We start from the raw sequence: 112,866 nt of genomic DNA, 5'->3' as shown, positions 1-112,866 counted from the left end.
CGACGACGTCGTGCGAGGTCCAGCCCTGCGGCTTGTCCACGAGGACGACCCCCGACGCCGCCGTTCCCGGGGCGTCGGGGGTCTGTCCCGCAGGGGTGTGTCCTGCGGCGGTGCGCGCGTTCACGTCGGCGTCGCCTCAGGCCCGCTGCTCGTCGTCGTCGGCGTCGTCCTCGGCGGTGCGGTACGGGTCCGCGTCGCCGGCGTACTGCGCGCCCTCGCGGGCCTTCGCCAGCGCGGCGTCCCGCTCCTTGGCGGCGCGGAGGACGTCCTCCAGGTGCGCGGCCGCCTCGGGGACGGTGTCCGCGACGAACTCGAGCGTCGGCACCAGGCGGATGGTGAGGCCACGTCCCACCTCGCGGCGCAGCACGCCGCGGTTCTCCTGGATGGCCGCGTGGGCGGCGTCGACGGCCGCGTCGTCGCCGAGCACGGTGTAGTAGACGGTGGCGTGCTGGAGGTCGTTGGTCACGCGGACCTCCGTCACGGTGACGGGCTCCACGCGGTCGTCCTTCACGGCGCGGCGCAGCGCCTCCGCCACGAGGACCTTGATGCGCTGGGCCAGTCGGCCAGCACGGGCCGGATCGGCCATGGCTGCACTTCCTTCCGGTTCAGCCGGCCGCGGTCGCGGCCGGCACGGTGGGGCGCCGGGGTCCCTCACGGGGCCCCGGCGCCCCCTCGATCACGCGCGGGGCTTCTCCTGCATCTCGAAGGTCTCGATCACGTCGTCCTCCTTGATGTCGTTGAAGCTGCCCAGGCCGATGCCGCACTCGTAGCCCTCGCGGACCTCGGTGGCGTCGTCCTTGAAGCGGCGCAGCGACTCGATCTTGAGGTTGTCCGCCACCACCATGCCGTCGCGCACGAGGCGCGCCGAGGCGTTGCGGCGGATGAGGCCCGAGCGCACGAGCGTGCCCGCGATGCTGCCCCACTTGGAGGAGCGGAAGACCTCGCGCACCTCGGCGGTGCCGAGCTGCACCTCCTCGTACTCCGGCTTGAGCATGCCCTTGAGGGCGTTCTCGATGTCGTCGATCGCGTCGTAGATGACGGAGTAGAACCGCATGTCCACGCCCTCGCGGTCGGCCAGGTCGGCCACCCGCTCGGCAGGACGGACGTTGAAGCCGATGATGATGGCGTTGTCCACCGTCGCCAGGTTCACGTCGTTCTGCGTGATCGCGCCCACGCCGCGGTGGATGACGCGCAGCTGCACGTCGTCGCCCACCTCGACCTTGAGGAGCGAGTCCTCGAGCGCCTCCACCGGACCGGCGGCGTCGCCCTTGATGATGAGGTTGAGGGTGTCGATCTTGCCCTCGGCCACGGCCTGGTCGAAGTCCTCGAGCGTGATGCGCTTGCGGCGCTTGGCCAGCTGGGCGTTGCGCTCGGCGGCCTCGCGCTTCTCCGCGATCTGACGGGCGGTGCGCTCGTCCTCGGTGACCAGGAAGGTGTCGCCGGCACGGGGCACGGACGACAGGCCCAGGACCTGGACCGGACGCGACGGGGTCGCCTCCGAGACGGTGTCGCCGTTCTCGTCGAACATCGCGCGGACGCGGCCGTGGGCGGAGCCCACCACCACGGTGTCGCCGACCCGCAGCGTGCCGGTCTGCACCAGCACGGTGACGACGGCGCCGCGGCCCTTGTCGAGGTTCGCCTCGATGGCCACGCCGCGCGCGTCCTTGGTGGGATTCGCCGTGAGCTCGAGGGCGGCGTCCGCGGTGAGCAGGACCGCCTCGAGCAGCTTGTCGATGTTCTCGTTGTTGCGCGCGGAGACGTCGACGAACATGGTGTCGCCGCCGTACTCCTCGGGCACCAGGCCGTACTCGGTGAGCTGGCCGCGGATCTTCTCCGGCGACGCGCCCTCCTTGTCGATCTTGTTGACCGCGACCACGATCGGCACGTCGGCCGCCTGGGCGTGGTTGAGCGCCTCGACGGTCTGCGGCATGACGCCGTCGTCGGCGGCGACCACGAGCACGGCGATGTCGGTGACCTTCGCACCGCGGGCACGCATGGCCGTGAAGGCCTCGTGACCGGGGGTGTCGATGAAGGTCAGGCGTCGCTCCTCGCCCTCGTGCTCCACCGGCACCTGGTACGCGCCGATGTGCTGGGTGATGCCGCCGGCCTCGCCCTCGGTGACGTTCGCCGAGCGGATCGAGTCCAGGAGGCGGGTCTTGCCGTGGTCCACGTGGCCCATGACGGTGACGACCGCGGGGCGGGGCGCCAGGTCGGCGTCGTCCTCGTTGGCCTCCTCGGCGTCGAGGTCGATGTCGAACGCCTCGAGCAGCTCCTTGTCCTCGTCCTCCGGGGAGACGATCTGGACGCGGTAGCCCAGCTCCTCGCCGAGCAGCTGGAAGGTCTCCTCGTCCAGGGACTGGTTGGCCGAGGCCATCTCGCCCAGGGTGAAGAGCACCTTCACGAGGTCCGCGGTGTCCGCGCGGATCTTGTCGGCGAAGTCCGCGAGCGAGGCGCCGCGCCGCAGGCGCAGGATCGTGGTGCCGTCGCCCTTGGGGACCTTGACGCCGCCGATCTCGCGGGTGTGCTGCTGCTCGAACTCCTGACGCTTCGCGCGCTTGGACTTGCGCCCCTTGCGCGCTCCGCCGCCGCGGCCGAACGCACCCTGAGCGTTGCCACGGCCGCCGCGGCCGCCGGGACCACCCGGACGGGCCGGACCGCCGCCGGGCGCGCCCGCGCCCGGACGGCCACGGCCGCCGCCGCGGCCCGGAGCGGGCGCAGGGGTGATCTGCTTGGGCATCATGCCCGGGTTCGGACGGGCGCCGCCCGCACCGGGGCGAGGGCCCGCGGCGCCGGCCGCGGGACGCGGACCGCCGGGACGGGGACCGGCCGCGCCCGCCGCCGGACGGGGGCCGCCCGGACGCGGCGCGCGGTCCTCACGGCCGGCGCGCATGCCCTGCGAGGGCGCGAACGGGTTGTTGCCCGGACGCGGCGCACCGCCGCGCGCACCGGCACCGCCGGGACGGGCGCCCGGACGCGGGGCGCCGCCGCCGGGGGCGGCCTTCGAGGTGAACGGGTTGTTGCCGGGGCGCGGGGCGCCCGGCTTGGCACCGCCCGGCTTGGGAGCGGCCGCGCCCGGGGTGGGCGTCGAGGCCGCCGACGTCGGCGCGGAGGGCGTCGACGCGGCGGGGGCCTGCGGCGTGCCCTGTCGGGACTCCTGCGGGGCGGCCGGAGCCGGCGTCGGAGCCTGCTCGGGCGTCGGCGCGGGAGCCGGCGTCGGGGTGGGAGCCGGGGTCTCGGCGCGGGCGGGCGCCTGCGGCGCGGCGGCCTGACCCGGCTTGGGAGCCGCAGACCCGGGCTTGGGTGCGGCCGAGCCCGGCTTCGGGCCGCGCGGCGACGGGGTGGGCGCGCCTTGGGCGGACGTGCTCGGGGCACCCGCCGCGGGGGCGGAAGGGGCGGCGGGCTTCGCGGCGCCCGTGCCGCCGGCCTTGCCGGCGCCGGGGTAGGCGCCGCGCAGCTTCTTGACCACCGGGGGCTCGATGGTGGAGGAGGCGGAGCTGACGAACTCGCCGAGATCCTTGAGGGTGCTCAAGGCCTCCTTGGAGGTGATGCCGAGCTCTTTGGCGAGCTCATGGACGCGGACCTTTGCCACGGTTCTCCTGTTCTGGCCTCACGGGCCTTCAGGGGAGCCGGGGGGCTTCCGATTCAGCGCGGCGCGAGACCGTTGACGTTTGTCCAGGCCGCACGGGACACCTCGAGGGTGCGCGCGCCGCGGCCTGCCTGATAGCAGGGGGTGAAGTTCATCGTTGGGCACTCATGCTTCAGTGCTCATCGGGTACGCATCAGATCTCTGACCCGCCTTCATCTGTCGTGTCTGCAGCCGGTGCGGCGTTTCGCGTCTGCGCGGCGCTCGGGGATCCCTCGCCGGGACCGCCCGCCTCGCGTGTGAGCCCGTCGGCGTCCACGGCGGCCCTGAAGGCCCGGTGGAACGCCCGACGGCGCACGGCGAGGAGGAGGCAGTCCGGCCCGGGGTGCACCCAGGCACCGCGTCCGGGACGTCGACGACTCCGGTCCCAGACGACGGTGGGGGGTTCCGTCGCGGGGTCCAGTGCCACGCGCACCAGCTCTTCCTGGTCCGCCCTCGCCCGGCATCCGATGCAGGTCCGCACGACCGTCTGGGACGTCATGCGGTCACCTCACACGGTGTCGGAACGAGAATGGACCTCATCCATCCTAGCGCGTCCCGGCCGGGATCTCCTCCCGGGCCCGGGCATCAGTGCCCGGGCGCCTGCGCCGCGGCGCCGTCGCCGACGATGTCGATGCGCCAGCCGGTGAGCTTCGCGGCGAGGCGAGCGTTCTGGCCCTCCTTGCCGATCGCGAGGGAGAGCTGGTGCTGCGGCACCACCACGCGCGCGGAGTGCTGGTCGGCGTCCACGATCTCCACGGAGACCGTCTGGGCCGGCGAGAGGGCGTGGGCGATCATCGCGGCCGGGTCGTCCGAGTGCTCCACGATGTCGATCTTCTCGTCGCCGAGCTCGGTCATGACGGCGCGCACGCGCGAGCCCATCTCCCCGATCGCGGCGCCCTTGGCGTTGATGCCCGCCCGGGTGGCCTTGACCGCCATCTTGGTGCGGTGGCCGGCCTCGCGGGCCAGGGCCGTGATCTCCACCGAGCCGTCGGCGATCTCGGGGACCTCGAGCTCGAAGAGGCGCCGCACGAGGTTCGGGTGCGAGCGGGAGACGGTCACGGACGGGCCCTTGCTGCCGCGGTTCGCGGAGACCACGTAGGTGCGCAGGCGGCGGCCATGGGGGTACTGCTCCCCCGGCACCTGCTCGGGCGGCGGGAGCACGGCCTCGAGGGTGCCCAGGTTCACCTGGATCATCTGGCGGTTGTTGCCCTGCTGGACGACGCCGGAGACGAGCTCTCCCTCCTTCTCCTTGAACTCGCCCAGCACCTTGTCGTCGTCCGCCTCGCGCAGGCGCTGCAGGATGACCTGGCGTGCGGTGGACGCCGCGACCCGGCCGAAGCCGTTGGGGGTGTCGTCGAACTCGCCGACGGCCGCGCCCTCCTCGTCCAGCTCCGTGGCCCAGATGGTCACGTGGCCGCTCGTGCGGTCCAGCTCCGCGCGGGCGCGCTTCAGGGCGCCCGGGGTCCGCTGGTACGCCATGAGCAGGGCCTGCTCGATGGTGGGGACGAGCCGGTCCAGCGGGATGTCCCGCTCGGCCACCAGCATGCGCAGCGCGCTCATGTCGATATCCACTTATGCCTCCGTGTGCTCTGCCGTGTGCTCGGCCCGGTCCGGGGACTCACCGGGCTCGCGGGCGGTGCCCCACTCTACCTGCACCACGGCCGGCCCCAGTCGGTCCATCCCCACCCGCTCGGCCGGCAGCTCCTTGGCGGGCATGCCCTTCTTGGCGCCGGGGCGGACCACGACGAGCTCGACGTCGTGGTCCCCGACGTCTGTGAGGCGCGCGGTGACCGGCTCGGCCCCGTCCACGGACACGCTCACGAGGCGGCCCACGTTGCGCTCGAAGTGGCGCGGCTGCGTGAGCGGGCGATCGACGCCGGCCGTGGTGACCTCGAGCATGTACTCGCCGGCGCCCACACCCGGGACCTCGTCCCCGGCGGCGTCCAGCGCGGCGGAGACGCGGGCGCTCAGGGCGGCCACCTCGTCCAGGCTCAGGCCCTCGGGTCCGGCGGCGCGGTCCAGGACGACCTCCACGGTCGGGGTGACGGCGGTGCCGGCCACGCGCACCTCCTCCACCACGACGCCGGCGTCGGCCACGGCGTCCTCGACCATCGCCGTCAGCGCGGCGCTCTCGGGACGGTCGGTGGTCTCCTGCGGGTCCATGCGGGGCTCCTGAGGGGTCGGGGGCGGGCAGGGCCAGCGTACCGCCGCGGCCGGCGCCTCACCCCACGAGCGGGGCCAGGGTGTCCGCGCCCACCTTCACGATCAGCGCGGAGACGACCGCGAGGAAGACCACCCGGATGAACCCGGTCCCCCGCGCGATCGCCATGCGCGCGCCCACATAGCCGCCCGCGAGGTTGGCCGCGCCGAGGAGGAGGCCCAGGCCGAGCACCGCGTGGCCCGCGGGCAGGAAGAACGCCAGGGCGCCGAGGTTGGTGGCCAGGTTGACCACCTTGGCCTGGGCCGAGGCCTGCAGGAAGTCGTGTCCGAGCAGCGCCACCAGTCCCAGGATGAGGAAGGTCCCCGTGCCGGGCCCGATCATCCCGTCGTAGAAGCCGACCGCCCCGCCGAGGGCCAGGGCTCGCGTCAGGTGGGCCGCCCCCGTGTGCTTGAGGGCGGCGACCCGGCCCAGCTGCGGTCGGGTCGCGGTGACGATCCACACCGTCACGAGCGCCGCGAGGATCACGGGCCGGATCACCCCCGTGGGGAGCAGCGTGGCCACGACCGCCCCGCCGAGGGAGGTCGCGAAGGCGAGCGCGGCCATGGGCAGCGCCGTGCGCAGGTCCGAGCCGAGCCGGCGCCGGTAGGTGATCGCCGACGTCGCGGTGCCGAACACGGAGCCCAGCTTGTTGGTGGCCAGGGCCTGCACGGGCGTGAGGCCCGGCACCAGCAGCATGACGGGCAGCTGCAGCAGCCCGCCCCCGCCGACGACGGCGTCCACCCAGCCGGCGGCGAAGCCCGCGGCCAGGAGCAGCAGCACCAGGCCCGTCGTCAGCTCGACGGCGCCGAACATCTCAGCGCCCGTGACGCACCTCGGCCACGACCTCGGCGACTACGTCGGCCACCGGCACGGTGCGGGCCTCACCCGTGGCACGGTCCTTGAGCTCGAGCTCGCCGTCGGCCAGGCCGCGGCCGATCACGACGGCGGTCGGCACGCCGATCAGCTCGGCGTCCTTGAACTTCACGCCGGGGCTCACCTTTGCGCGGTCGTCCACGATCACGGTGAGACCGTGGGCCTCGAGGCCCTCGGCCAGGTCCAGGGCGGCGGCGACGCCGTCCTCCCCCTTGGTCGCCACGACCACGTGCACGTCGGCCGGGGCGACCGCGCGCGGCCACGCGAGGCCCTTGTCGTCGCGGTAGCGCTCGGCGATCGCGGCGACGGCGCGGGTCACGCCGATGCCGTAGGAGCCCATGGTCACCACGACCTGCTTGCCGTTGACGTCGAGGACCTTCAGGTCGAGGGCCTCGGCGTACTTGCGACCCAGCTGGAAGATGTGCCCCATCTCCATGCCGCGGCGGGAGTGGAGCGGGCCGGAGCCGTCCGGGGCGGCGTCGCCCTCGCGCACGACGGTGGCCTCGAGGACCGCGTCCCATCGGAAGTCGCGGCCGGCGACGACGCCGAAGGCGTGGCGCTGGTCCGCGTTGGCACCGGTCACCCAGGCGGTCCCGGGGGCGACGCGCGGGTCCACGAACAGGGGCAGGCCGGACACCGAGCCCTCGGCGCCGAGCACGGGGGTGCCCTCGATCTCGCCGGCCCCGGCCGGGCCGATGTAGCCCTTGACGAGGGCGGGGTGGCGCTTGAGGTCCTCGGCCGTGGCGGCCTCGACCGTGGGCTCCCCGACGACCCCGAGGGCCGGGCCGACGGACGCCTCGAGCCGCTTGACGTCGACCTCTCGGTCGCCGGGGACGGCGACGACGAACTGGCGGCGCTCGCCGCCGTCGACCACGGCGGTGAGCACGACGCACTTGAGGGTGTCCGCGGCCTCCCACGGGCGGTCGGCCCGCGGGGCCAGGTCGTTGGCGACGTCCACGAGCGCCGCGATGGTCGTGGAGTCCGGGGTCTCCTTGACCTCGGCCGCCGGCAGCGTGGCCATCGCGGCCTCGTCGAGGGGCTCGGGGGCCACGGTGGTGACGGCCTCGACGTTGGCGCGGTAGCCGCCGTCGGACTCCACGAAGGTGTCCTCGCCGACCTCGGTGGGGTGCAGGAACTCCTCGGAGCGGGAGCCGCCCATGGCGCCGGAGGTGGCCTTCACCGGCACGACCTCGAGGCCGAGCCGCTCGAAGATGCGCAGGTACGCGGCGCGGTGGGCCTCGTAGGCGTCGTCGAGGCCGGCGTCGTCCACCGTGAAGGAGTAGGAGTCCTTCATGACGAACTCGCGGCCGCGCAGCAGGCCGGCGCGCGGGCGGGCCTCGTCCCGGTACTTCGTCTGGATCTGGTACAGGTACGCCGGCAGGTCCTTGTAGGACGAGTAGAGGTCCTTGACGAGGAGGGTGAACATCTCCTCGTGCGTGGGGGCCAGCAGGTAGTCGGCACCCTTGCGGTCCTGGAGGCGGAACAGGCCGTCCCCGTACTCCTCCCACCGGCCGGAGGCCTCGTAGGGCTCGCGCGGCAGCAGCGCGGGGAAGTGCACCTCCTGGGCGCCGATGGCGTCCATCTCCTCGCGCACGACCGCCTCCACGCGGCGCAGCACGCGCAGGCCCAGGGGCAGCCACGTGTAGATGCCGGGGGCGGCGCGGCGGATCATTCCGGCCCGCACGAGCAGCTGGTGGCTCGCCACCTCGGCGTCGGCCGGGGCATCGCGCAGGGTCCGCAGGAACAGGGTGGACATGCGCAGAGGCATGGGAGGACTCCTTCAGGGGCAGCGCGCGAGCACGGGTCGGTGGACGCCGGCCGGTGCGTCGGGGGCGTCGTCGACGTCGATCCTAGCGGCCGGCCCGCCCATGTCCGTCTGCGTCCTCGGTGCCCGGGCACAGGAGGTCCGCCGCCGAAGGATCCGCGGCCGACCCGGCAGTGCATCCCAGGGGCGGATCGGACGCGGAACCAGACCCGCGCACCCCCGTCAGTAGAGCACCGTGGCGAACGTGCCCACGCGCTCGAACCCGACGCGCGCGTACGTGCGCAGCGCGGCGGTGTTGTACGCGTTCACGTAGAGGCTGACCACGGGCGCGTGACGCCGTGCCAGCCCCACGACGGCGGCCATCGCCCCGGCCGCGAGCCCGCGCCCGCGGTGCTCCGGGTGCATCCAGACCCCCTGGATCTGGGCGCACCGGGAGGAGAGCACGCCCACGTCCGCCTTGAAGCGCAGCGGGGGGCGGGCGCCGGCGCCCGGCGTCGGGGCATCTGGTGCCGGGACGCCCGGCGTCGGGGCGTCTCCGGGGACGATGAACACGCGGCCGGACGCGATGAGCCCCCGCACGCGCTCGCGGTACTGCTGCGCGCCGCCGAGGAACGGGGAGAAGCCGAGCTCCTCCTCGAACATGGCCGCGCTGGCCGGCAGCACCCGGTCATAGTCCCGCGGCCCTGCCGGGACCACGTCCGGGAGCGGCGCGACGGCGGGCCGCTCCCCCGCCACGAGGAGGGGCTGCTCCTCGCGCACGGAGCGCGGCCGGTGGCCGGCGGTCCGCAGGGCGCGGCCGATCGTCAGCACCGCGGCGGCCGGGCCGTACACGGATCCGAGGCGGCGCCGCAGGCCGACGACGGCCGCGGCGAGGGCCGCCGCGTCGTCGTCGGTCGCCGTCGACTCGGCGCGGACGGACGGCACCACCGGCACCACGTTCGAGCCGACCCACGCGGCGGCGCGCAGCGCGCCGGCGGGGGCTGCGGCGTCGGGGTCCTCGGGGACGCCCAGGAAGAGGGTGCCGCCCGCTCCCCCGCGCGGGCCCGCCCGGCGACCGGCCTCGAGCAGGGACTCGACGAAGACGTTCGCCACCGGGTCGCGGCGCGCGAGGGCCGCGAGTGCGGGGGTGTCGGCGTCGGTCAGGAGGCGGACCCGCCCCTGCGAGGCCTGGCGGACGGCGGCGTCAGTGGACGGAGACCACGGGGGCACCGGCGGCAGCCTGGTCACCGGAGCCCTCCTCGTGGCCCATCTCCGCGGCGATCCGGCGGGCCTCCTCGATGAGGGTGTCCACGATCTGGTCCTCGGGCACGGTCCGGATGACCTCGCCCTTGACGAAGATCTGGCCCTTGCCGTTGCCCGAGGCCACGCCGAGGTCGGCCTCCCGGGCCTCGCCCGGGCCGTTGACGACGCAGCCCATGACGGCGACGCGCAGCGGGACGGTGACGTCCTTGAGGCCTTCGGTGACCTCCTCGGCGAGCGTGTACACGTCCACCTGGGCGCGGCCGCACGAGGGGCAGGAGACGATCTCGAGCCTGCGCTCGCGGAGGTTGAGCGACTGCAGGATCTGCAGGCCGACCTTGATCTCCTCGACGGGCGGGGCGGAGAGGGACACGCGGATGGTGTCGCCGATGCCCTTGCCCAGCAGGTAGCCGAACGCGGTGGCCGACTTGATGGTGCCCTGGAAGGCGGGGCCGGCCTCGGTCACGCCGAGGTGCAGGGGCCAGTCGCCCTCCTCCGCGAGGAGCTCGTACGCGCGGGCCATGATCACCGGGTCGTTGTGCTTCACGGAGATCTTGAAGTCCTTGAATCCGTGCTCCTCGAAGAGGGACGCCTCCCACACGGCGGACTCCACGAGGGCCTCCGGCGTGGCCTTGCCGTGCTTCTGGATCAGGCGGGGGTCGAGGGAGCCGGCGTTGACGCCGATGCGCAGGGAGGTGCCGTGCTCGGCGGCCGCTTGGGCGATCTCCTTGACCTGGTCGTCGAACTTGCGGATGTTGCCCGGGTTCACGCGCACGGCGCCGCAGCCGGCCTCGATCGCGGCGAACACGTACTTCGGCTGGAAGTGGATGTCCGCGATCACGGGGATCGTGGACTGCCGCGCGATGACCTTCAGCGCGTCCGCGTCCTTGTCCGTGGGGCAGGCCACGCGCACGATGTCGCAGCCGGCAGCGGTGAGCTCCGCGATCTGCTGCAGGGTGGCGCCGATGTCGTGGGTCTTGGTGGTGGTCATGGACTGCACCGAGACCTGGTGCTTCGAGCCCACCCCCACGGAGCCCACCCGGATCTGCCGGGTCGGCCGGCGCGGGGCCAGCACGGGCGGCGGGGCGGACGGCATTCCAAGGCTGACGGGCACGGCAGCGCTCCTCACGGTTCTCGGGTCGGCGGCGAGAGGCCGTCGCTTCATCCGTCCCATCCTAGGCCCCGGTGCACGGCGGCACCGGGGCCTGGCGGGGGCGGTGAGGACGGCCGGGGATCACTGGAAGGAGACGAGCCAGGGCTTGGGGTCGTTGGCCATGGTCTGCTCCGGGGTCATCATCGGCTTGTCCTCGTCGTAGAAGTTCTTCCAGGCCATGCGGATATGGTCCGGGAGGTTCTTGCGGAGGATGCTGTACGTCTCCTTCTTGAGCTGGTGGGTGCCGTGCCCGTCCGCGTGGAGCAGGAAGGCCAGGCCCTCGCGGGCCACGATCTCCGACCGCTGCTCGATCATGGCCGAGCGGAACTGGTGCAGGACGAAGAGCTTCTCGGGGAGCCCCTCGGAGGCCACGAGGTCCGAGAGCCACGCGCTGGTCTCGTTGATCTCGGCGGCCGTCACCTGGCCGATGTCCCGCATGTGCTTCTGTCCCGGACGCAGCCGCCACTCCGGGTCCAGGGCGAGGCCGACGTGGGGCCGCTTGAGCAGGTCCTCGATGCGCTTCGCCTGGGTGGGGAAGTCCTCGAAGCCGGTCTGCAGGTCCAGGATGACGTGGATGCCGGCCTCGCCGGCGCCGTCCACCCACTCCTCGAGGCGGTCGCGCTTGACGGGCCGGGAGTACGCGCCGTCGGGGCCCGCGTCCGCCGAGGCCACCGTGGCGATCATCTCGAACGCCGGCTGGATCGGCTCCTCCGAGAACGGCTCGTAGGTCTTCGCGAGCGCCCGCACGCGCTCGATGGACGCGGGGAGGTCCTGCTCGCCCAGGACGCCGAGGGCACCGGTGCCGGGAGTGCCGTACAGGGCGACGAACCGGCGGGCCGGGAAGATCTCCCGTCCGCCGCCGGGCAGCTCGCCGGACGGGGTGGGCGTGGCCGAGGACGAGTCCGCGGCGGACTCCGAGGCCGAGGCCGAGGTCGAGGCCGAGGTCGAGGCGGGGGGCGCCGACGAGCTGGCCGCCTCCTGGGAGGCGGGTGCCGAGCACCCGGCCAGGCCCGCGGCGAGGGAGCCGAGACCGAGGAGGGTGGCGCGGCGCGTCAGGGCGCTCGGAAACGGGGAGGCGTCACGAGGGGCATTCACAGCAACGATCCTAGGGGACGCCCTCCGGGCGGGCCGGGCGGGCCGGGCGGCGCCGCGGCTTCGTGCCCGGACTGTGACCTTCCGGGCCGTCCGCCCGTCAGAAGAGCCGCACGGGCTCCACGAGGTCCGCCACGATCAGCAGCAGGCCCATGGCCAGCATGGCCCCGGCCACCACGTACGTCAGGGGCATCAGCGCGGCGAGGTCGAACGGCCCGGGGTCCGGTCGCCCCCGCAGGCGGGCCCCGCCGCGGCGCAGCGCCTCGTAGAGCGCGCCCGCCACGTGCCCGCCGTCCAGCGGCAGCAGGGGGATCAGGTTGAACACCAGCAGGGCGACGTTCACCCCCGCCACGAGCGAGAGCACCATCGCGGCCTTGTCCCCGAACGAGACCTCGTCCAGCGCCGCCGCCTCCCCCGCGATCCGCCCGACCCCGACGACGGACATGGGGCCGTTCGGATCGCGCTCGGCCGGGGTAAGCACCGCGACGGCGGTGTCCCACAGCCGCTGGGGCAGCACGAGGACCACGTCCGCGACGCCGCGGATCTGCGTGCCCACCAGGCCCACCGCGTCCAGCGGCGTCCCCGTCACGGTCTCGGTCTGCGCCCCCATGCCGATGAAGCCCACCTGCTGGGTGCGGGCGGTGCCGTCCGGGGCGCGCTCCGGCCGCCCGACGGCGTCCGTCACCGGCCGCTCCGTCAGCCGCGGGGTGATCGTGGACTCGATGCGCCGCCCGTCCCGCTCCCACGCGATCGCGGTGGGCCGGCCGGCGCGCTCGCGGATGGCAGCGGCGAACGCGTCCCAGTCCTCGACGGGGACGCCGTCGAAGGCGACGACGGTGTCTCCGGGCAGCATGCCTGCCTCGTGGGCCGGCGCCACGGGGTCACCGGGCTGGCACTCCTCGGTCTCGCCCGCGGCGGCGCGCGCCTGCTGCTCCTGCGCGGGGACGACGCAGCGGAAGACCTCCGCTGCCGTCGTGCTGGGCTGCGCGGTGCCCACCGTGGTGACGAGCAGGGCGGTCAGGGCGAGCGCGATCAGCAGGTTCATGGCCGGGCCGCCGAGCATGATGACGATCCGCTTCCAGACCGGCAGCGAGATGAAGGTGCGTCCCTCGTCCCCGGGCCGCAGCTCCTCGGCGGCCTGGGCCCGTGCGTCGTCGGCCAGGCGCCCGAACTGGCGGAAGAGCCCCGTGGAGGACGCGCGGGGCGCCTGCCCCGCGCGCGGCGGTGGGAGCATGCCCACCATGGAGACGTAGCCGCCGAGCGGGAGCGCCTTGATCCCGTACTCGGTCTCCCCGCGCCGCCACGAGGCGACCGTGGGGCCGAAGCCGATCATGTAGCGCGTCACGCGGACGCCGAAGACCTTGGCGGGCACGAGGTGGCCCACTTCGTGCAGCGCGATCGAGAGGGCCAGGCCCAGGGCGACGGCGAGGACGCCGAGCACGAACCAGGCGGCGCTCATGCCCGCGCCCACCGGCCCCGGGCCGCGGCGCGGGCCCAGCCCTCGACGGCCAGGACGGCGTCGACGCTGAGGTCTCCCGGCGCGTGGCCGTGGCCGGCGGCGTCGAGGACGCGCTCGGGGGCGTAGTCGCCGAGGACGGCGCGGGCCGTCTCCAGGATGCCGTCGAAGGAGAGGCACCCCTCATGGAAGGCGTCGACGGCCTCCTCGTTGGCGGCGTTGAACACGGCCATGTGCGTCGGCGAGGCGGCCGCGGCCTCCTTCGCGAGGCGCACCGCGGGGAACACCTCCTCGTCGAGGGGCTCGAAGGTCCAGGTCGCGGCGCGGGTCCAGTCGCATCCGCCCACGGCGCCGGGCACGCGGCGCGGCCAGCCGAGGCCGAGGGCGATCGGCAGGCGCATGTCCGGCGGGGAGGCCTGGGCGAGGGTGGAGCCGTCCGTGAACTCCACCATGGAGTGCACGACGGACTGCGGGTGGACCACGACGTCGATGCGGTCCAGGGCGACGTCGAAGAGCAGGTGCGCCTCGATCACCTCGAGGGCCTTGTTCACGAGCGAGGCGGAGTTGGTGGTGACCACGCGGCCCATGTCCCACGTGGGGTGGGCGAGGGCCTGCGCGGGCGTGACCGCGCGCAGCTGCTCCCGGGTGCAGCCCCGGAACGGACCGCCCGAGGCGGTCAGGACCAGGCGGGCGACCTCGTCCGCCGTGCCGCCGCGGAGCGCCTGGGCCAGCGCGGAGTGCTCGGAGTCCACGGGGACGAGCTGGCCGGGCGCCGCGGCGGCCTTGACGAGCGCGCCCCCCACGATGAGCGACTCCTTGTTCGCCAGGGCGAGGCGGTGGCCCGCCTCGAGGGCCGCGAGCGTGGGGCGCAGGCCGATCGAGCCGGTGATGCCGTTGAGCACGGTGTCCGCGCCGGTCCAGGCCGCGATGCGGGTGGCCGCCTCGGGGCCCGTGAAGAGCTCGGCGGCGGGAGCCGGGCGGCCGAGGCGTGCGGCGGCCGCCGCGATCGCCGCGCGCAGCTCCTCCGCGCCCGCCGTGGCGGAGCCCACCGCCTCGACGCCGTGGCGGACGGCCTGCTCGGCCAGGAGGGCGGTGTTGGAGCCGCCCGCGAGCGCGACGGCCCGGAACCGCTCGGGGTCCTGCTCGATGACGTCCAGGCCCTGGGTCCCGATCGAGCCGGTCGAGCCGAGGAGGGCGACGCGGCGGGGGGCGCCGTCGCCTCCGCCGGAGGGGTCGTCGGCGCGGACGCCGGGGGCCGGGAGGGTGTAGTCGGCGAGGGATCCGTGGGTCACCGGGCCATCATGCCAGCGGCGGCTGGGAGGAGGGCGGGACGGTGGAGTGCCGGGATGCCGGGGACGACGACGGCGGGACCGCACCCGTGAAGGTGCGGCCCCGCCGTCGTCAGGGGTGGGCGGATGCCCGCGGCGTCAGTGGCTCACGGCCTTCTCGGCGCCGATGCCGGTGAGGGAGCGGACCTCCATCTCGGCCTGCTTGCCCGGGTCCTCGGCGCGCGAGGACGTCACGGAGCCGAGCCAGCCGAGGAAGAAGGCCAGCGGGATCGAGACGACGCCCGGGTTCTTCAGCGGGAAGAGCACGAAGTCCGCGCTCGGGATCATGGCGGCCGGGTTGCCGGACATGACCGGGGAGAACACGATCAGGACGATCGCGGAGAGCAGGCCGCCGTACATGGACCAGAGGGCGCCGCGCGTGGTGAAGCCCTTCCAGAACAGGGAGTACAGGATGGTCGGGAGGTTCGCCGATGCGGCCACGGCGAAGGCGAGCGCCACGAGGAACGCGACGTTCTGGCCCTGGGCGCCGATGCCGCCGAGGATGGCGAGGATGCCGATGACCACCACGGTGATCTTGCCGATGCGCACCTCATCCTCCGAGGACAGGGGCTTCTTCGCGATCACGGGGCCCCACACGTCGTGCGTGAAGGACGCCGCCGCCGTGAGGGCGAGGCCGGCGACGACCGCGAGGATCGTCGCGAAGGCGACCGCCGAGATCAGCCCGAGCAGGATCGACCCGCCGAGCTCGAACGCCAGCAGCGGGGCCGCCGAGTTCACGCCGCCGGGGGCGGCGAGGATGCGCTCGGGGCCGATCAGTGCGCCGGCGCCGTAGCCCAGCACCAGGGTGAAGAGGTAGAAGGCGCCGATGAGCACGATCGCCCACACCACCGACTTGCGGGCCTCCTTGGCCGTGGGCACGGTGTAGAAGCGCATCAGGACGTGCGGCAGGCCGGCGGTGCCGAGGACGAGCGCGAGGCCCAGGGAGACGAAGTCCAGGCGCGTGGTGAAGTCCTTGCCGTACTGCAGGCCCGGCTCGAGGATGGCCTCACCCTTGGGGTTGAGCTCGACGGCCCGGCCGAGCATCGCGTTGAAGTCGAAGCCGAAGAGAGCGAGCGCCCACACGGTCATGACGCCCGCGCCGAGGATGAGCAGGATCGCCTTGATGATCTGGACGTAGGTGGTGCCCTTCATGCCGCCGATGAGGACATAGGCGATCATGAGCACGCCCACGATCACGATCACGAGCGCCTGGCCGCCCCTGTCCGTGATGTTGAGCAGCAGGGCGACGAGGCCGCCCGCGCCGGCCATCTGGGCCAGGAGGTAGAAGAGGCAGACGGCCATGGTGCCGAAGGCGGCGGCGATGCGCACCGGCTTCTGGCGCAGGCGGAACGAGAGCACGTCGGCCATCGTGAACTTGCCTGTGTTGCGCAGCAGCTCCGCCACGAGGAGCAGGGCGACGAGCCACGCCACGAGGAAGCCGATCGAGTACAGGAAGCCGTCGTAGCCGTAGAGGGCGATCGCGCCGACGATGCCGAGGAACGAGGCCGCCGAGAGATAGTCGCCCGCGATGGCGGTGCCGTTCTGGGTGCCGGAGAAGCCTCGGCCTCCCGCGTAGAAGTCCGCCGAGGAGCCCGAGGTCTTGGAGGCCCGGATCACGACGACGAGGGTGACGACGACGAACGCCGCGAAGATGCCGATGTTGACCATCGGGTTGCCGACGGCCTCCGCGGCCAGGAGGGGGGCGAGGGTGCTCATCGGATCTCCTCCGTGGGGTCGGCCGCGTGGGAGCCCGCCTCGCGCTCGAGGCGCTCGCGCAGCGCCGTGGAGCGCGGGTCGAGGGTGCGGTTGGCGAAGCGGACGTACGCCGCCGTGATGGCGAACGTGGTGACGAACTGCAGCAGGCCGAGGACCAGGCCCAGCGTGATGTTGTCGTGGAGGCGGATGGCCATGACCTGCGGGAAGAACGCCCCCAGGATGACGAACAGCAGGTACCAGACGAAGAACGCGACCGTCATGGGGAACGCGAACGAGCGGTACGTGCGGCGCAGCTCCGTGAACTCCTCGGACTGCTGGGCCGCGCGGAACTGCTCGGGGGTCGGCGCCGGTGGCGCGACGGAGTGGGGTGACATGGGTGCTCCCTCAGGGGGCGGGCGTCCGGCCGCGGAGCGGGCGGAGCGGTGTGTGATGACGCTCACATCCTCTCCCGCGAATGCTCCGCGCGTCAACCACTTTGTATACATACGCCAGTGCGTGACCGATTGTGACGACGGCCCCTGCCAGTCCCCCGGTGATAGCGTTGCCGAAAGACTGCGGACGGCCGCCGCCGCCCGCCCGCTCACCCGAGAGGTCCACCGCCGTGCCCCTTCGTGACGTCCGCCCCGAGGACCTGGACGAGTTCTTCGTGCACCAGCAGGACGAGGACGCGAACCAGATGTCCGGAATCGCCCCCCGCAGCCCTGCCGACCGCGGGGTCTTCGACCATCACTGGGGCACCCTGCTGCGCGACCCCCGCGTCCAGGTGCACACCATCGAGCACGAGGGCCGCGCCGTGGGCGCGCTGATCTGCTCCGAGCAGGACGACGCCGCCGAGCTCTCCTTCTGGACGGCGCAGGAGTTCTGGGGCCTCGGGCTGACCACCTCGGCCGTGGACGAGTTCCTGCGCGGGTACCCGCACCGCCCCGTGCGGGCCCACGTGGCCGAGGACAACGCGGGCACCGTCAGGGTCCTCTCCCGCCGGGGGTTCGAGGTGGTGGGCGAGGAGAAGGTCTTCTCCAATGCCCGCGCCGCCGTCATCACCGAGCTCGTCATGGAGCTCGGCGCGGACTGAGGCCGGCTGGAACGCGACGGCGCCGCGGAATGCCTCCCGCGGCGCCCTTCCTGTATACAGCCGTTCAGTCCCCCGCCGGCACCCGCCCGAGGGTCAGCCGGGCCTGGGCGAGCACCACCTCGTCCACCATGGTGCCGTCCAGCTCGAAGGCGCCGTGCGCCCCCTCGGCCGCCGCGAGCACGCGTCGGGCCCGGGCCACCGCCTCCTCGCTCGGGGCGTAGGCCTCACGCACCACGGGGGCCTGCGCCGGGTGGAGGCACACGGTGGCCGCGCACCCGAGCGCGACGGCGTCCTCGGCCTCCGCGGCGAGGCCCGCGTGATCCTGCAGGTCGAGGAACACCGCGTCCCACGCCGCCGTGCCGTGGGCGGCGGCGGCGAGCAGCACGGTCGCTCGTGCGTGCCGGACGACGGGGCGGTAGGCGCCGTCGGCCGTGCGCGAGGACGTGCCGCCCATGGACGCCACGAGGTCCTCCGCGCCCCACATCAGCGCGCCCACGTGGGGGTGCGCCGCGAGGGCGGGCGCGGCGAGGATGCCCGCCGCGGTCTCGCACAGGGCCACGACGCGCACGTCCTCCCCCAGCGCCGCCACGAGGCCGTCCACCTGCGCGGCGGACTCCGCCTTGGCGAGCATGAGCGTGCGCCACCCGGTCTCCGCGAGCATCGCCAGGTCCGCGGCGTGGTCCGGCGTGCCCGCCGGGTTCACGCGCACGACGACGCGGTCCGCGGCGAGCGGTCCGCCGTCCGTGCCGCCCGTGGCCCGGCCTTCCCAGGCAGCTCGCACGGCGTCGCGGGCGGCCGGGCGGGAGGCCGGCGTGACGGCGTCCTCGAGGTCGAGGATCACCGCGTCGGCGCGGTCGAGGGCCTTGGCGAAGCGCTCGGGGCGGTCCGCCGGCGTGAACATCACGGCCGGGCCGAGGGCCAGGGGCCCGGCCGCCGTGGGGGCGCTCATGCCCGGGTCTCCATGGAGCCCTGCTTCGCCTTCGCCTCGGCGTGGGCCGACGCCGTCCACATGAGGCAGGTGCGCTGGGCCCGCACGACGACGTCGCCGTGCTGGTTCTCCCCCGTCATCTGGAAGGTGACGATGCGCTGGCCCGGTCGCGAGGAGGACTCCCGGACCGCGGTGACCTCCGAGCGCCCGTAGAGGGTGTCCCCGTGGAACACGGGGTGCGGGAAGGCGATCTCCCCCAGCCCGAGCTGCGCCACGAGCGTGCCCTGCGTCGTCTGCCCGACGGCGAGGCCCACGAGCGTGGACAGCGTGAGCATGGAGTTCACGAGCGGCTTCCCGAAGGGCTGCGCGGCCGCGTATGCGTGGTCCAGGTGCAGCGCCTGCGGGTTCATCGTCAGCGTGGTGAAGAGGACGTTGTCCGCCTCCGTGAGCGTGCGGCCGGGCCGGTGCAGGTACACCTGGCCCACCGCGAGCTCGTCCGCGTAGCGCCCGCGCTGCTCGATGACCTCGGGCCCTGTGTTCTCCACGCCCGGCTCGGGGGTCTCCGCCACCGTCACAGCCCCAGGTCGCGCGCGATCAGCATGAGCTGCACCTCGGTGGTGCCCTCGCCGACCTCGAGGATCTTGGAGTCGCGGTAGTGGCGGGCCACGAGGGTCTCGTTCATGAAGCCGTAGCCGCCGAACACCTGGGTGGCGTCGCGGGCGTTGTCCATGGCCGCCTCGCCGGCGATCATCTTCGCCATGGCGGCCTCGGTCTTGAACGGCTTGCCGGCCAGCATCTTCTGCGCCGCCTCGTAGTAGGCCAGACGCGCGGCATGGGCGCGGGCCTGCATGCGGGCGATCTTGAAGGAGACGGCCTGGAACGTGCCGATCCTCTGGCCGAACGAGGTGCGCTGCTTCGCGTAGGCGACCGACTCGTCGACGCAGCCCTGGGCCACACCCGTGGCGAGCGCGGCGATGGCGATGCGGCCCTCGTCGAGGATCTCGAGGAAGTTCGCGAAGCCGCGGCCGCGGGTGCCGAGCAGGTTCTCCTCGGGGACGCGCACGTCGGTGAAGTGCAGGGCGTGGGTGTCGGAGGAGTTCCAGCCGACCTTGTCGTACGGCTTGGCCACGGTGAAGCCCTCGGTGCCGGCGGGCACGAGGATCGTGGAGATCTCCTTCGCGGGGCGGCCGTCGGGGCCGGTCTTGCCCTCCACCGTGCCGGTCACCGCGGTGACGGTGACGAGGCTCGTGATGTCCGTGCCGGAGTTGGTGATGAACTCCTTGGCGCCGTTGATGCGCCACGCGCCGTCCTCGAGCACCGCGGTGGTCTGGGTGCCGCCGGCGTCGGAGCCCGCGCCGGGCTCGGTGAGGCCGAAGCCGGCCAGGTTCTCGCCCGCCACGAGGCTGGGCAGCCAGCGCTCCTTCTGCTCCTGGGTGCCGAACTTCAGCAGCGGCATCGCGCCGAGGGAGACGCCCGCCTCGAGGGTGATGGCCACCGACTGGTTGACGCGGCCGAGCTGCTCGAGCGCGAGGGCGAGGGCGAAGTAGTCGCCGCCCATGCCGCCGAACTCCTCGGGGAAGGGCAGGCCGAACAGGCCCATCTCGCCCATCTGCTTCACGATCTCGTACGGGAACTCGTGCCGGGCGTCGAGCTCGGCGGAGACGGGGGCCACGACCTCGTCCGCGAACTCGCGGACGGTGTCGGAGAGGACCTGGTAGTCCTCCTCGAGGGCGGGCAGGGTGCGGTGCTTGGTGCTCATGCGGACTCTCCAGAGGTGGTGGGCACATCGGCGGTGCCGGGGGTGTGAGGGGTGACGGTGGCGACCAGCCCGCGCGCGGGCACGGACTCGCCGGGACGGACGTGGACGGTGACGACGCCGGCGACGCCCGCGGTGACGGGGTGCTCCATCTTCATGGCCTCGAGGACGGCCAGCTCGGCGCCGGCCTCGACGTGCTCGCCGGTGGACACGGACACCGCGACGACGGTGCCCGGCATGGGAGCCCGGGCCTCCGGGGAACCGCCGCCGGCGGGGGCACGACGCGCGGCGGCCGCGGCGCGCGACGCCGCCACGCGCTCGGCGCGGCCCAGCCGCTCGATTCGCCAGGTGTGCCCGCCGGAGTGGACCCACGCGGCGTCCGGGTCCGCGGGGTGGCGCAGAGATCGACCGCCCGCGTGCCCGGGCTCCGCCCCGTCCTGCGCGGACGGCCCGTCCTCCGGGGCCACCGACCCGGGCCCGCGCCACAGCACGGAGAGGTCCTCCCAGCGCAGGGGCAGCGCGGGGGCGGGGGCGCCCGCGGCGCGCCAGGCGTCCTGGCGGTGCCAGGCGCCGGCCGGCTGCACCCGCAGACCGGACGCGGCCAGGGTCGCCTCGTCGATCCCCTGGACCGTCAGCGCGGAGGTGAGGGCCTCCGGGGCGAAGGCGGCGCCGGCCGCGTCCCAGACCTCCGCGCGGGGGGCGGGGGCCTCCCATGCCGATGCCTCGTCGATCAGGGAGGTCCTCAGGCGGCCGGCCCGGACGTCGTCGCGCGCCACGAGGTCCCGCAGCCACGCCAGGTTGCTCGTGACCCCGAACAGCACCGACTCCCCGAGCGCCGCCTCGAGGCGGTCCAGTGCCTGGGGGCGGTCCGCGCCGGAGGCGATCACCTTGGCGACCATGGGGTCGTAGTGACCGGTGACCTCGGGCTGGCCCGGGCCCTCGGACCGGCCGGGGGCGTCGTCCTCGGAGTCCGGCGGGAAGAGCAGGGTGTCCACGCGGACCCCCTCCCCCCGCGGCGGCTCCCACAGCAACACGGGCCCGGCGGCGGGGAGGAACCCGTGCGCGGGGTCCTCGGCGTAGACGCGGGCCTCGGCGGCCGCCCCCTCCAGGGTGACGTCCTCCTGGCCGAAGCCCAGGTCCTGTCCGGCGGCGATCCACAGCTGCAGCTCCACGAAGTCCACGCGCTCGCCGCGCACCCGCACGACCTCCTCGGACACGGGGTGCTCCACCTGCAGACGGGTGTTCATCTCCATGAAGAAGAACTCGTCCGGGTCCTCGTCCGAGACGAGGAACTCCACGGTGCCGGCCCCCACGTAGCCCACGGACTCCGCGGCGTCCACGGCGGCCCTGCCGAGACGGGCGCGCAGCTCGGCGCCGTGCGCCAGGCCGGTGAGCAGGGGCGCGGGCGCCTCCTCGATCACCTTCTGGTGGCGGCGCTGCAGGGAGCACTCCCGCTCCCCCAGGTGCACGGTGCGCCCGTGGGTGTCCGCGAAGACCTGCACCTCGATGTGCCGCGGGGCGGTGATGAGCCGCTCGAGCAGGAGGGTGTCGTTCCCGAACGCGGAGCGCGCGGTGCGGCGGGCGGAGGCCAGCGCGGCCGGCAGCTCGTCCGCGGCGTGCACGGCCACCATCCCCTTGCCGCCGCCGCCCGCGGAGGGCTTGATCAGCAGCGGGAAGCCGACGCGCTGCGCCTCGGCCACGATCTGATCGTCGGTGAGCGTGGGGTCGGCGATGCCCGGCACCACCGGCACGTCCCGCGCCGAGACGGTCTCCTTGGCGCGGATCTTGTCCGCCATCGCGTCCAGCGACGCCACGGGCGGGCCCACGAAGACGACGCCGGCCGCCTCGAGCGCCCGGGCGAAGTCCGCGTTCTCGGAGAGGAACCCGTAGCCGGGGTGCACGGCCTGCGCCCCGGTCCGGACGGCGGCCGCCACCACCGCGTCCACGTCCAGGTAGGACTCGCGGGCGGGGGCCGGGCCGAGGCGGACGGCGAGGTCCGCCTCGCGCACGTGGCGGGCGCCGGCGTCGGCGTCGGAGAACACCGCCACGGAGCGGATGCCGAGGCGGCGCAGGGTGCGGATCACGCGCACGGCGATCTCGCCGCGGTTGGCCACGAGGACGGTGTCGAAGAGGGCGGGGCCCTCGGCGGGGGTCTGGGTCATGGTCAGGCTCACATCCGGAAGAGGCCGAAGCGGGCGTCCGGCAGGGGGGCACGGGAGATGACGTCGAGGGCCATGGCGAGCACGCGGCGGGTCTGGCCGGGGGTGATGATGCCGTCGTCCCACAGGCGGGCCGTGGAGTAGAGGGGGCTGCCCTGCTCGTCGTACTGCTGCCGCACGGGGGCCTGGAAGGCCTCGACCTCCTCGGCGGTCATCGGCTCCTCCCCCTTCGCGGCGCGCTGGTCCTGCTTGACCTGGGTCAGCACGGCGGAGGCCTGCGGCCCGCCCATCACGGAGATGCGGGCGTTGGGCCACATCCAGAGGAACCGCGGGGAGTAGGCGCGGCCGCACATCGCGTAGTTGCCGGCGCCGAACGAGCCGCCGATCACCACGGTCAGCTTGGGCACGCGACACGTGGCGACGGCGGTGACCATCTTCGCGCCGTCGCGGGCGATGCCGCCGGCCTCCGCGTCCCGGCCCACCATGAAGCCGGAGATGTTCTGGAGGAACAGCAGCGGGATGCCGCGCTGGTCGCACAGCTCGATGAAGTGCGCGCCCTTGCGGGCCGAGTCGCCGAAGAGGATGCCGTTGTTGGCCAGGATGCCCACGGGGTGGCCGTCGATGCGAGCGAAGGCGGTGACGAGCGTGGTGCCGTAGAGCGGCTTGAACTCGTGCACCGAGTCGGCGTCCACGAGGCGGTCGATCACCTCGTGCACGTCGTACGGGGCGTTGACGTCCACCGGCACCACGGAGGTCAGCTCCCCCGGGTCCTTCGCGGGCTCGAGGGAGGGGTGCACCTCCCACGCGGGGCGGGCCGGCGCGGGCAGGGTGGCCACGATGTCCCGCAGCAGCTGCATGGCGTGGACGTCGTCGTCGGCCAGGTGGTCCGCCACGCCCGAGCGCTCGGCGTGCAGGCGCCCGCCGCCGAGGTCCTCGGGGGTGACGTCCTCGCCGATCGCGGCCTTCACGAGGGGCGGGCCTCCGAGGAAGATGGTGCCCTGCTCGCGGACGATCACGGTCTCGTCGCACATGGCGGGCACGTACGCGCCGCCCGCGGTGGAGGAGCCGCACACGGCCGCGAGCTGCGGGATCCGGCGCGAGGAGAGCAGTGCCTGGTTGCGGAAGATCCGGCCGAAGTGCTCCCGGTCCGGGAACACCTCGTCCTGCTTCGGCAGGAACGCGCCGCCCGAGTCCACGAGGTAGAGGCAGGGCAGGTGGTTCTCGAGGGCGATCTCCTGGGCACGCAGGTGCTTCTTCACGGTCAGCGGGTAGTAGGTGCCGCCCTTCACGGTGGCGTCGTTGCCCACCACCATCACGGCGCGGCCGTGGACCAGGCCGATGCCCGCCACGACGCCGGCGGCGGCCGGGCTGTCCTCGCCGTACACGCCGTGCGCGGCGAGCGCGGCGATCTCGAGGAACGGCGAGCCCTCGTCGAGGAGCGCGTCGATGCGGTCCCGCACCAGGAGCTTGCCGCGGCCGGTGTGCCGCGCGCGGGCGGACTCGGAGCCGCCGAGCGCGGTGCGGGCGACGAGCTCGGCGAGCTCCGCCTCGAGGCGGGCATGGCCGGCGGCGTGGCGCTCGGCGGCGCTGGCGGGCGCGGCGGATGCCTCCGCGGTGGGACCGGCGGTCATGAGACCCCTTCCAGTGAATGATCACTAACTGAACCTGCTCCCAGTGTAGTGATCAGGATCACGGGCGCAAACGCCGTCACGGCCCCGTCGGGCCCGCCCTAGAGTGGCAGGCATGCCCTCCGCAGCACCCTCCGCCGAGACCCCGGACGCGGCCCCGCCCCGCGCCGACACACCCGCCCCCACGGCCCGTCTGGCCGCGAAGGCTCGGCGCCGGGCGGACCTGTTGGCCGCGGCCGCCCGACTGTTCGCGGCGAGCGGGTTCGACGCGGTGCGCCTCGAGGACATCGGCGCGGCATGCGGGATCAGCGGGCCCGCCGTCTACCGGCACTTCGCGAACAAGGCGGCCGTGCTCCGGGAGATCCTGGAGACGGCCAGCCGCGACCTCCTGGCGGGCGCGCTCGCCACGGAGGGCACGCAGGCCCCGGGCGAGCCCGTGCTGCGCGCGCTCATCGCCTTCCACGCCGACTTCGCCCTGGAGAACCGGGACGTGATCCGCGTGCAGGACCGGGACCTGCGGGCGCTGCCCGCCGCCGAGCGCGCCGAGGTCACGGCCACGCAGCGCGCCTACATCGACGTGTGGGCGCGGCAGCTCACCGCGCTGCACCCCGACGACGACGCCGCCGCGGCGGTCTTCCGGTCCCAGGCGGTCCTCGGGCTGCTCAACTCGACGCCGCGCTCCGTGCGCCGCACGCCCGCGGACCGGGCCGCGCGTCGGGCGACCCTGATCGCGATGGCGTGGGCCGCCGTCGCGGCCCACGTCTGAGCATCAGACCATCGCCAGGGTCATCCCGGGCCGGCGCAGCATCGCACCGACGTCGGCGAGGAAGCGCGAGCCCTGCTCGCCGTCCACGAGGCGGTGGTCGAAGGAGAGCGAGAGCGTGACGACGTCGCGCAGCGCGATCTCCCCGCGGTGCTCCCACGGCATGCGGCGCACGGCGCCGAGGCACAGGATGGCCGCCTCCCCCGGGTTGATGATGGGGGTGCCGGTGTCCACGCCGAACACGCCGACGTTGGTGATGGTGAACGTGCCGCCCGTCAGCTCGGCCGGACCCAGCGCGCCCTCGCGCGCCGTCGACGTCAGCCCGGCGATCGCCTGGCCCAGGGCCCTGAGGTCCATGGCCTGGGCGTCCTTGACGTTGGGCACCATGAGCCCGCGGGGCGTCGCGGCGGCGAAGCCGAGGTTCACGGCGTTCTGCTGCACGATCACGCCGCGCGCCTCGTCCCAGCGCGCGTTGACGTCCGGGGTGCGCTCCATGGCCAGCAGGCAGGCTCGGGCGGTGAGCGTCATGGGGGTGAGCTTGACGTCGCGGAACGCGCGGTCGGCCTTGAGCTCGGCCAGCAGCTCGAGCGTCTCGGTCACGTCCACCTGGAGGAACTCGGTGACGTGCGGCGCGGTGAACGCCGACTGCACCATGGCCGCCGCGGTCGCCTTGCGCACGCCCTTGACGGGGACGTCCACCTCGCGGGGACGCCCGCCCAGGGTGCGCACGGAGCCGGTCGCATCGCCAGCGGCCGACGGCGCGGACGACGCGGCCGCGGGCTCGGCGGCCGCAGGCTGGGCGGCCCGCAGGAACGCCTCGACGTCCTCGCGGGTGATCACCCCGCCGACCCCCGAGCCGGTCAGGGACGTCAGGTCGACCCCGCTGCGCTTGGCGAACAGGCGCACCGGCGGGGTGCACCGGGGGCGCTCCCCCGTGCCGCGCTCGACAGCCGGGGCGATGGGCTCCGCGTCCGCGGCGAGCGCCGGCGCCTCGCCCGGGGCGTCGGGGGCCTCCTCGGGGCCGGCGACGGGGGCCGACTCGACCGCGGCGGACGGGCCCGCGCCGCGGCGGGCGCGTCGACCCGGCTTGCCGGCGTCGGGCGCGGCGCCGTAGCCCACGAGCGTGGGCACCCGGCCGCCGTCGCCGTCGGAGCCTGCGGGATCGTCCCCGGCGCCCTCCACCGTGAAGGTGACGAGCGGGGCGCCCACCTCGACGGTGGCGCCCTCCTCAGCGTGCAGCTGGGCCACGACGCCGGCGAAGGGGCTCGAGACCTCGACGACGGCCTTGGCCGTCTCGACCTCGGCGAGGGTCTGATTGACGGTGACCGCGTCGCCGACGGCGACGCGCCACATGGCGATGTCGGACTCGGTCAGGCCCTCGCCCAGGTCGGGCAGGCGGAACGTCTTCTGGCTCATCGGGTCTCCTCCCCGTCGGCGCCGGCGGCGTGCGCGGCGAGGAACTGCTCTGCGGTCTGCGGGGCGGCGAACGCGTCCACGGAGTCCAGCGAGTTGGGCCGGCCCATCGCGCGGTCCACGCCGTCGAGGATGCGGTCGAGGTCCGGCAGGTGCAGGTGCTCGAGCTTGGCCGGCGGGTACGGGACGTCCATGCCGGTGACGCGCACCGGCGGAGCCTCGAGCCAGTGGAACGCGCGCTCGGCCACGGTGGCCACGAGCTCCGCGCCCAGGCCGCCCGTGCGGGAGGCCTCGTGGGCCACCACGAGCCGGCCGGTGCGGCGCACCGAGGACTCCACCAGGCCCGTGTCGATCGGCGAGAGGCTGCGCAGGTCCACGACCTCCACGTCCACGCCCTCCTCGGCGGCCACCTCGGCGGCCTGCAGGGCCGTCTTCACGAGCGGTCCGTACGAGACGAGCGTGACGTCGGAGCCGGGGCGCAGGATGCGCGCGGGGCTCAGCGGCGGGACGGCGGCGTCCACGTCCACCTCACCCTTGTCGTGGTAGCGGCGCTTGGGCTCGAGGTAGATGACCGGGTCGTCCGAGGCGATGGCGCCGCGGATCATGTCGTAGCCGTCCTGCGGAGAGGACGGGGAGACCACGCGCAGGCCCGCGGTGTGCAGGAAGTACGCCTCGGGCGACTCGGAGTGGTGCTCGGGCGAGCCGATGCCGCCGCCGAAGGGGATGCGGACGGTCACCGGCATGGGCACGGCGCCCCGGGTACGGGCCCGCAGCTTGGCCAGGTTCGCCACGATCTGGTCGAAGGCCGGGTACACGAAGCCGTCGAACTGGATCTCGACGACGGGCCGGTAGCCGCGCATCGCCAGGCCCACGGCCGTGCCGACGATCCCGGACTCGGCGAGCGGGGTGTCCAGCACGCGGTCCCTGCCGAACTCCTCCTGCAGCCCGTCCGTGATCCGGAAGACACCGCCGAGCGCGCCGATGTCCTCGCCCATGAGCAGGACCTTGGGGTCCTCCGCCAGGGCCCGGTGGAGGCCGCGGTTGATCGCGCGGCCGAACGTCATGCGCTCGCTCATGCGCCTGCCTCCTCGTCGTCGAACTGGGCCAGGAACAGCCCGTGGTCCCGGTGCTGGCGCTCCAGCTCCTGGTGCGGCTCCGCGTACACCTCCGAGAACATCGTGTCCGGCCCGTCCTCCACGAGGCCCTCGAGCGCGCGGCGGACCTCCGCGGCCAGCTCGTCGGCGGCCGCCTGGGCCTCGGCGCGGATCGCGTCCACGTCCTCGCCGAGCGAGGCCAGGTGCGCCTCGACACGCGCCAGGGGGTCGCGGGCGCGCCAGGCCTCGAGCACCTCGGGGTCCTGGTAGCGCGTGGGGTCGTCCGCGGTGGTGTGCGGGCCCATGCGGTAGGTCACCGCCTCGATGAAGGTGGGGCCGCCGCCCTCGGCCGCGCGGGCCACAGCCTGGCGCGTGGCCGCCAGCACCGCGAGGACGTCGTTGCCGTCCACGCGCAGGGCGGGGATGCCGAAGCCCCACGGGCGGTCCGCGATGTTCCGGCGGGCCTGCAGCCCCACGGGCTCGGAGATGGCCCAGTGGTTGTTCTGGCAGAAGAACACGACGGGCGACTGGTAGGTCGCGCTGAAGACCATGGCCTCGTTCACGTCGCCCTGGCTCGTGGCGCCGTCGCCGAAGTAGACGATCGTGGCGGCGTCGGCCTGGTCGCGCTGGACGCCCATCGCGTAGCCGACGGCGTGCAGCGCCTGGGCGCCGATGATGATCTGCTGGGTGGCCACGCCGGTGGCCTTGGGATCCCAGCCGGAGAACGTGGATCCCCGCCACACGCGCAGCAGGTCCAGGGCGGGGACGCCGCGCAGCAGGGCCACGCCGTTCTCGCGATACGAGGGGAAGACGAAGTCGTCCGCGCGCAGGGCGGCGGCCGAGCCCACCTGGGACGCCTCCTGGCCCAGCAGCGGGGGCCACAGGGCGAGTTCACCCTGGCGCTGCAGGTGGGTGGCCTCCGTGTCCAGCCGGCGCACCACGGTCATGCTGCGGAAGAGGTCCGCGAGGACGGCGGCGTCCACGTCCTCCAGCCACGGATCGAGCTCCGGCGAGGGGACGCGGGTCCCCTCGGCGTCGAGCACCTGCAGCGTCGCGCCCGCGGACGCGTGCCCGTCCTCGAGGGGGGTGTGGCCGGCGGCGGGATCGGTGGAGCCGTGCTCCACGGGGGTGGGGTGCACCAGGGTCATGAACTCAGCCTTCCATACGTCTCCCCAGGTGAGGGGCGAGGGTGGAGGCGTCCTGCGCGGCGGGGGTGGGCGGCGTCAGGGCGCGTCTGAAATGTGATTGTAGTCACATGGTGGACGCGATTTGCAATCGGCGCCCCGGACCGCCCCGCGCCGGGCGAGGCGGTCCTGGACGCCGGGCGGCTCAGCCGCGGCGCAGCAGCACGTCGACGGCGGCGTCCAGGTAGGCGTCCACCTGCGCCTCGTCGTAGCCGTCGCGGCCCTCGGCCTCGGCGAAGGACGACCGGCGGACGTCGTCGGCGGTCAGCGGACGGTCCGCGTCGTCGCCGCGCTCAGCGGTGACGCGATCCGTGCTCCCGAGGGTCGCGCGGAGTCGGTCGAGGAGGGCGTCGACGTCGTCGACGGCGTAGGCGGGGGCGTCCTCGCGGGTGGGGCGGCGGAAGCGCTCGGCGGGTGCGCGGTCCGCGCGGTCCAGGAGCTCGCGGGTGCTCTCCTCGAGCGCGGCGTCCCACTCCCCGTCGCCGTGCTCGCGCACGACGGCGTCCCGCTCAGCGGCGGTGAGGGCCTCCTCGAGGCGGTCCAGGGCGTCGTCCACCTCGTCGGTGGCGTAGCCGCCGTCCACGGTGGCGAAGCGAGCCTGGCGCACCTGCTCGGGGGTGAGCTCGCCGCGTCCCTCGGCGGCCTCGCGGGCGCGCTCCATGAACGCGTCCACGTGGGTGGGCTCGTAGCCGATCTCGTCCGACTCGACGGTCTGGAAGACGTGGTCGGCGGAGGGAACGGCGTCCTTCGGGGGGCGGGGGGTCATGGCGTCTCCTGCGGGGTGGGTCGGAGCCCCGCGGTGCGGGGCGGCGGGGGGAAGGGGATCAGGTGAACGGCAGCGCCATGACCGTGTAGGCCACGGGCGCCGCGAAGACCAGGGAGTCGAGTCGGTCCATGATCCCGCCGTGGCCCGGGAGCATCGAGGACATGTCCTTGATGCCGAGCTCGCGCTTGACCATGGACTCGGAGAAGTCGCCGCACGTGGCGGCCGCCACGGTGAGCACGCCCAGCAGCGCGCCCACCCACCAGGGCTGGCCCACCAGCAGCGGCACCGCCACGACGCCCACCAGCACGGAGCCGGCCAGGGAGCCGCCGAGGCCCTCCCACGACTTCTTGGGGCTGATGCGCGGGGCGATGGGCGTGCGGCCGAAGCGGTAGCCCACGGCGTAGCCGAACGTGTCGTTGGACACCACCATGAGGAGCAGGCACAGCACCATCATGCGCCCGTGCGGCTGGGCGAACAGCGCCACGCCGAAGGAGAGCAGGAAGGGGGCCCACAGCACCACGAACACGCCGGCGAGGATGAACTGCCCCGTGGGCCGACGCCGCGTGGCCGCCGTCCAGAGGCACACGGCCAGGAGTGAGGCGAGCAACGCCAGGAACAGGGCGGGGACGCCGCCCCACCACGTGGCCAGCGGCAGGGCCGCCGCGGCGATCCACAGCGGCGGGCATGGGACGTCCATCCCGATCCCCCGCACGGCGGCCGCCACCTCGGAGACCCCGCCCAGGAGCAGCGCCACGAGGAGCGTCACCAGCACCCACGGCAGCCACACGAGGCCCACCAGGGCGACGGCCAACAGGCCGGCCCCCACGACGACGGCGGACTTGAGGTCGCGGCCGCCGCGCGGGGGCGCGGGGATGGGGGCGGGTGTCATCGAGGCGGGACGCCGGAGCGCGAGGATCAGACCTCGAGCAGCTCGGCTTCCTTCTTCTTCGACATCTCGTCCACGAGGTCGACGTGCTTCTTGGTCAGCGCGTCCAGGTCCTTCTCGCCGCGCGTGCCCTCGTCCTCGCCGATCTCGCCGTCCTTGACCGCCTTGTCCATGGCCTCCTTGGCCTTTCGGCGGGCGTTGCGGATGGAGACCTTGTGCTCCTCCGCCTTCGACTTCACGAGCTTCACGTACTCCTTGCGGCGCTCCTCGGTCAGCTCCGGCATGACGACGCGGATGACCTTGCCGTCGTTGGACGGGTTGGCGCCGATCTCCGACTCGGACAGCGCCTTCTCGATGTTGCGCAGGGCGCTGGTGTCGAAGGGCGTGATGAGCAGCGTGCGGGCGTCCGTGGTGGTGAAGGACGCGAGCTGCTGCAGCGGGGTGTAGGAGCCGTAGTAGTCCACCATCACCTTGGAGTACAGCCCGGGGTTGGCGCGGCCGGTGCGCACGGCGGCGAAGTCCTCGCGCGTGGCCTCGATGGTGCGGTCCATCTGCTCTTGCGCGGACTGCAGGGTCTCCTGGATCACGGTCTCTCCTCGGTGGTGCGGTTCGGGTCTGGTGCCATCCTACGCGGCGGGGCTCACGGGGTGACGGTGGTGCCGATCGGCTCGCCGAGCAGCGCGCGGGTCACGTTGCCCGGGCCCTCCATGCCGAACACGCGCATGCTCAGGTCGTTGTCCTTGCACATGGTCATGGCGGTCAGGTCCATCACGCGGATGTTGTTCAGCAGCGCCTCGTCGTACGTCAGGTGCTCCAGGCGCCGGGCCGTGGGGTCCTTCTTGGGGTCCGCGGTGTACACGCCGTCCACGCCGGACTTGGCCATCAGCACCTCGTCCGCGCCCACCTCGAGCGCCCGCTGTGCGGCCACGGTGTCGGTGGAGAAGTAGGGCAGGCCGGTGCCGGCGCCGAAGATCACGACGCGGCCCTTCTGCATGTGGCGGATGGCGCGCAGCGGGATGTAGGACTCGGCCACCTGCTCCATGTGGATGGCGGACTGCACGCGCGTGGACACGCCGGCCTGGAGGAGGAAGTCCTGCAGGGCCAGGCAGTTCATCACGGTGCCGAGCATGCCCATGTAGTCGGCGCGCCGGCGGTCCATGCCGCTCTCGGAGAGCTCGGCGCCGCGGAAGAAGTTGCCGCCGCCGACGACGATGGCGATCTCCACCCGGTCGGCCGCGGCGGCGATCTGCTCGGCGATCCCGCTGACGGTCACGGGGTCCACGCCGACGCTCCCGCCGCCGAACACCTCGCCCGAGAGCTTGAGCAGGACGCGGCGCCGGCCCGTCTCGTCGGCGTTCTGCTGCGCGGTCTCGGCCGTGCGGGGGGCTGCGGGGGCGCGGTTGGACTCCATGGGGATCTCCTGGCGTGACTGGGGGACGAGGGGCCGCCGGCCGCGCGGAGGCGCGGGGCGGGCATCGTGCGCGAGTCTACCGGCCGGCGTCGTGGGCCCCACCCCCGGACCGGCACCCGGAGACGGCGTCGGACACGGGACGAGCCGCGCCCCCACCGATGAGGTGGGGACGCGGCTCGTCTCGAGTGCTCCGCCCGGCGCGGGCGGCGCGGATCAGGCGCCGACGCGGAAGCGGGCGAAGCCGGTGACGGCGGTGCCGGCCTCGGAGGCCACCTTGCCGACGGTGGTCTTCGGGTCCTTCGCGAAGGGCTGGTCCACGAGCACGATCTCCTTGAAGAAGCCGGTCAGGCGGCCCTCCACGATCTTCGGGAGAGCCTGCTCCGGCTTGCCCTCGGCGCGCGCGGACTCGTCGGCGATGCGACGCTCGTTCTCCACGGTCTCGGCCGGGACGTCCTCGCGGGAGAGGTACGTGGGCGAGTAGGCGGCGGTGTGCACCGCGATGTCGTGCGCGGCCGTCTTGGCCTCCGCGGAGTCGGCGTCGACGGCGAGCAGCACGCCCACCTGCGCCGGCAGGTCCTTGGAGGTCTTGTGGAGGTAGGCGTCCACGAAGGAGCCCTCGACGCGGGCCAGACGGCGCACGACGACCTTCTCGCCCAGCAGGGCGCCCTCCTCGATGACGTAGTCGCCCAGGGTGCGGCCCTCGTGGTCGGAGGCCAGCAGGCCCTCGACGTCGGTGGCGCCGGAGGCGACGGCGGCGCGCAGCACCACGTCGCCCAGGGTGATGAACTTCTCGGCCTTGGCCACGAAGTCGGTCTCGCAGTTGAGCTCGATCATGACGCCCACGCCGTTCTCGACGGTGGCGGCCACGAGGCCCTCGGCCGCGGAGCGGCCCTCGCGCTTGGTGGCGCCCTTGAGGCCCTTCACGCGGATGATCTCGGTGGCCTTCTCGGCGTCGCCGTTGGCCTCGTCGAGGGCCTTCTTGACGTCCATCATGCCGGCGCCGGTGCGCTCGCGCAGGGCCTTGATGTCAGCAGCGGTGTAGTTCGCCATGCTCGTTCGGTCCTTCCCGTGGTGGGGTGGTGCGGGATGTGCTGGGGATGGGATCCGGGGTGGGCGGCCCGGTGCCGAGGGGCACGGGGCCGCCCCTCACCCGGACGGGGTCACTCGGCCTGGGCCGGGGCCTCGGTCTCGGCCACGGTCTCCTCTGCCTGGGGCACCTCGAGGGCCGGCGCCTCGGTGGCGCCCGGCGCCACGGCCTCGCCGGCGGCCGGAGCGGCGGCCGCGGGGGCCTGCTCCTGGGCCTGCGGGGCGGCCTGCTCGGCGTTGTGCTGCTCGAGCAGCTCGCGCTCCCACTCGGCCATCGGCTCGGCGGCGGACTGACCGGACTTGCCGCCGCCCTGGCGGGCCATCAGGCCCTCGGCCACGGCGTCGGCCACCACGCGGGTGAGCAGGTTGACGGAGCGGATCGCGTCGTCGTTGCCCGGGATCGGGTAGGTGACCTCGTCCGGATCGCAGTTGGTGTCGAGGATCGCCACCACGGGGATGTTGAGCTTCTGCGCCTCGTCGACGGCGAGGTGCTCCTTCTTGGTGTCCACGATCCACACGGCGGAGGGGGTCTTCGCCATGTTGCGGATGCCGCCGAGGTTGGCCTGCAGCTTCTGCAGCTCGCGGTTCAGGAGCAGGAGCTCCTTCTTGGTGTGGCCGGAGCCGGCGACGTCCTCGAAGTCGATCTCCTCGAGCTCCTTCATGCGCTGCACGCGCTTGGAGACCGTGGAGTAGTTGGTGAGCATGCCGCCCAGCCAGCGGTGGTTCACGTAGGGCATGCCCACGCGGCCGGCCTGGTCGGCGATGGCCTCCTGGGCCTGCTTCTTGGTGCCGACGAAGAGGATGGTGCCGCCGTGGGCCACCGTCTCCTTGACGAACTCGTAGGCGCGATCGATGTAGGACAGCGACTGCTGCAGGTCGATCACGTAGATGCCGTTGCGCTCGGTGAGGATGAAGCGCTTCATCTTGGGGTTCCAGCGGCGGGTCTGGTGGCCGAAATGGACACCGGAGTCGAGGAGCTGGCGCATGGTCACGACGGGCATGACGTTTCCCTTCTGTGGCAGCCGTGGCACCCCGCGCTTCGCGCGCGGGCGGTCTGCCGGTCGGTTCTTGACGGTTGTCGGCCGCACGGCACGTGCGACCCCTGGCATCAGGACGGCGGCTGCCGGGCCCCGCGTGCACCCCCGACGACGCCGTGGCGGCGGAGGCGGGGGACCGAACGTGGGGGCTGGGCTCGCCGGAGCGGGCCCACCCTGATGCGCGTAGTCGGTGCCCGAGCGCACGGCGAGACGCCGGCGCAGGACACCGCTGGGGCCAAGACTACCGCACCCGGGGTCGGCCGGACGCGGCCGGCCCGCTCCTGCACAGCGCGCGGAGAGCCCCGCTCCGTCCCCCATCCCGGGCCCGATCGGACCGGGCGGGGCGCGCCCCGGGCAGGCTGTCCGCATGGCCGGATCATCCCCTCCGCTCCCCCGCCCCCTCCGCGGCCCGCGGGCCCTCGCGGTGCTCGCGGTGCTCGCCACCCTCCTGGCCACCCTGCTCGTCACGTCCGTCTCCGTGCCCCTCACGGGCGATCCCTCCGCGGATCCCGCCGCCGCGCCGCACGGGCTGCTCGCCGCGGGCGAGGCGCGGCCCGGGTGGCGCCCGCCCGTGGCCGGGGCGGGACCGCAGGACGTCCGCCGGGCCTTCGCCGCGCCCCTCCAGCCGTGGGGGCGCGGGCACCGCGGCGTGGACCTGGCGACGGGCTCAGGGGCCGTCCGCTCCCCCGCAGACGGAACGGTGCGGTTCGCCGGCGGCGTGGTGGACCGTCCCGTGCTCACGATCGCCCACGACGACGGTCTCGTGAGCTCGTTCGAGCCCGTCACCGCCCTGGTCCCGGTGGGCGCGCGCGTCTCCGCGGGAGAGGTGGTGGGGACAGCCGACCCGCTGGGCGCGCACTGCCTCGTGCCGTGCGTCCACTGGGGCGTGCGCCGCGAGGACGGGTGGCGCGTGGGAGAGGCCCTCTTCGACCGCTACGTGGACCCGCTCTGGCTCATCGGCTGGAGCGGTCCCTCCGTCCTGTGGCCGCAGCACGGTCCTCGGCCACCCGGCGTGCCAGCCGCAGCAGGTTCCGCGCCGAGCGGTCCCAGCTGAACCGGGCCGCCTGGGCGGCGCTCGCGCGGGAGGCCCGCGCGAACTCCGCCGGGTCTTCGAGCTCGCGCACCCGCGCCACGAGGGCGGCGGGGCGGTCGCCGTCCAGCGGCACGCCGCGGTACGCCGGCGTGCCGGCCCCCGCGACCTCCTGGAAGATCGGCAGGTCCGAGCAGATCACGGGGGTGCCGTGGGCCATGGCCTCGGCGACGGGCAGGCCGAACCCCTCGGCCCGGGAGAGCGTGACGAGGGCCGTGGCCCGCCGCAGCAGGTCCGCGTACTCCGCCTCGGAGGCGCCGCCGTGGAAGAGGACCCGGGCGCCGGACTCCCCGGCGGCGGCGCGCCGTCCGGCCAGCCGGGCCTCCAGCTCGGCCCGTCGCTGCTGCGGGATCGGGGACAGCAGGTGCAGCTCGTAGCCCGGCAGCGCGGGGGCGGCGTCCAGCAGGGACTCCACGTCCTTGTAGTCCATGAAGGAGCCCATGTAGACCAAGAGCCGCTCCGGGGCGGCGTCCGGGTCTCGCGGCGTCGCGACGTCCGGCGGCGCGTTGCCGATCACGTGCACGGGCCGGCGGGTGAGGCGGTGGCGGGCGATCAGCTCCGCGGTGGTCTGCGAGACCGTTGCCACGGCGTCGCCCCGGTCCAGCAGGAGCCGCTGCGGCGCGTAGCTGAGGTGGTAGGCCCGCCAGAGCCAGCGGATCGGCTCGGGGAGGCGCCCCGGCGGGGTGGGGTGCTCGTAGTAGATGAGGTCGTGCAGCGTGAGGATCAGGCCGTAGTCCCGCCCCCACGAGCCCATCGTCTGCATCGGCGAGAACACCACGTCCGGCTCGAGCGCCCGGACCTGCCGGGCCACGAACGGCTCCCGGACGGAGACGGGGCCGGAGACCCGGTGCCACGGGACGCCCGCGGGGAGCAGGGCCAGCTGGCGCTCGTCGGCGATGAGCATGGCCGTCCGGACGCCTTCGCCGTCGGCGTCCCCCGACGTCGTCGTGATCCGGTGGACGGCCTCGATGAGGCTCGCGCCGTAGCGGGAGATGCCGTCGTGGAAGTCGGTGCGCGTGTAGCGCGCGTCCAGGAGGAGGCGCAGGGGGCGAGGAGCGGTCACCGCTCCACGCTAGCGCGCCCGGCTCACCGGAGGCCGAGACCCCCGTGAGCGTGGGGCCGGCCACGAGCGCGTCGACGTCGGCCCTCGGCACCGTGCGCCGCGCCCGCGAGAGGGCTGCCGCGCCCCCGGCGGTGGACGGGCGAGACGAGCCCGGAGCGACGACGTGGAGAACGTGTCCTGCGGCACACTCGAAAGGCGCGCAAGGCCTCGTCAGCGCAGGATTTCGTGGATTGCCCCTGGATGTTCCCCGGCGTTCATATTGCGTTTCGATAACGATCCGGTATCTTTGATCACGGATCGGTTGCGATCCACTCCGGGCTTCCCCTCGCACCCTGCGTCCCGGTCTCTCCATCACTGTTCATCACTCGCACCAGCGGTCCGGCTACACCCGGGCACCACGTGGCGCCCTGCCCGAAGGACGCTGGTCACGAATGGGAAGTAGCGCCATGACTGAGATCACCCCCGCCATCCGCCGTCATCACCGCGTCGCCGCGGCCTCCTTCGCCCTCGCCCTGAGCGCCGGCACCCTCGCCGGCGTCGGCACCGTCGCCGCCGCCCCCTCCGCGCAGGCCGCCGAGTCCACCTACACCGTGCGCTCCGGCGACACCCTGTGGCGCATCGCCGCCGCCAACGGCGTGGCCCTCTCGGAGCTGATGAGCCTCAACGGCCTCTCCGGGTCCTCGATCATCTACCCGGGCGACGTGCTGCGCCTCACCGGCACCACCACCGCGGCCCCGGCCCCGACCTCGGGCGGCACCTACACCGTGCGCGCCGGCGACGGCTGGTGGGTCATCTCCCAGCGCGTCGGCATGAGCATGTCCGCACTGACCTCCCTGAACGGCATGACGACCTCGACCATGCTGCACCCGGGCATGGTCCTGAAGACCTCCACCGCCGTCGAGCGCACCTCCACCACCGCTCCGGCCCCCGCCCCGGCCCCGGAGCCGGTGCGCCAGTCCTCCTCCAAGCAGGCCGCGATCGACTTCATGGTCGCCAAGGTCCGCAGCTCCTCCACCTACTACGCCTGGGGCGGCAGCGGCCCCTACGGCTACGACTGCTCGGGCCTCGTGAAGCAGGCCATGGCCCAGTCCGGCATCACCGCGGCCCGCACCAGCCACGACCAGTACGTGAACGCCCCCACCAAGGTCTCGCGTGCCAACGCCCAGCCCGGCGACCTCGTGTTCTGGGCCAACCAGTCCACCGGCCGCATCTACCACGTGGCCATGTACATCGGCGACGGCAAGATCGCCCACGCGCTGAACCCCACCGCCGACCTCGTCATCACGGACATGAACATCATGTCCTCGAACATGCTCTCCGTGGTGGGCCGCTACTGAGCCTGACCCCCGCCGCCTGAACGGCGGCACGGGAAGCCCGACGCCGGCCCCCGCCCCACGCGACCGAACGGTCCGGGGCGGGGGCCGGCGTCGTCTGCGGTCAGGACGGCGCCAGGACTAGGCTGGCGGCCATGACCACCCTTCTCTGGGGCGCGGTGGCCGCGTCGTCGCTGCTGCTGGGCGCCGTGCTCGCCACCCTGCGTGACTGGCACCGGGCACGATCGGCCTGATCCTCGCGTTCGGCGCGGGAGCCCTCATCGCCTCCGTGTCCTTCGAGCTCGCCGAGTCCGGAGTCGAGGCGGCCGGCCCGCTGGCGGTGGGCGTGGGCCTCGTTGTCGGGGCGCTGGCCTACTTCCTCGGCAACGGCTACGTGGAGCGGCGGGCGAAGCACTCCGGGGGCGGCGCGTCCTCGGGCGCGTCCCTCACCGTGGGCGCGCTGCTGGACGGCATCCCCGAGCAGGTGGTGCTCGGCATCGGCCTGGCCATGGGCGAGGGGGTCTCGATGGCCCTGCTCGTCGCGGTCTTCATGTCCAACCTGCCCGAGTCCATCGCCGCCTCGGCGGACTCGCTGAAGGCCGGCAAGTCCAAACGCTCCGTGCTGCTGCAGTGGACCGTCGTGTTCCTGGTGTGCACCCTGGCGACCGGCGCGGGCGGCCTCCTCGCGGATGTCGCCTCCGCCTCCTTCACGGGGGGCGTGCAGGGCTTCGCCGCCGGCGCCCTGCTCGTGATGCTCATCGACACGATGGTGCCCGAGGCCCGCGAGGAGGGCGGTGAGACCGCCGGCCTGGTCACCGTGGTGGGCTTCGCGATCGGCGCGTTCCTCTCCCTCACCGGGTGAGGGTCCTGTAGGGCGTGCGGGACTTGAACCCGCGACCGAAGGATTATGAGTCCTCTGCTCTGACCGACTGAGCTAACGCCCCTGGCCCGCGCACCGGCGCGGGACCCGCCCATCCTAGCGAGGACGGGGCCGGCGTCGCCTCAGAGGGCCGCGCGGACCTCCGCCACCGTGGCACCGCGGTAGAGCCGCTCGAAGAGGTCCACGCTCTTCTCGGCGGAGTGCCGCACCGCCTTGGCGTGGGAGGCCTCCCCCATCGTCGCGCGCTCGGCGGCCGGGAGCTCCAGCACGCGGGCGATCCGCTCCGCGAGCGCGACGTGGTCGCCGGGCGGGAAGAGCCAGCCGTTGACGCCGTCGTCCACGAGGTGGGGCAGGGCCAGCGCGTCGGCGAGCACCACCGGGGTGGAGGCGCTCATGGCCTCGAGGGAGACCAGGGACTGCAGCTCCGCGGTGCCGGGCTGGCAGAAGACGTCCGCGCGCAGGTAGGCCCGGTGCAGCTCCTCCTCGGACACGTGCCCGCGCAGGTGCACGCGCTCCTCCACCCCCTCGGCGGCGATGACCTCGCGGAGACGGTCGCGCTGCTCGCCGTCGCCCACGATCTGCGCGTGTGCGTCGAGCTCGGGGCGGGTGCGCGCCAGGTGCGCGACGGCCCGGATGAGCACCTCCACGTTCTTCTCCACGGCCAGGCGGCCCACGAAGAGGATGACGGGGTGGTCCGGCTTCTCCACGACCTCGCCGGGGGCGAGCTCATAGGCCGCGGCGTCGATGCCGTTGGAGATCGGCAGGACCCGCTGGAGGCCGGCGTTCTCCGCCATGGCCTTCGCGGCGAGCGCGGTGGGGGTGGTGACCGCGGCACCCTTGCCCATGAGCCGGCCCATGTCCCTCCACGAGTTCCGGGAGACGATGTCCCGGAACCACTGGGGGAAGGGCAGGAAGGGGTCGAGGTTCTCCGGGATGAAGTGGTTGGTGGAGACGGTGCGGATGCGGCGCCGCTCGGCCTCGATGATCGCGGCCTCGCCGATGAAGTAGTGGCACTGCGCGTGGACCACGTCCGGCTGGACCTCGCGGAGGACGCGGCGCATCCCCGACTTCGCGTGCCACGGCATCACGAAGCGGTAGTACTCGTGCGTGAACGCCTTCACGGAGGAGAGCCGGTGCACGGTGGCCTCAGGGCGGTGCTCGACGGCGTCCGGGCCGGCCTCGTTGCGCGCCGCGATCACGTGCACGTCATGGCCGCGGGCGTGCAGCGCACGGGCGAGGCGGAAGCAGAACACGGCGGCCCCGTTGACGTCCGGGGGGTAGGTGTCCGCGGCGATCAGCACCGTCAGCGGACGGTCCTCGGACTTCCGGGGGGCGCGGTCGGTCACGGGTGACCCTCTCTGGACTCAGGTGGTGCCGCGGATCGGCGTCGGCTCAGCGTGCCTCGCGGCGGGCCACCACGTCCGGGTGGCTGCGGGAGAGCTGGATGATGCCCACGGTAGCAACAACGGCGGCGGCCATCAGGGCGGAGGCCACCCACAGGGGCAGGTGGGGGCGCAGCTCGTCCAGCACGGTGACGCCCACGAGCACGCCGACCATGGGGTCGACCACGGTCAGCCCCGCCACCACGAGGTCCGGGGGGCCGTAGCGGTAGGCGGTCTGCACGAAGTACACGCCCAGCAGGGCCGCGGCGGCGAGCACGGCCACTGTGCTCCAGGACGGGAGCCTCCCCTCGAGGATCCGCACCGCGGTGAGGCGCACGCACACGGCCACGAAGCCGTAGAGCACACCCGCCGCCACGATCGGGACGATCGCGCTCGCCCGCCGGCTCAGCCACGCGGCGGCGACGGCTCCCGCGGCCACCACGACCCACGCGATCAGCACCGTCTCGCGCTCCTGGGCGTCCGTGGGCACGGCGGTCGGCTTGGTGGCCTGCATGGTCACGAGCACGAAGCCCACGGAGCCCGCCATGCACGCCCCGACGGCGGCCCACGTGCGCGGACCGATCCGCAGGCGCTCCGTGCGCGCGTGCAGCACCGTGGTGATGGCCACCGCGATCGCGCCGATCGGCTGCACGACGCTCAGCGGGGCGTTGGCCAGGGCGATCACGTTGAGGGCGATGCCGGCCAGCATGAGCACGCCGCCGAGCAGCCAGACCGGGGAGCGCAGCATGGCCAGGGCCCCGTGCAGGGCGCCGCGGACGCGCGCGGCGGGCGGCTGCGTGCCGCGCACGCCGGCGGCCTGGCGCTCGCTGCCGAGCGCGAGGAAGAGGGCGCCCACCAGCGCGCACAGGACCGGGATCAGGTACACGGGGTGCTCACCCGGCCCACGCCGCGCGGTCGCGGGGATCGACGCCGGCGGCCCGCAGGGCGGCGGCCTTCGCCACGGCGCGACGCAGGTAGTCGAGCGTGGCCGCCACGTGGAGGATGCTCCCGGCCGCCACGAGCACGAGCGACACGGCGGTCCAGACCGCCGTGTCGGCCTCCGGGACGCGGGAGAGCAGCAGCGCGGGGGCGCCGGCGAGCAGGATCGCCGTGCGGACCTTGCCCAAGACGGTGACGGTGAGCTCCGGGCTGCCGCGGAACAGCCACGCGGAGACGGCCGCGAGCACCAGGTCCGGGACGATCACGGCGAGCGCGAACCACAGCGGGGCGATCCCGGTGCCGACGAGCGTGACCGCGACGACCATGAGGGAGAGCCGGTCCGCCGCCGGGTCGAGCCAGGCGCCGACGGTGGACATCATGTCGAACCGCCGGGCCACGTAGCCGTCCACCCAGTCGGTGCAGGAGAGGACGGCCAGGACGATGAAGGCCGCCAGGTACTCCCCCGACGTCGTGAGCCACACGAACACGGGCACGAGCCCGAAGCGGGCGAGCGTGATGAGGTTCGGCGGCGTCAGCCAGTCCTCGCGCACGGTGTACGCATGCCCCTCCCGCAGGCCGGCATCGATCAGGCGCATCGCTCACTCCAGGGACGTCGGGCGGGTTCGGGACCACCCTACCGACGACGACGCCCCGATCCGCGCGGATCGGGGCGTCGACGTCGTGGGACCGCGGCCCCGGAGGATCAGTCGCGCTTCCTGCCCTTCGTGCCGAGGCGGGTGGCCAGGACGGCGAACGCGGTGGAGGAGGCGCCCAGGAGGGCCAGCGGCTGCCAGCGGTCCTTCACGTAGTCCTCGGCGGCGGCGGCCTGCTCGCCGGCGCGCGCGGCACCGGTGTACGGGGCGGTCTGGTCCAGGGCGTGCGCGGTGTCCGGGGTGGCGCCACGGCCCTTGCGCTGCGCGGTGAACGCGGCGATCTGGCCCTTCACGGAGGCGCGCTCGTCCAGGCCGGAGCGGATGTCGCCCAGGTGACGGCGGCGCAGGTCGGCGCGACGGCGGACCTCGTCCTCGGAGGCGGAGCCCTGCTCGGGATGCGGGGCGGCCTCGCCGCGCTTCTCCGCCTTCTTGTTCTCCTCCTGCTCGATCTTCTTCCGCTCGGCCTCGCGCTGCTTCTCGATGCGCTTGGCCTCGGCACGCTCCGCCTTGAGGCGGTCGTACTCGGCGGGGTCGAAGTCGTTGCCCTCCTTGAGGTAGCCGAGGTCGTACTCGAGGTTGCGGATGGTCTCGGCGGGCACGAGGGGCATGGCGCCCTTGACCTGCATGGCACCGATGCCGGCGAAGAGGAGGCCGAGCACCAGGAACGCGAGCGCCACCATGAGGGCGGGGAACCAGAACTGCGGGTCGGCGAACGCGCCGATGAGCGCCACCACGAGGGCGACGAGCATGAGGGCGAGGAAGAAGAGGCCGACGAGGGCCAGGGCGGCGCCGATGCCGGCCTTCTTGCCGGTGCCCTTGAGCTGACCCTTGGCGAGCGCGAGCTCGTCCTTGAGCTGCAGGGGCAGGAGGCGCACGACGGCGGCCAGGAGGTCAGAGAGGGAGCTGGCGCGCGTCTGGGCGGTGACCGGCGTGGTGGGGCGCGGGGCGCCGGCGGTGCGGGCCGTGCTCCCGGGGTCGGTGGTGGCGGCCGAGGTGGCCGGGCGCGGCGCGTCGACCCTCAGCGAGTCGGCGGCAGGGGCCTGATGGGACATGGGGTCATGCCTTCCGTGTGGTGCGGCGGAGGAGCGGCCGAAGCCAGGCGGCGGCCTCGTGAGGTGTTCGGATCAAAGTTATCACCGCCCGCCTCCGCGAGAGCGGGGGCGGGCGGCGGGCGCAGGCGACGACGGGGGCCGCGACCGGCTGAGTCGACGGGTCAGAAGTCGATGTCCGCCGGGTCCGGGCCGATGCGGCCGTCGGCGCGGTCGAGGCCGTCGATGCGGGCGATCTCGTCCTCGCTCAGCTGCACGTCCGCGGCGGCGAGGTTGGAGGCGATGCGCTCGGGCGTGACCGACTTGGGGATCACCACGTTGCCGATCGCGAGGTGCCATGCGAGGACCACCTGGGCCGGCGTCGCGCCGTGGGCCTCCGCGATCTCGGTGATCACCGGGTCCTCCAGGACGTCCCCGCCCTGGCCCAGCGGGGACCACGCCTCGGTGAGCATGCCGCTGCGCTCGCCGAATGCGCGCAGGTCCCGCTGCTGCCAGTAGGGGTGCAGCTCGATCTGGTGGATCACCGGGGTCACGCCCGTGGCCTCGATGATCTCCTCGAGCTGGGCCTGCGGGAAGTTGGAGACGCCGATCGAGCGGACCCTGCCCTGGCGCTGCGCCTCGATGAGGGCCTTCCAGGTCTCCACGTACTTCCCCTGGGACGGCTTGGCCCAGTGGATCAGCCAGAGGTCCACGTAGTCCGTGCCGAGCTTCTCCAGGGACACGTCGAGCGCGGCGAGCGCCTCGTCGTACCCCTGGTCCGAGTTCCACACCTTCGTGGTGACGAACAGCTCCTCGCGCGGGACGCCGGCGGCCGCGATCGCGCGGCCCACGCCCTCCTCGTTGCCGTAGATCGCGGCGGTGTCGATGTGGCGGTAGCCGGCCTGGACGGCCTGCTTCACGACCTCGGCGGCCACCTCGTCCTCGACGCGCCACACGCCGTAGCCGAGCTGGGGGATGGACTGGCCGTCGTGGAAGGGGGCGGCGGGGACGGCGGTCGTCATGGTGCTCTCCTCTGGTTCGTGATGCTGGTCTCGGTGGCTGACTCTACGACGCGCGCGTCCGTGGCGCTGACGACGTCGCGCGGAGGCCGCTCACGGCGGGGAACGTCACGGGGTGGGGGTGCCGCCGTTCGCGTTCAGCGTGTCCCCCGTGACGTAGCTGGACTCGCCCGAGGCGAGGAACACGTAGGCGGGGGCCATCTCCACCGGCTGGCCGGCGCGGCCGGTCGGGCTGTCCTGGCCGAACTCCACGAGCCTGTCCATGGGCTGGCCGTAGGAGACCTGGAGGACGGTCCAGATCGGGCCCGGGGCCACCGCGTTCACGCGGATGCCCTTCTCCGCGACCTGCTGGGCGAGGCCCTTGGTGAAGTTGTTGATCGCGGCCTTCGTGGCGGCGTAGTCCAGGATCATCGGGTTCGGGTTGTAGGCCTGCACCGAGGTGGTGTTCACGATCGCGCTGCCCGGGCCCATGTGCTTCAGCGCCGCACGCGAGAGGGTGAACATCGAGAGGATGTTGATCTGGAACGTCTCGAGCACCTGCTGGTCGGTGAGCGTCTCCAGGCTGTCGGAGATCAGCTGCTGGCCGGCGTTGTTGACCAGGATGTCCAGACCCCCGAGGCCCTGCACGGCCTCGTCCACGAGCCCGTTGCGGTAGTCCTCGTCCAGCAGGCTGCCGGGCAGGGCGACGGCGGTCCGGCCCGCCTCCTCGATCGCCTTCAGGACGCGGTCCGCGTCGGGCTGCTCCTCGGGCAGATAGGCGATGGCGACGTCGGCGCCCTCGCGGGCGAACGCGACGGCGACGGCGGCGCCGATGCCCGAATCGCCGCCCGTGATGAGGGCCCGGCGTCCCTCGAGGCGGCCCTTGCCCACGTAGGACTCCAGGCCGATGTCCGGCACCGGATCCGTCGTGATGTCCAGGCCGGGCGCGTCCTGGCGCTGCTCCGGCGGGGAGACCTTCGGATGGCGGGTGCTCGGATCGTCGTGGGCGAGCTGCGAGCCCTGCACGGGGCTGTCCTTCTGGTTCGTCTCGGTCATGGCCTCGACGCTACGCCGCGGATGCGGGGCGGTGGCAAGGGTGGGCGGGCCACCGGATCGGGGGGCCGGCGCAGGTCAGTCCGCACCGCGCAGCCCCGCCAGGGCGCCCCGGTGGCGCAGCACGTGCAGGTCCCACCGCTCGCTGAGGCGCTCGAAGATCCCGATGCCGCGCACCGAGTTGCCGCGCTCGTCGAGGCGGGGGGACCACGTGGCGATCCCGACGGCGCCGGGCACCGCGCCCAGCAGGGCCCCCGAGACGCCGCTCTTGGCCGGCACGCCGACCTCGGCCACCCACTGGCCGGTGGCGTCGTACATGCCGCACGTGAGCATGACGGAGAGGGACTGCTCGGCCACCCACTCCTGCAGCACGCGCTCCCCCGTGAGCGGGTTGACCCCACCGGCGGCGAGCGTGGCGCCCATGACCGCCAGCTGCGGCGCGGTGACGAGGATCGAGCACTGCGTGAGGTAGCCGTCCACGGCCTCTCGGGCCTCGATGGGCAGCACGCCCGGGTCGGCCAGCAGGTGGGCGAGGCCCAGGTTCCGGTCGGCCCGCGCGCTCTCCGCCGCGCGGACGCCCTCGGACACCTCGAGGCGGGCCCCGGCCATCGCGCTGTAGCGGTCCAGGAGCAGCCCCGCACGCGTCTGGGCGTCCTTCCCGGGGACGAGGGCGTGGGCCATGATCGCGCCCGCGTTGATGAGGGGGTTGTACGGGCGGCCGTCGTCGTGGAGGGAGAGGTGGTTGAACGCCTCCCCCGAGGGCTCGACGCCGACGTGCTCGAGCACCGCGTCCAGGCCGACCTCCTCGAGGACCACCGCGTAGGTGAGGGCCTTGGAGACCGACTGCAGGGCGAACGCGTGCTCGGCCTCCCCCGCCGAGGCCTGGTGCCCGTCCACCGTGCAGACGGCGGCGGCCAGGCCGTCCCGCTGCTGGCCGGCGACGTCGTCCAGGTAGTCGGATGTCTCCCCCGAGCGGTCCGGCTCGACCTCCTCGAGCGCGGCGGTGAGAGCGGCGTCGAGACGGTCGGTGTCCATGCCGGCCAGCCTAGTGGACGGGCCCTCGGTGGCTAGGGTGGGGGCATCCGTCCGCCCGTCGAGAGGCAGTCCCGTGCCCCGCGCCGACGTCACGACCATCCCGCCCGAGAAGTCCCGGCGGGTGCTGGCGGCCGAGGCGCTGGCCGCGCGGTGGGACCGGCCGATGGGCATGCTGGGCGTGCTCTTCCTGTTCGTGGTGCTGGGCCAGCTGCTCGTCACGGAGCCGCGCTGGGCTGCGGTGCTCACCTGTCTGGGCTGGGCGTTCTGGGCGGTGTTCCTCGGCGAGTTCCTGCTGCGCGCCTACATCGCCCGGTTCAGCACGGAGTTCTGGAAGCGGAACTGGTGGCAGGTCGTGTTCATGCTGGTCCCGTTCCTGCGGTTCTTCCGGGCGCTGCAGGCGCTGCGGCTGGTCCGGCTCGCCCGGCTCTCACGGGTGGCGCGCGTCGGCGGCATCCTCTCGGCCGGCATCCGCGGCTCCCGTTCCGCCGGGCGCCTGCTCTCCAGTCGCCTGGCGTGGCTGGCGGCGGTGACCGCCGTCGTGATCCTGGCCGCGAGCCAGCTGCTCTACGCCCTCGAGGCCGTGGAGGACTACACCGACGCGCTGTACCAGACGGCCATGGCCACCATCACGGGCTCGGGCATCGCGGCGGACCACCCGGGAGCACGCGTGCTGTCGGTGGCGCTCGCCGTCTACTCCGTGGCGGTGTTCGCCACCCTGGCCGGCTCCCTGGGCGCGTACTTCCTGCGGGGCGACGAGGCGAAGGAGCACGAGCGCGCCCGGCAGGACGAGGGGCTCGCCGCGGTGCTCCACGCCGCGGAGGAGGAGCACGCCGCGGAGACCGCGGCCCGGCGGGCGACCCGCGGACCAGGTCGACGGCGTCACCGTGCGGGCCGGACCTCGTCCTCCACGACCCACTTGTGGTTCTTCATGGTCATCCCGTCGGCCGTGGTGACGTCCACCATGTAGACCGTCTCCTCCGAGATCCCGGAGACCGTGGCCTCCGCACCCTTCATCCCGGTCATGTGGTCGGCGGCCATGACGGCGGTGTCGCCGACGTGGAGGTCGTCGTCGTGGACGCCCTCAAGCTCCTCCTGCACGACCCACTTGTGGGCCGTGACCTTCTCACCGCCGTCCGTGGGGGTGTAGTCGACCTGGTAGGCGGTGGTGTCGAACGCGCCGGTGACGGTGGCCTCGGCGCCCTTCATGCCGGGCATGTGGTCGGCGGTCAGCGTGACCTCGGTGCCCACGGGGTAGGCCGGGTCGTCGGCCTCCTCGATGCCGGCCGGCGCGGGGCCGCCGTCCATCGCGTGCTCCATCGAGTGGCCTGCGTGGCCGGAGGCGGCGGCCGATCCGCTCGCGTCCTTGGAGCGCATGTCGTCCATGCGGCTGGCGGCGGCTGACGACGCGTCCGAGGCGGCGGATCCCACGGCTGGGCCCGCGGAGGAGGCCAGGGAGCTCGCAGCCGCCCCGATCGAGGGGGCGGCAGAACTCACCGCGGCACCCGCCGAGGAGGCGGCGTCCGTCACCTTCTCCTGGTCCTCGGCGGAACAGCCGGCGAGGGCGAGGGCACCCGCGAGGAGGGCGGCGGTCAGGGCGGGGCGGGTATGCGTGGAGCGCATGCGTGGATCTCCTCCGTGCTCGTGCCGGTTGCGCGGCGCACCGGGCGTGCAGGCCACTCTAGGTCGGCGGTCCGCGGGACTGCCAGGTCTCCGGTGAGCGGCGCGGACACCGTCATCGCGGAACTCCTGGGGGCACGAGGCGGGCATGGTGCACATCCCTCCCTGCGGTGTGCCGAACACCACGGGTGATCGGCCCCCTCTGCGTGCACCAGTCCCTGCCTCCGGCCGGCATGTCCGAGGTCCCGTCGCTCTCCGACGCCCAGCGAGTGCTGACCACTCCGATGCTCCCATCCCGGGCCGGCCCGTGGGGCACCTCCTTATCGGAGACGGGCCCCATGGTCAGGCGATCCTCGACCGCGCGGGCATGCTGCTGAAGGCCGGGTGGCACGCCAGTGCCATGGCGCAGCGGGGCCGATTCCGTCGCGATGGCTCCGGACGTATTCGTCCGAGCACATCGCGATCCCTCGCCCCTGCCTGATCCGGTGGGAGCGCCGCTCCACGGCATTGCTCCCCCGGTAGCGCAGGCGTTGGTCCTCGCCGACGTCGATCGGCCGCCCGAGGCAACCGCAGCGGTACGCGATCTGATCGGCCCTCGCGGGGATCGCGCGCCATTTCCCGAACCTCCCGGGCAGGTCCCGCCACGGAGCCCCGGCACGGAGCCTTCACGTCCCGGAACGCTGTGGCTCCACGCCCTCGTCGGGCGGATGCGGGCCGGCGAGGTGGTCGAGGCAGGCGCTCAGAGGCCCTTGCCGGAGGGGGAGACCAGGATCTTCACCGCCGTCTCGTTGTGGTGGATGAGGGTGTCGAAGCCCTTCTCGACGATGTCGTCGAGCGCGATCTTGCCCGTGATGAACGGCTTCAGGTCCAGGTCCCCGTCCTCGAGCATCTTCACGGTGTCCGCGTGGTCATGGGCGTAGGCGATCGTGCCGCGCAGGTCGATCTCCTTCATGACGAGCTTGTGCAGGGCGACCTTGGGCTCGTGGCCCCAGATGGACTCGTTCACGATCACACCGGCCGGGCGGACCGCGTCCAGCAGCATGTCCAGGACCACATCCACCGAGGTGCACTCGAACCCGACATCGGCACCGCGGCCGTCCGTCAGCTCCTTGAGCTTGGCCGGCACGTCGACCTCACGCGGATCGAACGCGTCGTCGGCCACGCCCGCGTCGAGGACCTTCTGGCGGCGCAGCTCGGAGAGCTCGGAGACGTACACCCTCAGGCCCTTGCCCTTGAGCACCGCCGCGGTGAGGGCGCCGATGGGGCCGGCGCCGCCGATGATCGCGGTGCCGGAGGTCGGCGACCCGGCGCGGACCCAGGCGTGGTGGGCCACGGAGAGCGGCTCGATGAGGGCCGCCTCGTCCAGCGCCACGGAGTCCGCCACCGGGTGGACCCAGTGCCGGTCGACGGCGATCTTCTCGGCCAGCCCGCCACCCTCGCCGCCGAGGCCGATGAAGTTCATGTCCGGGGCCAGGTTGTAGTGCTCGTCGTCCCGATGCTCGGGGCGGATGATGTAGGGCTCGACAACGACCGACTGCCCCACCTTGAGGTCCGTGACGCCCTCGCCGAGCGCGGCGACGGTGCCCGACATCTCGTGCCCGATGGTCACAGGGGCGGAATCGCCGGAGATCGGGTGGGGGTGCCCGTGCGGCGGGATGAAGATGGGGCCCTCGAGGTACTCGTGCAGGTCCGTTCCGCAGATGCCGCACCAGGCGACGTCGATCAGCACCTGGCCGGGGCCGGCCGTGGGCGTGTCGATCTCCTCGATGCGGATGTCCTTCTCGCCGTGCCAGCGGGCTGCGCGCATGGTCATGATGACTCCTCCTGCTGTGTGTGGATGGTCCATCGAGGACACCTACGGGTCCTCTTGCACCTCAAGACACTCCCACCGTTCCACACCCTTCCCCTGAATCCGAGGTCTCGTGGTCGCCAGCGTCATGAACGGGGTGAGGGCGGGTCAGCCCCTGTCGGGTCCGCCGTGAATCCAGTCTGACGTGATGCTCTCGCGGGAGCCGAGGGCATGTAGAAGGGATATACCCCTCTAGACACCCGAGGAGCCTTGCCTGTCCCTCCTCACCTCTACCCGTACCAGGTGGCCTCGGGATACTTCTCCAGCAGCCAGACGGGTGAATCGCCCCGGGTCTGGTGGAGGCTCTGATCCAACGGAGGGATGCAGAGCATGCCAGCACCACGGAAGTACCCCGACGAGCTCCGCGGACGCGCCACGCGGATGACCCGGGAAGCCCGTCAAGACCCCGCCACGAGGTCTGGAGCGTTCCGCCGAGTCGGTGAACAGCTCGGGATCAATCCCGAGACGCTGCGCAACTGGGTCCGCCAAGCCGAGATCGACCGCGGCCACCGTCCTGGAATCACGACCAGCGAAGCCGCTCGGGTGGCCGAGCTGGAGAAGGAGAACCGTGAGCTGCGGCGGGCGAACGCGATCCTGCGCTCGGCGTCGGCGTTCTTCGCGGCGGATGCTCGAGACGCCCACAGCGCTGATCGTGGACTACATCGACGAGCACAAGCACGACTTCGGTGTCGAGCCGATCTGCGCCACGCTGTCCGCGGCAGGCACACAGATCGCACCGAGCACGTACTACGCGGCCAAGACGCGCCCGCCCTCGGCACGCAGCCTCTCGGACGCGAGGCTGCTTGTTCAGATCCGGCGGGTGCACGAGGCCAACGACGGGGTCTAGGGGGCCCGAAAGGTCCACGCGCAACTGCGTCGGGAGGGCCTGCAGGTGGCCCGGTGCACGGTCGCGCGGCTCATGCGGGCCGCAGGCCTGCGCGGGATCAGCCGCGCGAAGGGTCCGCGCACGACAGTGCCGGGCCGGGGACCGGATTCTCGCGAGGATCTGGTGCAGCGCGATTTCACCGCAGCTGCCCCGAATCAGCTGTGGGTCGTAAGACATCACCTACTGCCGCACCTTCACGGGATGGGTGTACGCCGCGTTCATCATCGACGTGTTCTCCCGCCGGGTGCTGGGGTGGCAGCTGTCGAAGTCGCTGCGCACGGACCTGGCCCTGGACGCGTTGGAGATGGCGTTCTGGACGCGTCAGCGTGCAGGCCAAGACGTGGCCGGGCTACGGCATCACAGCGATAAAGGAGTCCAGTACGTTGCGGTGCGATACACCCAGCGGCTATCCGAGGCCGGTGCAGTCGCCTCGGTCGGCTCGACGGGGGACTCGTATGACTGTCAGCCTCTGAGGGCCGGATTCCGCGAGGATGAGGAAGTCCTGGCCGTGGTGCTCTGACCCATCTCTACGATGGGACTGATGCGCGTGTAGGTGACATACGATCTGTGGTGTTACCACACCACAGGGAAGGATGTGCACCATGCCCGCCCCCTACCCCCAAGAGTTCCGCGACGACGTCGTCCGCGTCGCCCAGAACCGTGAGCCCGGCACCCACTTGAAGCAGATCGCGAAGGACTTCGGGATCAGCTTCTCCTGTCTGACGAACTGGATGCGCCAGGCCGAGATCGAAGCCGGGAACAAGCCCGGCCCCACCAAGGCCGAGGCCGAAGAACTCCGCGCAGCCCGCCGCAGGATCCGGCTGCTCGAGCAGGAGAACGAAGTCCTACGCCGCGCCGCGGCCTACCTCTCCCAGGCGAACCTGCCGAAAAAATGATGTACCCGCTCGTGTCCGAGCTCGCCGCTGACGGTGTCCCCGTGGCGGTGTCCTTGCGGGTCCTCAAGCTCGCCCGCCAGCCCTACTACCGCTGGCGGCAGAAGCCCATCACCACCTCTGAGGTGGAGCAGGCCTACCGGGCCAACGCGCTACACGACGCGCACCTCAACGATCCGGAGTTCGGGTACCGGCTGTTGCGGGACGAGGCCGAGGCGGCCGGGGAACCCATGGCCGCCCGGACTGCCTGGCGGCTCTGCCATGAGAACCAGTGGCACTCCGCATTCGGGGCTAAGCACGGCAAGAACGGATGCCGGCCCGGCCGTGCATGATGACCACGTCCGACGCCAGTTCACCGCGGAAGCCCCGAACCGGCTCTGGCTGACCGACATCACGGAGCACCCCACGGGTGAGGGCAAGCTCTATCTCTGCGCGATCAAGGACGTGCACGCCGGGCGGATCGTGGGGTACTCCATGGCCTCACGGATGCAGGCCTCGTTGGCCGTGAACGCCCTCGAACAGGCCGTGGCCCGCCGCGGCGGCGCCTCGGTGGTGGCCGGGTGCATCGTGCACTCGGACCGCGGCTCGCGATTCCGCTCGGCCCTATTCCAGGACGGGCTCACTCGCCACGGGCTGATCGGCTCGATGGGCCAAGTCGGCTCAGCCGGGGCCAACGCGGCCATGGAATCCTTCTTCGCGCTGCCGCAGAAGAACGTGCTGGACCGGCGTGACTGGGACACCCGGGACGAGCTGCGGGCCGGGATCATCACCTGGATCGAGCGGACCTACCACCGCCGCCGCCGGCAGGTGCGCCTGGGCCGATTGACGCCGGTCGAGTACGAGTTGATCATGGACCACACGCCCGCAGACGCGGCGTGAAGACGACTGTCACCTATGGGTGCATCAGTCCCTACCTGAGGTCCTGGACGTCACTCTGGCCGACCTCTTGGGCCCGGACATTCTCCAGGTACGACGAAGCCCCCACACCGACCTGGTCGGTGCAGGGGCTTCGCGGATTTCAAGAGCTCCTACTGAGCTCCTCCGGTTGGACTCGAACCAACAACCCTTCGATTAACAGTCGAATGCTCTGCCAATTGAGCTACGGAGGAATGCGTCTCGGGCGATCCAGCCGCCCGAGCAACGGAGGAAACACTACCAGAACGGATGGGTCTGCGCCACCCGAGCGCCGTCGCCGCCTCCTCGTCTGAGGCCGCCGGGCACGACGCCGCCTTCGATGTGATCGACGCCGAGAGCAACGAGGTCGTCGAGATCGACTGAACGGCGCGCCACTGATCGGTACGCCACCGATCCGCGCCGTCGCCGCCACGGGCAGCGCGGGACCCCGTCACGCCTCGACGTGGCGGGGTCCCGCTCTGCCCGTGGCCCCTCAGTCGTCGGCGCGCAGGGCCCGTCGCCGGGCCTCGAGTTCCATGAGCTCGCTGTTGAGGCGCATGAACTCGGCCGGATCGCCCTGCGGGCCCAGACGCTGCAGCTGACCCAGCAGCTCCTCCTTGCGGTGCACGATCTGGAGGGCGAAGAGGCGGTTCATGATGTCCCGGCAGTAGCGGTCCACGTCCGCCTCGGTGCGGGCGGGCAGGTCCCGGACCGCCAGCTCGGAGACGACGCCGCCCACCTCCTCGGGGACCGCGTCCCGCACGGCGTCCACCCAGCGCGCGGGCGTGGCGCCGGAGGAGCCCGCCGCCATGACGCCCCGGTGCACGGCCGCGAACTGCGGCACGGTGAAGCGCGCCTCGTACAGCGCCGTCCACTGCTCGGCGGAGAGCAGTGTGGGGTGCTGCAGCACCACCTCGAGCGACTCGCGCTCGCGCCGGGCCACCGGATCGCGCGGGTCCACGCGCACGAGCAGCGGCTCCACGGGGACCTGCGGGGCCTCGCCCGACGCCGGGTCCGCCGACGTGGGGGTGGCCGAGGTGGGGTTCGCCGACATCGAGGCGGCGGGCGTCGCCTGCTCTCCCCGTTCGCCGCGCTCGGAGCGTGGGGTGGAGCGCGCCGCGGCGGCGACGGCCCGGTGCACCGCGTTCGGATCGAGCCCGAGCCAGCCCGCGAGCTCGCGCTCATACCCGGGGCGCAGCACGGAGTCCTTGATGCCGGCCACGATGGGCGCGGCATGGCGCAGGGCGCCGGCGCGGCCCTCCACGGTGTCCAGATCGTAGTCCTTCAGACCGGCGCGGATGGCGAACTCGAAGAGCGGGCGGCGGGAGGCGATGAGCGCGCGCACGGCCTCGTCGCCCTTCTGCTGACGCAGGTCGCAGGGGTCCATGCCGCTCGGCTCCACCGCCACGAAGGTCTTGGCGAGGAAGCGGTGGTCCTCGTCGAACGCCTTGAGCGCGGCCTTCTGCCCGGCTTCGTCGCCGTCGAAGGTGAAGATCACCTCGCCGCCCGTGCCATCGTCCGAGATCAGCCGGCGCGCCACCTTGATGTGGTCCGCGCCGAACGCGGTGCCGCACGTGGCCACGGCCGTCCCGACGCCCGCCAGGTGCGCGGCCATGACGTCCGTGTAGCCCTCCACGAGCACGAGCTGGCGCTCCTTCGCGATGGCCCGCTTCGCCAGGTCGATGCCGTAGAGCACCTGCGACTTCTTGTAGAGCTGCGTCTCCGGGGTGTTGAGGTACTTGGGGCCCTGGTCGTCCTCGTAGAGCTTGCGCGCGCCGAAGCCGATGGTCGCGCCCGTCATGTCCCGGATGGGCCACAGCAGGCGGCCACGGAAGCGGTCATAGAGGCCGCGCTGGCCCTCCGAGAACAGGCCAGTGGCCCGCAGCTCGTCGTCGCGGAAGCCGCGCTGGCGCAGGTGGTCCAGGAGCGTGGACCAGCCCTGGGGCGCGTAGCCGTTGGCGAAGCGCTCGGCGTGCTCCTGGGTGAAGCCGCGGCCGGTGAGGAAGTCCCGCGCGGTCTGGGCCTCCTTCGAGCCGAGGGCGCGCCGGTAGAACTCGTCCGCGATCTTGTTGGCCTCGAGCAGGCGCTGGCGTCTGCCCACCTCGGCGCGGTCAGGACCGGCGCCGTCCTCGTAGTGCAGCTCGACGCCCACCCGCGCGGCCAGGCGCTCGACCGTCTCGGTGAACGTGGTGTGCTCCTGCGCCATGAGGAACGCGATGACGTCCCCGTGCTCGCCGCACCCGAAGCAGTGGTAGGTCCCGACGCCGGGGCGCACGTGGAAGGACGGGGTCCGCTCGTCGTGGAACGGGCACAGGCCCTTGTAAGAGCCGACGCCTGCCGAGCGCAGCGTGACGAACTCCTCCACGACGGCCTTCAGATCGGCGCGCTCGCGGACGAGGTCGATGTCCTTGCGCACGATCAGTCCGGCCATGCGGACCATTCTAGGGAGGCGGCGACGCGCTCAGCCCCGGGCGGACGCGCGGGTGGGGACGAGAGCCGAGGCCGCGCTGGCGGTGCAGGAGCCGCGTCGGCCTCAGGCGTCCGCCAGGCCGGCGCGCTGGGCGGCGGCGTCCAGGGAGGCGACATCGGCCGGCACCACCATCGTGGTGTCCTGCGGCTGGAGCACGGCGGTGACGGGTCCGTCCGTGCCCGGGCCCAGGACGCCCGTCACGGTGGTGGCGTACCAGACGCCCTCGCCGTCGCCCGGAGTGAGGAACCAGAGGTAGTCCTCGTCCGGGGCCGCGAGGGCGTCCCCCGCCATCGTCTGCCCCACCCGCACGTGGACGTCCACGCGCACCTGGCCCGCGGCCGAGCCCTTGAGGACCTGTCCCACGTCCACCATCAGTGTCGTGGCACCCTCGAAGCCACCGGCGCGTTCGCGGACCGCGGCGACGGTCCCGCACACCACCAGCTCCGACCGTTCCGCCAGGTCCACGAGGGAGCCGGCGGGTTCGACCTCCTCGGCGATGACCAACTCCGCGGGCCGCCAGAACTCGAGCGCAGTCGCGGAGACCCCTGGGACGCTCTCCGCGGTCTCGCGCACGTCGGGCTCGCGCACCTCCGCGCCGCGCTCCGTGGGCAGCGCCGCCTCGGACGGGGTGGGCTCTGCGGCACACCCGGCCCCGGCCAGCATGGCGACGGCCGCCAGCGCCGCGAAGCCGCTGCGGCGGTGCCGGCGGAGAGGCGAGGAGTGCGAGAGGGCCATGCCCCACCCTAGGCAGACGCCACGCATGAGGCCGATCACGGCGAGGGCACGGTTCAGTCACGATCGACGCGGGTGGGGCTCCTACAGTGGTCCCCATGCCCACCCCGCCTCGGCCCCCCGCGTCCGCGCCGCTGCACATCGCCACCCGGGTCCTGGACGCGGGCGCCCTCACGGGGCTCGGGCACACCGCCGCGAGCGCGGCCGGCGCCGTCGCCGAGCACGCCGTCGTGCGCGGCGCCCCCTCGTTCTGGCTCGACTCCGCCCTGCCGGACGCGGGCGAGGCGCGCTGGAGCATCGTGGGCGACGCCGTCGACGTCCTGGGCGAGGACGCCGCCGACGGCTCCCCCGAGGCCGTCCCCTCGCCGGGGCCGCGCGTGCTCCGCCGGCCGGACCCCCGCGACGCCGAGGCAGCCTGGGCTGAGCTGGCCGCGGCGTCGGCCCCGCGCCCCGTGGTCGGCGGGGAGGGCCTGCCGCTGCGCGGCGGGCACGTCGGCTTCCTCGGCTACGAGCTTGGCCTCGCCGACCTCGGCGTCGCCCCGCCCGCAGCCGGTCCGGCGGACCCGGCGCCGCTGCCCGCGCTGTTCTGGCTGCGTCCCAGCCGGTACGCGGTCGTGGACCATCACGACGGCTCGCTCACCTGCTGCGTCGTCTCCCTGGACGCGGCCGCGGCAGAGCGGGGCGTCGAGGCGTGGGCGGCCCGCGTGCGCGACGCCCTCACCGTCCCCCGGGCGCACGCGGCACCAGCCGGGGACGGCGGGCGCGCGCCGTCGTCGTCGGGGGTGGCGGGGGCAGCCGGAGGGGCCCAGGTGGCCGGGCGATGGCGCGAGGATCGGGCTGCGTACACCGCCCTGATCGAGCGGAGCCACGGAGCGCTGCGCGAGGGCGAGTCCTACGAGCTGTGCCTGACCACCCGCTTCGACGTGGACCCGGCCGTGCGCGTGGACCCGCTCGTCCTGTTCCGGGACCTCGCGGCGCACCACCCCACCCCGTACGCGGCGCTGATCGAGCACGGCGCCGGCCCGGACCGCTGGGCCGTGGTCTCCGCCTCCCCCGAGCGCTTCCTCTCCGGCCGGGACGGGAGGTACAGCACCAAGCCGATCAAGGGCACCGCGGCCCGGCACGCGGATCCGGCCGAGGACGCCGCCGCGGCCCGCGCGCTCGCCGCCGACCCCAAGACGCGCGCCGAGAACCTCATGATCGTGGACCTGCTGCGCAACGACCTCACGCGTGTGTGCGTGCCCGGCTCCGTGCAGGTGCCCTCGCTCATGGCGGTCGAGTCGTACGCGTCCGTGCACCAGCTGGTCTCCACCGTCACGGGCCGTGCCCTCCCGGGGCTGACCGCCGTGGACGTGGCCCGCTCCCTCTTCCCCGGCGGGTCCATGACGGGCGCGCCGAAGCGGCGCACGGTCGAGCTGCTGGCGCAGTGGGAGGGGGCGCCGCGCGGGGTCTATTCGGGGGCGCTCGGCCTGCTCAGCGCGGACGGGGCGTGCGAGCTGAGCATCGTGATCCGCACGGCGGTCCTCGCCCCGGGAGCCGACGACGACGCGACCGGAGGCTCAGGCCGCTGGTCGATCGGCGCGGGCGGGGCGATCGTCGCCGACTCGGACGCCGACGCGGAGTACGACGAGGTGCTGCTCAAGGCGGGGGCGCTGCGCCGGGCGTTCGCACGGGTGACCGGCAGCGGGGACGCGCGCCCCTCGTAGGCTGGGCTCATGGGCGACCAGACCTCCGCCCCGCTCGACTCCCCCGACCTCGAGGCCGTCCGCCGCCTGATCCGCGCCGCCGAGCGCCCCGTGGTGCTCACCGGCGCGGGCATGAGCGCCGAGTCCGGCGTGCCGACCTTCCGCGACGCGCAGACCGGCCTGTGGGAGCGCTTCTCCCCCGAGGCGCTCGCCACGGAGGAGGCGTTCCTCGCCGATCCCGCGCTGGTGTGGTCCTGGTACCGCTGGCGCGCCCGCATGGTCCGGGCCGTCGCCCCGAACGCGGGGCACGCGGCCGTCGCGGCCTGGCAGGAGCGGGTGCCCGCGCTCGAGGTCGTCACGCAGAACGTGGACGACCTCCATGAGCGCGCCGGCTCCCGCGTGCTCTCGCACCTGCACGGGTCCCTGTTCGCGTTCCGGTGCGCGGAGTGCGGGGCGCCCGCGGACGTGGACCCCGGCGCCGCCGACGACGGCGCGGCGGGCTCCGAGGCCGACCTCGAGGCGATGCTGGGGCACCAGCCGCCGCCGTGCTCGGTGTGCGGCGAGGGGCTCGTCCGGCCGGGGATCGTGTGGTTCGGCGAGATGCTCCCCGCCGACGCATGGGACCGCGCCTATGCCGCGCTGGAGGCGTGCGATCTGGCCGTCGTGATCGGCACCTCGGGCGTCGTGCAGCCGGCGGCGTCCCTGCCGTTCGTCGCGCTGGGGGCCGGCGCCGCCGTCGTCGAGGTGAACCCGGAGCCCACCGAGCTCACGCCCGCGATGACGCACAGCCTGCGCGGGCGCGCGGGCGAGGTGCTCCCCTCCCTGCTCGGCTGAGCTCGCTCAGATCCAGACGCGCGTGAAGGTCTCCCCGCGCACCAGTGTGTGGTGCCACTCGATCGCGGTGGAGTCGGTGAGCGAGGCGACCTGGTCCAGGACCACGCGACGGCGCGCGGCGTCGTCGTCGGCCTCACGCCAGTCGTGCGCGAACATCGGATCGAGGTACTTCTCCCCCGTGGTGTCCAACAGCTCCACGAGCTCCGCGAGCACCTCGCGCTGGCGCGCGTAGAGCGGCTGGCGCTGCTCCGAGGTCATCACGTAGGCGGCGGCGATCCCCTTCATCACGGCGATCTCCACCTCGGTCTCGGCCGGCACCACGACGTCGGCGTTGTGGCGCGTGAGCGGATCGTTGCCGAACACCTGCCGGGTGGCGTCGAAGGCCGCCGTGGAGAAGCGGCCGATCAGCTGGCTCGTCATGTCCTTCATCGCCGCGAGCGCACGGCGGGAGCCGTCCATCTCGCCCACCCAGACGTCCGTGGCCTCGAGGCGCGCCAGGCCCGCCTCGATCTCCGCCGGGTCCGTGACGGGCAGGTACCACTGACGCGTGGTCTCGACGACGCGCTCCCGGTGCTCGGGGACCGTGTCCAGCCACTTGAGCTGGAACGCGGCGTTGACCACGCCGTCCTCCACGTCGTGCACCGAGTAGGAGATGTCGTCGGCGAGGTCCATGACCTGCGCCTCCATGGACGTCCGCGCCCCGGGGACGCCCTCGCGGAACCAGCGGAACACCGGCAGGTCGTCCTCGTAGACCCCGAACTTCCGGGAGCGGGTGCCGTCCGGACGCAGGGGCGCGTTCTCACGGGTCCAGGGGTACTTGCACGCCGCGTCGAGGGCGGCGCGGGTCAGGTTGAGACCCGCGGAGGTGCCGTCCGAGAAGAGCTTCTTCTGCTCGAGGCGGGCGAGCAGGCGCAGGGTCTGGGCGTTGCCCTCAAAGCCGCCTGCCTCCTCCGCGATCGCGTCCAGGGCCTTCTCCCCGTTGTGGCCGAACGGCGGGTGGCCGAGGTCGTGCGAGAGGCACGCCGTGTCCACGAGGTCGGGGTCGCAGCCGAGGGAGCGCCCGAGCTCGCGGCCCACCTGGGCCACCTCGAGCGAGTGCGTGAGGCGGGTGCGGGCGAAGTCGTCCGCGTCCGGGGCCACCACCTGGGTCTTGGCGCCCAGGCGGCGCAGGCCCGCGGAGTGCAGCACGCGGGCGCGGTCCCGCTCGAAGTCCGAGCGGTACGAGGACTTGGGCGGCTCGGGCAGCCAGCGGTCCCGGTCCCGCGGTGCGTAGCCGGGCGTCTCCGCGGGACGCCCCGCGTAGGGCGGGCGTCCCGCGGGGCCGAACAGCGCAGGCTGGGAGGCGGGCCCGTACGCGGCGGCGCGCGCCGGCGTCGTGCCCTCAGCCACCGGAGACGTCCAGCTCGGCGGCCGCGATCATGGCCTGCTGCTCGGCGTTGAGCTCGCGGGAGTCCAGCCAGCCGTCCGGCAGGTGGGGCCGCTTGGGGGCGCCGGAGCGGCCGCGCGGGCCCTCGGCGTCCAGGCCCGGGTACGGCTGCTCCCGGTCCACGCGCGCGAGGATCTCGCGCATGGCCTCCAGGGTGGGCACCGTGGAGAGCGCCGTGCGGATCTCGGAGCCCACGGGGTAGCCCTTGAAGTACCAGGCCACATGCTTGCGGATGTCCCGCAGCGCCTTGAGCTCGTCCCCCTCGAAGGTGTCCACGAGCAGCTCCGCGTGGCGGTACAGCGTGTCCGCCACCTGCCCGAGCGTGGGCTGGAAGCGCTCCTGACGTCCCTCGAACGCTGCCTGCAGGTCCCCGAACAGCCACGGGCGGCCCTGGCAGCCGCGCCCGATCACGACGCCGTCGACGCCGGTCTGCTCGACCATCGCGATCGCGTCCTCGGCGGACCAGATGTCCCCGTTGCCGAGCACCGGGATGTCCGGCAGCGCCTCACGCAGGCGCGCGATGTCCTCCCACACGGCGGTGCCGGAGTAGAACTGGCGCGTCGTGCGGCCGTGGAGCGCCACAGCGGCGACGCCGAGGTCCCGTGCGGTGCGGCCGGCGTCGAGGAAGGTGAGGTGGTCCTCGTCGATGCCGCGGCGCATCTTGACGGTGACCGGGATGTCCTTCTTGGAGGCCTCCGTGACGGCGGCCTTCACGATCGAGGCGAAGAGCTCCGACTTCCAGGGCAGCGCGGAGCCGCCGCCGCGGCGGGTGACCTTGGGGACGGGGCAGCCGAAGTTCATGTCGATGTGGTCGGCGCGGTCCTCCTCCACGAGCATGCGGACGGCGGCGCCCGTGGTGACGGGGTCCACCGAGTAGAGCTGCACCGAGCGGGGCACTTCGTCCGGATCGTGCTTGATGATCCGCATGGACTCGGGCTTGCGCTCCACGAGGGCGCGGGCGGTCACCATCTCGTTCACGTAGAGGCCGCCGCCGTACTCGCGGCACAGGCGGCGGAAGGCCGTGTTGGTGATGCCGGCCATCGGGGCGAGGACCACGGGGACGTCCACCGTGAGGGGGCCGAGCGTCAGAGGCGGCAGCGTCAGGCGGTCCGTGGTGGGCGCGGCGTGCCGGCCCACGTGCAGCTGGTCGTCGTCGGCGATCCGGCGGCCCGCGCCGGCGGCCTTCGCGTAGAGGGCGGCGTTCGGGTCCACGCCGGGGGCGTCGACGGCAGGGGCGTCCACCAGCGGGGCGGCGGGCGTGCCGAGAGCGGCGGAGAGGTGGGGAGAAGCACTCATGTCAAGGCCCATTCTTCCACCAGCACGGAGGGACTGAACAACCAGGCCCCCTCGTAGCCACCCCTTTCCCCGCGTTGTGACCTGCTGTATCCTCAGGCAATGTTAGCAATGTCGCGCGAAAGGCGCACGATGAAAATCACGGTCAGAAATTTTAAAAGTCTTGGCCAGGGTTCCCTAGACCTTTCTCGAGGAAAGACCACCATTTTGACGGGAATGAATAGTAGTGGCAAGTCGTCGTTAATTCAGTCCCTCCTGTTTATAGCGCAAACTGCACACGCAGACGGGAGAATTGCCCCCAACGGCCCGCTAGCACGATTAGGATCCCCGCGCGATCTCGTTCGCGACGGCGAGAAACCAGGGCCGATCTCATTTGACATCGAGGGAACTCTCCGCCCTACACCGTTTTTTAGCGCTCAAAATCGGCAGAGCCCCGATCGACGCAGTCAACATGTCTTTTGCCATATCAAATTATCAACGTCGAGGGATGAGCAAGATTTTTCAATCGCCGAACTTCGAACGGGTACGGGCGGGGAAGAATTTGTATTTAGTGCAATCAAGGCACAGGGAGCCGACCGTGAGACGGCACTCTCTGCCCTGTCCGAGTTAAATCCTACTGACGCGCTGCACTTGAAGCACTCACTAAGGAGGACGTATCTGGTGATGCGGGGCTTTGCCCCCCTGGGAATTGTTCAAGTGATGGACCCACCTAAGATGGAGGAGCAGCTCACGGGCCTTCTGGGTAAAACACTTTCTTCGAGTGCAACAAAGACTGGCATTACGTCTCAGAGCCAAAAGGCACTCTCTCGAATGCAAAGTGACCTGTACTTTTTGATGACGACACTCGTCGGCCCAGCGCAGGAGATGGTCGAGCAAGCCGGATACGTGGAAGAATTCGAAGAAATGCTGTCGTCCTCCGGTTCGGACTTGGCCGCATGGAGGGACTTACCTGATCATATCAAAGACGACCTGATCGAAATTGCCGCAAAAAAATATTCCGAGAGGGGAGCCACGGTCGTTTCGATACGCCACCGCTCAGATAGTCAGTGGCTCGGACCTTCTACCCCTCTGGAATTAATCCTAAAAGAGAAAATGGGCAGTGCCACAAGATGCCTTTCGTGGACGCGCGAATCTCTAATCTCGATTGGTCAAAATGTTCAGCACCTGGGGCCCTTGAGAGACGAACCACGGGTAGCGTGGTCCCAGTGGAGTGAAATCGGGCACGGTCTTCCGGTTGGGCAAAAGGGAGAGTACAGCGCTAGCGTCCTCTCCCAAGAATCCGAACGTGATGTCGAGTTTTACAACCCCCGTCTTCAGGAATCGGATCGGATGTCACTCTCTGAGGCGGTGCAGATCTGGCTTAATGAAATTCAAATTGGTAACAGTGCCAAGACGCAACCCCTGGGAAAGTTGGGCGTGCGAGTGGAAGTCGAACATGAAGGACGATTCCGCGACCTAACCTCTCTCGGGGTAGGCGTTAGCCAGGTGCTCCCCGTGGTCGTCGGACTTCTATCCGTCCCAGCGAATTCTATTTTTTTAATTGAGCAACCAGAGCTGCATCTTCACCCAGCGATGCAATCGCGCCTGGCCGATTTTTTGACTAGGGCTCGTACCGACGTCTGCGTAATTGTGGAGTCACACAGTGACGCGCTCATTACTCGAGTGAGGCGGCGCCTTGCCGAAAAAATAGTCAATGTGAGTGATGTGCATATTGGATTCGTGGAGCCATCCCAATGCGGGTCCACGTGCACATATTTGGATGTTGACCAACAGGGTGATATTGCCATTTGGCCAGAGGGGTTTTTCACTGAAACGCAGGCCGACATCCGTGCAATCTTTGCAGCCAAAGCCGGGATCGGACTGACATGACAATATCATTCTTGGATCTAATTGACCCGGAGATTGTAATCCCTCGGGTCGGCGCTGAGAAATGCAACATTTTTTGGGCCAGAATGATGCTCTACTCTACTGGTAAAGCGGCCGTCGGGCCAGCTACCCAGCATAGACTTAATAAGTTGCTCAGCAATCCAAACTTATTTGAACACCCGCAGTTAGCGCATGACATACTCACCGAAATTTACAGATGGATATCCGTTTCAAGTCCGCTCAAAATCGATATGTCCACCGTAGCTGGACAAGATCAGGGTAGGGTGCATGGACACCACCCACATTACGGAGCTGAAGACTCTGCGGAATTACTGGGTCAAGATCTGCATTATACCGCTGGGCCTGTTATTAAGTTGATACACGCGGATCCGCTCAGTTGGTCCGTCCGCCAAATTCCTTCCAACGGAGTTGGGCTCGTCTTCGACGAATCACCCTGTGCGACGGGAGATTTCTCTCGGGTGTCCGTTGCGCGTGCGCTGGTTTCCGCAGGAAGTAAAATTGACATCCACGCACTATCGCAAATATCTAGTGAGCTATTTCCCCGAATCGTATTTCATGGTTCCTGCTGGTCTCGCGTTACCGACATAACCGTCACCTGGGAGCAACTGCTCCCCAAATTAATTAGGCACCTCTCTGTCTTAAATGATTTCGGAGTGGAGATATTCAATAACTATTCCGTAGCCTCTGACAGATCGGCCCGACTAGGGAGCCTCGGCGTCGAAGCTTCCGCCGAGTCGCCGAATACGCGAAAAAATAGAAAAGCTTGGGCGCAGCGTTTGTTTAATTTCCCAAATGATGGAGGCGATCAGCGGTGCGAGTGGCATACGAAGATTGAGCCGACACGCGGTCGAGTGCATTTTAAAGTTTTGGACGACAAGGTATTGGTTGGCGCCATCGTCGAACACCTCGACACGTGAGGTACCCTTCAACACGCGCTCATCTGCTCGGGCGGCATATCAGCCTTGCCCCTGGCAGCCATCCCGATCCGGCATCGGCGCGATCTTCGAGCCGCCAAACATCTGGCCGTCTCGGGCGCGGAGGGAGTGCCGGCGTCTGAATCGGCCCCTGCGGCGAGCAGCAGCCGCACGGGCGAGACGCCCCCCCTGGACGTGGAGCGGGTGAGGGGGCGCGCACCGCAGTCGATGGTCTGCTCCACGTCGGCACCCACACGAATCAGCATTTCCACGATCCCCGGCTGATCGTTGTACGCGGCGAGGGTTAGGAACGTGTCACGGGAGTTGCTCTGCACGTTCGGGTTGAGCCCGGCCACGATGTACGCCGTTAGCGTGTTCATGTTCCCGGTGCGAGCGGCGTCGAACATGCGACCGGCAAGCTCGAACATCTCCTCGGACGGCTGCCCGGGTCCGCGCCCTAACCCGGAGCGACGGCGTCGGTGGTGTGCTCCTATAGGTGCGCGTCGGCGTCGGGCAGGGCGGGCTTGTCCTTCTGCTGTTCGAACATGCCCGCCCCTCTGCCCTGCACCTCACCCGCGCGTCCGGGTTCAAGTGGCGGGGAACAGGCTCATGGGGCGATCCTCCCATCCGCCACGACCGCCAGCTGAGGCAGGATCCGGCACAGGTCCCGCAGGAACGGCGCCAGCTCCTCCCCCGCCACCGGCTCGGTCCGGACGCCGAGCACGTCCTCCGGCCAGCCCTTGGCCCAGCGCAGCGGCAGCCCGTGGCGCCGGGCCGCGTCCGCCTTGGCCCTCGCCGCGCCGATCCGCCCGCCGCCGGCGCTGCGGGAGATCCTCACCGGGCCGTCCGGGGCGCACGCCGCCTCGGCCGCCTCGCCCACCCGGCGCAGGGCGTCGATCCAGGCGGTGGCGGCGTCGTCGTCGGGAGGGGGCGCGGCGACCTCCCCGGGGGCCATGACGACGCCAGCCGTCGCGTGGAAGCGATCCGCGCGGCAGCGCACGGGCGTCACCCAGGCCGCCACCGGTCGTCCCCCGCCCTGGGACGGGCGCTCGAGGCGGACCGTCGGGTGGGGTCCAGCGACGTCCACCGTCACCGTCCAGGCAGGACCGAGCATCGCCTGCAGCTCCGCGGCGAGAGGGGGGAGATCGGCGCGGAGGCGGTCGTAGAGGACGTCGACGCCGGTCGGACCGCTCACGCGCCGGCCGGCACGCCGTCGCCGTCGAGCAGGGCGGTCAGCTCCGCCGAGCCGAGCATCTGCGCGGTCTGACGGGCGGTGGGGGTGCCGGCGTCGGGGTCGGCCCCGGCATCGAGCAGCAGCCGCGCGGACTGCGCGTCCTGCTTGAACACGGCGCACACCAGGGGCAGCTGGCCGCGGTCGTTGGCGAGGGCCGGGTCCGCGCCGACCTCCAGGAGCATGGCCACGGTCTCGGGGCGGCGGTGGTAGGCGGCGAGCGTGAGGAACGTGTCCCCGCCGGTGTTCTGCAGGTCCGGGCTGACCCCGCGCCGCAGGAACGTGCTCAGCAGGCCGGTCTGCCCGTGGCGGGCGGCGTCGAACAGGCGCCGGGCCAGCTCGAGCTCGTCCTCGTCGACGCGGGCGGGGGTGGTCTTCGGGGTCTCGGGCATGCCCGCCAGTCTTGCCGTTCCGGCCTCTGACAGGGGAGGTCTGGGGCCCGTGACGCCGGGAACACCCCGCAGTCCTTCAGTGTTGAAGGAACCATGACCAAGAAGAACGTGGGATTCCTGAACTTCGGGCACTGGATCCACCGGCCCGGCGGCGAGCCGGACGCCAAGGCGGCGCTGGACGACGTCGTGCGGATGGCCGTGGACACGGAGGCCGCCGGCCTGGACGGCGCGTGGATCCGCATCCACCACTTCCAGCGGTTGTTCTCCAGCCCGTTCCCGATCCTCGCCGCCATGGCCGCGCGCACCGAGCGCATCAGCCTCGGCACCGGCGTGATCGACCTGCGCTAGCGCATGTCGAGGTTGTGACACTCGTACTTTTCGTGCGCACGAGTACTCCCGTCTCACCAGAGGTCGCACCCAGCCGCGGCATGGAAAACAGTCCGCTAGGCGGCAGGACCGCGAACTGGTCCTGCCGCCCACGCCAAGCCTCAGCCCCTGCCAGTTAGCACGAGCTTGCCGTGGACGCCTCCGGCTTCGAGCAGTCGGTGCGCCCGGCTGATGTCCGTCAGTGGGAGCGTGTCCACCACGACGGGTCGCAGGAGACCAGCTTCGGCTGCTCGTGCGACCTCGTCCAGCAGGGTTCTGTCGGGGTTACCCAGCAGCACCCTCACGCGTCGGGTGCCATGCATCGCAGAGGCAGCCACGTAGGCGAGGCTCCGCAGCGGGCGATCGAAGTCGACGGTGATGGTCACCATCCGCCCCTTCCTGGTCAGGCGAGACCGGAACTGCCTCAGCTGCGAGCCGCGGGTGTCGAAGATGACGTCGTAGGGCTCGAGCTCGCGCGGATCCGTCCGGTAGTCGATGACCTCGTCGGCCCCCAGGCCGCGCACGAAGTCAGTGCTGGATTCGCTGGCCAAGGCCGTGACATGGGCTCCGAGCATCTTGGCGACCTGCACGGCGACACTGCCGACGCCTCCTGCCCCGCCGCGGACCAGCACGCGTTCACCATGGCGCAGCCGGGCAGTGTCGCGGAGAGCGGTCAGCGCGGTGGTGCCGCCGGCCAGCAGGGTGACTGCCTCGGTCGGCCCGAGGCCGCTCGGTGCCGCAGAGACGCGCCCCGCCGGGACGGCGACGTACTCGGCGGCTGAGCCGGTCGCACTACCCTCGGCGACGGTGCCCCACACACGATCTCCGACGGTGAGGCCGGTCGCGCCGTCGCCGAGCTCGACGACGACTCCGACGAAGTCTATGCCGATCGACTTCGGGAAGCGCCTGCCCGAGGCCAGCCTGAGCTTTCCCTCCCGCTTGGCGAGATCGCCGCCATTGACCGATGCGGCCTCCACCCGGACAAGGACCTCCGCCGGACCGTGATGCGGTCGCGGAACGTCGACGACTTTCAGGACCTCAGGCGGTCCGTACTCCGTGAACAACGCAGCTCGCATCATTGGCGCAGCGTGGCCTGAGTGCAGGCCGTCTCCGTCTCGTGGCACATTCACCTCGCCAGACCCTCCGGGTGGAAGCGCTCGACGCGGTCTCGCTGGCTGGCCATCTCCCAGTAGATCTCTGCCAGCTCGGCCGGGTCGGCGACGGGGACGCGGGGCCCGCCGTGCTCGTCGAAGGCGGCCGCGGCCTTGGCCGAGGCCTCGCTGCCGTCGATGAGCGAGGCAATGGTCAGAACCCCGACGTAGACGCCTTGGTCTGCGACCTCGGCGTGGAGGCCGTGGAGGTAGTTGCGGGTCGAGGCCATGACGGTGCCGAGACCGGCGAGGTTCGGCATGGGCGCGGCCGCCGAGTTCCCGTCAGCCAAGAGGAACGCACCACCCCCTCGCTCCGACCACTCCGGCAGGAGCGCGTGCGCGATCTCCACGGGCGTGAGCAGCAGCAGTGGAATCAATGCCTGGAGGTCGGTCGCTCGCAGGTCGACGGCCCGGGTGAAGGAGTGGTCGAGCCCGATCGGGCCGTACTCGGCGACGTCGATCCGGCCGAACCTCTCCCGGATGGCGGCGACGAGGCCGGGGACGACTGCGGGGTCGACGAGGTCGGCGGGGAACGCCGCCGCCTCGATCCCCTCGGCCTCCAGCTCGCCGACGAGCGCGTCGAGCCGTTCCCTGCGCCTGGCGACGAGGGCGACCTGGTATCCCTCGCGGCCGAACCTGCGCGCGACGGCCTGGCCGAGACCCGTTCCCGCTCCGAACACGGCGATGACTTTGGACATGACTGTTCCTCCCTACATGACTGAATTACTTGACCGGCAGTCAAGTTGTACTCATGTCAGACTAGGAGTAACCTGACATCTGGATCAAGTTAAGGAGGAGAGGGAATGCGAGCGGACGCGCAGCGCAACAGCGACCGCCTGAAGCAGGCGGCAGTGACGCTGTTCTCCGAGCGCGGCCTCGACGTGCCGGTCAATGGAGATCGCGCGAGCCGCGGGAGTCAGTCACGGCACCCTGTACCACCTGTTCGGCGGCCGGGAAGCGCTTGTCGACGCCGTGATCGTCGATCTGGTCGCAGACCTACTCGACGCAGTTGCGGCCACCGCGCTGGCAGCTGACGACCCCTGGGAGGGCTTCGCCTCCTACGTCATGGCGGTGTGCGAGCTGCAGGTGTCTCACCCCGCCGTCGCCGACGCCGTCACCGGCGCGCTGCCGTCGTCGCCCAGGCTCATGCGGATGTGTGAGCAGACCGCGGTGACGGCGCACCGCATCATGGACAGAGCCCGCGATGCCGGAGTCCTGCGAGGCGACGTCACCACTGACGACCTACTCCAGGTCTTCGCGGCATGCGCGGCGATCGCAGAGAGGGGCGACGGCGTTCAACAGTGGCAGAGGCACGCCGGGTTCGTCCTCGACGGTTTTCGCACTCGGTGACGAAGCTGCGGGCTACCCCCGCCACCTCGGCCACTTCGGCATCCCGCGGCCCTTCCAGGTCTCCACCAGGCCGACGACCCAGCGGACGGACGCGAATAGCCCGTAGCCCGCCGCCGCGAGGCCCACGGTGACCACGAGCCACCGCCCGATGCCGAGCCATACGCTCCCGTCCACATCGAGCGCCCACTGAGCGCCCGTGATGAGCCCGGCGATGCCCATCCAGAGCCCGGCGACGACTACGAGCACCGGCAGGAGCGCGAGACACATCGCGGCGGCAGCCGACCAGAGCTGACGGGCCTCCAGCTTCGCCGTCGCCTGCATGATCCGCTCGGCGCGCTCGTTCGACGCGTCGAGGTTCGCGGTCATCGCAGCCGAGGCCTCCCCGGTGACCTGCTCGACGGCCCTCTGCACGCGCTCTTCGGTCCGCTTCTCCATGCGCTGCACCGCGCCGCCGACCTGGCTCACGAGCTTCTGGTTCGCCCCGGCCTGCGCCTGGAGCCCCTCAATCGCCGAGGCCGTAGCCGCGTGATTCTTCTGCGCCTCGGCGATCAAACTCTGCGAGGCGGCGCTCAGCCGCTTCCCGTCGAGACTCTGCACGAACTCGCTGAGCGTCTGCTCGATCTCGGTCAGCCTGCTCTCGACGCTCTCGATCTGCGGTGACGTGCTGACGGACGGCTGCGAGGTCGACACCCGGTCGATGCGCTTGCTCATCTCCTCGTCCATGACCTTCACGAACCCCGCGAGCTTCTTCTGCTGCTCGGTCAGTCGGTCGATCCTCGCGTTCTGTGCCTCGACGGCGGCGAGGATCGAGTTCAAGGTCTCCGTCGTCTCGGGACTGCTGAGCTGCTGCGGCGATTCGCTCTGCGCGTTCTGCTGCTTCAGCCTGTCGAGCGCTGCGCTCATGGTCCTGCTCCTTCTGCTGCTGGTGGTAGTCGAAGAACGCCCGTGCGCCCTCCGGCGTGAAGTCCGCCGAGAGCGCACTCGTGCGCTTGCGGCGCTCGGCGCGGCCGGACTCGCCGCGGCGGTCCTCGATGTAGAGGGTCCAGGTCTCCTGGCCGGCCTTCTTGCCCTTCTTGCTGACGGTGCTGTGCAGCCGCATCCGCGGCACCTGCTCCTCGTCGTCGCTGAGCTGCTGGCTCTGCTCTGCGATCACCGTTTCGAGGCCGGCCTTGTCCACCGACCGCGGGTCGGCCAAGGCGGCGCTCATCCGGTCGCCCATCTCGCGGTCGAGCCCGCCCTGGACGAAGTCCTCTCGGCGGAGTTCCCAGTCCTTCGGGGCGTGCTCCAGGCGCTTGACGACCGAGAGCCCGTGATCGCGCATCAACTCGTCGTTGGCCGACTGCACGCCCCGCTGGTTCCCGGCCTTGCGGTCGTGGAAAGTGCGGTAGTCCGAGAGCGCCTTGCCAGTCCGGTTGTTGTGGTTGATGACCAAGACATGGTTGTGGGCCTTGCCGCCCCGACCATCGGTATGCGTGACCACGAGCGCGTCGGCATGGGGGTGCATCTTCTTCGCGAGCTGGTAGCCCAGATCGTTCACCCGCTGTACGTCCTCCGGGCTCTTCGGGTCGAACTCCTCGTCGCTGAACGACTGCCGGTAGTGCAGCGCCTCGACATCTCGCTTGGTGTTCTGCGTGAGCGCCTGGGCACGGCGCGCGAAGGTGCCAGGACCGCCTGGCACATCGCACGTGATCGCGATCCCGCGCTCGTCCTCCTTGCCCCGGATGTAGCTTTCGGTGTCCGCAGCGCTGGTACTCGGGCTGTAGTGGGTAGTGCTCATGAGGCCGTCCGATCTCCGAGCAGGGCACGGATCTCGCGCAACAGCACGATCAGCTCGGGCACGTCCGCCGACAGCGCCACCGCCTCACCGGCCCGCGCGCGGCGATCCAGGTCATTGACGTTGATCGCCAGCGGACGCACCTGCGCGGCCAGCTCGCGGGTGTCCGCCGAGGCCTGCACGCGCGCCTCGACCCCGAGCAGGTGTGCGGCCACGGCGGCGTCCAGCTCCTCGCTCCGCGAGGCGTGCAGAGCATCGCGCACGACGCTCCGCACCCACGTGCTCGGAGCCAGCTCGAGGCGATTCGCACGAGTGCGAAGCGCCTCGAGCGTCTCCTCGCCGAAGCGGGTATCGAGCCGCCCGCCGCTGCCACGACGACGCTTCGCGCCGCCGTGATCCGGCCGCACAGCCTCCGCAGCATCCCGACCGGTGTTCACCTGGGAGTCGGTCTGCTGCTCCACCTGTACGGCCGGATGGCAAGCAGTAGCCGCGTCGGACACGGCGCTTCGCTTGTGTCCTCCTTGGCTAGCTTGCGAGGGGCCTCCGGCCCCCTCGACCCCCTGGTGATGCCCATCCAGTTCGGTGCTCATCGCGCACCTCCCTCAACGAGGTGCAGGGGCGAACCGTTGGTCCACCCCCACGTCACTCCGTCTGGGCACATCGCGGCGCGCTGGCCCGAAGGCGTCAGGTACTCGACTGGTGCGCCGATGGTCTTTGCGTGTGCCAACGCTTCAGCCTCGAGGCGCTTGAGATCACTGGCACGCCCCGCCTCCTCCTTCGCGTCCTTCTCCAGGGCCTCGCCGTCGAGGATCTCAATACCGGAGAGCAGCTCACCGACGACCTCGGTCGCCTTGCGGCTGGCGACCGGCTGGAGATTGGCGTGCTGATCGAGCATCGGGCGGAGCAGGAAGTCGCCAACCTGATACGTCGCGGCCTCGCGTTCGGCATCGTCCTCGATCGAGTCCAGCCCGGCGCAGACCTCCCGCATGCTGGCCCGCATCCGGGCGACCTCCTCATAGGCCAGGAAGTCGTCGGTGTCATCCACGAACCCGCGATTCAGCAACATGACGATGCTGTGGATCGTCACCTCGAACACCACCGGGAAACGACCCCACGATTGGTTACGGTCCTCGGCCTTGTGCTGCTTGCCGCTCTTGTCGGTGTACTCACCGGCGAGACCGTCGAGGAACTCCGCGTAGGGCGTGGTCTTGGTGATGATGTTCACCGTGTGCACCAGGCGCGTCGCGCCGTACTTAATGTTCACGTCGGTAGCGCTGGGGTGGTCGTCGAAGACCTGCCACACACCGGAACGACCGCCGAGCGCCTCCATGAGGTCCAGCGCGTTGTAGTCGTCCCAGATGATGACTGGCTGCCCCTTGTAATTCTGCAGTGGCACACGCGGATCCGTGGCGACGTAGTAGCACTCATCCGCATCAAGGTCTCGGAACAGAGTCCGGGCGAACAGCTTGGCCAGCTGTGTCTTGCCCGTGCGCCCCTTGCGCTCGTCTCCGGCCATGCCACCGATGAAGTAGTTCGTACGGTGCCGCGGTGCGGGCTGGTGCAGACGGAAGTCCTGCTGAAGCTTCTGGAGCTTCTCCAGATCCTGCACGTACACACCCGGCTCGTCTTCGCGCACCTGCTTCAACGTCATCTGGCCGTTCATCACCGCAAGGCGGATCTTCATCTTCTTGGCCGCCGCGCCCGAGTGGAAGCCCTGCTTCCGCGCCGCGACCCGTTCGTCAACCGCCATGCGCCAATCGAAGTTCGAGTGCACCTCGTCGTCGGCGTAGAGGTGCTTGCCGAGTTTCTGCTGCTTCTCGTGCTCGTGAGTGAGGTACTCGATGCAGTCGAGGAAGGTGCCCTGCCCCTCCTTCTTGCGCACGCACCCGGGATGCAACTTGTACCCGCGCGCGACCTGGCCGACCGATGCCTGGTTCTTCAGCTGCATGACGACGTGGAAATGATCCGGCTTGTGCTCGCCGAGCACTGCCCGAGGGTTCCCCTCAAGGTCCGACTCGGTGAAGCAGTCCTTGTCATGCAGCACCCATGCGAAGTACTCGACCGACGACTTCGACAGCCGCTTCTCGATCGTCTCGACCGTCAGCAGTACCTCGCCAGTGTCCGGGTGGACACAGTCCGTGGTGATGGTGAAGATGCGTCCCTTGATCTGCTCGGCGTAGTGCCACTTGCCGCCCTCGGCGTACTGGTTGCCGCCCGGATCCACCTCGGTGGGCTCGGGATCCGCAGAATCCACAGTTTCCACAGTGTGGTTTGGGCGGGGGGCGCAAGCTCTAGCCCCCCGCCCAGAGACGCTGGTAGACGTGGGATCCGTGGAATCGGAGGAATCGGAATCCACAGAATCCACACCGATATTCACTTCAAGATGCTCGTCCGTCTGGGGTGCGTTGTTCGTCGTGCTCTTACGCTTGGGAGTCGTGGCCTTGCCCTTACCCTTGCCCGTCGTGGCGGCCTTGCCCTTGCGCTTGGTGGTCTTGCCCTTGTCGGTGATGCTCATCAGCGGCCACCGCCCTTGCCGTAGCGCTTGATGACGGCCTGGTGGGTGACGCCGAGGGCCTCACCGATCCTCACCCAGGTCACGCTCTCGGCGCGGGCATCGGCGACCGCCAGCTTGACGGCCTCCTCCACCGCGGAGCGGAGCACGGCGAGATCGCAGAGGCGAGCCTCAGCCTCAGCGAGGGAGGGATGGCCTTGGTGCCAATGGAAGTCGGTGACATGACCGAACGCTGTGGAGTTGGCACTCATCGCGCACCTCCCATCACGGAGGTGACCACGGCACGCTGCCGCGAGGTCAGAGGAGAGCGGGCCAGGCGCTTGCCAGCCCGGCGACCAGCGGCACGGGCGGCGACGATGACGGGATCAAGATCCTCGCCAGGAGAGGTCAGTGCCCTGTCCTGATTGCGCTCAGGGGTAGGGGCGAGGTCGGTGGCGCGAGGGTCGTCAAGAACGACAGACATCACGGGAGTCCTTACGGGAGGAGCGTTCCGCTCCACTCCCGTCAACGAGGGCGGACTGTTCCCCGTTGCATCTGGACTGCTTCTCGGTTCACCCGGTGGTTACGCGATCCCCGTGTCTCGGTCTGTCGCCACCCGAAACGCCATGAGCGAGGTGGAAACCCGGTGGCGAACCGGGCTGACGCCGACCTCTGATGATGTCTGCAACTATCCTTTCATAACTCGCCTCGCCGTTCAACACCCAGACGGCGTACGAGTCAGCGCCGGCGACTGCGGATCTTGATCAGGTCAGGGTCGAACTTCACGTGACCGGGCACGATGGGCTCGATGGTCACCGTCATCAGCTCGTCCACGAGCATCCGGCGGCGGTCCATGTCCAGGGCCTCCCACTTCTGCTCGACGGCGGCGCGGCGGCCAGCGGAGCCGACCGGATCGTCCACGTCGGCCAACAGCTTCTCCGCCGCCGAATCCGAGCTGTCGCGCAGCTCCTCGTCGAGCTCTCCGATGCGGGTCCTCACGCCCGTGATCGCCTCGGTGATCTCGAGGACGGGCTGGTGCGGATTCCGCAGAAGGGCGCTCAGCTCCTTCACGCGCTCGATGAGGGAGCTCCGCTCGGTCAGCAGCGCCTCGCGGTCCTGCCCGTCGTCCTCCTGCGGCACCACGAGGGCATGCACGTCCGTCTCGGACAAGCGGGTCAACACCGCCTCGGTGACCATCACGTCCACCGGCTCACGCTGACGGGTGAGGTGGAAGTGCTCGCCGCAGCGGTACGTCGGCTGCTTCCGGCTGTTCGTTCCAGAGACGAGAGTCGCGCCGCACTTCCCGCACAGCCCGACCGACGACAGCAGATGCTTCGGCTGATTCCCCTGCCTCGCCGACCTCCGCACGTTGTCATCCAGCTTCGCCACTGCGAGCCTCCACGTCGCCTCGGCGACGATGGGTTTGAACGCCTCGCCCTTGGGGTTCACGGGGTGCAGCTCATTCGACGAGTAGTGCTTGATCAAACCCGCGTAGAGCGGATTCGCCAGCAGATACCGCACCGCGTCCACGGAGAACTCGGACCCGCGGGCGGTTCGGTGACCAGCCTGGTTGAGGTCATCACGGATGCGTCGGATCGACAGGGACGGATCGCCAAGGAACGAGTCGAAGGCGCGTCGGACGGCGTCGGCCTCCTCCTCGATCATCTCTCCGGCCTTAGTCCAGCCGAACGACTTCCAAGCCGACACCGGGATGCCCTCGGCGCGACGGCGCTCGTTCGACCTGATCTGTCGCTCAGCCTTGCGCCGACCCTCGAACCGGGCGAGGGCGGCGAGCATCGTCGCCCGGAACTCGCCGTCGGCCGTCGAGAGGTCGATCTCGCCATCGACGGTGACGACCTGCAGACCGAGGTCGATCAGCGTGTTCAGATCCTTCGTGCTGCGCAGGAGCCGGTCCATGTCCACAGCGACCACCTTCGAGAACCGTCCGGCGCGGGCATCCTGCAGCATCTCGGACCACTTCGTACCATCGCGTCGCCGCTTCGTCGCGGACACCGCATTGTCCTCGTACACCCCGACGATCTCCCAGTCCTTGGCCTCGACCAGCGCCCTGATCTTCTTCAGCTGGGTCTCGAGCGTCCACCGATCGCCCTTGCGATCCATGGATGCGCGGACGTACGCCGCGACCTCGTTCGTCTTCTTCAGCGCCACTCGTTCGACCATGCAACCAAGGCTACTCGATCGGGTGTGTCAACTCCGAGATGCGCTACGAGAATCCCCTCCACCTGGCCGAGGCCGCCGCCACCACGGACCTGCTCTCCGGCGGCCGGCTCGAGCTGGGGATCTCGCGCGGCTCCCCCGAGGCCGCCCTCGACGGGCAGGCCCAGTTCGGGTACACGCCCGAGGACGGGCAGAGCTGGGCGGACCTGGCCCAGGAGCGCGGCCGCCGGTTCCTGGAAGCCGTCCGCGGCGCCCGCCTGGCGACGCCGGACCCGACCTCCGGCTGGTCCTACACCTCCCAGCGGATGCCGGTGGAGCCGCAGTCCCCGGGCCTGGCGGACCGGATCTGGTGGGGGTGCGGCTCCACGTCCTCGGCCGTGCGCGCCGCGCAGGACGGCTACCACATGCTCTCCTCCACCCTGCTGCTGCAGGACGACGGCCGCCCCTTCCACGTGCAGCAGGCCGACCAGATCGCCCGCTACTTCGAGGCCCGCGCCGCGGCGGGGGTGCCGGGGACGGGTCGCACCGCGGTGACCCGCTCGGCGTTCGTCATCCAGGATCGCCAGGACGAGCTGTACTTCGGCCGCGAGCGCCGCTCCCGGGAGTCCGCCGGGCAGCTCGACGGCGCCGCCGCCCGCTCCGGTCCCACCTACGCGGGCAGCGCGGAGGAGGTCGCGGAGAAGCTCGCCGCGGACACCGCCGTGCAGGCCGCCGACTGGGTGCTCTTCGCCAACCCGAACCAGCTCGGCGCCGAGTACAACGCCACGCTCTTCGCGGGCTGGGCCGAGGTGTGGCGGCTGCTCGGCTGGGACGCCTGAGCACGGCCCCCTCCGCCCCGTGACAGGCTGAGGAGATGCCCTCGCCCGTCGGCTCCCCCCGCCCGGCCTCGCACGACGTCGGCCGCGCCCGCTGGGCGGCGACCCTCGCCTTCGCCACGAACGGCGCCCTGCTTGGCGCGCTGGTCCCGCACTACCCGCAGGCCAAGGCCGCGTTCGGGCTCGATGCGGGGGCGTTCGGGCTGCTGGTGATCGCCCTGGCCCTCGGCGCGGCGGCCACCGGCTCGCTGGCGGCTCCCGTCCTGCGCCGGGCCGGCAGCCGCCGGGTGGTGCTCGTGGGCACCGCCGGCCTGGCGCTGGCGGGGCTGGGCTGCGCCGTCGTGGTGCCGACGGCCTACGCGCTCGGCGACGAGATCCCCGGGCTGGCCTGCACCCTGCTCACCGACCGGCCGGCGCGGCCCCGTCCCGGCGCGGGGACGCCCGCCGCACGCTGAGCACGGCCAGCGCCACGCCGAGCACCGCGAAGCCCACGGCCATCACCCCGACGCCGCCCACCGGCCCCACGCGCGTGGTCCCGTAGTCCGGCGCGAACATCCACACGAGGCTCGCCGCCGTGATGGCGCCCATCAGCAGCGCGGTGGCGGCGTGCAGGATGCGCAGCCCGCCGTGGTCGTGCAGGGCCGCGGTCACGGAGGACACCGTGAAGTAGGCGCCCACGAAGATGGACAGCATCTCGATCGAGTCCCAGAAGACCCCCGGCACCACGAGGGACAGGGCCAGCCACGCCACGGCCAGCACTGCGGCCGCGATCTCCGCCGCATGCAGCGGCGCCAGGCGCGCCGGCAGGTGCCCGCGCTCCGCCATCGCCGAGACGCCGCGGGCGGTGGGGATCAGGGTGGAGCCGATCGCCATCACGCAGGACACCACGACGCCGGCCACCACCAGCGGGTGCGTCAGCGCGGCCACGGCGCGGAGGTCCTCGGAGGCGCCGAGCGCGGAGAACACCAAGAAGATCGCCCCGAGCAGCCCGAGGGACACGGCCGCGGCCCGGCGTGGCACGCCCCGGTGCGACTCCTCGGAGAGGGCGTACACGGCGTCGAAGCCCCAGAAGGCGAACACGGCCAGCAGCACGGCGTGCACCCAGTCCTGCACCGTGCCCACGGGCGGGGCGGCGGTCAGGCCCACCTGCGCCAGCACCCACGCCAGGTACGCCGTGGCCGCCACCTGGACGGCCACGCCCGCCGTCTGCACGGCCGCGGTGATCTTCACGCTGGTGGCGCTCACCCACGTCGCCAGCCCGATCAGCGCCGCCCCCACGGCCGCCTTGGCCCACGCCGGCAGCTGCGGCAGCCAGGCGTCGAGGGCCACGAAGGCGAGCCCCGACGTCGCGACGACGCCGGTCAGCGCGAGGCAGTACCCGGCCGCCCACGCCATCACGGGGTGCGCGGTGACCGCCCACGCGTAGATGGAGCCCTTGTCCGGGGCGCGCTCGTCGTTCTCGGACATCCCCGCCCACACCAGCACGATCGGCACGAGGGCCAGCAGATAGGCCAGGGGCGCCCCCGAGCCCACCAGGGCCACGACGAGCGGCACCGTGACGACGGCGGAGTACACCGGCGCCACCGAGGAGGTGGACACGGACACGGACTGGTGGGTGCTGAGCATGCGGGCGGTCCTCGGGTCGGGTCGGGGCGCGGGCGGGGCGCGGGAGGGTCAGACGATGATGTTCGGCACGAACCGGCACAGGGCGTCCGTGACGGGTCCGTCCGACTCGCGGATCCCGACGCCGAAGCACTCGTCCCCCACCATCCAGGTGCCGAGCACAGGCCGGTTGGGGGCGCCGTCGGGCCCGGGGAAGTCCGGCAGGCGGTGGTACTGCTGGTAGACGTGCCCCTCCGGGCCCCAGCGGCCGGCGACGGGGGCCACGTCCCCGTCCCGCGAGCGGATCTCGATGTCCGCGCCCTCGCGCCCGTGCAGGGGCTTGCGGACCCACTCGCGCAGATCGCCGCGGTCGTTGAGGAACGTGGGCAGCAGCAGCTCATGGCCCGGGTAGAGGTGCCACAGCGCGGCCGGCAGGGCCTTCGTGGAGAGGAACATCTTCCAGGCCGGCTCGGTCCAGCGCAGGTGATCGTCCAGCGGGATGCGCGGGCCGAAGCGCTCGGTGACCAGGTCCTCCCACGGGTACAGCGCGAAGAGGTTCGTCAGGTACCGCAGGTCCGCGCCGACGAACCGCAGCTGCTCCGTGTCGAAGCCGATCTGGCTCATCAGCAGGGACTCGCACCTCACCCCGGCGTGCTCCGCGGCGTCGCGCAGCACGGCCACGGTCATGGCGTCCTCGCCCGTCTCGTCCAGCTCGGTGTGGGCGAAGTGCACCCGCGGCGGGCGGCCGGCGGCCAGGTCCGCGGAGAAGATCTGCCGCCACCGGTCCGTGAGCGCCTCGAAGATCCCGTTCCACTGGTCCACGCCGTCCCCGAGGACGTCCTGCTTCCAGTACCACTGCACGACGGCGGCCTCCACCAGTCCGGTGGGCGTGTCCGCGTTGTACTCGAGCAGCTTGGTGGGCTCGTCCGGGCCGGCGTACACCAGGTCGAAGCGTCCGTAGAGGGCGGGGTCGCCGCGGTCCAGGGACTCGACGGCGAGCTGCACCGCATGCCGGGGCAGCCCCAGGGCGCGCCACGGCGAGCCGGGCACGGACTGCTGGCCCGCGAGGAACCGGGCCGCCTCGAGGGACATGCGGTGCAGCTCCTCCGAGGCCCTCTCGAGGTGGTCCACCTCGGCGAGGGTGAGCGCGTAGCACGCGGACTCGTTCCAGTACTGGGTGACGGTGCCGTCCGGGTGCTCGGAGGCGGAGAACACGAGGCCCTGGGAGGCGACGGCCTGCTCCCAGCCGGGACGGGGCGTGACGGTGCGGCGTTCCATGGGGTCGGCTCCTGGGGTGGGGCTGGGGGTGAGGGGAAGCGGGGGTGCGGGGACGACGCGCGGGGCCGCCGTCGTCGTCGCGGGGGCGGTGCGCGGCGGGCCGGCTCAGGAGCCGGCGCCGCCGCCCTTGGTGCCGAACCCGCCCTTGGAGACGGTGCCGGCCTTGGCGAACTCGCCGCCAGCGGCGGGCACGCGGGTGCCCACGCCGCTCGTGGGCCGCACGGCCGTGCCGGCGCGCACCGGGGCGCCGACCGCCGGGACGGTGCGCCCGCCGATCAGCGGGATGAAGAACCAGCCGAAGCCGCCACCCCCGCCGCTGCGCTGGCCCTCCTCGCACCGCTCGTCCGGGACGCGCTCCTGCGTGGCCTCGTCGCGGCAGACCTGCGCGTAGTCGCCGTCGACCTCGTTGACCCCCGTGTCCGCCGGGGAGCTGCAGCCGGTCATCGCGGCGGCGAGCATCAGGGTGCCGCCCAGGGCCAGGGCCTTCGAGGAGCGGCGGCGCTGCCGGACCGGTGCGGCGGCGGGGAGGGCGGGGGCGGGATCGCTCATGGCTCCATTCTGCCCCGCCGAGCCGAGCCTGAGCGCCGGACCGGACAGCGCCGGGCCGTCCCGGGCGGCGATCGCACGAGGCCGGGGCGTCAGTCGTCGTCGACCTCGCCGGCCAGCGCCTTCGCCGCGAGCTCCTCCTCCGTGGCGGCCTCCCAGACCTCCTGGGCGGCGGAGCCGTTGAGCACCACGAGCAGCAGGCCCACGATGATGTCCGCCCAGCCCGAGGCCGTCAGCGCGGTGGCCCCGGCCAGGGCGATCAGCACGACGCCGGCGATCAGGTCGTTGCGGGCCGCGAGGAACGCGGCCGTGGTGAGGGAGCCGCCGTCACTCCGGTAGCGGGCCAGCAGCCCGACGCACACGAGGTTCACGAGGATCGCGCCGACGGCGGTCCACAGCAGCGCGCCGGCCGCGGGCGGCTCGGGGTCGCCGATCTTCACCACGGCCATGATGATCGCGGCGATCGCCGGGAGCACGATGATCCCGGCTATGACCTTGCCGACCCTCGCCCGCCGGGCCAGGGACCAGCCCAGGGCCACGAAGATCAGCAGGTTGACGGCGAAGTCCTCGAAGAAGTCCACCGAGTCGGCCACCAAGGCCACGGAGCGGATGGACAGCGCCACCGCGATCTCCACCACCATGTACGCCAGGTTCAGCAGCGCCACCGTCAGCACGATGGTGCGCAGCGCCCGGACCCGGCCGGGGTCCTCCCCGGTCCGCTGCGCGCCGCTCATGCCGGGTCCGTCGCCCAGATGCGCGTGTCCACGAGGGTGAGCGCGGCCTTGGCCCCGATCAGCCCGTCGAGGATCGGCTCGAGCGCCGTCATGGCCGCGTCCACCTCGACCTGCACGGGATGCTGCGCCACCAGCATGGCCAGCAGCTGCCCGGCCGCCACCTGCGCCTCCTCGAGCGGCAGCCCCGGGTCCCAGCCGAGGAACACGTCCGCGGGGGCCTCCTGGCGCTCGGCCGTGTAGGACACGGCGAAGGCGCGGATCGCGCCGCCCTCACTGCGAGGCGCGTCCCGGAGCACGACGGCGCCCGCCGCCCCCGTCTCCGGGCCCAGGATCAGCTGCTGGGCGGTTCCCACGGACATCTCGGAGGGGTCCCAGCCGTGGACCGCGTCGTAGAACGCGGCCACCGCGCGGGTCAGCTCCACCGAGCCGGTGGAGATCTCCTCCAGCACGGCACCGTCGGGGTGATCCTCGTCCCGCAGCGGCGGCAGGGCGATCGAGCCCGGCGCCACCGCCACGCGACGAGACCGCTGCACGGGGGTGCAGCCGGCGGCCACCAGGAACGCCTCGGTGCCGGCCACCTGCGCGGCGTGCTCGCCCCCGGCCTCCTCGCCGGGGGCCTGAGCGGTCACCTCGGGATCGCGCTCGCCGGCCTCCGCCGCGGCGTCCGCTTCGCGGCCCGTCACCACGGGCACGCGGGAGGCGACGGCGAAGCGCGTCTTGAGCGCCGTCGTCGTCACCTGGCCGGCCGCGTGGGCCTGCTCCACCGCTTCCCGCAGGGCCCCGAGCAGGGCCGAGCCGATCCCCCGGCGGCGGGCCGTGGGGGCCACCTCGAGGTAGAGCCACAGCCGGCGCGGGTGCAGGGACTGCGCGAAGACGGTCCCGGCGCCGACCGGCACGCCGTCGTCCTCGGCCACGAGCGTGCGCCGCCACGGCGTGTCCGCGACCGGGGCGAGCATCGCGCGGTCCTGGTGCTGCTGGACGTCGGCCGGGTCGCCCCACACCTCGAGCAGGGCCAGGTCGTCGCCGTCGGCCCACGGGCGCAGGGTCACGCCCGCGGGGAGGGCGGCGGCCTGGTCCGCGGCCCGACCGGCGTCGCTCACGTGCTGCTCCCCGCTCACTTGGTGAGGCGCTCGGCGAGGTAGGCCTTCACCTGGGAGAGGGCCACGCGCTCCTGCGCCATGGTGTCCCGCTCGCGGACGGTGACGGCCTGGTCCTCGAGCGTGTCGAAGTCCACGGTGATGCAGAACGGGGTGCCGATCTCGTCCTGGCGGCGGTAGCGGCGGCCGATGGCACCGGAGTCGTCCGTCTCGATGTTCCACTCGCGGCGCAGCTCGGCGGCGAGGGCCTGCGTGGCCGGCTGCAGCTCCTCCTTCTTGGACAGCGGGAGGACGGCGGCCTTGACCGGGGCCAGACGCGAGTCGAGGCGGAGCACGGTGCGCACGTCCGTGCCGCCCTTCGCGTTCGGCGCCTCCTCCTCGGCGTAGGCGTCCACGAGGAAGGCCATCATGGAGCGGGTCAGCCCGAAGGAGGGCTCGATCACGTACGGCGTGTAGTGCTCGCCGTTGGCCTGGTCGAAGTACTGCAGCTTGGTGCCGGAGGCCGTCGTGTGGCTCGAGAGATCGTAGTCGGTGCGGTTGGCCACGCCCATGAGCTCGCCCCAGCCGTCCCCGCCGCCGAAGCCGAACTGGTACTCCAGGTCGATGGTGCCGTCCGAGTAGTGGGCGCGCTCCTCCGCCGGCACGTCGAAGCGGCGCAGGTTCTCCGGGTCGATCCCGAGGCCGATGAACCAGTTCCAGCAGGCCTCGACCCACGTGTCGAAGTGCCGCTGGGCGTCAGCCGGCGGCACGAAGTACTCGATCTCCATCTGCTCGAACTCGCGCGTGCGGAAGATGAAGTTGCCGGGCGTGATCTCGTTGCGGAACGCCTTGCCGATCTGGCCGATGCCGAACGGCGGCTTCTTCCGCGAGGCGCCGAGCACGTTGAGGAAGTTCACGAAGATGCCCTGCGCGGTCTCGGGGCGCATGTAGTGCAGCCCCTCCTCGTTGTCCACGGGGCCGAGGAAGGTCTTCATGAGGCCGGAGAACATCTGCGGCTCGGTGAACATGCCCTTGGTGCCGCAGTCCGGGCAGACGATGTCCTGCATGCCTTCCGGGGCACGGCCCTTCTTGGCCTCGAACGCCTCGACCAGGTGGTCCTGGCGGTGGCGCCTGTGGCACTGCTGGCACTCCACGAGCGGGTCCGTGAAGGTGTCCACGTGGCCCGAGGCCTGCCAGACCTGCCGCGGCAGGATGATGGAGGAGTCCAGGCCCACCATGTCCTCGCGCGAGCGCACGAAGGTCTTCCACCACTCCGCCTTGATGTTCTCCTTCAGCTCCACGCCCAGGGGCCCGTAGTCCCACGCGGAGCGCGAGCCGCCGTAGATCTCACCGGCCTGGAACACGAAGCCGCGGCGCTTGGCCAGGCTGATGACGTTCTCGAGCGGGGACTTGGCAGCCATGGGGGCATCACTTCCGTGCACATCGGGGGCGGGAGGGGTTCACGACGACGGCGGCCCGCCGGGTCCTCGCGCTCACCCTGCGCGCGGCGCGGGCGGTCTCGGACGGCCGGGCCGGTCGATGCGGACCAGCCTACCGGCCACAATGGACGTCATGACCGATGCCCACAGCCATGACGAGTCCCGCGCCACGGGGACCGACGCCACCGCCGTCGACGTCCCCGAGGACGCTCAGCCCCTGCCGATCCGTGACACGATGATCCGCCTCGGCCAGGCCCTCAAGCTCGCCTCCCTCGTGGAGGACGGCGCGATGGCCCGGGACGTCGTCGCGGACGGGATGGTCACCGTGAACGGCGCGGTCGAGACCCGCCGCGGCGCGCAGCTGCACGACGGCGACGTCGTCGAGTTCAACGGCGAGGCCGTGGTGATCGAGGCGGAGTCCGCCGAGGCCTGAGCCTCAGCGACCCTTCAGCACCGTGTGCTGCAGGTATTCGCGCACGTGGCCGAGCTCCTGCTGGTTGATCGCGTGGGGCAGGCCCGCGTAGACGATCTTCATGAGGTCCGTGTGCGCTGTGAGCCACGCGTGGGTGGACTCGATGCGGGCCTCGGAGATGACCGGGTCGTCCTGGCCACGGCCCCAGAAGACCTTCGGCGTGAGCCGGGCGACCTCGTCGTCGCGGGCGAAGAGGCCCTCGAGGCCGGGCTCGGCGAGGTCCGGGTCGATCACGAAGCCGGAGAGCGCGACCGTGCACGCGTAGGCCTCCGGGTCCAGGCGCAGCAGAGCGGTGGCCAGCGCCATGCCCTGCGAGAAGCCCAGCAGAGAGACGGTGTGGAAGTCGCCGCGCACGGTCTGCACCCACGCGTGCAGGTCCTCTGTCGCGCGGCGGACGGCCGGAGCGTCGTCGGAGCCGATCTCCCCCGTCACCGGGTCCTGGGAGAGCGGGAACCACGCGTGCATGCCGGGCTGGAGGGTCAGCGGGGCGCGGACGGCGGCCACCGTGAACGGCTCCGGCAGCTGGGGCACGAGGCCGAAGAGGTCGTGCTCGCTCGCGCCGTAGCCGTGGAGCAGGATCAGCAGGTGCTCGGTGCGCTCGCCCTCGGGGCGGGACCAGCGGACGACGGGCTCGGGGCTCGGGGCGGAGGGGGTGTGGGAGGGCTCGGTCACCGGCTCAGCCTAGCGATTGACCGTGGGTCGGCCCCTGGAGCAGACTGCTACCCGTGAGTAACACCATCGTGCCGCCCGTCCACGATCAGCCCACCGGTCACCCCTGGCGCCGCTACGTGGCCCTCGGAGACTCCTTCACGGAGGGCATCGGGGATCCGGACCCGGACCAGCCCGGCTACCACCGCGGCTGGGCCGACCGCGTGGCCGAGGAGCTGGCCCGCCACGCCGAGGCGCCGGAGCCGTTCGCCTACGCGAACCTCGCCGTGCGCGGAAAGCTGATCGACCAGATCGCCGCCGACCAGGTGGACCCGGCCATCGAGCTGGCCCCGGACCTCATCAGCATCTGCGCGGGCGGCAACGACGTCCTGCGCGGCGCCGACCCGGACGACATCGCCCGCCGCCTGGACGCCGCCGTCGGGAAGCTCGCGGGAACGGGCGCCACCGTGCTCCTGTTCAACGTGACCGACATCCGTGACACCCCCGTGCTGGGACGCATCCGGGGGAAGGTGGCGATCTACAACGAGAACGTGCGCACCGTGGCGCTGCGCCACGACGCGCTCGTGCCGGACATGTGGTCGCTCAAGCAGCTCTCGCGGCCCGAGATGTGGGCGGAGGACCGGCTGCACTTCTCCCCCACCGGGCACCACACCATCGCGGCGATGGTGCTGGACACCCTCGGCGTCGAGCACGATCTGGAGCCCCTCCAGCCCAAGCCGGCCGCGCCCCGGACGTGGCGTCAGGCCCGCGTGTCCAACGCCAAGTGGGCGCGGGCCCACCTCGCGCCGTGGGTGATCCGACGCATCCGCGGCGTCTCCTCCGGCGACGGGGTCAGCGCCAAGCGCCCCGTGCCCGAGCCGCTGTTCGGCGTGGAGATGCCGCACGGCTCGGACCACACGGAGTCGCTGCCGGTCACGCCGCCCGCCGAGCCGGCCTCCTGAGCGGTCAGAGGGCGAGGGTCTCCTTCAGGGCGTCGGCGACCTGCCCGTACTCGGTGAGGAACCCGTCATGGCCGATCGGCGAGACGATCGTGTGGACGAGCACCTCGCCGGGCAGCAGCTCCGCGAGCAGCGCCGACTCCTCGGGCCGGTACAGCCGGTCGGAGTCGACGGCGGCCACGAAGGCCCGCCCGCGGAAGCGCCCCAGCGCCTCGGACAGGCTCCCCCGCCCGCGGGCGACGTCGTGGCTCATGAGCGCCTCGGTGAGCACGAGGTAGGAGTTCGCGTCGAACCGCGCGGCGAGCTTCGCGGCCTGGTGGTCCAGGTAGGACTCCACCGCGTAGCGTCCTTGCCGCCTCCCGACGGCGGCCCCGAACGGGTCCTCCGCGCCCTGGGGCTCGCGGCCGAAGCGGTACTCGAGCTCCTCGGCCGTGCGGTAGGTGGTGTGGGCGATGCGCCGGGCGATCCCGAGGCCCGTCTCGGGCCCGGGTCCGCCGTAGTAGTCGCCCTCGCGGTGCGCCGGGTCGAGCCGGATGGCCGCGGCCTGCGCCTGGCCCCAGGCGATCTGGTCCGCCGAGGACTGCGCCGTCGAGGCGAGCACCCCGACGCCGGCCACGCGCTCCGGGTGGGAGACCGCCCACTCCAGGGCGCGGGCCCCGCCCATCGACCCGCCGATCACGGCCTGCCACACGTCGACCCCGAGGTGGTCGGCGAGGCGGCGCTCGGCCTCGACCGCGTCGCGCAGCGTGAGGAATGGGAAGCGCGAGCCCCACGGCACGCCGTCGGGGTCGGGCGAGGACGGGCCCGTGGAACCGTGACAGCCGCCCACCATCGCGGGGGCGACGACGAACCAGCGGTCCGTGTCCACCGCCCGGCCGGGGCCGACGAGCGCGTCCCACCAGCCCGGCGTCGGGTCCGCGGCGTGCGCGGCCACGTGCGAGTCGCCCGTGAGGGAGTGCAGCACGAGGACCGCGTTGGAGCCGTCGGCGTCCAGGGTCCCCCACGTCTCGTAGGTGAGGGTGACGTCCGGGAGGAAGCCGCCGGTCTCGGTGGTCAGGGGCCCGACCGAGACGGTGTGGCGGGCGCCCTCGGGGAGGTCGACGGTCAGGGACGGGCGGCTCGCGACCGCGGTCATCGGGTGCCCTCCCCCGCACCGGCCGCCGCCGCGAAGCCGCGCTCCAGGTCGGCGAGGATGTCCTCGGCGTCCTCCACGCCCAGCGAGAGGCGCACCAGCCCGGGCGTCACACCGGCGGCGCGCTGCTCGTCGTCGGTGAGCTGGGAGTGGGTGGTGGAGGCCGGGTGCACCACGAGCGAGCGGACGTCGCCGATGTTGGCCACGTGGTGCAGCAGCTCAAGCCCGTCCACGAACGCCGCACCCGCCTCGGCGCCGCCCGCGATCTCGAAGGAGACGAACGCGCCTGCGCCGCGCGGCAGGTACCGCTGCGCCCGCTCGTGCCACGGGCTGGAGGGCAGGCCGGCGTAGACCACGGAGTCCACGTCGTCGCGCGCCTCGAGCCACTCGGCCACGGCCGTCGCGTTGGCCACGGCGCGCTGCATGCGCAGGGAGAGGGTCTCGAGGCCGAGATTGACGAGGAAGGCGTTGAACGGGGAGATCGAGGAGCCGTAGTCGCGCAGCAGCTGCACGCGCGCCTTGAGGATGAACGCGAGGTTGGCGCCCAGGGCGGAGCCGACGCCCAGGTCCCGCGCGTACACGAGCCCGTGGTAGGACTCGTCCGGCTCGTTGAACCCGGGGAAGCGCTCGGGGTGCTGCGCGAAGTCGAACGTGCCGCCGTCGACGATCACGCCGGCCATGGCGGCGGCGTGCCCGCCGAGGTACTTCGTGGCCGAGTGGGTGACGATGTCCGCGCCGTGCTCGATCGGGCGCAGCAGGTACGGGGTGGCCAGCGTGTTGTCCACGATCAGCGGCACGCCCGCCTCGTGCGCGACGTCGGCCACCGCCCGAACGTCCAGCACGTCGCCCCGGGGGTTGCCGAGGGTCTCCCCGAAGAAGGCCTTGGTGTTCGGCTTCACGGCGGCGCGCCAGGACTCGACGTCGTCGGGATCGGTCACGAACGTGGTCTCCACGCCCACCTTGGCCAGAGTGTGCTTGAAGAGGTTCTGCGTGCCGCCGTAGAGGCTCGCCGAGGCGACGACGTGGTCCCCGGCTCCGGCGACGTTGAGGATCGAGAAGGTCGTGGCCGCCTGGCCGGAGGCCAGCAGCAGCGCGCCCACGCCGCCCTCGAGCGCGGCGACCTTCTCCTCCACCGGGGACTGGGTCGGGTTGCCGATGCGGGTGTAGAGCGGGTCCAGGTCCTTGAGGGCGAACCGGTCCGCCGCCACCTCGGCGGAGGGGAAGTCGAACGAGGTCGTCTGGTAGATGGGCAGGGCCGTCGCGCCGAAGGCGTGCTGGCCGGGGGCGGCGCCGGCGTGGACCTGTGCGGTGGAGAAGCCCCACGCGGCGGCCGGGGTCAGGGGCGTGGTCTCGGCGGGGATGTTCTGGTCGGTCATGGCGGACTCTCCTGAGCTCCTCAGGGGCCGGACCCGCGTCCCTCCCGGCGGTCGGTGCGCCGGGTCGACCCGGCGCCTCGCGCCGGGGGTGCCCCGGCGTCGTCGAGAGGGGCCGAGGGGACGGCCCGCGCTTGCCGACAGCCCGTGTGGGAGCCGGCCTGGTCGTCACCCGGGGCACCCCACCGCGGAAGGAGGGTTGCCGGTCAGCATGCCGGGGCAAAGACGCTGACTCTCGTGACCGTGCCGCCAGTGTGCCACGGGTGCGGGGCCGATTTCATCGGGCGTGTCACACATGGATACGCTGTGAATCACAGGGGCGGCTCGGAGGTCAAGGGGCCGACGGCGCCGCCCTCCCATCGCGTTCGACGCCCGGCCCGCCCGGGGGTTCGGAGAGGAACAACGCCGTGAACACCTGCCGGATGGACCACGTCTCCTACGCCGCCGGGCCCGAGGGCCTCGAAGCCACCGTGGAGCGCCTCGTCGAGACCCTCGGCATCGACCGCATCAAGGGCGGCGTGCACCCGCGCTTCGGCACCCACAACGCCCTGTTCCCCATGCGGAACGGGCAGTGGCTCGAGGTCGTGGAGGCCATGGACCACCCGGCCTCCCTCAGCGCCCCCTTCGGCCAGCTCGTCCGCGCCCGCTCCGAGCAGGGCGGCGGCTGGATGAGCTGGGCCGTCTCCACCCCGGACATCGGCCGCTTCGAGCGCCGCCTGGAGCGCGAGGCCGTGCCCGGCATCCGCCGCTTCCCCGACGGCCGGGAGCTGTCCTGGCGTCAGATCGGCGTCAAGGGCACCCTTGCCGACCCGCAGCTGCCGTTCATCGTGCGCTGGGCCGACGGCCAGGAGGACATGCACCCGTCCCAGGCCGCCGAGCCGCAGGCCGCGATCGCCCACCTCTCCATGGCCGGGTCCCCGGACCGCCTGCGCGAGTGGCTGGGCGGCACGGAGGAGGACGCCGTGGCCGACGTCGACATCGCCTACGTGGCCCCGTCCGGCACCCCGGGCATCTCCTCGGTCACCTTCACCACCCCCAAGGGCGAGATCACCCTCTGACCCCTCGGGGTCCACGCAGCGTTTCGGGCTCACCTTCTGACGCCTCCGCGAGCCGGATGCGTCAGAAGGTGACCGCGGAACGTGGGGTGCGGGGCCGGGCCGGGGCCGATGGGCCGCGCGGGTCAAGTCCCGAACCAGCCCGCCTGCGCCAGCAGCGGAAAGGCCACGAAGCCCACGGCGTCCAGCAGGAAGTGCGCCACCACGAGCGGGACGACCCGCCGGTGCCGCACGAAGAACAGCGTGAACACCACGCCCATGAGCGCGTTGCCGATCCCCGGGCCGACCCCCTGGTACAGGTGGTATCCCGCGCGCAGCACCGCCAAGGCCAGCACCACGGTCCAGACGCGGACGGGCAGGAAGAGGCCTGTCGCCGCGGGCGAGGGCAGCGCCGGCGCAGGATGCCGTGCGAGACCGGCGGCGCGCAGCTGCTGGAGATACCCCAGCCGGTCCACCATCCAGGCGACGACGATCACCTCCTCGAGCAGCGCATGCCGCGCGGCGGAGAGCAGCAGCACGGGCACCGCGTACCAGCTCGGGTCCATCGCGTTGGCGACGATCGCCGTCGTGATGCCGGCCGCGCGGCCGCCCGCGTAGACGGCGAGCGTCCCGAGCCCCATGGCGAGGAAGAGGCCGACGCCCCACGCGAGGTCGCGGCCCGGGCGGCGCAGATCCAGGCCGAGCGTGCGGAACGGGTTCCGCCCCCGCAGCCACATCAGGTGGAGCACGAGCGCGACCGGCACGAGGGCGAAGCCGATGTCCAGGAGCTGGTAGACGAGGTCGAAGATCCAGCGGTCGTTCACGGTGGGATTCAGGACGGTGGTCTGCTCGCCGAGCGGGGCCCGGGTGGCCTTGTCGATCAGCTGCACCACCGCGTACACCGCCGAGCGCCCGAGCGAGAGCCCCAGCACGATCGCGATCTCCCACCGCACCGTGCGGGCGGACGGGTCGGGCAGGTGCGCGGCGGTCGCGGAGGCGCCGGGGGTGCGGGTCGGCGCGGAGGCGCCGGGAGCGGGCGTGGTCACGGGGGCCAGTGTAGGGACGGCGCCCTCCCCTACCCTGGGAGCATGGCCAGCGATCCCGTCCCGTCCGAGCTCGAGCTGGTGGCCGCGGCGCTCGAGCGCCTGCGGCCCGGCCTGGACCCGACGACGGCGGCCCGCCTCCGGGCGGCCGATTGGTCCGCCGGCGGCGTCGAGGAGGGCGGGCAGTTCCACCGGGTGCTCGTGCTCGAGGACGTGGGCGTGCTGCGCATGGCACGCCTCCACGAGGCGGGCGCGGCACCGGGCACGGTGTGGAGTCCGGAGCGCGATCCGGCCGCCCAGCTGGAGCGCCGGGTGGCCCTCGTGGACGGCCTCGCGGCGGCGGGGCTGCCGTGGCCGCTGCCGGTCTCGCTCTCGGAGGTGGTGGGTGCTGAGGCGGTCCGTTCAGGCGCGGGTGACGACGGCGGCGCGGTCCCCGTCCCCGGCCCCGGCGGCACCGCGGCCGTCCTGCAGACCCACCTGCCCGGCTTCCCCCACCCGCCGCACGAGGGCGACCCGGCTGTGCTGCGCGGCATCGTCGACGCCCTCGCTGCCGTCGACGTCGCCGACCCCCGCATCGCCCCGCATCTCGGGGCGCCCTTCGCCTTCCGCGGGCCGTGGACGGCCGAGCGCGTCGCCGCCGTCGCCGCGCTGCCCGAGCGGCTCGCGGGGCGGCTCGGCGGCTGGCCGGGCGATGCGCCGCCGACGCGGGAGGCGGACAGCGGCCCGGATCGGGTTCAGGGCGCCGCGACTCCCCTGGCCGCCTGGCCCAGCGTCGTCGCGCGCCTGACCGACGCGGCGACGCGCTGGACCGCGGAGCCGCCCGTGCCGCCGTGCCTGGTGCACGGGGATCTGGCCGGGCACAACCTGCGGTGGCTGCCCGAGCCGGGCACGCCCGTGCACCCCGAGCCGACGTGGCGGCTGGCGGGGATCCTCGACTGGGACCTGGCGTGCGCGTGGGACCCCGCACTCAACGTCGCCTACCTCGGCCTGTGGCACGGCGAGGAGCTCGTCGAGGACGTGGCCCGGGACGCGGCCGAGGCGCGGCGCGCCCGCGTGTGGCTCGGCGTCATGGCCCTCGAGACCCTCGACGACGCCGCGGCCCGGGACGCACTGGTGGGCATCCCGGACCGCTCCTGGCGCACGCTGCTGCGCAAGACGCTTCCGCGTGTGACGCGGGCGGTGACCGCGCTGGGGTGAGACTCCCCGGTCAGCCGACCCCGAGGCGCTCGAGCACGATCTCGCGCACGCGGCCGGCGTCGGCCTGGCCCCGGGTGGCCTTCATGACCGGCCCGATCAGTGCGCCGACCGCCTGCATCTTGCCGCCCTGGATCTTCGCCACCACGTCCGGGTGGTCCGCGATCGCGGCGTCCACGGCGGCGGTGAGCGCGCCGTCGTCGGAGACCACGGCCAGGCCCTTGGCCGCCACGATCTCCTTCGGGGCGCCCTCGCCGTCGGCGACGAGGCCGAGCACCTGCTTGGCGATCTTGTCGTTGATGGTCTTCGCGGCGATGAGCTCCTCGACCTCCACCACGTGGGCGGGGGCGATGCCGAGCTCGGCCACGGCCACCTCGCGCACGTTGGCCAGGCGGGCGATCTCGCCCATCCACCACTTGCGGGCCGCCGGCGCGGACGCCCCGGCCTCGACCGTGGCGACGATCTCGTCCAGCACGCCGGCGTTGACGACGTCGCGGAACTCCTCGTCCGAGTAGCCCCACTCCGCCTTGAGTCGCTTGTTGCGCACGGCCGGCAGCTCGGGCAGCTCGGCGCGCACGCGCTCGATCCACGCCTCGTCCACGACGACGGGCACGAGGTCCGGCTCGGGGAAGTAGCGGTAGTCGTCGGCGTCGGACTTGGGACGGCCCGACGTCGTCGTGCGCGTGTCCTCGTGCCAGTGGCGCGTCTCCTGCGTGATGGTCCCGCCCGCGGCGAGCACGGCGGCCTGACGCTGGATCTCGTGGGTGACGGCGTGCTGCACGGCGCGCGTGGAGCTCACGTTCTTGGTCTCGGTGCGCGTGCCGAAGACCTCGGCGCCCTTCTCCATGAGGGAGACGTTCGCGTCGCAGCGCACGTTGCCGTGCTCCATGCGGGCGTCCGAGATGCCGATGGCCTTCACGATGTCCCGGATGGCGGCCACGTAGGCGCGCGCGATCTCCGGGGCCCGCTCCCCCGCGCCCACGATGGGCCGGGTCACGATCTCGATGAGCGGCACGCCCGCGCGGTTGTAGTCCACCAGGGAGCTCGAGGCGCCCTGGATGCGGCCGGACCCGCCCTGGTGGGTGAGCTTGCCGGCGTCGTCCTCGAGGTGGGCGCGCTCGATCTCCACGCGGAACACGGTGCCGTCCTCGAGCTCCACGTCCAGGTGGCCGTCGAACACGATCGGCTCGTCGTACTGGGACGTCTGGAAGTTCTTCGGGGTGTCCGGGTAGAAGTAGTTCTTCCGCGCGAACCGGCACGTCGGGGCGATCTGCGCGTTCAGGGCCAGGCCCAGGCGGATCGCGAACTCCACGGCCTGCCGGTTCAGCACGGGCAGCGTGCCCGGCAGGCCGAGGTCGAGCGGGGTGACGTTGGTGTTCGGCTGGTCGCCGAACGCGTTGGCGGCCGAGGAGAAGATCTTCGTGGCGGTGTTCAGCTCCACGTGCACCTCGAACCCGAGCACCGGGTCGAAGCGCTCCATCGCCTCGGCGACGTCCATGGTCTGCTCTGCGTGGCTCACGCGGCTCCTCCGTCCGTGGTGGTGGCGCGCTCGGCGCCGGTGCGGCGCTGCGCGCCCTTCTCGAGCTCGGGGGCCTGCGCCCACACGGGCGAGCCGCCGCGGCGGGTCACCAGCGCCTCGACGGCGGCGCCCACCTCGTACAGGCGGGCGTCCTCGCGCGCCGGGGCCGTGAACTGCAGGCCGTACGGCAGGCCGTCCACGAGGCCGCCGGGCACCGAGATGCCCGGGACCCCGGCCAGGTTGGCCGGGATGGTCGCGTAGTCGTTGAGGTACATGGTGACCGGATCCTTCGTCTGCTCCCCCAGCGCGAAGGCGGTGCCCGGCGCGGTGGGGCTCAGCAGCACGTCCACCTGCTCGAAGGCGGCCGCGAAGTCCTGCTGCACGAGCGTGCGGACCTTCTGCGCGGAGCCGTAGTAGGCGTCGTAGTAGCCCGCGGAGAGGGCGTAGGTGCCCAGGATGATGCGGCGCTTGACCTCGGGGCCGAAGCCGGCGGCGCGGGTGGCGCCCATGACCTGCTCGATCGTGCCGCCGCCGGCCGGGACCACGCGGTTGCCGTAGCGGACGCCGTCGAAGCGGGCCAGGTTGGAGGAGACCTCCGAGGGCATGATGAGGTAGTACGCGCCCAGGGCCGCGTGGAAGTGCGGGCAGGAGACCTCGACGATCTCCGCGCCCGCCTCGCGCAGGGCGGCGACGTCGGCGTCGAAGGCCGCCTTCACACCGGGGTGGTAGCCGTCCTCGCGCAGGTCGGCGATCACGCCGATGCGCAGGCCGGAGAGGTTCCCGCGGGCAGCGGCCGCGCCGAGGTCGGCGGGCTCCTCGGGCAGCGAGGTGGAGTCGCGCTCGTCATGGCCGGCGATCACCTGCTGCAGCGCGGCGGCGTCCGCCACGGTGCGCGCGGCGGGGCCCACCTGGTCCAGCGAGGAGGCCATCGCGATCACGCCGAAGCGGGACACGGCGCCGTACGTGGGCTTGACGCCCACGGTGCCGGTGAACGCGGCGGGCTCGCGGATGGAGCCGCCCGTGTCCGAGCCCAGGGCGAACGGGGCGAGGAACGCGGCCACCGCGGCGGCCGAGCCGCCACCGGAGCCGCCGGGCACCCGGTCCAGGTCCCACGGGTTGCGGGTCACGCCGAACGCGGAGTACTCGGTGGAGCCGCCCATCGCGAACTCGTCCATGTTGGTCTTGCCCAGGATCGGCAGGCGGGCGGCGCGGATCCGCTCGATGACCGTGGCGTCGTACGGGCTCATCCAGCCGTCGAGCATCCTGGAGGCCGCCGTCGTGGGCTGCCCGACGGTGACGATGTTGTCCTTGATCGCCACCGGCACGCCGGCCAGCGGGTGCAGGGCCTCGGCCTCGGCGCCCCCGGCGGCGCGGATCGCGTCCACCTCGGCGGCGACGGCGAGCGCCTCCTCCGCGTTGACGTGCAGGTACGCCCGCACGCCGCGGTCCTGTGCTGCGTCGGCGCGCGGGTCGCCGTCGAACTCCGCGATGCGGTCCAGGTGCGCCTGGACGAGCTCCACGGAGGTGGTCGTGCCGGCGCGCAGGCACTCGGCCATCTGCAGGGCGGTGAGGCGGACCAGCTGGTCGGCGCCCGCCTCGGCGTTCACATCGAAGGTCTCGGTCATGCTCGTGATCACTCTCCGTCCAGGATCGCGGGGACCTTGAACTGGCCGTCCTCGGCGTCCGGCGCCTGGTCCAGGGCCTGCTCCTGCGTGAGCATGCCCGTGGGCACGTCCTCGCGGAACACGTTGTGCAGGGCGATGGGGTGGGAGGTGGGCTCCACGTCCGCGGTGGCCACCGCGCGCACGTCCTCGACGGCCGCGAGGATCTCCTCGAGCTCGCCCGGCATCTGGGCCAGCTCCTCCTCGCTCATCTGGATGTGGGCCAGGCGGGCGAGGTGCTCCACCTGCTCCCGGGTGATCTCCGGCATGGATCTCCTTCACGACGGTGGTGTCGGACGGCGTGGCCGGGCCGGGCACGCGGACGCGCGACGGGGCCGGACGGGCCGCTTTCGGTTCGGACCGAGTCTAGCGGCGCGCGCGGACGGGACACGGCGGCAGCCGGGCCGGACTGCGGGGGCGGGTCAGCCCAGCGGCATCCGGTACACGATGAAGGGACCGGCCTCGTCCGCCGGGTCCAGGTCCGGGACCACGTCCCGCAGGTGCCAGTCCCGCTCGGGCAGCCGCACGAAGCCCATGCGCTCGTAGAGCCGGTGGGCGTCGGTCATCGTCGGCATGGTGGTCAGGGCGATGGCCTCGATCCCGGGCAGGGCCCGGGCCCGCTCCACGATCGCGGCCATCAGGGCGCGGGCGACGCCGCGGCGGTGGTGGTCCGGGTGCACGGCCAGCATGCGGAACTCGTACTCCCCCTCCACGGCGGTCTCCGCCATCGGCGAGCCCAGCGGGGTGAGCACCACGGAGCCGACCACCTGCCCGTCGAGCTCGGCCACGAGGACCTCCGCCTTCTCCGCCCGAGAGGCCACGTCCGTGAGGGTCCGCACGTACGCGGAGTCGGGGTCGATGTGCCCGCCGTCCACGTAGGAGGCCAGCGTGAGCGCGGCGACGGCGTCGTGGTCCTCGGGGCGCAGCGGCCGGACGTGGATCCCGCTCATCGGGCGCTCCCCTCCTGCGCGGGCGTGGCCGCCCGCAGCATGTCCTTCAGGCGGGCGCGCGAGGCATCGTCGGCCACGATGAAGTCCTTCTTCCGCGCCCACACCGTGGGGACGGCCTCGTGCTCGCGACCTTCGCGCCGTGCGTGGAGGCGGCGCAGCGCGGCCGCGGCCTCGGCGTCCGTCCAGATGTTCACCCAGGAGGCCGCCGCGCGCTCCGCGGGCGTGAGCGCCTTGATCAGCGTCATGCAGTACTGGCAGCCGGGCCGCCAGAACACCACGACGCCGCCCGCCGCCACGTGCGCCTCCGCGCCGGCGAGCGGGCGGGAGCGCACCCGGGTGGCCCGGAGACAGCGCAGCACGAAGTACAGCAGCACCAGCGAGGACGCGATCACCGCGAGGTTCCGGTTCACCGTGCCCCACACCGCGAAGAAGATCCCCGACGCCGCGAACAGCACCGGGTAGAACCAGGGATCGCCCACCAGCCGTCTCACGCGGTCACCTCCTGTGCCGCCGTCAGGGCGGCCTCGTCCACGTCCCCGGCCACCATCCAGCCGGGATCAGCCGTGCCGTCGCCGCTCGCGGGCCGGCGCACGCGGGCCCCGGCCTCCTCCGCCACGAGCGCGCCGGCGGCCCAGTCGTACTCCTGCGTGCCGAACTCGGCATACGCGTCCAGGGTGCCGTCCGCGACCATGCACAGGTCCAGGGCGGCCGAGCCGATGCGGCGCACGTCCCCGAAGCCGGGCAGCAGCGCCTCGAGGGCGCGCACCTGGACCTGCCGACGCGCGGGGTCGTAGCCGAAGCCGGTGGCCAACAGCCTGCCGGAGCGGCCGGACACGGGGCCGGCCAGGCGCACGGGGGCCTCGTCCCGGCCCGGCAGCTCGACACCCGCCGTCGTCGCGTCCGCGGTGCTGAAGGCACCCTCGCCCGCGCTCGCGAACCACGTGCGCCCCAGCGCGGGAGCGACGACGGCGCCCGCCAGCCAGCGCGGCGTCCCCTCCGGCACGCCGAGGCGCTCGGCGACGGCGGCGTCCGCCGGGCCCATCACGGCCACGGAGGTGCAGAACTGCGGAATCCCTCGCACGAAGTTGGTGGTGCCGTCCAGCGGGTCGATGCTCCAGCGCAGCCCGCTCGGACGCGCGGGGACGGTGGCGCCGTACTCCTCGCCCGTGAGCTCGTCGTCCGGCCGGTAGCCGGTGATGACGGCGCGGACGGCCTGTTCGGCGCGGCGGTCGTAGTCCGTGACCCAGTCCGAGCCGGAGGACTTGGTCTCGGCGCCGAGCGAGGCCGCGGTCAGCGGGGTGGCCGGGTGGTGACGGACCCACCGCTGGGCGAGCACGTCCGCCCCGGCCCGTGCGGCGGCCTTGGCGATGACGAGCAGGCCCGCCGTGGTGGGGGTCGGACGCGCGGCGGCGCGGGGCTGCGGGGCGGGGCTCATCCGGCGTCCTCCCCCGTTCCGGCCTCGCCCTCGGCTGTCTCCTCCGCCGCGAACGCCGCCGGCCCCTCGGCCAGCAGCGTGACGAACCCGGCCTCGTCCAGCACGGGCACGCCGAGCTGCTCGGCCTTCTCCAGCTTGGTTCCCGCGTTCTCCCCGGCCACGAGGAAGTGGGTCTTCTTGGAGACGGAGCCGGACGCCTTGCCGCCGCGCACCAGGATGGCCTCCTTCGCGGAGTCGCGGGAGAAGCCCTCGAGCGATCCGGTGACCACCACGGTCACGCCCTCCAGCGTGCGGGGCATGGACTCGTCCTGCTCGTCCTCCATTGAGACGCCCGCGGCGGCCCAGCGGTCCACCACCTCACGGTGCCAGTCCTCCGCGAACCACTCGATGAGGGCGTCCGCGATGATCGGGCCCACGCCGTCGATCTCCGCGAGCCGGTCCCGCTGCCCCGCCTCCGCGGCCGCGCGCAGCGCCGCCATGGACCCGAACGCGGTGGCCAGGGAGCGGGCCGCCGTCGGGCCCACGTGCCGGATGGACAGCGCCACGAGGGTGCGCCACAGCGGTTGGGACTTGGCCTTCTCGAGCTCGTCGAACAGGCGCAGCGTGTTGGCCGTGGGCGCGGACGGCTTCTTCGCGGTGCCGGCGGTGAAGAAGTACGGCTTGAGCTCGAACCTCCCGGAGGGCACGAACGTGCCGTCCACCTTGGTGCGCGTCTCCCGCCACACCCGGACGTCGCCCAGCGAGCGCTGGAGGTCCGTCAGGCCGTCCTCGCCGCGGGGGCCCGTGATCTCCTCGGGCGTGCCGGAGGCGAGGTCGAAGACCTGCGCCTCCGCGGTGATGACGCCGGCGCCCTCGGGGAGCACCCGACCGCCGTTCTCGGCCGGATCCGGGCCGGGCCCGTTCACGAGCCAGCGGGCGGCCTCCTCGCCGAGCGCCTCCACGTCGAACGCACCGCGGCTGGCCAGGTGCTCGACGCGGCCGGCCAGCTGGGCCGGGCAGGAGCGGGCGTTGGGGCAGCGCAGGTCCACGTCCCCCTCCTTGGCGGGGGCCAGCGGGGTGCCGCACGAGGGGCAGTCGGCGGGCATCACGAACTCGCGCAGCTCGATGCCCCGCTCGGCTGCGGTCTCGCGCAGCGGCAGCACGGGGCCCACGACCTCGGGGATCACGTCCCCCGCCTTGCGCAGGATGACGGTGTCCCCGATCAGCACGCCCTTGGCCTTGACCACGTCCTGGTTGTGCAGCGTGGCCAGGGAGACGGTGGACCCGGCCACCGACACGGGCTCCATGTGGGCGAAGGGGGTGACGCGGCCGGTGCGGCCCACGCTGACGAGGATGTCGAGCAGGAGGGTGTGCACCTCCTCCGGCGGGTACTTGAACGCGGCCGCCCAGCGGGGCACGCGGGAGGTGTGGCCGAGCAGGCGCTGGTCCGCGAAGGCGTCGGCCTTGACCACGATGCCGTCGATCTCGTGGATCAGCTCGTGCCGGCGGCGCCCGTACTCCTCGATCACCGCGACGACGTCGGCCAGCGCGGCCTCGTCCGCGCCCTCCACGAGGCGCGTGTACGGGCTCACGGGCAGGCCCCAGGCCGCCAGCGCGTCGTAGGCCTCGTGCTGGGAGGCGACGCCGAGGTCCGGCCCCGCGCCGACGCCGTGCAGGATCATGGACAGCGGGCGCCGGGCCGTGACGGCGGGATCCTTCTGGCGCAGGGATCCGGCGGCCGCGTTGCGCGGGTTCGCGAAGGGCGGCAGACCCTCCTCTGCGCGCTGCGCGTTGAGCTCCGCGAAGGCGGCGGAGGACATGAAGACCTCACCGCGCACCTCGAACTCGGCCGGCCATCCCTCGCCGGTGAGCGTCTGGGGGACGTCGGCGATGGTGCGCACGTTCTGCGTGACGTCCTCGCCCACGCGCCCGTCGCCGCGGGTGGCGGCCTGCACGAGCCGGCCCTCCCGGTAGCGCAGGTTCACGGCCAGCCCGTCGATCTTCACCTCGACCGTCCACGCCGGCGCCGCCTCCGGGCGGCCCGCCGTCAGGGTGCCCGCGGTGCGCAGGAACCAGGTGCGCAGCTCCTCCTCGGAGAACAGGTCCTCGAGCGAGTACATGCGCGCCCCGTGCGTGACCGGGGAGAACGCGGCGGAGGCCTCGCCGCCGACCTCCTGGGTGGGCGAGTCGTTGGCGACGATCTCCGGGTGCAGCGTCTCGATGTCCTCGAGGCGGCGGTACAGCGCGTCGTACTCCGCGTCCGAGAGCTCCGGGGCGTCCTGCTGGTAGTACGCGGTGCGCGCGGAGCGGACCTGCTCGACGAGCGTCTCGTACTCCTCGCGGAGGCGCTCGGAGGGGATCTGTCCGGGGGCGTCGGGGCCGACGGAGGGCTCGGGGGTGCTCACGGGGACCACCCTAGTTCCCGTCCCGGACACCTCAGGGGATCCGGACCAGCACCACGGTGATGTTGTCCCGTCCGCCGCGCCACAGGGCGGCGTGGACGAGCTGCTCGGCGGCCTCCTCGAGGTCCGCGGCGTCGTCCAGCAGCGCCCGGATCTCCTCGTCCGTCAGCTCGCCCGTGAGGCCGTCGCTGCACAGCACGAACGTGTCGCCGGAGGCGGCGTCCACCTCCGCCACGTCCACGGTGAGCGGTTCGAGCGAGCCCAGGGCGCGGGTGATCACGTTGCGCCGGGGGTGCACACGCGCCTCGTCCGCGGTGAGCCGGCCGGCGTCCACGAGCAGCTGCACGGCGGAGTGGTCCACCGTGACCTGCTGGAGCACCGGCGCGTCGGCGGGCCGCCGGTAGACGCGGGAGTCCCCCACGTTGGCGATCGCCCAGCGGCTGCGCTCGGCGTCCAGGCAGGCCAGCAGGGTCAGCGTGGTGCCGGAGCGGGCGTGGCCGGCCTCGATCACGGCCGCGTCGGCCTCGTGCACGAGGGCGGCGAGCTCCTCCAGGGTGTGCGGGCTCCCGGGGGCGAGGACCTCGGGGGCGCGCCGCTCCAACAGCTCGACGGCGGCGGCCGAGGCCACCTCGCCGGCCTCGTGACCTCCCATCCCGTCCGCCACCGCGGCGAGCACGAGCGGCTCCCCCACGGTGACCCAGGTGTCCTCGTTGAGCTCGCGGACCGCTCCCACGTGGGTGCGGGCGGCGACCTCGGGGCGGGCGGGATCGGACGGGTGCGGCTCCTGCACAGGGCGGCTCATGGGTCCTCGGGTTCCGTCGGTGGCGGGGACGGCCGACGCGGGGCCGGCCGGGGATCAGTCGACGAGCAGGGTCTGCGTGGCACCGCTCATGAGCAGGGAGGGGCGGACCTCTCCGAACCCGCGAACGATCCTCGGCGGCTGAGGGACGAGGACGAACCGTTCGTCCTGCGAGAGGGCGGCGGCGGTCAGGGCGTCCACGAGCACCGTACCCGGATCCGCGAGCGACGTCAGGCGCGCGGCGAGGTTCACCGTGGGTCCGTAGATGTCCCCGAGGCGGGAGAGCACGCGGCCCCACGCGAGGGAGACGCGCGCCGAGGGCAGCACGGGGTCGTCGGCCAGCGCCTCGGAGAGGCTCAGCGCGATCGTGGCACCGGCCTCCGGCGACTCGGCGTTGAAGAGCACCTCGTCGCCGATCGTCTTCACGAGCCAGCCGCCGCCCGAGGAGATGATCTCCGCGCACCGGGACTCGAAGCGCTGCACCATGCGGGCCAGCGTCCGCTCGTCCATCGTGCGGGAGAGCGTGGTGTAGGAGACCATGTCGGCGAAGCCCACGGCGCGCGCGAGCGGAAGCGGGGCGTCGTGCTCCGAGCCGTCGCGGCCCTGCTCGCTCGCGGCCAGGCCGGCCTCCACGCGGACGGTGAGGCGCTGCACGGCGCGGTTCAGCTGCCGCCGGTAGACGACCTCCATGGCCTCCTCGAGCGGGGAGACGATCTCCGGCAGCAGGTCCACGGCCGCGCGGCGCGCCGAAGGGTCGGACATCCCCCCGGAGGCGATCTTGTCCTCCACGAGGGCCTCGATCTGCCACACCACCATGCGGTCCATCAGCTGGCCGATCGAGCGGGCGAGCGAGATGGCGGTGTCCTCGTTCAGCGCGCCGGAGCGCATGAGGTGCAGCACGGCGCCGAACGCGCGCGCGTCCTCGTCGGTGAACGCCTTGACCCCGTCCTTCCCGCTGGGGTATCCCAGGGCCCGCCAGATGCGCCGAGCGGTGGCCAGGGGGACCCCCAGGCGGTCGGCCATCTCCCGCTGGGTGTAGCTGCGCGGGCCCACCACGAGCCCCGCGTCCAGGGTGCGCATGGCGCCGGTCCAGCCGGGGGTGGGCACCGGGTCCCGGGGGTCGGCGGCGGCGGTCGACGACGGCCCGGGCGCGCCCGTGGTCGCAGGGTTCTCCGGCATCACGGGTGCGTCCGGCGTCACGGGTGCGTCCGGCCTCGCCTCGGGGGCGCGGGCGGGCGGGATGACGGGCAGCGGTGCCGTGTCCGGCAGGTGGGAGCGGGTCAACGGATGCCTCCTGACGGGTGCGGGGCGGGCCACAACTGCGCGCGGGCCCGACGCGTGGCCTCGGCCAGCGCCTCCTCGAAGCGGCCGGCCTCCGGGACGTCCGTGAGCCGCCAGTAGACCTGGCGGCCGGCGTCCTGGAACCGGACGTGCAGATCCCCCGCGCCCGAGCCTCGGCCGCGGCGCACCACGTCCGCGATGGACACGAGGGGCATGACGGCCTCGGGGCCCCGGCCGAGGCCGGGTCGCTGGACGAGGCGGCGCGTGGTGATCACCGTGCGCCGGGTGAGCCAGCGCAGGAAGGGCCGCACCGTGCCGAGCAGCACGGCGAGCGCGGCCAGGGACCAGGCGAGCAGGTGCAGCCACGAGCGGGAGCGGACCACGAGGCCCGGCAGGCCCGGGCGGTCGAGGACGCCCATGACGAGGCCCAGGAGCAGGGCGGTGCCCACGAGCAGGGCGGCGGCGCGCAGCAGGACGCGCGGATGCGCGCGGGTGCGCACCACCACGCGTTCACCGGGCTCCAGGCGCACTCTCCACTCCCTGCGGCTTCAGTGCCCGCGCCGGGGCACGGGCTCAGCGTCCGCGCAGCACGTCGCCGCGCAGATGGACGACGTCGCCCGCGCTGATCTCTGCGGGCAGTGTCTCACGCGACCCTGCGAGCGGCCTGACCAGGAGCGTCCCCCCGCGTCCGAGGCCCACGGCCGTCCCCTCGAGGGTGTCCCCACCGGGCAGCTCGGCCCGGATCTCACGGCCCACCGTGCTGAGCCGGCGCAGCACGGGGGCGACGGCCGGGTGATCCCCGTCCACGGGCTCGGCCTCGCCGGCCACGGCGGCGGCGAAGCGGTCCACGGCGGCCACCACGGCGTCGCGCAGCTCCTCGGCGAGCACGCGCGGCTCGGGCACCTGGCCGGCGTCGGCCCACTCCGCGAGGTCGGTGGCGGTGGGCACGGGGGCGGCGCCGCGGTGGTCCAGGTTCACGCCCATCCCCACGACGACGCCGGGGCCCTTGCCGTCCGCGGCGAGGGACACCGAGCCGAGCACGCCGCACAGCTTGCGCCCGTCCGGGGCGAGCACGTCGTTGGGCCACTTCACGTGGGCGGCCACGCCGCGGGTTCCGAGGCGCTCGGCGATCGTCGCGGCGGCCACGAGCGAGAGCCAGCTGAGGTGCACGGGCGCGAGCGGGACGCCGGCGGGCTCGGGCCGCAGATGGACCGAGAGGGCGAGCGCGGTGCCGGGCGGGGTGCTCCACACGCGGGTGTGGCGGCCGCGGCCGGCGGTCTGGTCCGCGGTGGCGACGGCGGCGCCGTGCCGGTGGCCCTCCCGGTCGAGGCGGGCCAGGAGGTCGTCCTGCGTGGAGCCGACGGACTCGAGCCACGTCAGCGGCGGGGCGGGGGCGGCGGAGGCGGCTGGGGAGGGAGCCGCGGGGACGTGTTCCTGCATGATCCCTACATATACACCCCCACCGGTCCGCCGCCGTGCGGGCGGGGCGCACGAGCCGATCCGGCGGGCGTTGGAGGAATCCTCCTGTCGGGGCTCCGGGCCCTCCCCCGTAGACTGGCCGCTCGACAGGGCCCCGCCCGGGCCGCCCATCAGCCCAGGAGCTCGCGTGTCCGATCCCGATCTGACCACCACCGCCGGCCGTCTCGCGGACCTGCATCGCCGCCTCGAGGCGACGGACGCGCCCGGCGGCACGGCCGCCGTCGAGCGTCAGCACGGCCGGGGCAAGCACACCGCCCGCGAGCGGATCGAGATGCTCCTGGACGAGGGCTCGTTCGTGGAGCTCGACGCGCTGGCCGTGCACCGCACCACCGCGTTCGGCATGGACGCCAAGCACCCGGCCGGCGACGGCGTCGTGAGCGGCTTCGGCACCGTGGACGGCCGCCAGGTGGCCGTGTACGCGCAGGACTTCACGGTGTTCGGCGGCTCGCTCTCCGAGCGCAACGGCCAGAAGATCGTGAAGGTCCAGGAGTTCGCGGCGCGCAACGGCTGCCCCGTGATCGGCATCCTCGACGGCGGCGGTGCGCGCATCCAGGAGGGCGTCGCCTCGCTCGCCCAGTTCGCGGACATCTTCCGGAACAACGTGCTGGCCTCCGGCATGGTCCCGCAGATCTCCCTGATCATGGGGCCGTCCGCGGGCGGCGCGGCGTACTCGCCGGCGCTGACCGACGTCGTGGTGATGGTGGACCAGACCTCCCACATGTTCATCACCGGCCCGGACGTGATCAAGACCGTCACGGGCGAGGACGTGGACATGGAGACGCTCGGCGGCGCGCGCTCGCACAACGCGGTCTCCGGCACGGCGCACTACATGGCGACGTCGGAGGAGGACGCGATCGCGTACGTGCAGGAGCTGCTCGAGTTCCTGCCCTCCAACAACCTGGCCGAGGCGCCGCTGGACCAGCCCGTGGACCTCGAGCCGACGGACGAGGACCACGGCCTGGACGCGCTGATCCCCGACTCGGCCAACCAGCCGTACGACATGCTCCAGGTGATCGGGGCGATCGTGGACGACGGCCACGTGCTGCAGCTGCAGGAGCTCTACGCCCCCAACGTGATCACAGCGCTGGCGAGGCTCGACGGGATGAGCGTGGGCGTGGTGGCCAACCAGCCGATGCAGTTCGCCGGCACGCTGGACATCGCGGCCTCGGAGAAGGCGGCGCGGTTCGTGCGGTTCTGCGACGCGTTCAACCTGCCCGTGGTCACCCTCGTGGACGTGCCCGGGTTCCTGCCCGGCACCGACCAGGAGTTCCAGGGCATCATCCGCCGCGGCGCGAAGCTGATCTACGCCTACGCCGAGGCCACCGTGCCCAAGCTGACGGTGATCACGCGCAAGGCGTTCGGCGGCGCGTACATCGTCATGGGCTCCAAGAAGCTCGGCGCGGACCTCAACCTGGCCTGGCCCAGCGCGCAGATCGGCGTGATGGGGCCGCAGGGCGCCGTCAACATCCTGTACCGCCGCGACCTCGCCGAGGTCGAGAAGGCCGGCGGGGACGTGGAGGAGCGGCGCGCGCAGATCGTGGCCGACTACGAGGCCGAGCTGCTGAACCCCTACCAGGCCGCGGAGCTGGGCTACGTGGACGCCGTCGTCGCCCCGCACCAGACGCGTGCCCAGCTGGTGCGTGCCCTGCGCGCCACGCACCACAAGCGCGAGTCGCGGCCCGCCAAGAAGCACGGGAACATGCCGCTGTGAGCGCGCGCGACGAGGAGGTCCGGGGCACGGGCCAGGCCGGTGGAGAGCAGGCCGGCGACGCCGGCGACGCCGTGCGCCTCTCCGGCGCCGAGCTGGACCCGGAGGAGATGGCGGCCCTGACCGCGGTGCTCGCGCACCTGCGGGCGGAGGAGGCGCAGGCCGTGCAGGCTCGGCCGCGACCGCCGCGGCTGGACCGCACGCTGCGCCGCCGCGACGACCTCGGGCTGTGGGCCCGTCCCGGCAAGGACCAGTGGCGCCGCTCGGCGGGCCCCTCCTGACCCGACCGGCGTCGTGAACGGGAGGGGGACGTGAGCTCCCGTTTCGCGCACGAAAACGCACGGCCTAGAGTTCAGGGTATGACCCAGAACACCTCTCTGAGCGAGGGCGGCGCCCGCACGCCCTCCGCGATCGACGCCCTGGCCGAGCAGTACGTCACCGACTACCTCGCCCTGCACCCGGACACCGCCACGGAGCTCGGCTTCGCGGGCCACGAGTCCGAGTACTCGGACTTCTCCCCCGCCGGCGCCCGTGCCGACGACGAGCTCAACGCCCGCCTCCTCGCGGACCTCGAAGCGCTCGAGCCGGCCGACGAGACCGACCGCGTCACCAAGGCCGCCATGCAGGAGCGCATCGGCCTCGAGCGGGAGATCCACGCGACCGGCCGCACCGAGCTGAACAACATCGCGTCCCCCGCGCAGGGCATCCGGGCCGTGTTCGACCTCATGCCCACGGACACCGCCGAGCACTGGGAGCACATCGCCGGCCGCCTCGAGAACCTGCCGGCCGCGCTCGCGGGGTACACGGCATCGCTGATCGCCTCGAAGGACTCGGGCCACGTGGCCGCGCAGCGCCAGATCGACATCGTCATCGAGCAGGCCCGCGCACACGGCACCGGGGACGGGTTCTTCCCGGGCCTGACCGCCCGCGCGCAGGAGGCCGACGTCGTCGACGCCGCGCTCGCCGAGCGGATCCGCTCCGGCGCCGACGCCGGTGCGCAGGCCTACCGCGACTTCGCGGACGCCCTCGAGTCCGAGCTGCGCCCGCACGCGCCGGAGGCCGACGCCGTCGGGATCGAGCACTACCGCCTCGCCTCGCGCGTGTTCCTCGGCGCGGAGATCGATCTCGAGGAGACCTACCGCTGGGGCCAGCAGGAGCTCGCGCGCCTGATCGCCGCGCAGGAGGCGGACGCCGAGAGGATCAAGCCCGGCGCCACGATTGAGGAGGCCCGCGCCGTCCTCGACGCCGATCCCGAGCGCGCCCTCAAGGGCACCGACGCGCTCCGGGCCTGGATGCAGCGCCTCTCCGACGAGGCCGTCGCGGCCATGAAGGAGCACTTCGAGATCCCCGCTCCCATGGACCGCCTCGAGTGCATGATCGCCCCCACGCAGGAGGGCGGCATCTACTACACCGGCCCCTCGGACGACTTCTCCCGCCCGGGCCGCATGTGGTGGTCCGTGCCCGCCGGCGAGGACGAGTTCACCACGTGGGCCGAGACCACCACGGTCTACCACGAGGGCGTGCCCGGCCATCACCTGCAGGTCGCCACCGCCATGATGAACCGCGCGAACCTCAACCTGTGGCGCCGCAGCTTCTGCTGGACCTCCGGCCACGGCGAGGGCTGGGCGCTCTACGCGGAGAAGCTCATGGAGGAGCTCGGCTTCCTCGACGACCCGGGCGACCACCTCGGCATGCTGGACATGCAGCGCATGCGCGCCGCCCGCGTGGTGTTCGACATCGGCTACCACTGCGGCTTCGAGATGCCCGAGTCCGAGGGCGGCGGCGCGTGGGACCCGGAGCGCGGCTACGCGTTCCTGGCCAAGCACCTGAACATCTCCGAGGGCCAGCGCCGCTTCGAGTTCACGCGCTACCTCGGCTGGCCGGGCCAGGCGCCCGCCTACAAGGTGGGTCAGCGCATCTGGGAGCAGATCCGCGCCGACCACGAGGAGCGCGAGGGCGCCGACTTCGACCTCCGCGCGTTCCACACGCGGGCGCTGAAGCTCGGCTCGATGGGCCTGGACACCCTCCGGGACGCGCTGGCGTGACGGCGGCGGTCGAGCTGGTGCTCGGCTCGGCCTCGCCCGGGCGCGCGGAGATCCTCACGCGCGCCCAGGTGGGGTTCCGCGTCGTGGTCTCGAACGTGGACGAGGACGCCGTGGGCGCCGAGCACCCCGACGCCTCCCCCGCCGAGCTCGCGGGGCTGCTCGCCGAGGCGAAGGGCCGGGACGTGGCCGCCCGCGTGGCGGCCGACGGCGTCGCGGTGCCCACCCTCGTGCTCGGCTGCGACTCCGTGTTCGAGTTCGAGGGCCGCGCCTACGGCAAGCCCTACGAACCCGACGTCGCACTCGAGCGCTGGCGGGCCCAGGCTGGCCGAGCCGGGACGCTGCACTCCGGTCACTGGCTCGGGCTGGTGATGCCCTCAGCCTCCGCGTCCGGCTCTCCCGCCGTCGCGGGGGTCGTCTCCGCCGGCGTCCGCTTCGCCGCGGCGGACGAGGCCACCCTCGCCGCCTACGTGGCCACGGGCGAGCCGCTCTTCTGCGCGGGCGCGTTCACCATCGACGGGGCGGGGGCCGCACTGATCGCGGGCGTCGACGGCGACCCCAACGCCGTCATCGGCCTCTCGGTCTCGTGGCTGCGCGGTGCGTGCGAACACCTCGGCGTCCCCTTCACGGAATTGTGGGTTTCCTCCAACACCAGGCGCTGATCCGGCGGATCCGGGCCGGGTTGCTGTGAGGGTTCCCCCACCCACAGTAGGGTGCTGATGAACAGCGGCAGCCCGTGCCGCTGCCTCCGCCGTCTTCCCCGAGGAGTCCCCGAAGCCCATGAGCACCGCCGACGCGCCCCAGGCCCCCCTCGCCACCGACGCCGGGACTCCGCGGCCGTTCTCCCGCGTGCTGATCGCCAACCGCGGGGAGATCGCCGTCCGCGTCATCCGTGCATGCCAGGACGAGGGCCTCACCTCGGTGGCCGTCTACGCCGAGCCGGACCGCGACGCCCTCCACGTCAAGCTCGCCGACGAGGCCGTGGCCATCGGCGGGGAGACCGCGGCCGACTCCTACCTGCTCGTGGAGAAGATCCTGGACGCCGCTGAGCGCTCCGGCGCCGACGCCGTGCACCCCGGCTACGGCTTCCTCTCGGAGAACGCCGGCTTCGCGCGCGCCGTCGAGGCGGCCGGCCTCGTGTGGATCGGCCCGCCGCCGGCGGCCATCGACGCCCTCGGGGACAAGGTCTCCGCGCGCCGGCTGGCCACGCGGGTCGGCGCCCCGCTCGCCCCCGGCACCACCTCCCCCGCCGCAGGCACGGCCGAGGTGCTCGCGTTCGCGGACGAGCACGGCCTGCCCGTGGCCATCAAGGCCGCGTACGGCGGCGGCGGCCGCGGCATCAAGGTGGCCCGCGAGCGCGAGGAGATCCCCGAGCTCTACGAGTCCGCGGTGCGCGAGGCGGTCTCGGCGTTCGGCCGCGGCGAGTGCTTCGTGGAGCGCTTCCTGGACAAGCCGCGCCACGTGGAGACGCAGTGCCTCGCGGACGTGCACGGCGACGTCGTGGTGGTCTCCACGCGTGACTGCTCGCTGCAGCGCCGCAACCAGAAGCTCGTGGAGGAGGCGCCCGCGCCGTTCCTCACAGACGAGCAGAACCGCCGCCTCGTCGAGTCCTCCAAGGCGCTGCTCAAGGAGGCCGGCTACGTGGGCGCGGGCACGTGCGAGTTCCTCGTGGGCCAGGACGGCACCCTGTCCTTCCTCGAGGTGAACACGCGCCTGCAGGTGGAGCACCCCGTGTCCGAGGAGGTCACGGGCATCGACCTCGTGCGGGAGCAGTTCCGCCTCGCCCGCGGTGAGGCCCTCGGCTACACCGATCCCGAGGTGCGCGGCCACTCGATCGAGTTCCGCCTCAACGGTGAGGATCCGGGCCGCGGCTTCCTGCCCGCCCCCGGCCGCCTCACCACGTTCCGCCTGCCCTCGGGCCCCGGCGTGCGCGTGGACACCGGCGTGCTGGAGGGCGAGACCGTCTCCGGGGCGTTCGACTCGATGGTCGCCAAGCTGATCGTCACGGGCGCCACCCGCCGCCAGGCCCTCCAGCGGGCCGCCCGTGCGCTCGGCGAGGCGGAGATCGCGGGGATGCCCTCGGTGCTGCCGTTCCACCGGGCCGTGGTGAAGGACCCGGCGTTCGCGCCCGAGCTCGCCGGCTCCGAGGAACCGTTCTCGGTCCACACCCGCTGGATCGAGACCGAGTTCGCCGCGCTCCTGGAGCCCTACGGCCAGACGCCCGCCGACCCCGCCGCACCGGAGGCCCGCCACACCGTCACGGTGGAGGTCAACGGCAAGCGCGTGGACGTCACGCTGCCCACGTTCGCGGCCGCGATGCACTCCGTGCAGGGCGCCGCGCAGCGCGCCGGCGCGGGCCGACGTCGGCCCCGCGGAGCCCGCGCCGGTGCGGCCACGGCGCCCAGCACCAACGCGCTGACCGCGCCCATGCAGGGCACGGTGGTGAAGGTGGCGGCGGAGAACGGGCAGGCCGTGGCCGAGGGCGATCTCATCGTGGTCATGGAGGCCATGAAGATGGAGCAGCCCCTCACGGCGCACCGCGCGGGCGTGGTCTCCGGGTTGAGCGTGAAAGCCGGCGAGACGGTCAAGGCCGGCGACGTGCTCGCCACCATCGACGACGAAGGCTGAGTCCGCGTCCGGGCGCGGCCACGCTCCCCGCGGGGAAGGGCTCTCCTGTGGCAGACCAGGGTGGTCGTCCGGCAATTGCCATGGGCTAGACCGGATAGACCATGTCATTTCGGGGACACACCACCTGGTCGCCGGGCACAGCGACGCGTCGGTCCATCCCTCCGCGCCGGACCCCTGGCCGAGGCGCCGGACCGGACCCCTGGCCGAGGCGCCGTCGCGTCCGCAGGCGTCGGCGCATGATTCCCAGCAGCCGAGCCGTCCGCATGGTGGACAGGTGCAGCCAGCGTGAGGGCACGTCAGCGCGCCACTCCTATACTGGCGGACATTCCATCTCACATCGTGGGCCATCCGACCCTCGGTGACCGTCCGTCCCTCGGAGCTCTCATGTCCCACTCCACTCCGCCCTCGGGCCCCGCCGCGTCTGCCGGCACACCCGCCGGCCCCGCCGGCGCCGGCGCCCCGGCCGCCGTCGCCCCCGCGGCAGCCGCCCCCGACGAGACGCCCGTGCCCCGCTCGCGCGTGGTCGTGGCCTCGCTCATCGGCACCTCGATCGAGTTCTACGACTTCTACGTCTACGCCACGGCCGCCGTCTCGGTGTTCCCGCTGATCTTCTTCGCGAAGGGCGATGACGGCGCCGCGCTCCTGGCCTCCATGGCCACCTTCGGCGCGGCGTTCGTGGCCCGCCCGATCGGCTCGGTGCTGTTCGGCCACTTCGGCGACCGCATGGGCCGCAAGGTCACGCTCATCGGCTCCCTGCTGACCATGGGCATCGCCACGTTCCTCATCGGCCTGCTGCCCACGTACTACCAGGTGGGCCTGTGGGCGCCGGCCATGCTCACCATCCTGCGCTTCACCCAGGGCCTCGGCCTGGGCGGCGAGTGGTCCGGCGCGGCCCTGCTGGCCACCGAGTACGCGAAGGAGGGCAAGCGCGCGCAGGCGGCCATGTGGCCGCAGCTCGGCGCCCCGATCGGCTTCTTCCTGGCCAACGGCCTGTACCTGCTGCTCGTGCTCGGCTTCGACCACGACTCCACCAACCCGGACATGGACGGCGCCTTCCTCACGTGGGTGTGGCGCATGCCGTTCCTGCTCTCGATCGCCATGGTGGCCGTGGGCATGTACGTGCGCGTCCGCCTCGAGGAGACGCCGGTCTTCCAGCGCGCCCTGGACAACGACCAGCGCGTCAAGGCCCCCGTCGGCGAGGTCTTCCGCCGCAACTGGTGGGAGCTGATCCTCGGCACCTTCGTCATGTACGCCACGTACGTGCTCTTCTACCTCATGACCACGTGGATCCTCTCCTACGCGATCGGCAAGCGGGAGAACGGCATGCTCGGGATCCCGTACTCCGAGTTCCTCGTGCTGCAGCTGATCGGCATCGTGTTCTTCGCGGCGTTCATCCCGGTGTCCGGCTGGCTGGCGGACCGCTTCGGCCGCAAGCCCACCCTCCTGACCGTCTCCGGCCTCATGATCCTGTTCGGCCTGAGCTTCGGCCTCTGGCTGGCCCCGGCCACGATGGGCACCGGCGCCGAGGTGAACGTCCCGCTCATGGTCGCGTTCCTCGCGGTCGGCATGACGCTCATGGGCCTGACCTTCGGCCCCATGTCCGCCGTCCTGCCCGAGCTGTTCCCCACGAACACGCGCTACACGGGCTCGGGCATCGCGTACAACGTGTCCTCGATCCTCGGCGCGGCCCTCACGCCGTTCGTGGCGGCCTGGCTGGTGCAGAGGTTCGACGTCTCGTACGTCGGCTACTACCTCGCCGCGGCGTCGCTGATCACGATGGTCGCCCTGGCCCTCTCCCCCGAGACGCGGCACGCGGACCTGGACACCGTCTCCTCCGCTCGGGAGCGCCGCGCGGCCCGGTGAGCCAGGACCCCTCCCGCAGACGACGGCGGCCGGTCACCTTCCAGCGTGAAGGTGACCGGCCGCCGTCGTCGGTGGAGGCCCGTCCCGGCCCGGAGTGGCCCGACCTGTCCCGACCCGGCCCGACCTGCCCCGACCTGTCCCGACCCGACCCGGCCCGTCCCGGAGTGGTCACGACACGCCGCCTGCGGAAAGGCGACGCGGCGTGTTGCGACCACTCTGGGTGGGGGTGGGGGTGGAGGTGGAGGACCGCTCAGCTCACAGGCGCACGTGCAGGCGGCGCGCCGCCTCCGCGATGGAACCGGACATGGAGGGGTACACGGTGAAGGTGTCCGCGAGGTCGTCCACGTGGAGCTTGTGGGTCACGGCGAGCGCGAGCGGGTAGATGAGGTCGGAGGCCCGCGGGGCCACCACCACGCCGCCGATCACGGTGCCCGAGCCCTGGCGGGCGAAGATCTTCACGAAGCCCTCCTTCACGCCCTGCATCTTGGCGCGGGGATTGGTCGCGAAGTCCAGGCGCAGCACGTCCGCCTGGTACTTGCCGGAGTCCACCTGCTCCTGGGTGACGCCCACCGTGGCGATCTCGGGGGAGGTGAAGATGTTGGAGGCCAGCAGGTGCGGGCGCAGCGGCTTGAGGGCGTCGCCCAGCAGGTGCGCGACGGCGATGCGCCCCTGCATGGCGGCCACCGAGGCGAGGGCGAGAGCACCGGTGCAGTCGCCCGCGGCGTAGATGCTGGGCACCGTGGTGCGGGAGACTCCGTCGACCTTGACGTGGCCGGACTCGGTCAGCTCCACGCCGACCTCCTTCAGGCCCAGGCCCGCGGTGTTGGGGACGCCGCCCACGGCCACGAGGCAGTGCGAGCCCTCGAGCACGGGGGTGTCCACAGCGCCCTCGCCGGAGAGGTGCACGCGCACGCCGGTCTCCGTGCGCTCGATGGCCTCGGCGCGGGAGCGGCCCACCACGTTCAGGCCGTTCTCGTGGAACACGTGCTCGAGCAGCTCGGCGGCGTCGGCGTCCTCGCCGGGGAGCACGCGGTCACGGGAGGAGACCAGGGTGACCTCCGCGCCGAGGCGGTCGTACGCGGAGGCGAACTCGGCGCCGGTCACGCCCGAGCCCACCACGATGAGGTGCTCGGGCAGCTCCTGCAGCGCGTACAGCTGCTTCCAGTTGAAGATGCGCTCACCGTCCGGGAGGGCGGTGGGCAGCTCGCGGGGGCTCGCGCCCACGGCCACGAGGATCGCATCCGAGGTGATCACCTCGCGGTCGGCACCCTCGGCCTCGTCCTCGGGGCGCACCTCCACCTCGTGGGGACCGACGACGCGCGACGTGCCGTGGATGACGCGGACGCCGAGCGCCGTGAGGGCGGCCTCGATGTCCCGGGACTGCTCCCCGGCGAGGGCCAGGATGCGGCGGTCCACGTCGAGCATGTCCGCGCGGGGCTCGCCGCCGCCGAGGTCCACGCCGAGGTCCTTGGCGGACATCACGCGGCGCATGGACTCGGCCGTGGCGATCAGGGTCTTGGACGGGACCACGTCCGTGAGGACGGCGGAGCCCCCCATGCCCTGGCGCTCGATGACGGTGACCCGGGCACCGAGCTTGGCGGCCACCATGGCCGCCTCGTAGCCGCCGGGGCCGCCGCCGATGATGGTCAGGGAGGGGATGAAGGTCGTGTTCTCGTCGCTCACGGTCCTCATTGTGTCCGCCGTGGGCCGGAAAGTCACAGCACCCGGGCCCGGCCCCGGGCCCCGCGCCTAGACTGGCGGCGTGAACGAGCAGACCTCCTCCCCCGCCCCGGCCGTACCCGACTCCACGACCGGCGCCCCCGGGGTCGCCGGTGAGTCCCGGCTCGTCGGCGAGTCCCGGCTCGTCGGCGACCACCCCGGCTTCGCCGAGGCCCGGCAGGCCGCCGCGGCCATCGCCGAGGCGACGGGCGTGCCGGAGCACCGCATCGCCGTCGTGCTGGGCTCGGGCTGGGGCGGCACGGGCGCGCTGCTGGGCGAGGAGGTGGCGGCCGTGCCGCTGGCCGACGTGCCGGGCTTCCACGCCCCGCAGGTGCCGGGCCACAGCGCCGTGATCCGCTCCGTGCGCCTGCCGGACGGCACGCACGCCCTGGTCTTCGGCTCGCGCACCCACTTCTACGAGTCCCGCAGCGCGCAGGACGTGGCCCACACCGTCCGCACGGCGGCCGCGGCGGGCGCGTCCGTCGTCGTGCTGACGAACGGGTGCGGCGGGCTGGATCCGGCGATCGCCCCGGGCACGCCCGTGGTGATCTCGGACCACATCAACCTCACGGGCGCCACGCCTCTGGTGGGCGCCACGTTCGTGGACCTCACGGACCTCTACTCCCCGCGCATCCGCGGGATCGCCCGCGAGGTGGACCCCTCCCTCACCGAGGGCGTGTACGTGCAGTTCTCCGGCCCGCAGTACGAGACGCCCGCGGAGGTGCGCATGGCCCGCACGCTCGGCGGGGACCTCGTGGGCATGTCCACGGCACTCGACGCCATCGCGGCCCGCCACGCCGGCCTCGAGGTGTTCGGCATCTCGCTCGTGACCAACCCGGGCGCCGGGATCTCCGAGACGCCGCTCTCGCATGCCGAGGTGGTGGAGGCCGGCCGTGCCGCCGGGCCGCGCATCTCGCGCCTGCTCGCCGAGATCGTGGGGCGGATCTGATGAGCGCCCTGGACCCCCGCGTCGTCGCCCTCGCCGAGCGCTGGTCCGTGGAGGACCCGGAGCCCGTGCACCGGGAGATCCTGCGGGCCGAGCTGGACGCCGCCGAGGGCACCGGTCCGGAGGCCGACGCCGCCCGGGCCTCCCTGGCCTCCCGGTTCTCCGGCCCGCTCGCGTTCGGCACGGCGGGGCTGCGCGCGGAGGAGGGCCCCGGCGAGTCGCGCATGAACAGGATCGTGGTGCGCCGCACCGCGGCCGCGCTCGGCGCGCATCTCTGGCAGGTGCTCGGGGCGGATGCCCCGGCCCCGCTCGCGGTGGTGGGCTACGACGCGCGACGCGGCTCGGCCGCCTTCGCGCAGGACACGGCGGCGGTGCTCACGGCGGCCGGCGCGCAGGTGATCCTGCTGCCCTCGGCGCTGCCCACGCCGGTGCTCGCCTTCGCCGTCCGCCACCTCAACGCCGACGCCGGCGTGATGGTCACCGCGAGCCACAACCCGCCCGCGGACAACGGCTACAAGGTGTACCTCGGCGGACGCATGACGGACGCCGCCGGGCGCGGCGCCCAGCTGGTCTCCCCGGCGGACGCGCAGATCGCCGCGCTGATCGACCACGAGGCCTGGCCCGCGGACATCGCCCTCGCCGCGGACGGCTGGGAGCTGGCCGGGCCGGAGCTGCTCGAGGCCTACCGGGAGGCCGCGCTCGGCCTGCTGGACCCGGACCGCTTCCCCCACCGCGCCCTGCGCGTGGTCTACACGCCGATGCACGGCGTGGGCGGGGCCGTGCTCCCCGAGCTGCTCGCCGAGGCGGGCTTCGCCGACGTCGAGGTGGTGCCGGAGCAGGCGCAGCCGGACCCCGCCTTCCCCACGGTGGCCTTCCCCAATCCGGAGGAGCCGGGCGCCATGGACCTCGCGCTCGCCCTCGCGGCGGAGCGGGACGCGGACCTCGTGATCGCCAACGACCCGGACGCGGACCGCCTCGCGCTCGGTGTGCGGGTCACCGACGGCGCCGGCGCTCGGACATGGCGGATGCTCTCCGGCGACGCCGTCGGGACGCTGCTGGGGGCCCACCTCATGTCGCAGCTCCGGGCCACGGGGCGCAGCGCCGCGAACTCCGTGGTCTCCGCGCCGCAGCTGGCCGTCCTCGCCGAGGCCGAGGGGGTGGCGCATCACGTGACGCTCACCGGGTTCAAGTGGATCTCGCGCGCCCCCGAGCTGGGCTACGGCTACGAGGAGGCGCTCGGCTACTGCGTGGCCCCGGACCTCGTGCGGGACAAGGACGGCATCACCGCCGCGCTGCTGGCGTGCGAGCTGGCCGCCGACCTCTCGGCCTCCGGGCGCACGCTGGCCGACGCGCTGGCCGCCGTCGACGCGGTGACCGGCGCGATGCCGGCCGCGCAGGTGTCCGTGCGGGTGCAGGACCTGTCGATCATCGGGGCGACCATGGCCGCGCTGCGCGAGCGGGGCCCCGCCGAGCTCGCGGGCGAGCCGGTGACCGTGAGCCGGGACCTGGCCGAGGGCGGCGCGGGCCTGCCCCCCACCGACGCGCTGCTGTTCGCCACGGACTCGGGCACGCGCGTGCTCATCCGCCCCTCCGGCACGGAGCCCAAGCTCAAGTGCTACCTCGGCACGCGGGACGCGGACCCGGACGCGGCGGCTGAGCGGCTCGAGCGGCTGCGGTCGCAGGTGGCGGCGCTCGTCGGGGGATGAGGAGGCCCCTCGCCTCCACCCCCACAC

At 72.6% G+C, this 112,866-nt stretch carries 103 protein-coding genes, 2 tRNA genes, 4 pseudogenes and 1 riboswitch (1 of these 110 only partly in view); of the genes and pseudogenes, 31 read left to right on the top strand and 78 right to left on the bottom strand.

All coding sequences use genetic code 11. The features are described 5' to 3' along the window. The 15 genes from truB to NJC10_RS03815 all read right to left on the bottom strand — a co-directional run. Positions 1-124, bottom strand: the start of a protein-coding gene (gene truB / locus NJC10_RS03885) for a tRNA pseudouridine(55) synthase TruB (RefSeq protein ID WP_413466380.1). 887 nt of this gene lie to the left of the window's left edge; 124 of the gene's 1,011 nt are visible here — the first part of the coding sequence; it begins with the start codon at positions 122-124; its stop codon lies beyond the left edge, outside the window. Positions 125-136: 12 nt separating this feature from the next. Continuing rightward, the gene (rbfA, locus tag NJC10_RS03880) at positions 137-586 is read right to left on the bottom strand and encodes a 30S ribosome-binding factor RbfA (RefSeq protein ID WP_319074704.1); all 450 of its coding nucleotides are present in this window, start codon (positions 584-586) and stop codon (positions 137-139) included. 90 nt (positions 587-676) lie between these two features. Next, the gene (gene infB, locus NJC10_RS03875) at positions 677-3,589 is read right to left on the bottom strand and encodes a translation initiation factor IF-2 (protein WP_319074703.1); all 2,913 of its coding nucleotides are present in this window, start codon (positions 3,587-3,589) and stop codon (positions 677-679) included. A gap of 190 nt (positions 3,590-3,779) precedes the next feature. Beyond that, positions 3,780-4,124, bottom strand: coding sequence for a YlxR family protein (locus NJC10_RS03870; RefSeq protein WP_319074702.1), 345 nt, complete (start codon positions 4,122-4,124; stop codon positions 3,780-3,782). A gap of 86 nt (positions 4,125-4,210) precedes the next feature. Beyond that, positions 4,211-5,197: a transcription termination factor NusA gene (nusA, locus tag NJC10_RS03865; protein WP_248115266.1), complete on the bottom strand. Its 987-nt coding sequence runs from the start codon at positions 5,195-5,197 to the stop codon at positions 4,211-4,213. After that, positions 5,198-5,788, bottom strand: coding sequence for a ribosome assembly cofactor RimP (rimP, locus tag NJC10_RS03860; protein WP_319074700.1), 591 nt, complete (start codon positions 5,786-5,788; stop codon positions 5,198-5,200). A 58-nt stretch (positions 5,789-5,846) separates the two neighbouring features. Beyond that, positions 5,847-6,638 (bottom strand): TSUP family transporter, encoded by a 792-nt coding sequence (locus tag NJC10_RS03855; protein WP_298984847.1) that lies wholly within the window; start codon positions 6,636-6,638, stop codon positions 5,847-5,849. Between the two features lies 1 nt (position 6,639). Beyond that, positions 6,640-8,466, bottom strand: a complete 1,827-nt coding sequence (locus NJC10_RS03850; protein WP_319074699.1) for a proline--tRNA ligase — start codon at positions 8,464-8,466, stop codon at positions 6,640-6,642. Between the two features lie 219 nt (positions 8,467-8,685). Then, positions 8,686-9,672, bottom strand: a complete 987-nt coding sequence (locus tag NJC10_RS03845; protein ID WP_319074697.1) for a GNAT family N-acetyltransferase — start codon at positions 9,670-9,672, stop codon at positions 8,686-8,688. Next, positions 9,647-10,798 carry a flavodoxin-dependent (E)-4-hydroxy-3-methylbut-2-enyl-diphosphate synthase gene (gene ispG / locus NJC10_RS03840; protein ID WP_248115326.1) on the bottom strand — a complete coding sequence of 384 codons (1,152 nt, stop codon included), beginning with the start codon at positions 10,796-10,798 and terminating at the stop codon, positions 9,647-9,649. Before ispG ends, NJC10_RS03845 begins: the two co-directional genes overlap by 26 nt. Before the next feature lie 138 nt (positions 10,799-10,936). Continuing rightward, entirely contained in the window at positions 10,937-11,950 is a 1,014-nt protein-coding gene (locus NJC10_RS03835; protein ID WP_319074695.1) for a hypothetical protein, read from the bottom strand. Positions 11,951-12,047: 97 nt separating this feature from the next. Next, on the bottom strand, positions 12,048-13,406 hold the full coding sequence (locus NJC10_RS03830) for a site-2 protease family protein (protein ID WP_319074693.1): 1,359 nt from the start codon (positions 13,404-13,406) through the stop codon (positions 12,048-12,050). Next, positions 13,403-14,695, bottom strand: coding sequence for a 1-deoxy-D-xylulose-5-phosphate reductoisomerase (gene dxr / locus NJC10_RS03825; protein ID WP_319074691.1), 1,293 nt, complete (start codon positions 14,693-14,695; stop codon positions 13,403-13,405). Before dxr ends, NJC10_RS03830 begins: the two co-directional genes overlap by 4 nt. Before the next feature lie 135 nt (positions 14,696-14,830). Continuing rightward, positions 14,831-16,447 carry a cation acetate symporter gene (locus NJC10_RS03820; RefSeq protein WP_298714673.1) on the bottom strand — a complete coding sequence of 539 codons (1,617 nt, stop codon included), beginning with the start codon at positions 16,445-16,447 and terminating at the stop codon, positions 14,831-14,833. Then, complete coding sequence (locus NJC10_RS03815) at positions 16,444-16,821, bottom strand: DUF485 domain-containing protein (RefSeq protein ID WP_248115275.1); 378 nt, start codon at positions 16,819-16,821, stop codon at positions 16,444-16,446. The genes NJC10_RS03820 and NJC10_RS03815 overlap by 4 nt, the downstream gene beginning before the upstream one ends. Before the next feature lie 227 nt (positions 16,822-17,048). Between NJC10_RS03815 and NJC10_RS03810 the strand changes: the two genes are divergently transcribed. Beyond that, positions 17,049-17,519, top strand: coding sequence for a GNAT family N-acetyltransferase (locus tag NJC10_RS03810; protein ID WP_319074688.1), 471 nt, complete (start codon positions 17,049-17,051; stop codon positions 17,517-17,519). 64 nt (positions 17,520-17,583) lie between these two features. Here the strand turns inward: NJC10_RS03810 and NJC10_RS03805 are convergent, their stop codons facing one another. Genes NJC10_RS03805 through NJC10_RS03785 form a run of 5 tightly spaced genes read right to left on the bottom strand, consistent with a single transcriptional unit; the run spans position 17,584 to position 23,993 of the window. Continuing rightward, positions 17,584-18,468, bottom strand: a complete 885-nt coding sequence (locus NJC10_RS03805) for a CoA ester lyase (protein WP_319074686.1) — start codon at positions 18,466-18,468, stop codon at positions 17,584-17,586. After that, a complete protein-coding gene (locus NJC10_RS03800; RefSeq protein ID WP_413466379.1) occupies positions 18,465-19,022 on the bottom strand; it encodes a MaoC family dehydratase in 558 nt (185 codons plus the stop codon). The genes NJC10_RS03805 and NJC10_RS03800 overlap by 4 nt, the downstream gene beginning before the upstream one ends. Beyond that, positions 19,019-20,206: an acyl-CoA dehydrogenase family protein gene (locus NJC10_RS03795; RefSeq protein WP_319074683.1), complete on the bottom strand. Its 1,188-nt coding sequence runs from the start codon at positions 20,204-20,206 to the stop codon at positions 19,019-19,021. The genes NJC10_RS03800 and NJC10_RS03795 overlap by 4 nt, the downstream gene beginning before the upstream one ends. Beyond that, positions 20,203-22,365: an acetyl/propionyl/methylcrotonyl-CoA carboxylase subunit alpha gene (locus NJC10_RS03790; protein ID WP_319074681.1), complete on the bottom strand. Its 2,163-nt coding sequence runs from the start codon at positions 22,363-22,365 to the stop codon at positions 20,203-20,205. Before NJC10_RS03790 ends, NJC10_RS03795 begins: the two co-directional genes overlap by 4 nt. 8 nt (positions 22,366-22,373) lie before the next feature. Continuing rightward, on the bottom strand, positions 22,374-23,993 hold the full coding sequence (locus NJC10_RS03785) for a carboxyl transferase domain-containing protein (RefSeq protein ID WP_319074680.1): 1,620 nt from the start codon (positions 23,991-23,993) through the stop codon (positions 22,374-22,376). A gap of 112 nt (positions 23,994-24,105) precedes the next feature. On the opposite strand from NJC10_RS03785, the gene NJC10_RS03780 reads away from it, so the two are divergent. Next, complete coding sequence (locus NJC10_RS03780; RefSeq protein ID WP_319074678.1) at positions 24,106-24,756, top strand: TetR/AcrR family transcriptional regulator; 651 nt, start codon at positions 24,106-24,108, stop codon at positions 24,754-24,756. A 3-nt stretch (positions 24,757-24,759) separates the two neighbouring features. On the opposite strand, the gene NJC10_RS03775 is transcribed toward NJC10_RS03780, so the two are convergent. The 9 genes from NJC10_RS03775 to rpsB all read right to left on the bottom strand — a co-directional run bounded on the left by NJC10_RS03775 (position 24,760) and on the right by rpsB (position 33,594). Then, positions 24,760-26,169 carry a dihydrolipoamide acetyltransferase family protein gene (locus tag NJC10_RS03775; protein ID WP_319074677.1) on the bottom strand — a complete coding sequence of 470 codons (1,410 nt, stop codon included), beginning with the start codon at positions 26,167-26,169 and terminating at the stop codon, positions 24,760-24,762. Further along, a complete protein-coding gene (locus NJC10_RS03770) occupies positions 26,166-27,242 on the bottom strand; it encodes an alpha-ketoacid dehydrogenase subunit beta (RefSeq protein ID WP_248115284.1) in 1,077 nt (358 codons plus the stop codon). Before NJC10_RS03770 ends, NJC10_RS03775 begins: the two co-directional genes overlap by 4 nt. Continuing rightward, on the bottom strand, positions 27,239-28,408 hold the full coding sequence (locus tag NJC10_RS03765; protein WP_319074676.1) for a thiamine pyrophosphate-dependent enzyme: 1,170 nt from the start codon (positions 28,406-28,408) through the stop codon (positions 27,239-27,241). The genes NJC10_RS03770 and NJC10_RS03765 overlap by 4 nt, the downstream gene beginning before the upstream one ends. A 181-nt stretch (positions 28,409-28,589) precedes the next feature. Next, positions 28,590-29,210, bottom strand: coding sequence for a DivIVA domain-containing protein (locus NJC10_RS03760; RefSeq protein WP_319074674.1), 621 nt, complete (start codon positions 29,208-29,210; stop codon positions 28,590-28,592). 58 nt (positions 29,211-29,268) lie between these two features. Further along, on the bottom strand, positions 29,269-30,099 hold the full coding sequence (locus NJC10_RS03755) for a phosphatidate cytidylyltransferase (RefSeq protein WP_319074673.1): 831 nt from the start codon (positions 30,097-30,099) through the stop codon (positions 29,269-29,271). A 26-nt stretch (positions 30,100-30,125) separates the two neighbouring features. Next, the gene (frr, locus tag NJC10_RS03750) at positions 30,126-30,683 is read right to left on the bottom strand and encodes a ribosome recycling factor (protein WP_248115288.1); all 558 of its coding nucleotides are present in this window, start codon (positions 30,681-30,683) and stop codon (positions 30,126-30,128) included. 53 nt (positions 30,684-30,736) lie between these two features. After that, positions 30,737-31,507 carry a UMP kinase gene (pyrH, locus tag NJC10_RS03745; protein WP_248115289.1) on the bottom strand — a complete coding sequence of 257 codons (771 nt, stop codon included), beginning with the start codon at positions 31,505-31,507 and terminating at the stop codon, positions 30,737-30,739. 213 nt (positions 31,508-31,720) lie between these two features. Next, positions 31,721-32,557 carry a translation elongation factor Ts gene (gene tsf, locus NJC10_RS03740; RefSeq protein WP_298984877.1) on the bottom strand — a complete coding sequence of 279 codons (837 nt, stop codon included), beginning with the start codon at positions 32,555-32,557 and terminating at the stop codon, positions 31,721-31,723. Between the two features lie 110 nt (positions 32,558-32,667). Then, entirely contained in the window at positions 32,668-33,594 is a 927-nt protein-coding gene (gene rpsB, locus NJC10_RS03735) for a 30S ribosomal protein S2 (protein WP_319074671.1), read from the bottom strand. Positions 33,595-33,997: 403 nt separating this feature from the next. On the opposite strand from rpsB, the gene NJC10_RS03730 reads away from it, so the two are divergent. Next, entirely contained in the window at positions 33,998-34,684 is a 687-nt protein-coding gene (locus NJC10_RS03730) for a murein hydrolase activator EnvC family protein (RefSeq protein ID WP_319074670.1), read from the top strand. Here the strand turns inward: NJC10_RS03730 and NJC10_RS03725 are convergent. Next, positions 34,584-35,783: a glycosyltransferase gene (locus NJC10_RS03725; RefSeq protein WP_298714622.1), complete on the bottom strand. Its 1,200-nt coding sequence runs from the start codon at positions 35,781-35,783 to the stop codon at positions 34,584-34,586. The genes NJC10_RS03730 and NJC10_RS03725 overlap by 101 nt on opposite strands. A 446-nt stretch (positions 35,784-36,229) precedes the next feature. Here NJC10_RS03725 and NJC10_RS03720 point away from each other — a divergent pair, with 446 nt between their 5' ends. Together NJC10_RS03720 and NJC10_RS03715 are read left to right on the top strand one after the other, a co-directional pair. Beyond that, the gene (locus tag NJC10_RS03720; RefSeq protein WP_319074667.1) at positions 36,230-37,120 is read left to right on the top strand and encodes a LysM peptidoglycan-binding domain-containing protein; all 891 of its coding nucleotides are present in this window, start codon (positions 36,230-36,232) and stop codon (positions 37,118-37,120) included. Between the two features lie 265 nt (positions 37,121-37,385). Further along, a complete protein-coding gene (locus tag NJC10_RS03715; RefSeq protein WP_319074666.1) occupies positions 37,386-37,958 on the top strand; it encodes a hypothetical protein in 573 nt (190 codons plus the stop codon). An 8-nt stretch (positions 37,959-37,966) separates the two neighbouring features. Here the strand turns inward: NJC10_RS03715 and NJC10_RS03710 are convergent. The 8 genes from NJC10_RS03710 to glsA form a co-directional block, all read right to left on the bottom strand. Beyond that, positions 37,967-38,040 (bottom strand) — tRNA-Ile (locus NJC10_RS03710). 58 nt (positions 38,041-38,098) lie between these two features. After that, entirely contained in the window at positions 38,099-39,322 is a 1,224-nt protein-coding gene (locus tag NJC10_RS03705; protein WP_319074665.1) for a glycosyltransferase, read from the bottom strand. Positions 39,323-39,368: 46 nt separating this feature from the next. Further along, entirely contained in the window at positions 39,369-40,244 is an 876-nt protein-coding gene (locus tag NJC10_RS03700) for a DMT family transporter (RefSeq protein WP_319074663.1), read from the bottom strand. A gap of 7 nt (positions 40,245-40,251) precedes the next feature. Further along, a complete protein-coding gene (locus NJC10_RS03695; RefSeq protein ID WP_319074662.1) occupies positions 40,252-40,893 on the bottom strand; it encodes a CDP-alcohol phosphatidyltransferase family protein in 642 nt (213 codons plus the stop codon). A gap of 107 nt (positions 40,894-41,000) precedes the next feature. Further along, positions 41,001-42,002 carry a phage holin family protein gene (locus NJC10_RS03690; RefSeq protein WP_319074661.1) on the bottom strand — a complete coding sequence of 334 codons (1,002 nt, stop codon included), beginning with the start codon at positions 42,000-42,002 and terminating at the stop codon, positions 41,001-41,003. A 161-nt stretch (positions 42,003-42,163) separates the two neighbouring features. After that, on the bottom strand, positions 42,164-43,000 hold the full coding sequence (locus NJC10_RS03685; protein ID WP_319074660.1) for an aldo/keto reductase: 837 nt from the start codon (positions 42,998-43,000) through the stop codon (positions 42,164-42,166). A gap of 105 nt (positions 43,001-43,105) precedes the next feature. After that, complete coding sequence (locus tag NJC10_RS03680; protein WP_319074659.1) at positions 43,106-44,032, bottom strand: SDR family oxidoreductase; 927 nt, start codon at positions 44,030-44,032, stop codon at positions 43,106-43,108. A 75-nt stretch (positions 44,033-44,107) separates the two neighbouring features. Then, positions 44,108-45,064 carry a glutaminase A gene (gene glsA, locus NJC10_RS03675; RefSeq protein ID WP_319074658.1) on the bottom strand — a complete coding sequence of 319 codons (957 nt, stop codon included), beginning with the start codon at positions 45,062-45,064 and terminating at the stop codon, positions 44,108-44,110. 73 nt (positions 45,065-45,137) lie between these two features. On the opposite strand from glsA, the gene NJC10_RS03670 reads away from it, so the two are divergent. Next, positions 45,138-46,031 (top strand): hypothetical protein, encoded by an 894-nt coding sequence (locus NJC10_RS03670; RefSeq protein ID WP_319074657.1) that lies wholly within the window; start codon positions 45,138-45,140, stop codon positions 46,029-46,031. On the opposite strand, the gene NJC10_RS03665 is transcribed toward NJC10_RS03670, so the two are convergent. Both NJC10_RS03665 and NJC10_RS03660 read right to left on the bottom strand, forming a co-directional pair. Continuing rightward, positions 45,944-46,684, bottom strand: a complete 741-nt coding sequence (locus NJC10_RS03665; RefSeq protein ID WP_319074656.1) for a YdhK family protein — start codon at positions 46,682-46,684, stop codon at positions 45,944-45,946. The two genes, NJC10_RS03670 and NJC10_RS03665, sit on opposite strands and share 88 nt — an antisense overlap. Before the next feature lie 736 nt (positions 46,685-47,420). Next, complete coding sequence (locus NJC10_RS03660; RefSeq protein ID WP_319074790.1) at positions 47,421-48,488, bottom strand: 2,3-butanediol dehydrogenase; 1,068 nt, start codon at positions 48,486-48,488, stop codon at positions 47,421-47,423. Between the two features lie 363 nt (positions 48,489-48,851). On the opposite strand from NJC10_RS03660, the pseudogene NJC10_RS11230 reads away from it, so the two are divergent. The 5 genes and pseudogenes from NJC10_RS11230 to NJC10_RS03645 all read left to right on the top strand — a co-directional run. Then, a pseudogene (locus NJC10_RS11230) lies at positions 48,852-49,109 on the top strand (transposase); the annotation flags it as partial. 46 nt (positions 49,110-49,155) lie between these two features. After that, positions 49,156-49,377, top strand: a complete 222-nt coding sequence (locus NJC10_RS03655) for a hypothetical protein (RefSeq protein WP_319074654.1) — start codon at positions 49,156-49,158, stop codon at positions 49,375-49,377. Between the two features lie 12 nt (positions 49,378-49,389). After that, positions 49,390-49,476, top strand: a pseudogene (locus NJC10_RS11225) (IS3 family transposase); the annotation flags it as partial. A gap of 115 nt (positions 49,477-49,591) precedes the next feature. Beyond that, complete coding sequence (locus NJC10_RS03650) at positions 49,592-49,936, top strand: DDE-type integrase/transposase/recombinase (protein WP_319074788.1); 345 nt, start codon at positions 49,592-49,594, stop codon at positions 49,934-49,936. Between the two features lie 82 nt (positions 49,937-50,018). Then, a pseudogene (locus NJC10_RS03645) lies at positions 50,019-51,188 on the top strand (IS3 family transposase). A gap of 157 nt (positions 51,189-51,345) precedes the next feature. Here NJC10_RS03645 and NJC10_RS03640 read toward each other — a convergent pair. The 3 genes from NJC10_RS03640 to NJC10_RS03630 all read right to left on the bottom strand — a co-directional run bounded on the left by NJC10_RS03640 (position 51,346) and on the right by NJC10_RS03630 (position 54,408). Continuing rightward, positions 51,346-51,418 (bottom strand) — tRNA-Asn (locus NJC10_RS03640). Between the two features lie 278 nt (positions 51,419-51,696). After that, positions 51,697-53,634, bottom strand: a complete 1,938-nt coding sequence (gene dnaG / locus NJC10_RS03635) for a DNA primase (RefSeq protein WP_319074652.1) — start codon at positions 53,632-53,634, stop codon at positions 51,697-51,699. Positions 53,635-53,736: 102 nt separating this feature from the next. Continuing rightward, positions 53,737-54,408, bottom strand: coding sequence for a hypothetical protein (locus tag NJC10_RS03630; protein WP_319074650.1), 672 nt, complete (start codon positions 54,406-54,408; stop codon positions 53,737-53,739). Positions 54,409-54,503: 95 nt separating this feature from the next. Here NJC10_RS03630 and NJC10_RS03625 point away from each other — a divergent pair, with 95 nt between their 5' ends. Together NJC10_RS03625 and NJC10_RS03620 are read left to right on the top strand one after the other, a co-directional pair. Next, positions 54,504-56,111 carry an anthranilate synthase component I family protein gene (locus NJC10_RS03625; RefSeq protein ID WP_319074649.1) on the top strand — a complete coding sequence of 536 codons (1,608 nt, stop codon included), beginning with the start codon at positions 54,504-54,506 and terminating at the stop codon, positions 56,109-56,111. Between the two features lie 9 nt (positions 56,112-56,120). After that, positions 56,121-56,924: an NAD-dependent deacylase gene (locus NJC10_RS03620; RefSeq protein ID WP_319074647.1), complete on the top strand. Its 804-nt coding sequence runs from the start codon at positions 56,121-56,123 to the stop codon at positions 56,922-56,924. A gap of 6 nt (positions 56,925-56,930) precedes the next feature. Here NJC10_RS03620 and NJC10_RS03615 read toward each other — a convergent pair whose 3' ends face one another. Together NJC10_RS03615 and dusB are read right to left on the bottom strand one after the other, a co-directional pair. Then, positions 56,931-58,253, bottom strand: coding sequence for a deoxyguanosinetriphosphate triphosphohydrolase (locus tag NJC10_RS03615; RefSeq protein ID WP_319074787.1), 1,323 nt, complete (start codon positions 58,251-58,253; stop codon positions 56,931-56,933). Between the two features lie 52 nt (positions 58,254-58,305). Next, a complete protein-coding gene (dusB, locus tag NJC10_RS03610; protein WP_319074644.1) occupies positions 58,306-59,646 on the bottom strand; it encodes a tRNA dihydrouridine synthase DusB in 1,341 nt (446 codons plus the stop codon). Between the two features lie 99 nt (positions 59,647-59,745). Here dusB and NJC10_RS03605 point away from each other — a divergent pair, with 99 nt between their 5' ends. Continuing rightward, the gene (locus NJC10_RS03605) at positions 59,746-61,512 is read left to right on the top strand and encodes an AAA family ATPase (protein WP_319074642.1); all 1,767 of its coding nucleotides are present in this window, start codon (positions 59,746-59,748) and stop codon (positions 61,510-61,512) included. Positions 61,513-61,523: 11 nt separating this feature from the next. Continuing rightward, complete coding sequence (locus NJC10_RS03600; protein ID WP_319074640.1) at positions 61,524-62,447, top strand: hypothetical protein; 924 nt, start codon at positions 61,524-61,526, stop codon at positions 62,445-62,447. A gap of 8 nt (positions 62,448-62,455) precedes the next feature. On the opposite strand, the gene NJC10_RS03595 is transcribed toward NJC10_RS03600, so the two are convergent. From NJC10_RS03595 to NJC10_RS03585, 3 genes are all read right to left on the bottom strand, one after another. Next, entirely contained in the window at positions 62,456-62,872 is a 417-nt protein-coding gene (locus NJC10_RS03595) for an ankyrin repeat domain-containing protein (protein WP_319074638.1), read from the bottom strand. Positions 62,873-63,051: 179 nt separating this feature from the next. After that, a complete protein-coding gene (locus NJC10_RS03590; protein ID WP_319074636.1) occupies positions 63,052-63,639 on the bottom strand; it encodes a hypothetical protein in 588 nt (195 codons plus the stop codon). Continuing rightward, positions 63,636-64,067 carry an ankyrin repeat domain-containing protein gene (locus NJC10_RS03585; RefSeq protein ID WP_319074634.1) on the bottom strand — a complete coding sequence of 144 codons (432 nt, stop codon included), beginning with the start codon at positions 64,065-64,067 and terminating at the stop codon, positions 63,636-63,638. The genes NJC10_RS03590 and NJC10_RS03585 overlap by 4 nt, the downstream gene beginning before the upstream one ends. Positions 64,068-64,160: 93 nt before the next feature. On the opposite strand from NJC10_RS03585, the gene NJC10_RS03580 reads away from it, so the two are divergent. Further along, complete coding sequence (locus tag NJC10_RS03580) at positions 64,161-64,415, top strand: LLM class flavin-dependent oxidoreductase (protein ID WP_319074632.1); 255 nt, start codon at positions 64,161-64,163, stop codon at positions 64,413-64,415. 140 nt (positions 64,416-64,555) lie between these two features. Here NJC10_RS03580 and NJC10_RS03575 read toward each other — a convergent pair whose 3' ends face one another. Further along, entirely contained in the window at positions 64,556-65,497 is a 942-nt protein-coding gene (locus NJC10_RS03575) for an NAD(P)-dependent alcohol dehydrogenase (protein ID WP_258301018.1), read from the bottom strand. A 62-nt stretch (positions 65,498-65,559) separates the two neighbouring features. Beyond that, a complete protein-coding gene (locus NJC10_RS03570) occupies positions 65,560-66,282 on the bottom strand; it encodes an SDR family NAD(P)-dependent oxidoreductase (protein WP_258301019.1) in 723 nt (240 codons plus the stop codon). A 193-nt stretch (positions 66,283-66,475) separates the two neighbouring features. Between NJC10_RS03570 and NJC10_RS03565 the strand changes: the two genes are divergently transcribed. After that, positions 66,476-66,934, top strand: a complete 459-nt coding sequence (locus NJC10_RS03565; protein ID WP_017824304.1) for a TetR/AcrR family transcriptional regulator — start codon at positions 66,476-66,478, stop codon at positions 66,932-66,934. A 12-nt stretch (positions 66,935-66,946) separates the two neighbouring features. On the opposite strand, the gene NJC10_RS11220 is transcribed toward NJC10_RS03565, so the two are convergent. From NJC10_RS11220 to NJC10_RS03535, 6 genes and pseudogenes are all read right to left on the bottom strand, one after another. Further along, complete coding sequence (locus tag NJC10_RS11220; RefSeq protein WP_017824303.1) at positions 66,947-67,837, bottom strand: hypothetical protein; 891 nt, start codon at positions 67,835-67,837, stop codon at positions 66,947-66,949. Positions 67,838-68,249: 412 nt separating this feature from the next. Continuing rightward, positions 68,250-68,711: pseudogene (locus NJC10_RS11215) on the bottom strand (relaxase/mobilization nuclease domain-containing protein); the annotation flags it as partial. Beyond that, complete coding sequence (locus tag NJC10_RS03550) at positions 68,708-69,298, bottom strand: hypothetical protein (RefSeq protein ID WP_031307331.1); 591 nt, start codon at positions 69,296-69,298, stop codon at positions 68,708-68,710. The gene NJC10_RS03550 and the pseudogene NJC10_RS11215, both read right to left, overlap by 4 nt. Continuing rightward, positions 69,295-71,223 carry a Rep family protein gene (locus NJC10_RS03545; protein ID WP_083871812.1) on the bottom strand — a complete coding sequence of 643 codons (1,929 nt, stop codon included), beginning with the start codon at positions 71,221-71,223 and terminating at the stop codon, positions 69,295-69,297. The genes NJC10_RS03550 and NJC10_RS03545 overlap by 4 nt, the downstream gene beginning before the upstream one ends. Continuing rightward, positions 71,223-71,369, bottom strand: coding sequence for a hypothetical protein (locus tag NJC10_RS03540; RefSeq protein ID WP_319074621.1), 147 nt, complete (start codon positions 71,367-71,369; stop codon positions 71,223-71,225). The genes NJC10_RS03545 and NJC10_RS03540 overlap by 1 nt, the downstream gene beginning before the upstream one ends. A 568-nt stretch (positions 71,370-71,937) precedes the next feature. Further along, complete coding sequence (locus NJC10_RS03535; protein WP_017823593.1) at positions 71,938-73,380, bottom strand: recombinase family protein; 1,443 nt, start codon at positions 73,378-73,380, stop codon at positions 71,938-71,940. A 38-nt stretch (positions 73,381-73,418) separates the two neighbouring features. Between NJC10_RS03535 and NJC10_RS03530 the strand changes: the two genes are divergently transcribed. After that, the gene (locus NJC10_RS03530; protein WP_319074619.1) at positions 73,419-74,195 is read left to right on the top strand and encodes an LLM class flavin-dependent oxidoreductase; all 777 of its coding nucleotides are present in this window, start codon (positions 73,419-73,421) and stop codon (positions 74,193-74,195) included. 35 nt (positions 74,196-74,230) lie between these two features. Continuing rightward, complete coding sequence (locus NJC10_RS03525) at positions 74,231-74,647, top strand: hypothetical protein (protein ID WP_319074617.1); 417 nt, start codon at positions 74,231-74,233, stop codon at positions 74,645-74,647. On the opposite strand, the gene NJC10_RS03520 is transcribed toward NJC10_RS03525, so the two are convergent. The 6 genes from NJC10_RS03520 to NJC10_RS03495 form a co-directional block, all read right to left on the bottom strand. Continuing rightward, the gene (locus NJC10_RS03520; protein WP_319074615.1) at positions 74,592-75,818 is read right to left on the bottom strand and encodes a hypothetical protein; all 1,227 of its coding nucleotides are present in this window, start codon (positions 75,816-75,818) and stop codon (positions 74,592-74,594) included. The two genes, NJC10_RS03525 and NJC10_RS03520, sit on opposite strands and share 56 nt — an antisense overlap. Before the next feature lie 48 nt (positions 75,819-75,866). Continuing rightward, a complete protein-coding gene (locus tag NJC10_RS03515; protein WP_319074613.1) occupies positions 75,867-77,072 on the bottom strand; it encodes a glutathionylspermidine synthase family protein in 1,206 nt (401 codons plus the stop codon). 105 nt (positions 77,073-77,177) lie between these two features. Further along, positions 77,178-77,621 carry a tRNA-dihydrouridine synthase gene (locus NJC10_RS03510; RefSeq protein WP_319074612.1) on the bottom strand — a complete coding sequence of 148 codons (444 nt, stop codon included), beginning with the start codon at positions 77,619-77,621 and terminating at the stop codon, positions 77,178-77,180. Positions 77,622-77,710: 89 nt separating this feature from the next. After that, positions 77,711-78,352 (bottom strand): cation transporter, encoded by a 642-nt coding sequence (locus tag NJC10_RS03505; RefSeq protein ID WP_319074611.1) that lies wholly within the window; start codon positions 78,350-78,352, stop codon positions 77,711-77,713. Then, positions 78,349-79,452: a GNAT family N-acetyltransferase gene (locus NJC10_RS03500; protein ID WP_319074610.1), complete on the bottom strand. Its 1,104-nt coding sequence runs from the start codon at positions 79,450-79,452 to the stop codon at positions 78,349-78,351. Before NJC10_RS03500 ends, NJC10_RS03505 begins: the two co-directional genes overlap by 4 nt. A 14-nt stretch (positions 79,453-79,466) precedes the next feature. Further along, positions 79,467-80,849 (bottom strand): glycine--tRNA ligase, encoded by a 1,383-nt coding sequence (locus NJC10_RS03495; RefSeq protein ID WP_319074609.1) that lies wholly within the window; start codon positions 80,847-80,849, stop codon positions 79,467-79,469. Positions 80,850-81,000: 151 nt separating this feature from the next. Here NJC10_RS03495 and NJC10_RS03490 point away from each other — a divergent pair, with 151 nt between their 5' ends. Next, positions 81,001-81,300, top strand: a complete 300-nt coding sequence (locus NJC10_RS03490) for an RNA-binding S4 domain-containing protein (protein WP_298985778.1) — start codon at positions 81,001-81,003, stop codon at positions 81,298-81,300. Positions 81,301-81,303: 3 nt separating this feature from the next. On the opposite strand, the gene NJC10_RS03485 is transcribed toward NJC10_RS03490, so the two are convergent. Then, the gene (locus NJC10_RS03485; protein ID WP_319074607.1) at positions 81,304-82,011 is read right to left on the bottom strand and encodes a phospholipase; all 708 of its coding nucleotides are present in this window, start codon (positions 82,009-82,011) and stop codon (positions 81,304-81,306) included. A gap of 44 nt (positions 82,012-82,055) precedes the next feature. Between NJC10_RS03485 and NJC10_RS03480 the strand changes: the two genes are divergently transcribed. Then, entirely contained in the window at positions 82,056-82,949 is an 894-nt protein-coding gene (locus NJC10_RS03480) for an SGNH/GDSL hydrolase family protein (protein WP_413466385.1), read from the top strand. Positions 82,950-82,953: 4 nt separating this feature from the next. Here the strand turns inward: NJC10_RS03480 and metX are convergent, their stop codons facing one another. Then, entirely contained in the window at positions 82,954-84,081 is a 1,128-nt protein-coding gene (gene metX, locus NJC10_RS03475) for a homoserine O-acetyltransferase MetX (protein WP_319074603.1), read from the bottom strand. Further along, positions 84,078-85,454 carry a bifunctional o-acetylhomoserine/o-acetylserine sulfhydrylase gene (locus NJC10_RS03470; protein WP_319074601.1) on the bottom strand — a complete coding sequence of 459 codons (1,377 nt, stop codon included), beginning with the start codon at positions 85,452-85,454 and terminating at the stop codon, positions 84,078-84,080. Before NJC10_RS03470 ends, metX begins: the two co-directional genes overlap by 4 nt. A 122-nt stretch (positions 85,455-85,576) precedes the next feature. Continuing rightward, positions 85,577-85,694, bottom strand: a riboswitch (SAM riboswitch). Between the two features lie 164 nt (positions 85,695-85,858). Between NJC10_RS03470 and NJC10_RS03465 the strand changes: the two genes are divergently transcribed. After that, positions 85,859-86,509, top strand: a complete 651-nt coding sequence (locus NJC10_RS03465) for a VOC family protein (RefSeq protein WP_298985770.1) — start codon at positions 85,859-85,861, stop codon at positions 86,507-86,509. Between the two features lie 122 nt (positions 86,510-86,631). Here NJC10_RS03465 and NJC10_RS03460 read toward each other — a convergent pair whose 3' ends face one another. Continuing rightward, entirely contained in the window at positions 86,632-87,531 is a 900-nt protein-coding gene (locus NJC10_RS03460; protein ID WP_413466378.1) for a CPBP family intramembrane glutamic endopeptidase, read from the bottom strand. 42 nt (positions 87,532-87,573) lie between these two features. On the opposite strand from NJC10_RS03460, the gene NJC10_RS03455 reads away from it, so the two are divergent. Further along, the gene (locus NJC10_RS03455; RefSeq protein ID WP_298985768.1) at positions 87,574-88,725 is read left to right on the top strand and encodes a phosphotransferase; all 1,152 of its coding nucleotides are present in this window, start codon (positions 87,574-87,576) and stop codon (positions 88,723-88,725) included. Positions 88,726-88,735: 10 nt separating this feature from the next. Here NJC10_RS03455 and gatB read toward each other — a convergent pair whose 3' ends face one another. From gatB to NJC10_RS03400, 11 genes are all read right to left on the bottom strand, one after another. Further along, a complete protein-coding gene (gene gatB / locus NJC10_RS03450; protein ID WP_319074600.1) occupies positions 88,736-90,241 on the bottom strand; it encodes an Asp-tRNA(Asn)/Glu-tRNA(Gln) amidotransferase subunit GatB in 1,506 nt (501 codons plus the stop codon). Beyond that, positions 90,238-91,866, bottom strand: coding sequence for an Asp-tRNA(Asn)/Glu-tRNA(Gln) amidotransferase subunit GatA (gene gatA / locus NJC10_RS03445; protein WP_319074598.1), 1,629 nt, complete (start codon positions 91,864-91,866; stop codon positions 90,238-90,240). The genes gatB and gatA overlap by 4 nt, the downstream gene beginning before the upstream one ends. Positions 91,867-91,874: 8 nt before the next feature. Next, complete coding sequence (gatC, locus tag NJC10_RS03440; RefSeq protein ID WP_248118153.1) at positions 91,875-92,171, bottom strand: Asp-tRNA(Asn)/Glu-tRNA(Gln) amidotransferase subunit GatC; 297 nt, start codon at positions 92,169-92,171, stop codon at positions 91,875-91,877. A 153-nt stretch (positions 92,172-92,324) separates the two neighbouring features. Then, complete coding sequence (locus NJC10_RS03435) at positions 92,325-92,852, bottom strand: GNAT family N-acetyltransferase (protein ID WP_319074595.1); 528 nt, start codon at positions 92,850-92,852, stop codon at positions 92,325-92,327. Continuing rightward, positions 92,849-93,343: a glutaredoxin domain-containing protein gene (locus tag NJC10_RS03430; protein WP_319074594.1), complete on the bottom strand. Its 495-nt coding sequence runs from the start codon at positions 93,341-93,343 to the stop codon at positions 92,849-92,851. The genes NJC10_RS03435 and NJC10_RS03430 overlap by 4 nt, the downstream gene beginning before the upstream one ends. Next, positions 93,340-94,287, bottom strand: coding sequence for an inositol monophosphatase family protein (locus tag NJC10_RS03425; RefSeq protein ID WP_319074593.1), 948 nt, complete (start codon positions 94,285-94,287; stop codon positions 93,340-93,342). The genes NJC10_RS03430 and NJC10_RS03425 overlap by 4 nt, the downstream gene beginning before the upstream one ends. Beyond that, positions 94,284-96,671: an NAD-dependent DNA ligase LigA gene (gene ligA / locus NJC10_RS03420; RefSeq protein ID WP_319074591.1), complete on the bottom strand. Its 2,388-nt coding sequence runs from the start codon at positions 96,669-96,671 to the stop codon at positions 94,284-94,286. Before ligA ends, NJC10_RS03425 begins: the two co-directional genes overlap by 4 nt. Before the next feature lie 31 nt (positions 96,672-96,702). Next, positions 96,703-97,470, bottom strand: a complete 768-nt coding sequence (locus tag NJC10_RS03415) for a PP2C family protein-serine/threonine phosphatase (RefSeq protein WP_319074590.1) — start codon at positions 97,468-97,470, stop codon at positions 96,703-96,705. Positions 97,471-97,524: 54 nt separating this feature from the next. Beyond that, positions 97,525-98,751, bottom strand: a complete 1,227-nt coding sequence (locus NJC10_RS03410) for an adenylate/guanylate cyclase domain-containing protein (protein ID WP_319074588.1) — start codon at positions 98,749-98,751, stop codon at positions 97,525-97,527. Continuing rightward, positions 98,748-99,278: a PH domain-containing protein gene (locus NJC10_RS03405; RefSeq protein ID WP_298985749.1), complete on the bottom strand. Its 531-nt coding sequence runs from the start codon at positions 99,276-99,278 to the stop codon at positions 98,748-98,750. The genes NJC10_RS03410 and NJC10_RS03405 overlap by 4 nt, the downstream gene beginning before the upstream one ends. 43 nt (positions 99,279-99,321) lie before the next feature. After that, a complete protein-coding gene (locus NJC10_RS03400; RefSeq protein WP_248118135.1) occupies positions 99,322-100,188 on the bottom strand; it encodes a biotin--[acetyl-CoA-carboxylase] ligase in 867 nt (288 codons plus the stop codon). A 166-nt stretch (positions 100,189-100,354) separates the two neighbouring features. On the opposite strand from NJC10_RS03400, the gene NJC10_RS03395 reads away from it, so the two are divergent. From NJC10_RS03395 to NJC10_RS03370, 6 genes are all read left to right on the top strand, one after another. Next, the gene (locus NJC10_RS03395) at positions 100,355-101,938 is read left to right on the top strand and encodes an acyl-CoA carboxylase subunit beta (RefSeq protein ID WP_319074586.1); all 1,584 of its coding nucleotides are present in this window, start codon (positions 100,355-100,357) and stop codon (positions 101,936-101,938) included. Next, on the top strand, positions 101,935-102,216 hold the full coding sequence (locus NJC10_RS03390) for an acyl-CoA carboxylase epsilon subunit (RefSeq protein WP_319074584.1): 282 nt from the start codon (positions 101,935-101,937) through the stop codon (positions 102,214-102,216). Before NJC10_RS03395 ends, NJC10_RS03390 begins: the two co-directional genes overlap by 4 nt. A gap of 78 nt (positions 102,217-102,294) precedes the next feature. Continuing rightward, on the top strand, positions 102,295-103,980 hold the full coding sequence (locus NJC10_RS03385) for a DUF885 domain-containing protein (RefSeq protein ID WP_319074582.1): 1,686 nt from the start codon (positions 102,295-102,297) through the stop codon (positions 103,978-103,980). Next, the gene (locus NJC10_RS03380; RefSeq protein WP_319074581.1) at positions 103,977-104,639 is read left to right on the top strand and encodes a nucleoside triphosphate pyrophosphatase; all 663 of its coding nucleotides are present in this window, start codon (positions 103,977-103,979) and stop codon (positions 104,637-104,639) included. The genes NJC10_RS03385 and NJC10_RS03380 overlap by 4 nt, the downstream gene beginning before the upstream one ends. A 118-nt stretch (positions 104,640-104,757) precedes the next feature. Continuing rightward, the gene (locus NJC10_RS03375) at positions 104,758-106,605 is read left to right on the top strand and encodes an acetyl/propionyl/methylcrotonyl-CoA carboxylase subunit alpha (protein WP_319074580.1); all 1,848 of its coding nucleotides are present in this window, start codon (positions 104,758-104,760) and stop codon (positions 106,603-106,605) included. A 384-nt stretch (positions 106,606-106,989) separates the two neighbouring features. After that, positions 106,990-108,468 (top strand): MFS transporter, encoded by a 1,479-nt coding sequence (locus NJC10_RS03370; RefSeq protein ID WP_319074579.1) that lies wholly within the window; start codon positions 106,990-106,992, stop codon positions 108,466-108,468. Between the two features lie 255 nt (positions 108,469-108,723). Here the strand turns inward: NJC10_RS03370 and NJC10_RS03365 are convergent, their stop codons facing one another. Beyond that, the gene (locus NJC10_RS03365) at positions 108,724-110,160 is read right to left on the bottom strand and encodes an NAD(P)H-quinone dehydrogenase (protein ID WP_319074578.1); all 1,437 of its coding nucleotides are present in this window, start codon (positions 110,158-110,160) and stop codon (positions 108,724-108,726) included. Between the two features lie 70 nt (positions 110,161-110,230). On the opposite strand from NJC10_RS03365, the gene NJC10_RS03360 reads away from it, so the two are divergent. Further along, the gene (locus NJC10_RS03360; RefSeq protein ID WP_413466375.1) at positions 110,231-111,136 is read left to right on the top strand and encodes a purine-nucleoside phosphorylase; all 906 of its coding nucleotides are present in this window, start codon (positions 110,231-110,233) and stop codon (positions 111,134-111,136) included. After that, positions 111,136-112,839: a phospho-sugar mutase gene (locus tag NJC10_RS03355; protein ID WP_319074577.1), complete on the top strand. Its 1,704-nt coding sequence runs from the start codon at positions 111,136-111,138 to the stop codon at positions 112,837-112,839. Before NJC10_RS03360 ends, NJC10_RS03355 begins: the two co-directional genes overlap by 1 nt. Positions 112,840-112,866 lie beyond the last annotated feature (27 nt).

Source organism: Micrococcus sp. M4NT (genome assembly GCF_033790745.1).
Lineage (GTDB): Bacteria > Actinomycetota > Actinomycetes > Actinomycetales > Micrococcaceae > Micrococcus.
This window is presented reverse-complemented; position numbering and strand designations above follow the sequence as displayed.

Bases quoted from the DNA above. Each gene is read 5' to 3' on its own strand.
- NJC10_RS03625 (WP_319074649.1), top strand. From the start codon at position 54,504: ATGCCCACCCCGCCTCGGCCCCCCGCGTCCGCGCCGCTGCACATCGCC.
- NJC10_RS03365 (WP_319074578.1), bottom strand. From the start codon at position 110,160: ATGAGGACCGTGAGCGACGAGAACACGACCTTCATCCCCTCCCTGACC.
- NJC10_RS03415 (WP_319074590.1), bottom strand. From the start codon at position 97,470: ATGAGCCGCCCTGTGCAGGAGCCGCACCCGTCCGATCCCGCCCGCCCC.
- NJC10_RS03505 (WP_319074611.1), bottom strand. From the start codon at position 78,352: ATGAGCGGCGCGCAGCGGACCGGGGAGGACCCCGGCCGGGTCCGGGCG.
- gatC (WP_248118153.1), bottom strand. From the start codon at position 92,171: ATGCCGGAGATCACCCGGGAGCAGGTGGAGCACCTCGCCCGCCTGGCC.
- NJC10_RS03370 (WP_319074579.1), top strand. From the start codon at position 106,990: ATGTCCCACTCCACTCCGCCCTCGGGCCCCGCCGCGTCTGCCGGCACA.
- ispG (WP_248115326.1), bottom strand. From the start codon at position 10,798: ATGCCGTCCGCCCCGCCGCCCGTGCTGGCCCCGCGCCGGCCGACCCGG.
- NJC10_RS03660 (WP_319074790.1), bottom strand. From the start codon at position 48,488: ATGCGCGCAGCCCGCTGGCACGGCGAGAAGGACATCCGCATCGAGGAG.
- NJC10_RS03490 (WP_298985778.1), top strand. From the start codon at position 81,001: ATGACCGATGCCCACAGCCATGACGAGTCCCGCGCCACGGGGACCGAC.
- NJC10_RS03685 (WP_319074660.1), bottom strand. From the start codon at position 43,000: ATGACGACCGCCGTCCCCGCCGCCCCCTTCCACGACGGCCAGTCCATC.
- NJC10_RS03815 (WP_248115275.1), bottom strand. From the start codon at position 16,821: ATGTCACCCCACTCCGTCGCGCCACCGGCGCCGACCCCCGAGCAGTTC.
- NJC10_RS03620 (WP_319074647.1), top strand. From the start codon at position 56,121: ATGGGCGACCAGACCTCCGCCCCGCTCGACTCCCCCGACCTCGAGGCC.
- NJC10_RS03400 (WP_248118135.1), bottom strand. From the start codon at position 100,188: ATGCAGGAACACGTCCCCGCGGCTCCCTCCCCAGCCGCCTCCGCCGCC.
- glsA (WP_319074658.1), bottom strand. From the start codon at position 45,064: ATGGACACCGACCGTCTCGACGCCGCTCTCACCGCCGCGCTCGAGGAG.
- NJC10_RS03580 (WP_319074632.1), top strand. From the start codon at position 64,161: ATGACCAAGAAGAACGTGGGATTCCTGAACTTCGGGCACTGGATCCAC.
- NJC10_RS03455 (WP_298985768.1), top strand. From the start codon at position 87,574: ATGGCCAGCGATCCCGTCCCGTCCGAGCTCGAGCTGGTGGCCGCGGCG.
- NJC10_RS03870 (WP_319074702.1), bottom strand. From the start codon at position 4,124: ATGACGTCCCAGACGGTCGTGCGGACCTGCATCGGATGCCGGGCGAGG.
- NJC10_RS03520 (WP_319074615.1), bottom strand. From the start codon at position 75,818: ATGCTCAGCACCCACCAGTCCGTGTCCGTGTCCACCTCCTCGGTGGCG.
- NJC10_RS03535 (WP_017823593.1), bottom strand. From the start codon at position 73,380: ATGGTCGAACGAGTGGCGCTGAAGAAGACGAACGAGGTCGCGGCGTAC.
- NJC10_RS11220 (WP_017824303.1), bottom strand. From the start codon at position 67,837: ATGAGCGCAGCGCTCGACAGGCTGAAGCAGCAGAACGCGCAGAGCGAA.
- NJC10_RS03355 (WP_319074577.1), top strand. From the start codon at position 111,136: ATGAGCGCCCTGGACCCCCGCGTCGTCGCCCTCGCCGAGCGCTGGTCC.
- NJC10_RS03695 (WP_319074662.1), bottom strand. From the start codon at position 40,893: ATGCGCCTGATCGATGCCGGCCTGCGGGAGGGGCATGCGTACACCGTG.
- pyrH (WP_248115289.1), bottom strand. From the start codon at position 31,507: ATGGAGTCCAACCGCGCCCCCGCAGCCCCCCGCACGGCCGAGACCGCG.
- NJC10_RS03570 (WP_258301019.1), bottom strand. From the start codon at position 66,282: ATGTCCAAAGTCATCGCCGTGTTCGGAGCGGGAACGGGTCTCGGCCAG.
- rbfA (WP_319074704.1), bottom strand. From the start codon at position 586: ATGGCCGATCCGGCCCGTGCTGGCCGACTGGCCCAGCGCATCAAGGTC.
- NJC10_RS03780 (WP_319074678.1), top strand. From the start codon at position 24,106: ATGCCCTCCGCAGCACCCTCCGCCGAGACCCCGGACGCGGCCCCGCCC.
- NJC10_RS03515 (WP_319074613.1), bottom strand. From the start codon at position 77,072: ATGGAACGCCGCACCGTCACGCCCCGTCCCGGCTGGGAGCAGGCCGTC.
- gatA (WP_319074598.1), bottom strand. From the start codon at position 91,866: ATGACCGAGACCTTCGATGTGAACGCCGAGGCGGGCGCCGACCAGCTG.
- NJC10_RS03785 (WP_319074680.1), bottom strand. From the start codon at position 23,993: ATGACCGCCGGTCCCACCGCGGAGGCATCCGCCGCGCCCGCCAGCGCC.
- NJC10_RS03525 (WP_319074617.1), top strand. From the start codon at position 74,231: ATGCCCTCGCCCGTCGGCTCCCCCCGCCCGGCCTCGCACGACGTCGGC.
- rpsB (WP_319074671.1), bottom strand. From the start codon at position 33,594: ATGCCCGTCGTGACCATGCGCCAGCTCCTCGACTCCGGTGTCCATTTC.
- NJC10_RS03385 (WP_319074582.1), top strand. From the start codon at position 102,295: ATGACCCAGAACACCTCTCTGAGCGAGGGCGGCGCCCGCACGCCCTCC.
- NJC10_RS03805 (WP_319074686.1), bottom strand. From the start codon at position 18,468: ATGAGCGCCCCCACGGCGGCCGGGCCCCTGGCCCTCGGCCCGGCCGTG.
- NJC10_RS03760 (WP_319074674.1), bottom strand. From the start codon at position 29,210: ATGACCCCCCGCCCCCCGAAGGACGCCGTTCCCTCCGCCGACCACGTC.
- NJC10_RS03435 (WP_319074595.1), bottom strand. From the start codon at position 92,852: ATGAGCGGGATCCACGTCCGGCCGCTGCGCCCCGAGGACCACGACGCC.
- metX (WP_319074603.1), bottom strand. From the start codon at position 84,081: ATGACCGCGGTCGCGAGCCGCCCGTCCCTGACCGTCGACCTCCCCGAG.
- dusB (WP_319074644.1), bottom strand. From the start codon at position 59,646: ATGAGTGCTTCTCCCCACCTCTCCGCCGCTCTCGGCACGCCCGCCGCC.
- NJC10_RS03730 (WP_319074670.1), top strand. From the start codon at position 33,998: ATGGCCGGATCATCCCCTCCGCTCCCCCGCCCCCTCCGCGGCCCGCGG.
- dnaG (WP_319074652.1), bottom strand. From the start codon at position 53,634: ATGGCCGGACTGATCGTGCGCAAGGACATCGACCTCGTCCGCGAGCGC.
- NJC10_RS03585 (WP_319074634.1), bottom strand. From the start codon at position 64,067: ATGCCCGAGACCCCGAAGACCACCCCCGCCCGCGTCGACGAGGACGAG.
- NJC10_RS03630 (WP_319074650.1), bottom strand. From the start codon at position 54,408: ATGGCCCTCTCGCACTCCTCGCCTCTCCGCCGGCACCGCCGCAGCGGC.
- NJC10_RS03425 (WP_319074593.1), bottom strand. From the start codon at position 94,287: ATGAGCCCCGCCCCGCAGCCCCGCGCCGCCGCGCGTCCGACCCCCACC.
- NJC10_RS03795 (WP_319074683.1), bottom strand. From the start codon at position 20,206: ATGAGCACCAAGCACCGCACCCTGCCCGCCCTCGAGGAGGACTACCAG.
- NJC10_RS03545 (WP_083871812.1), bottom strand. From the start codon at position 71,223: ATGAGCATCACCGACAAGGGCAAGACCACCAAGCGCAAGGGCAAGGCC.
- NJC10_RS03665 (WP_319074656.1), bottom strand. From the start codon at position 46,684: ATGCGCTCCACGCATACCCGCCCCGCCCTGACCGCCGCCCTCCTCGCG.
- NJC10_RS03530 (WP_319074619.1), top strand. From the start codon at position 73,419: ATGCGCTACGAGAATCCCCTCCACCTGGCCGAGGCCGCCGCCACCACG.
- NJC10_RS03550 (WP_031307331.1), bottom strand. From the start codon at position 69,298: ATGAGCACCGAACTGGATGGGCATCACCAGGGGGTCGAGGGGGCCGGA.
- NJC10_RS03770 (WP_248115284.1), bottom strand. From the start codon at position 27,242: ATGAGCGAGCGCATGACGTTCGGCCGCGCGATCAACCGCGGCCTCCAC.
- NJC10_RS03690 (WP_319074661.1), bottom strand. From the start codon at position 42,002: ATGTCCCATCAGGCCCCTGCCGCCGACTCGCTGAGGGTCGACGCGCCG.
- NJC10_RS03495 (WP_319074609.1), bottom strand. From the start codon at position 80,849: ATGGCTGCCAAGTCCCCGCTCGAGAACGTCATCAGCCTGGCCAAGCGC.
- NJC10_RS03790 (WP_319074681.1), bottom strand. From the start codon at position 22,365: ATGACCCAGACCCCCGCCGAGGGCCCCGCCCTCTTCGACACCGTCCTC.
- NJC10_RS03605 (WP_319074642.1), top strand. From the start codon at position 59,746: ATGTTAGCAATGTCGCGCGAAAGGCGCACGATGAAAATCACGGTCAGA.
- NJC10_RS03680 (WP_319074659.1), bottom strand. From the start codon at position 44,032: ATGACCGAGACGAACCAGAAGGACAGCCCCGTGCAGGGCTCGCAGCTC.
- NJC10_RS03775 (WP_319074677.1), bottom strand. From the start codon at position 26,169: ATGAGCCAGAAGACGTTCCGCCTGCCCGACCTGGGCGAGGGCCTGACC.
- NJC10_RS03850 (WP_319074699.1), bottom strand. From the start codon at position 8,466: ATGCCTCTGCGCATGTCCACCCTGTTCCTGCGGACCCTGCGCGATGCC.
- NJC10_RS03565 (WP_017824304.1), top strand. From the start codon at position 66,476: ATGGAGATCGCGCGAGCCGCGGGAGTCAGTCACGGCACCCTGTACCAC.
- NJC10_RS03820 (WP_298714673.1), bottom strand. From the start codon at position 16,447: ATGAGCACCCTCGCCCCCCTCCTGGCCGCGGAGGCCGTCGGCAACCCG.
- NJC10_RS03720 (WP_319074667.1), top strand. From the start codon at position 36,230: ATGACTGAGATCACCCCCGCCATCCGCCGTCATCACCGCGTCGCCGCG.
- NJC10_RS03830 (WP_319074693.1), bottom strand. From the start codon at position 13,406: ATGAGCGCCGCCTGGTTCGTGCTCGGCGTCCTCGCCGTCGCCCTGGGC.
- tsf (WP_298984877.1), bottom strand. From the start codon at position 32,557: ATGGCGAACTACACCGCTGCTGACATCAAGGCCCTGCGCGAGCGCACC.
- NJC10_RS03470 (WP_319074601.1), bottom strand. From the start codon at position 85,454: ATGACCGACCAGAACATCCCCGCCGAGACCACGCCCCTGACCCCGGCC.
- NJC10_RS03755 (WP_319074673.1), bottom strand. From the start codon at position 30,099: ATGACACCCGCCCCCATCCCCGCGCCCCCGCGCGGCGGCCGCGACCTC.
- rimP (WP_319074700.1), bottom strand. From the start codon at position 5,788: ATGGACCCGCAGGAGACCACCGACCGTCCCGAGAGCGCCGCGCTGACG.
- NJC10_RS03855 (WP_298984847.1), bottom strand. From the start codon at position 6,638: ATGTTCGGCGCCGTCGAGCTGACGACGGGCCTGGTGCTGCTGCTCCTG.
- NJC10_RS03510 (WP_319074612.1), bottom strand. From the start codon at position 77,621: ATGAGCGATCCCGCCCCCGCCCTCCCCGCCGCCGCACCGGTCCGGCAG.
- NJC10_RS03375 (WP_319074580.1), top strand. From the start codon at position 104,758: ATGAGCACCGCCGACGCGCCCCAGGCCCCCCTCGCCACCGACGCCGGG.
- NJC10_RS03765 (WP_319074676.1), bottom strand. From the start codon at position 28,408: ATGACCCTGGTGCACCCCACCCCCGTGGAGCACGGCTCCACCGATCCC.
- NJC10_RS03595 (WP_319074638.1), bottom strand. From the start codon at position 62,872: ATGTTCGAGCTTGCCGGTCGCATGTTCGACGCCGCTCGCACCGGGAAC.
- NJC10_RS03655 (WP_319074654.1), top strand. From the start codon at position 49,156: ATGCTCGAGACGCCCACAGCGCTGATCGTGGACTACATCGACGAGCAC.